At 65.2% G+C, this 110,901-nt stretch carries 105 protein-coding genes, 1 tRNA gene, 1 other RNA gene, 4 pseudogenes and 1 riboswitch (1 of these 112 only partly in view); of the genes and pseudogenes, 72 read left to right on the forward strand and 39 right to left on the reverse strand.

The genetic code is table 11. The annotated features are described in order from the left end of the window. The first annotated feature begins 100 nt into the window (after positions 1 to 100). The 10 genes and pseudogenes from Q0D31_RS10380 (at position 101) to Q0D31_RS10425 (ending at position 8,570) form a co-directional block, all read left to right on the forward strand. Complete coding sequence (locus Q0D31_RS10380) at positions 101 to 1,054, forward strand: aminoglycoside 3'-phosphotransferase/choline kinase family protein (protein WP_291849485.1); 954 nt, start codon at positions 101 to 103, stop codon at positions 1,052 to 1,054. Positions 1,055 to 1,199: 145 nt separating this feature from the next. Beyond that, positions 1,200 to 1,421 (forward strand): annotated as a pseudogene (locus Q0D31_RS10385) (ABC transporter ATP-binding protein); the annotation flags it as partial. A 73-nt stretch (positions 1,422 to 1,494) separates the two neighbouring features. After that, positions 1,495 to 1,701, forward strand: a complete 207-nt coding sequence (locus Q0D31_RS10390; RefSeq protein ID WP_291849488.1) for a DUF4089 domain-containing protein — start codon at positions 1,495 to 1,497, stop codon at positions 1,699 to 1,701. Between the two features lie 7 nt (positions 1,702 to 1,708). Then, positions 1,709 to 3,106, forward strand: coding sequence for an AtzE family amidohydrolase (locus Q0D31_RS10395; protein ID WP_291849491.1), 1,398 nt, complete (start codon positions 1,709 to 1,711; stop codon positions 3,104 to 3,106). Between the two features lie 2 nt (positions 3,107 to 3,108). Further along, a complete protein-coding gene (gene hpxZ, locus Q0D31_RS10400) occupies positions 3,109 to 3,507 on the forward strand; it encodes an oxalurate catabolism protein HpxZ (RefSeq protein ID WP_291849493.1) in 399 nt (132 codons plus the stop codon). Positions 3,508 to 3,913: 406 nt separating this feature from the next. Further along, entirely contained in the window at positions 3,914 to 5,089 is a 1,176-nt protein-coding gene (locus Q0D31_RS10405; protein WP_291849495.1) for an ABC transporter substrate-binding protein, read from the forward strand. Between the two features lie 147 nt (positions 5,090 to 5,236). Beyond that, positions 5,237 to 6,154, forward strand: a complete 918-nt coding sequence (locus Q0D31_RS10410; RefSeq protein WP_291849497.1) for a branched-chain amino acid ABC transporter permease — start codon at positions 5,237 to 5,239, stop codon at positions 6,152 to 6,154. Further along, entirely contained in the window at positions 6,151 to 7,098 is a 948-nt protein-coding gene (locus tag Q0D31_RS10415; protein WP_291849499.1) for a branched-chain amino acid ABC transporter permease, read from the forward strand. The genes Q0D31_RS10410 and Q0D31_RS10415 overlap by 4 nt, the downstream gene beginning before the upstream one ends. Then, complete coding sequence (locus tag Q0D31_RS10420; protein WP_291849501.1) at positions 7,091 to 7,858, forward strand: ABC transporter ATP-binding protein; 768 nt, start codon at positions 7,091 to 7,093, stop codon at positions 7,856 to 7,858. The genes Q0D31_RS10415 and Q0D31_RS10420 overlap by 8 nt, the downstream gene beginning before the upstream one ends. Then, entirely contained in the window at positions 7,851 to 8,570 is a 720-nt protein-coding gene (locus Q0D31_RS10425) for an ABC transporter ATP-binding protein (protein WP_291849503.1), read from the forward strand. The genes Q0D31_RS10420 and Q0D31_RS10425 overlap by 8 nt, the downstream gene beginning before the upstream one ends. Positions 8,571 to 8,678: 108 nt before the next feature. On the opposite strand, the gene Q0D31_RS10430 is transcribed toward Q0D31_RS10425, so the two are convergent. The 3 genes from Q0D31_RS10430 to Q0D31_RS10440 form a co-directional block, all read right to left on the reverse strand. Beyond that, a complete protein-coding gene (locus tag Q0D31_RS10430) occupies positions 8,679 to 10,115 on the reverse strand; it encodes a glutamine synthetase family protein (RefSeq protein WP_291849506.1) in 1,437 nt (478 codons plus the stop codon). Between the two features lie 135 nt (positions 10,116 to 10,250). After that, positions 10,251 to 11,609 (reverse strand): aromatic ring-hydroxylating dioxygenase subunit alpha, encoded by a 1,359-nt coding sequence (locus Q0D31_RS10435; protein ID WP_291849508.1) that lies wholly within the window; start codon positions 11,607 to 11,609, stop codon positions 10,251 to 10,253. Between the two features lie 196 nt (positions 11,610 to 11,805). Beyond that, the gene (locus Q0D31_RS10440) at positions 11,806 to 12,813 is read right to left on the reverse strand and encodes a helix-turn-helix transcriptional regulator (protein WP_366518512.1); all 1,008 of its coding nucleotides are present in this window, start codon (positions 12,811 to 12,813) and stop codon (positions 11,806 to 11,808) included. 26 nt (positions 12,814 to 12,839) lie between these two features. On the opposite strand from Q0D31_RS10440, the gene Q0D31_RS10445 reads away from it, so the two are divergent. From Q0D31_RS10445 to boxB, 4 genes are all read left to right on the forward strand, one after another. Continuing rightward, on the forward strand, positions 12,840 to 14,396 hold the full coding sequence (locus Q0D31_RS10445) for a benzoate-CoA ligase family protein (protein ID WP_291849511.1): 1,557 nt from the start codon (positions 12,840 to 12,842) through the stop codon (positions 14,394 to 14,396). Positions 14,397 to 14,580: 184 nt separating this feature from the next. Then, positions 14,581 to 15,396 carry an alpha/beta hydrolase gene (locus tag Q0D31_RS10450; RefSeq protein ID WP_291849515.1) on the forward strand — a complete coding sequence of 272 codons (816 nt, stop codon included), beginning with the start codon at positions 14,581 to 14,583 and terminating at the stop codon, positions 15,394 to 15,396. Positions 15,397 to 15,528: 132 nt separating this feature from the next. After that, complete coding sequence (boxC, locus tag Q0D31_RS10455) at positions 15,529 to 17,223, forward strand: 2,3-epoxybenzoyl-CoA dihydrolase (RefSeq protein ID WP_291849519.1); 1,695 nt, start codon at positions 15,529 to 15,531, stop codon at positions 17,221 to 17,223. Between the two features lie 111 nt (positions 17,224 to 17,334). Further along, positions 17,335 to 18,771 (forward strand): benzoyl-CoA 2,3-epoxidase subunit BoxB, encoded by a 1,437-nt coding sequence (gene boxB, locus Q0D31_RS10460; RefSeq protein ID WP_291849896.1) that lies wholly within the window; start codon positions 17,335 to 17,337, stop codon positions 18,769 to 18,771. A 172-nt stretch (positions 18,772 to 18,943) separates the two neighbouring features. On the opposite strand, the gene Q0D31_RS10465 is transcribed toward boxB, so the two are convergent. Together Q0D31_RS10465 and Q0D31_RS10470 are read right to left on the reverse strand one after the other, a co-directional pair. Then, the gene (locus tag Q0D31_RS10465) at positions 18,944 to 19,744 is read right to left on the reverse strand and encodes an SDR family NAD(P)-dependent oxidoreductase (protein ID WP_291849522.1); all 801 of its coding nucleotides are present in this window, start codon (positions 19,742 to 19,744) and stop codon (positions 18,944 to 18,946) included. Positions 19,745 to 19,912: 168 nt separating this feature from the next. Continuing rightward, positions 19,913 to 20,971: a polysaccharide deacetylase family protein gene (locus Q0D31_RS10470; protein ID WP_291849525.1), complete on the reverse strand. Its 1,059-nt coding sequence runs from the start codon at positions 20,969 to 20,971 to the stop codon at positions 19,913 to 19,915. A gap of 247 nt (positions 20,972 to 21,218) precedes the next feature. Here Q0D31_RS10470 and Q0D31_RS10475 point away from each other — a divergent pair, with 247 nt between their 5' ends. The 11 genes from Q0D31_RS10475 (at position 21,219) to phoB (ending at position 31,254) form a co-directional block, all read left to right on the forward strand. Next, entirely contained in the window at positions 21,219 to 22,613 is a 1,395-nt protein-coding gene (locus Q0D31_RS10475) for an OmpA family protein (RefSeq protein ID WP_291849528.1), read from the forward strand. 2 nt (positions 22,614 to 22,615) lie between these two features. Further along, complete coding sequence (locus Q0D31_RS10480) at positions 22,616 to 22,912, forward strand: hypothetical protein (protein WP_291849531.1); 297 nt, start codon at positions 22,616 to 22,618, stop codon at positions 22,910 to 22,912. Next, positions 22,909 to 23,184, forward strand: coding sequence for a hypothetical protein (locus Q0D31_RS10485; RefSeq protein WP_291849534.1), 276 nt, complete (start codon positions 22,909 to 22,911; stop codon positions 23,182 to 23,184). The genes Q0D31_RS10480 and Q0D31_RS10485 overlap by 4 nt, the downstream gene beginning before the upstream one ends. Further along, complete coding sequence (locus Q0D31_RS10490; RefSeq protein WP_291849537.1) at positions 23,185 to 24,240, forward strand: lysylphosphatidylglycerol synthase domain-containing protein; 1,056 nt, start codon at positions 23,185 to 23,187, stop codon at positions 24,238 to 24,240. 91 nt (positions 24,241 to 24,331) lie between these two features. Beyond that, positions 24,332 to 25,633, forward strand: a complete 1,302-nt coding sequence (locus tag Q0D31_RS10495) for an ATP-binding protein (RefSeq protein WP_291849540.1) — start codon at positions 24,332 to 24,334, stop codon at positions 25,631 to 25,633. Positions 25,634 to 25,775: 142 nt separating this feature from the next. Then, a complete protein-coding gene (gene pstS / locus Q0D31_RS10500; protein WP_291849543.1) occupies positions 25,776 to 26,786 on the forward strand; it encodes a phosphate ABC transporter substrate-binding protein PstS in 1,011 nt (336 codons plus the stop codon). Between the two features lie 158 nt (positions 26,787 to 26,944). Beyond that, a complete protein-coding gene (gene pstC, locus Q0D31_RS10505) occupies positions 26,945 to 27,943 on the forward strand; it encodes a phosphate ABC transporter permease subunit PstC (protein WP_291849546.1) in 999 nt (332 codons plus the stop codon). Position 27,944: 1 nt separating this feature from the next. Next, positions 27,945 to 28,790, forward strand: coding sequence for a phosphate ABC transporter permease PstA (gene pstA, locus Q0D31_RS10510; RefSeq protein WP_291849550.1), 846 nt, complete (start codon positions 27,945 to 27,947; stop codon positions 28,788 to 28,790). Continuing rightward, a complete protein-coding gene (pstB, locus tag Q0D31_RS10515) occupies positions 28,787 to 29,608 on the forward strand; it encodes a phosphate ABC transporter ATP-binding protein PstB (RefSeq protein WP_291849553.1) in 822 nt (273 codons plus the stop codon). Before pstA ends, pstB begins: the two co-directional genes overlap by 4 nt. A 205-nt stretch (positions 29,609 to 29,813) precedes the next feature. Then, positions 29,814 to 30,530 carry a phosphate signaling complex protein PhoU gene (gene phoU / locus Q0D31_RS10520; RefSeq protein WP_291849556.1) on the forward strand — a complete coding sequence of 239 codons (717 nt, stop codon included), beginning with the start codon at positions 29,814 to 29,816 and terminating at the stop codon, positions 30,528 to 30,530. 22 nt (positions 30,531 to 30,552) lie between these two features. Further along, positions 30,553 to 31,254, forward strand: coding sequence for a phosphate regulon transcriptional regulator PhoB (phoB, locus tag Q0D31_RS10525; protein ID WP_291849561.1), 702 nt, complete (start codon positions 30,553 to 30,555; stop codon positions 31,252 to 31,254). 17 nt (positions 31,255 to 31,271) lie between these two features. Here the strand turns inward: phoB and Q0D31_RS10530 are convergent, their stop codons facing one another. Continuing rightward, positions 31,272 to 31,781: a GcrA family cell cycle regulator gene (locus tag Q0D31_RS10530; protein ID WP_291849564.1), complete on the reverse strand. Its 510-nt coding sequence runs from the start codon at positions 31,779 to 31,781 to the stop codon at positions 31,272 to 31,274. Positions 31,782 to 32,262: 481 nt separating this feature from the next. Between Q0D31_RS10530 and Q0D31_RS10535 the strand changes: the two genes are divergently transcribed. The 3 genes from Q0D31_RS10535 (at position 32,263) to Q0D31_RS10545 (ending at position 35,617) form a co-directional block, all read left to right on the forward strand. Further along, a complete protein-coding gene (locus tag Q0D31_RS10535; RefSeq protein WP_291849567.1) occupies positions 32,263 to 33,471 on the forward strand; it encodes an aspartate aminotransferase family protein in 1,209 nt (402 codons plus the stop codon). Continuing rightward, positions 33,471 to 34,397, forward strand: a complete 927-nt coding sequence (argF, locus tag Q0D31_RS10540; RefSeq protein WP_291849569.1) for an ornithine carbamoyltransferase — start codon at positions 33,471 to 33,473, stop codon at positions 34,395 to 34,397. Before Q0D31_RS10535 ends, argF begins: the two co-directional genes overlap by 1 nt. Before the next feature lie 212 nt (positions 34,398 to 34,609). Further along, positions 34,610 to 35,617: an Hsp33 family molecular chaperone gene (locus Q0D31_RS10545; protein ID WP_291849572.1), complete on the forward strand. Its 1,008-nt coding sequence runs from the start codon at positions 34,610 to 34,612 to the stop codon at positions 35,615 to 35,617. A gap of 27 nt (positions 35,618 to 35,644) precedes the next feature. On the opposite strand, the gene Q0D31_RS10550 is transcribed toward Q0D31_RS10545, so the two are convergent. The 4 genes from Q0D31_RS10550 to apaG all read right to left on the reverse strand — a co-directional run bounded on the left by Q0D31_RS10550 (position 35,645) and on the right by apaG (position 38,762). Next, entirely contained in the window at positions 35,645 to 36,418 is a 774-nt protein-coding gene (locus Q0D31_RS10550; RefSeq protein ID WP_291849575.1) for a sensor histidine kinase, read from the reverse strand. 105 nt (positions 36,419 to 36,523) lie between these two features. Continuing rightward, complete coding sequence (locus tag Q0D31_RS10555) at positions 36,524 to 36,910, reverse strand: response regulator (protein ID WP_291849899.1); 387 nt, start codon at positions 36,908 to 36,910, stop codon at positions 36,524 to 36,526. Between the two features lie 778 nt (positions 36,911 to 37,688). Continuing rightward, positions 37,689 to 38,018: a hypothetical protein gene (locus Q0D31_RS10560; RefSeq protein ID WP_291849578.1), complete on the reverse strand. Its 330-nt coding sequence runs from the start codon at positions 38,016 to 38,018 to the stop codon at positions 37,689 to 37,691. A 351-nt stretch (positions 38,019 to 38,369) separates the two neighbouring features. Beyond that, the gene (gene apaG, locus Q0D31_RS10565; protein ID WP_291849901.1) at positions 38,370 to 38,762 is read right to left on the reverse strand and encodes a Co2+/Mg2+ efflux protein ApaG; all 393 of its coding nucleotides are present in this window, start codon (positions 38,760 to 38,762) and stop codon (positions 38,370 to 38,372) included. A gap of 240 nt (positions 38,763 to 39,002) precedes the next feature. Here apaG and Q0D31_RS10570 point away from each other — a divergent pair, with 240 nt between their 5' ends. From Q0D31_RS10570 to Q0D31_RS10580, 3 genes are read left to right on the forward strand one after another with little or no spacing between them, the layout of a single operon-like run. Further along, positions 39,003 to 40,256 carry an OpgC domain-containing protein gene (locus Q0D31_RS10570; RefSeq protein WP_291849581.1) on the forward strand — a complete coding sequence of 418 codons (1,254 nt, stop codon included), beginning with the start codon at positions 39,003 to 39,005 and terminating at the stop codon, positions 40,254 to 40,256. Continuing rightward, positions 40,253 to 41,011 (forward strand): SGNH/GDSL hydrolase family protein, encoded by a 759-nt coding sequence (locus Q0D31_RS10575; RefSeq protein ID WP_291849584.1) that lies wholly within the window; start codon positions 40,253 to 40,255, stop codon positions 41,009 to 41,011. The genes Q0D31_RS10570 and Q0D31_RS10575 overlap by 4 nt, the downstream gene beginning before the upstream one ends. 12 nt (positions 41,012 to 41,023) lie before the next feature. Next, entirely contained in the window at positions 41,024 to 41,959 is a 936-nt protein-coding gene (locus tag Q0D31_RS10580; RefSeq protein ID WP_291849587.1) for an SGNH/GDSL hydrolase family protein, read from the forward strand. Positions 41,960 to 42,179: 220 nt separating this feature from the next. Here Q0D31_RS10580 and Q0D31_RS10585 read toward each other — a convergent pair whose 3' ends face one another. Beyond that, a complete protein-coding gene (locus Q0D31_RS10585) occupies positions 42,180 to 43,373 on the reverse strand; it encodes an O-succinylhomoserine sulfhydrylase (protein ID WP_291849590.1) in 1,194 nt (397 codons plus the stop codon). 71 nt (positions 43,374 to 43,444) lie between these two features. Continuing rightward, a riboswitch (SAM riboswitch) is annotated at positions 43,445 to 43,524 on the reverse strand. Between the two features lie 160 nt (positions 43,525 to 43,684). On the opposite strand from Q0D31_RS10585, the gene Q0D31_RS10590 reads away from it, so the two are divergent. Then, entirely contained in the window at positions 43,685 to 44,791 is a 1,107-nt protein-coding gene (locus Q0D31_RS10590) for a 2'-deoxycytidine 5'-triphosphate deaminase (protein ID WP_291849595.1), read from the forward strand. Between the two features lie 4 nt (positions 44,792 to 44,795). On the opposite strand, the gene Q0D31_RS10595 is transcribed toward Q0D31_RS10590, so the two are convergent. After that, positions 44,796 to 46,040 carry a DUF4010 domain-containing protein gene (locus Q0D31_RS10595; RefSeq protein ID WP_291849598.1) on the reverse strand — a complete coding sequence of 415 codons (1,245 nt, stop codon included), beginning with the start codon at positions 46,038 to 46,040 and terminating at the stop codon, positions 44,796 to 44,798. A gap of 180 nt (positions 46,041 to 46,220) precedes the next feature. Here Q0D31_RS10595 and Q0D31_RS10600 point away from each other — a divergent pair, with 180 nt between their 5' ends. After that, on the forward strand, positions 46,221 to 46,916 hold the full coding sequence (locus tag Q0D31_RS10600) for a VIT family protein (protein WP_291849601.1): 696 nt from the start codon (positions 46,221 to 46,223) through the stop codon (positions 46,914 to 46,916). Positions 46,917 to 46,935: 19 nt separating this feature from the next. Here Q0D31_RS10600 and Q0D31_RS10605 read toward each other — a convergent pair whose 3' ends face one another. Continuing rightward, positions 46,936 to 48,273, reverse strand: a complete 1,338-nt coding sequence (locus Q0D31_RS10605) for a sorbosone dehydrogenase family protein (protein WP_291849604.1) — start codon at positions 48,271 to 48,273, stop codon at positions 46,936 to 46,938. A gap of 178 nt (positions 48,274 to 48,451) precedes the next feature. Here Q0D31_RS10605 and Q0D31_RS10610 point away from each other — a divergent pair, with 178 nt between their 5' ends. After that, on the forward strand, positions 48,452 to 49,891 hold the full coding sequence (locus Q0D31_RS10610; protein WP_291849607.1) for an MATE family efflux transporter: 1,440 nt from the start codon (positions 48,452 to 48,454) through the stop codon (positions 49,889 to 49,891). 116 nt (positions 49,892 to 50,007) lie between these two features. Here the strand turns inward: Q0D31_RS10610 and Q0D31_RS10615 are convergent, their stop codons facing one another. The 4 genes from Q0D31_RS10615 to Q0D31_RS10630 all read right to left on the reverse strand — a co-directional run bounded on the left by Q0D31_RS10615 (position 50,008) and on the right by Q0D31_RS10630 (position 52,468). After that, complete coding sequence (locus tag Q0D31_RS10615; protein ID WP_291849610.1) at positions 50,008 to 50,484, reverse strand: hypothetical protein; 477 nt, start codon at positions 50,482 to 50,484, stop codon at positions 50,008 to 50,010. 98 nt (positions 50,485 to 50,582) lie between these two features. Further along, positions 50,583 to 50,942 carry a VOC family protein gene (locus Q0D31_RS10620; RefSeq protein WP_291849904.1) on the reverse strand — a complete coding sequence of 120 codons (360 nt, stop codon included), beginning with the start codon at positions 50,940 to 50,942 and terminating at the stop codon, positions 50,583 to 50,585. Between the two features lie 52 nt (positions 50,943 to 50,994). After that, entirely contained in the window at positions 50,995 to 51,834 is an 840-nt protein-coding gene (locus Q0D31_RS10625) for an AraC family transcriptional regulator (RefSeq protein ID WP_291849612.1), read from the reverse strand. Between the two features lie 55 nt (positions 51,835 to 51,889). After that, on the reverse strand, positions 51,890 to 52,468 hold the full coding sequence (locus tag Q0D31_RS10630) for a methylated-DNA--[protein]-cysteine S-methyltransferase (RefSeq protein ID WP_291849614.1): 579 nt from the start codon (positions 52,466 to 52,468) through the stop codon (positions 51,890 to 51,892). A 135-nt stretch (positions 52,469 to 52,603) separates the two neighbouring features. Between Q0D31_RS10630 and Q0D31_RS10635 the strand changes: the two genes are divergently transcribed. From Q0D31_RS10635 to Q0D31_RS10645, 3 genes are all read left to right on the forward strand, one after another. After that, positions 52,604 to 52,677 (forward strand) — tRNA-Gly (locus Q0D31_RS10635). 140 nt (positions 52,678 to 52,817) lie between these two features. Then, positions 52,818 to 53,176, forward strand: a transfer-messenger RNA (tmRNA) gene (gene ssrA, locus Q0D31_RS10640). A gap of 93 nt (positions 53,177 to 53,269) precedes the next feature. Further along, positions 53,270 to 53,842, forward strand: a complete 573-nt coding sequence (locus tag Q0D31_RS10645) for a hypothetical protein (protein WP_291849616.1) — start codon at positions 53,270 to 53,272, stop codon at positions 53,840 to 53,842. Between the two features lie 28 nt (positions 53,843 to 53,870). Here the strand turns inward: Q0D31_RS10645 and Q0D31_RS10650 are convergent, their stop codons facing one another. Together Q0D31_RS10650 and Q0D31_RS10655 are read right to left on the reverse strand one after the other, a co-directional pair. Further along, positions 53,871 to 54,221, reverse strand: a complete 351-nt coding sequence (locus Q0D31_RS10650; protein WP_291849619.1) for a RidA family protein — start codon at positions 54,219 to 54,221, stop codon at positions 53,871 to 53,873. A gap of 74 nt (positions 54,222 to 54,295) precedes the next feature. Further along, on the reverse strand, positions 54,296 to 55,954 hold the full coding sequence (locus tag Q0D31_RS10655; protein ID WP_291849621.1) for an FAD-binding dehydrogenase: 1,659 nt from the start codon (positions 55,952 to 55,954) through the stop codon (positions 54,296 to 54,298). Between the two features lie 287 nt (positions 55,955 to 56,241). Here Q0D31_RS10655 and Q0D31_RS10660 point away from each other — a divergent pair, with 287 nt between their 5' ends. The 6 genes and pseudogenes from Q0D31_RS10660 (at position 56,242) to Q0D31_RS10685 (ending at position 61,058) form a co-directional block, all read left to right on the forward strand. Next, positions 56,242 to 56,715, forward strand: coding sequence for a hypothetical protein (locus Q0D31_RS10660; protein ID WP_291849907.1), 474 nt, complete (start codon positions 56,242 to 56,244; stop codon positions 56,713 to 56,715). A 137-nt stretch (positions 56,716 to 56,852) separates the two neighbouring features. Further along, a complete protein-coding gene (locus tag Q0D31_RS10665; protein WP_291849625.1) occupies positions 56,853 to 57,047 on the forward strand; it encodes a hypothetical protein in 195 nt (64 codons plus the stop codon). A gap of 18 nt (positions 57,048 to 57,065) precedes the next feature. Further along, positions 57,066 to 57,656 (forward strand): SCO family protein, encoded by a 591-nt coding sequence (locus Q0D31_RS10670; RefSeq protein WP_291849627.1) that lies wholly within the window; start codon positions 57,066 to 57,068, stop codon positions 57,654 to 57,656. 192 nt (positions 57,657 to 57,848) lie between these two features. Further along, entirely contained in the window at positions 57,849 to 58,676 is an 828-nt protein-coding gene (locus Q0D31_RS10675; RefSeq protein WP_291849910.1) for a transporter substrate-binding domain-containing protein, read from the forward strand. A gap of 153 nt (positions 58,677 to 58,829) precedes the next feature. Further along, a pseudogene (locus Q0D31_RS10680) lies at positions 58,830 to 60,467 on the forward strand (lysine--tRNA ligase); the annotation flags it as partial. Positions 60,468 to 60,509: 42 nt separating this feature from the next. Continuing rightward, positions 60,510 to 61,058, forward strand: coding sequence for a hypothetical protein (locus Q0D31_RS10685; protein ID WP_291849915.1), 549 nt, complete (start codon positions 60,510 to 60,512; stop codon positions 61,056 to 61,058). A 74-nt stretch (positions 61,059 to 61,132) separates the two neighbouring features. On the opposite strand, the gene Q0D31_RS10690 is transcribed toward Q0D31_RS10685, so the two are convergent. Continuing rightward, positions 61,133 to 62,170: a restriction endonuclease gene (locus Q0D31_RS10690; protein ID WP_291849630.1), complete on the reverse strand. Its 1,038-nt coding sequence runs from the start codon at positions 62,168 to 62,170 to the stop codon at positions 61,133 to 61,135. A gap of 272 nt (positions 62,171 to 62,442) precedes the next feature. Here Q0D31_RS10690 and Q0D31_RS10695 point away from each other — a divergent pair, with 272 nt between their 5' ends. Then, positions 62,443 to 63,225, forward strand: a complete 783-nt coding sequence (locus Q0D31_RS10695; RefSeq protein ID WP_291849633.1) for a class II aldolase/adducin family protein — start codon at positions 62,443 to 62,445, stop codon at positions 63,223 to 63,225. 83 nt (positions 63,226 to 63,308) lie between these two features. Here the strand turns inward: Q0D31_RS10695 and Q0D31_RS10700 are convergent, their stop codons facing one another. Continuing rightward, a complete protein-coding gene (locus Q0D31_RS10700; RefSeq protein WP_291849919.1) occupies positions 63,309 to 63,947 on the reverse strand; it encodes a helix-turn-helix transcriptional regulator in 639 nt (212 codons plus the stop codon). Between the two features lie 198 nt (positions 63,948 to 64,145). Between Q0D31_RS10700 and Q0D31_RS10705 the strand changes: the two genes are divergently transcribed. Next, complete coding sequence (locus Q0D31_RS10705) at positions 64,146 to 64,490, forward strand: DUF952 domain-containing protein (protein ID WP_291849636.1); 345 nt, start codon at positions 64,146 to 64,148, stop codon at positions 64,488 to 64,490. Continuing rightward, positions 64,487 to 65,584, forward strand: coding sequence for a quinone-dependent dihydroorotate dehydrogenase (locus tag Q0D31_RS10710; protein WP_291849640.1), 1,098 nt, complete (start codon positions 64,487 to 64,489; stop codon positions 65,582 to 65,584). Before Q0D31_RS10705 ends, Q0D31_RS10710 begins: the two co-directional genes overlap by 4 nt. Here Q0D31_RS10710 and Q0D31_RS10715 read toward each other — a convergent pair. From Q0D31_RS10715 to Q0D31_RS10730, 4 genes are all read right to left on the reverse strand, one after another. Continuing rightward, the gene (locus Q0D31_RS10715) at positions 65,556 to 66,851 is read right to left on the reverse strand and encodes an MATE family efflux transporter (RefSeq protein ID WP_291849922.1); all 1,296 of its coding nucleotides are present in this window, start codon (positions 66,849 to 66,851) and stop codon (positions 65,556 to 65,558) included. The genes Q0D31_RS10710 and Q0D31_RS10715 overlap by 29 nt on opposite strands. Before the next feature lie 73 nt (positions 66,852 to 66,924). After that, the gene (locus Q0D31_RS10720; RefSeq protein ID WP_291849642.1) at positions 66,925 to 67,227 is read right to left on the reverse strand and encodes a DUF6460 domain-containing protein; all 303 of its coding nucleotides are present in this window, start codon (positions 67,225 to 67,227) and stop codon (positions 66,925 to 66,927) included. A gap of 100 nt (positions 67,228 to 67,327) precedes the next feature. Beyond that, positions 67,328 to 69,178, reverse strand: a complete 1,851-nt coding sequence (locus tag Q0D31_RS10725; protein ID WP_291849646.1) for a cisplatin damage response ATP-dependent DNA ligase — start codon at positions 69,176 to 69,178, stop codon at positions 67,328 to 67,330. Next, on the reverse strand, positions 69,175 to 70,212 hold the full coding sequence (locus tag Q0D31_RS10730) for a ligase-associated DNA damage response exonuclease (RefSeq protein ID WP_291849649.1): 1,038 nt from the start codon (positions 70,210 to 70,212) through the stop codon (positions 69,175 to 69,177). Before Q0D31_RS10730 ends, Q0D31_RS10725 begins: the two co-directional genes overlap by 4 nt. A gap of 148 nt (positions 70,213 to 70,360) precedes the next feature. Here Q0D31_RS10730 and Q0D31_RS10735 point away from each other — a divergent pair, with 148 nt between their 5' ends. The 4 genes from Q0D31_RS10735 to Q0D31_RS10750 all read left to right on the forward strand — a co-directional run bounded on the left by Q0D31_RS10735 (position 70,361) and on the right by Q0D31_RS10750 (position 76,142). Next, entirely contained in the window at positions 70,361 to 71,308 is a 948-nt protein-coding gene (locus Q0D31_RS10735; RefSeq protein ID WP_291849652.1) for a methyltransferase domain-containing protein, read from the forward strand. 18 nt (positions 71,309 to 71,326) lie between these two features. Continuing rightward, entirely contained in the window at positions 71,327 to 73,915 is a 2,589-nt protein-coding gene (locus Q0D31_RS10740; RefSeq protein ID WP_291849654.1) for a ligase-associated DNA damage response DEXH box helicase, read from the forward strand. A 59-nt stretch (positions 73,916 to 73,974) separates the two neighbouring features. Beyond that, positions 73,975 to 74,676 carry a ligase-associated DNA damage response endonuclease PdeM gene (gene pdeM, locus Q0D31_RS10745; RefSeq protein ID WP_291849658.1) on the forward strand — a complete coding sequence of 234 codons (702 nt, stop codon included), beginning with the start codon at positions 73,975 to 73,977 and terminating at the stop codon, positions 74,674 to 74,676. A gap of 107 nt (positions 74,677 to 74,783) precedes the next feature. Continuing rightward, on the forward strand, positions 74,784 to 76,142 hold the full coding sequence (locus tag Q0D31_RS10750) for a divalent metal cation transporter (protein ID WP_291849662.1): 1,359 nt from the start codon (positions 74,784 to 74,786) through the stop codon (positions 76,140 to 76,142). A gap of 47 nt (positions 76,143 to 76,189) precedes the next feature. On the opposite strand, the pseudogene Q0D31_RS10755 reads toward Q0D31_RS10750, so the two are convergent. From Q0D31_RS10755 to Q0D31_RS10780, 6 genes and pseudogenes are all read right to left on the reverse strand, one after another. Beyond that, positions 76,190 to 76,402: pseudogene (locus Q0D31_RS10755) on the reverse strand (transposase); the annotation flags it as partial. Between the two features lie 30 nt (positions 76,403 to 76,432). Next, entirely contained in the window at positions 76,433 to 77,218 is a 786-nt protein-coding gene (locus tag Q0D31_RS10760) for a TIGR02186 family protein (RefSeq protein ID WP_291849664.1), read from the reverse strand. Next, positions 77,215 to 78,141, reverse strand: a complete 927-nt coding sequence (locus Q0D31_RS10765) for a sulfite exporter TauE/SafE family protein (protein ID WP_291849667.1) — start codon at positions 78,139 to 78,141, stop codon at positions 77,215 to 77,217. The genes Q0D31_RS10760 and Q0D31_RS10765 overlap by 4 nt, the downstream gene beginning before the upstream one ends. Before the next feature lie 203 nt (positions 78,142 to 78,344). Beyond that, positions 78,345 to 79,085: a hypothetical protein gene (locus Q0D31_RS10770; RefSeq protein WP_291849670.1), complete on the reverse strand. Its 741-nt coding sequence runs from the start codon at positions 79,083 to 79,085 to the stop codon at positions 78,345 to 78,347. A gap of 155 nt (positions 79,086 to 79,240) precedes the next feature. Continuing rightward, positions 79,241 to 82,561 carry a hypothetical protein gene (locus Q0D31_RS10775; RefSeq protein WP_291849672.1) on the reverse strand — a complete coding sequence of 1,107 codons (3,321 nt, stop codon included), beginning with the start codon at positions 82,559 to 82,561 and terminating at the stop codon, positions 79,241 to 79,243. Positions 82,562 to 82,754: 193 nt separating this feature from the next. Further along, on the reverse strand, positions 82,755 to 83,348 hold the full coding sequence (locus Q0D31_RS10780) for a PadR family transcriptional regulator (protein ID WP_291849675.1): 594 nt from the start codon (positions 83,346 to 83,348) through the stop codon (positions 82,755 to 82,757). Between the two features lie 132 nt (positions 83,349 to 83,480). On the opposite strand from Q0D31_RS10780, the gene Q0D31_RS10785 reads away from it, so the two are divergent. From Q0D31_RS10785 to Q0D31_RS10800, 4 genes are all read left to right on the forward strand, one after another. Next, positions 83,481 to 83,867 carry a nuclear transport factor 2 family protein gene (locus Q0D31_RS10785; RefSeq protein ID WP_291849925.1) on the forward strand — a complete coding sequence of 129 codons (387 nt, stop codon included), beginning with the start codon at positions 83,481 to 83,483 and terminating at the stop codon, positions 83,865 to 83,867. A gap of 162 nt (positions 83,868 to 84,029) precedes the next feature. Further along, entirely contained in the window at positions 84,030 to 85,820 is a 1,791-nt protein-coding gene (locus Q0D31_RS10790) for an acyl-CoA dehydrogenase C-terminal domain-containing protein (RefSeq protein ID WP_291849678.1), read from the forward strand. 203 nt (positions 85,821 to 86,023) lie between these two features. Further along, positions 86,024 to 87,232, forward strand: coding sequence for an acetyl-CoA C-acetyltransferase (locus Q0D31_RS10795; RefSeq protein ID WP_291849680.1), 1,209 nt, complete (start codon positions 86,024 to 86,026; stop codon positions 87,230 to 87,232). Positions 87,233 to 87,294: 62 nt separating this feature from the next. Then, positions 87,295 to 89,508 (forward strand): FAD-dependent oxidoreductase, encoded by a 2,214-nt coding sequence (locus Q0D31_RS10800; protein WP_291849683.1) that lies wholly within the window; start codon positions 87,295 to 87,297, stop codon positions 89,506 to 89,508. Between the two features lie 154 nt (positions 89,509 to 89,662). Here the strand turns inward: Q0D31_RS10800 and gstA are convergent, their stop codons facing one another. Next, positions 89,663 to 90,277 (reverse strand): glutathione transferase GstA, encoded by a 615-nt coding sequence (gstA, locus tag Q0D31_RS10805; RefSeq protein ID WP_291849686.1) that lies wholly within the window; start codon positions 90,275 to 90,277, stop codon positions 89,663 to 89,665. Between the two features lie 121 nt (positions 90,278 to 90,398). Between gstA and Q0D31_RS10810 the strand changes: the two genes are divergently transcribed. The 5 genes from Q0D31_RS10810 (at position 90,399) to Q0D31_RS10830 (ending at position 94,241) form a co-directional block, all read left to right on the forward strand. Continuing rightward, the gene (locus Q0D31_RS10810; RefSeq protein ID WP_291849690.1) at positions 90,399 to 90,887 is read left to right on the forward strand and encodes a MarR family winged helix-turn-helix transcriptional regulator; all 489 of its coding nucleotides are present in this window, start codon (positions 90,399 to 90,401) and stop codon (positions 90,885 to 90,887) included. A 96-nt stretch (positions 90,888 to 90,983) separates the two neighbouring features. Beyond that, positions 90,984 to 92,354 carry a glutamate--cysteine ligase gene (locus tag Q0D31_RS10815; RefSeq protein ID WP_291849694.1) on the forward strand — a complete coding sequence of 457 codons (1,371 nt, stop codon included), beginning with the start codon at positions 90,984 to 90,986 and terminating at the stop codon, positions 92,352 to 92,354. Positions 92,355 to 92,456: 102 nt separating this feature from the next. Further along, positions 92,457 to 93,011 carry a PAN domain-containing protein gene (locus tag Q0D31_RS10820; RefSeq protein ID WP_291849699.1) on the forward strand — a complete coding sequence of 185 codons (555 nt, stop codon included), beginning with the start codon at positions 92,457 to 92,459 and terminating at the stop codon, positions 93,009 to 93,011. A 99-nt stretch (positions 93,012 to 93,110) separates the two neighbouring features. Next, positions 93,111 to 93,515 (forward strand): thioredoxin family protein, encoded by a 405-nt coding sequence (locus tag Q0D31_RS10825; protein ID WP_291849928.1) that lies wholly within the window; start codon positions 93,111 to 93,113, stop codon positions 93,513 to 93,515. Between the two features lie 9 nt (positions 93,516 to 93,524). Beyond that, the gene (locus tag Q0D31_RS10830) at positions 93,525 to 94,241 is read left to right on the forward strand and encodes a cytochrome c biogenesis CcdA family protein (protein WP_291849702.1); all 717 of its coding nucleotides are present in this window, start codon (positions 93,525 to 93,527) and stop codon (positions 94,239 to 94,241) included. 26 nt (positions 94,242 to 94,267) lie between these two features. Here the strand turns inward: Q0D31_RS10830 and Q0D31_RS10835 are convergent. From Q0D31_RS10835 to Q0D31_RS10855, 5 genes and pseudogenes are all read right to left on the reverse strand, one after another. Next, positions 94,268 to 94,467: pseudogene (locus Q0D31_RS10835) on the reverse strand (S26 family signal peptidase); the annotation flags it as partial. Then, entirely contained in the window at positions 94,430 to 94,897 is a 468-nt protein-coding gene (locus Q0D31_RS10840) for a hypothetical protein (protein WP_291849705.1), read from the reverse strand. The gene Q0D31_RS10840 and the pseudogene Q0D31_RS10835, both read right to left, overlap by 38 nt. 439 nt (positions 94,898 to 95,336) lie before the next feature. Then, entirely contained in the window at positions 95,337 to 95,792 is a 456-nt protein-coding gene (locus Q0D31_RS10845; RefSeq protein WP_291849708.1) for a hypothetical protein, read from the reverse strand. A gap of 24 nt (positions 95,793 to 95,816) precedes the next feature. Beyond that, positions 95,817 to 97,241, reverse strand: coding sequence for a metalloprotease TldD (gene tldD / locus Q0D31_RS10850; RefSeq protein ID WP_291849711.1), 1,425 nt, complete (start codon positions 97,239 to 97,241; stop codon positions 95,817 to 95,819). Between the two features lie 194 nt (positions 97,242 to 97,435). Next, entirely contained in the window at positions 97,436 to 97,972 is a 537-nt protein-coding gene (locus tag Q0D31_RS10855) for an invasion associated locus B family protein (RefSeq protein WP_291849714.1), read from the reverse strand. Between the two features lie 538 nt (positions 97,973 to 98,510). Between Q0D31_RS10855 and coxB the strand changes: the two genes are divergently transcribed. The 8 genes from coxB (at position 98,511) to Q0D31_RS10895 (ending at position 105,267) form a co-directional block, all read left to right on the forward strand. Next, positions 98,511 to 99,335 (forward strand): cytochrome c oxidase subunit II, encoded by an 825-nt coding sequence (coxB, locus tag Q0D31_RS10860; RefSeq protein ID WP_291849717.1) that lies wholly within the window; start codon positions 98,511 to 98,513, stop codon positions 99,333 to 99,335. Positions 99,336 to 99,462: 127 nt separating this feature from the next. Continuing rightward, on the forward strand, positions 99,463 to 101,094 hold the full coding sequence (gene ctaD, locus Q0D31_RS10865) for a cytochrome c oxidase subunit I (RefSeq protein WP_291849720.1): 1,632 nt from the start codon (positions 99,463 to 99,465) through the stop codon (positions 101,092 to 101,094). A gap of 60 nt (positions 101,095 to 101,154) precedes the next feature. Beyond that, positions 101,155 to 102,138, forward strand: a complete 984-nt coding sequence (locus Q0D31_RS10870; RefSeq protein ID WP_291849724.1) for a heme o synthase — start codon at positions 101,155 to 101,157, stop codon at positions 102,136 to 102,138. Between the two features lie 18 nt (positions 102,139 to 102,156). Beyond that, positions 102,157 to 102,321 carry a CoxF protein gene (locus tag Q0D31_RS10875; RefSeq protein WP_291849727.1) on the forward strand — a complete coding sequence of 55 codons (165 nt, stop codon included), beginning with the start codon at positions 102,157 to 102,159 and terminating at the stop codon, positions 102,319 to 102,321. 5 nt (positions 102,322 to 102,326) lie between these two features. Beyond that, the gene (locus tag Q0D31_RS10880) at positions 102,327 to 102,971 is read left to right on the forward strand and encodes a cytochrome c oxidase assembly protein (protein ID WP_291849730.1); all 645 of its coding nucleotides are present in this window, start codon (positions 102,327 to 102,329) and stop codon (positions 102,969 to 102,971) included. 109 nt (positions 102,972 to 103,080) lie between these two features. Further along, complete coding sequence (locus tag Q0D31_RS10885) at positions 103,081 to 103,971, forward strand: cytochrome c oxidase subunit 3 (RefSeq protein ID WP_291849732.1); 891 nt, start codon at positions 103,081 to 103,083, stop codon at positions 103,969 to 103,971. 130 nt (positions 103,972 to 104,101) lie between these two features. Then, complete coding sequence (locus Q0D31_RS10890; protein ID WP_291849736.1) at positions 104,102 to 104,491, forward strand: DUF983 domain-containing protein; 390 nt, start codon at positions 104,102 to 104,104, stop codon at positions 104,489 to 104,491. Then, the gene (locus Q0D31_RS10895) at positions 104,488 to 105,267 is read left to right on the forward strand and encodes an SURF1 family cytochrome oxidase biogenesis protein (RefSeq protein WP_291849739.1); all 780 of its coding nucleotides are present in this window, start codon (positions 104,488 to 104,490) and stop codon (positions 105,265 to 105,267) included. Before Q0D31_RS10890 ends, Q0D31_RS10895 begins: the two co-directional genes overlap by 4 nt. A 76-nt stretch (positions 105,268 to 105,343) precedes the next feature. On the opposite strand, the gene Q0D31_RS10900 is transcribed toward Q0D31_RS10895, so the two are convergent. Further along, a complete protein-coding gene (locus Q0D31_RS10900; protein ID WP_291849742.1) occupies positions 105,344 to 105,793 on the reverse strand; it encodes a hypothetical protein in 450 nt (149 codons plus the stop codon). A gap of 242 nt (positions 105,794 to 106,035) precedes the next feature. Between Q0D31_RS10900 and Q0D31_RS10905 the strand changes: the two genes are divergently transcribed. From Q0D31_RS10905 to Q0D31_RS10925, 5 genes are all read left to right on the forward strand, one after another. Further along, on the forward strand, positions 106,036 to 106,263 hold the full coding sequence (locus Q0D31_RS10905; protein ID WP_291849745.1) for a hypothetical protein: 228 nt from the start codon (positions 106,036 to 106,038) through the stop codon (positions 106,261 to 106,263). 217 nt (positions 106,264 to 106,480) lie between these two features. Then, a complete protein-coding gene (thrC, locus tag Q0D31_RS10910; protein WP_291849748.1) occupies positions 106,481 to 107,899 on the forward strand; it encodes a threonine synthase in 1,419 nt (472 codons plus the stop codon). Beyond that, positions 107,896 to 109,185 carry a pitrilysin family protein gene (locus tag Q0D31_RS10915; protein WP_291849751.1) on the forward strand — a complete coding sequence of 430 codons (1,290 nt, stop codon included), beginning with the start codon at positions 107,896 to 107,898 and terminating at the stop codon, positions 109,183 to 109,185. The genes thrC and Q0D31_RS10915 overlap by 4 nt, the downstream gene beginning before the upstream one ends. Positions 109,186 to 109,206: 21 nt before the next feature. Beyond that, the gene (locus Q0D31_RS10920) at positions 109,207 to 109,794 is read left to right on the forward strand and encodes a GNAT family protein (RefSeq protein ID WP_291849754.1); all 588 of its coding nucleotides are present in this window, start codon (positions 109,207 to 109,209) and stop codon (positions 109,792 to 109,794) included. A 176-nt stretch (positions 109,795 to 109,970) separates the two neighbouring features. Then, on the forward strand, positions 109,971 to 110,540 hold the full coding sequence (locus Q0D31_RS10925; protein WP_291849931.1) for a hypothetical protein: 570 nt from the start codon (positions 109,971 to 109,973) through the stop codon (positions 110,538 to 110,540). A gap of 58 nt (positions 110,541 to 110,598) precedes the next feature. Here the strand turns inward: Q0D31_RS10925 and Q0D31_RS10930 are convergent, their stop codons facing one another. After that, a protein-coding gene (locus Q0D31_RS10930; protein WP_291849757.1) for an ATP F0F1 synthase subunit B crosses the window boundary here: on the reverse strand, positions 110,599 to 110,901 show its 3' portion. 183 nt of this gene lie beyond the right edge of the window; 303 of the gene's 486 nt are visible here — the last part of the coding sequence; the start codon falls outside the window, past its right edge; its stop codon occupies positions 110,599 to 110,601.

Here is a 110,901-nt window from a genome sequence, read left to right on the forward strand (position 1 = left end):
CCGTGCCTGGCCATTGCAGGCTGGGCGGTGGCGGGCTGCGTCGGATTGTCCCGGCGGTGTGGCGCAATCGCAACGCGAGCTGAGCTGGGAGGCCGCCGTCATGACCGCATCGCTGCCGGGTTTCGCAGGCTACGAGGCGTTCCGCGCCTGGCGCGCCGAGCCCGCGCGATGGTTGCCGGTCGCGCGCGACATCGCCCGCAGTCACGGCCTTTCGTCTGCCGCGCCGCTGGTTTTTCCCACCGGCACCAATGTCGTGCTGGCGCTCGACGAGAAACTTGTCCTGAAGATTTCCCGCCCTTATCTTCGTTCCCAGTTCGTCTCCGAGCGCGGCGCACTCGCCCAGCTTCAGGGACGCCTTCGGATCGCGATCCCCGAAATCGTCGTCGAAGGGGAGCGGGATGGCTGGCCCTATCTGGTGATGACGCGGCTGCACGGCGTACTGGGCGCGGAAGCGTGGCCAATTGTGCCTGAAGCGCAGAAGGAGCGCGTACTCGCGAACATCGGCGAGACCATCGCCGAGGTTCAGCGCGCCTCGGTCGGCGCGCTCGCCGGGGTCGAGCCGCACTGGGGCGATTTCATGCGTAGGCAAATCGCGGGGTGTCGCGCCCGGCACGAACGTCTGGGATTGCCGCAGAAGTTTCTGGATGGGCTGGACGAGTTGCTGTGCGATGCAGCGGCGCTGGTTCAACTGGACAAGCCGCCGGTGATTCTGACCGGCGAATACATCCCCGAAAATCTCCTGTTGAGCCGCGACGGATCGGGGTGGCATCTTGGGGGGCTGATCGATTTCGGCGACGTCATGACCGGAAGAGGCGAGTATGACCTGCTTGGCCCGAGCGCCTTCATGACTTCAGGGGTGCCGCAGCGGGTACGAAGCCTGTTTGCGGGGTTCGGATATTCCGCCGCCGCGATCACCCCAGATCTGAAGCGGCGGTTGATGGCGCTGATGCTGCTTCATCGCGCCAGCGATCCGGTCAGGCATATCCGCATCGAAAGCTGGCAACAGAAAGCCGCCAACCTCGAAGAATTGCAGGAGTTGCTCTGGCCGACCTGAACGCCGCACAGCCGAAAGCCCAAGGTTTCTGCGCCATCAGTAGGCAAACGCAGTCGTTGTATGCAGTCATTAAGGTCACGATCAACGACGTGCCCAGCGCCAACTGGCGCACCGACCGCGGCGTTCGACACTTGGTTCAGACGGGGTGCTCAACCTGCTGCAGGACCTCCAAGCGTCGATGGGGATGAGCTATTTGTTCGTGTCGCATGATCCGAATGTGGTACGCTTGCTGTGCGACCGTGTCATCGTGATGCGCAGCGGGCGAGTCGTCGAGCAGGATACTTCGGAGAGCGTACTCGGCGATCCGCAGCACGCCTGCACCAAGGAGTTGCTGACGGCGATCCCGCATCCGCCGTTGCCGGTTTGATCGTCATGCCCCGCAGAGGCGGGGCATCCAGTACCCACGGTGGTGTTTACTGGATCGCCCGCCTGCGCGGGCGATGACAAAGAGGGAGAGTACAGTGACCGTTGAGAACGCCCTGGACAGTTACATCGACGCCGTCGCCAAGGCGCTGGCGTTGCCGCTAGAGGAAGCCTGGCGTCCGGCGGTGCGGGCGAACCTCGAAGTCTCGCTGCGGCTGGCGCGGCTGGTCGACGAGTTTCCGCTGCCGGATGAAACCGAGCCGGCCAGTGTCTTTGCAGCGTGATGGCGCCATGAGCACAAATACCGACGGGCTGACGGCCCAGCAAATTGCGCAGGCCGTGGCCGGCGGCAATCTCTCCGCGCTCGGCGCGACCGAGGCCGCGTTGGGACGGATCGCCAAACGCGATTCCGTGCTGAACGCCTTTACCGACATCACCGCCGACCGCGCCCGGGCCAGCGCCCGCGCGATCGACGCCGCCATCGCCGCCGGCCGGAACGTCGGCCCGCTCGCCGGCGTGCCGTTCGCGGTGAAGAATTTGTTCGACGTCAAAGGCCTTGCCACCCGCGCCGGATCGAAGATCAACCGCGATCTGGCGCCGTCGCCGCGCGACGCCACCCTGATCGAGCGCATGGAAGCGGCGGGCGCGATCCTGGTCGGCGCGCTCAACATGGGCGAATACGCCTACGACTTCACCGGCGAGAACGTGCATGACGGCCCGTCGCGCAATCCGCACGACCCGACGCGGATGACCGGCGGCTCCTCCGGCGGCTCCGGCAGTGCGGTCGGCGGCGGGCTGGTTCCGATCGCGCTCGGGTCCGACACCAATGGTTCGATCCGGGTGCCGGCGTCGTTCTGCGGCGTCTTCGGCCTGAAGCCGACCTACGGCCGGTTGTCGCGGGCGCGCAGCTTTCCCTTTGTCGCAAGCTTCGATCATCTCGGCCCGTTCGCGCGCAGCACCGGCGACCTCGCGCTCGCCTATGACGCCATGCAGGGGCCCGATGCCGACGACGCGGCTTGCACAACCCGGCCGGTCGAGCCCGTCACCGCGCTGCTGGCGCAAGGGATCTCCGGTCTGCGGATCGCGATTGCCGGCGGCCACTTCCAGAACAATGTGTTTCCGGAAGCGGTCGAGGCCGTGGCGCGCGTCGCCAGGGCGCTCGAGGCCACCCAAACCGTTGAAATTCCCGAGGCCGCACGGGCCCGCGCCGCGGCCTACGTCATCACCACCACCGAGGGCGCGTCGCTGCATCTCGACCGCCTGCGCCAGCGCCCGAACGATTTCGATCCGGCGGTGCGCGACCGCCTGATCGCCGGCGCGATGATTCCGGCGCCGCTGGTCGATCGCGCGCAGAAGTTCCGTCGCTGGTATCGCGCCAGGGTGCTGGAGTTGTTCGGCACGGTGGACGTGATCCTCGCACCCGCCACGCCCTGCATCGCGCCGAAGCTCGGTCAGGCCACCTTCATGCTCGATGGCGTCGAACTGCCGGTTCGCGCCAATATCGGCATCCATACCCAGCCGATTTCGTTCATCGGCCTGCCGGTGGTCGCAGTGCCGGTACCGCTGGTGCCGATGCCGATCGGCGTCCAGATCATTGCGGCGCCCTGGCGCGAGGATATCGTGTTGCGGGTGGCGCATGCGCTGGAACGCATGGGCGTCGTCGCAGCGCCAGCCCCGAGAGGACTATAACGATGGAGATCGATCTTCCCGATGTGCTGGCCGAGGTGACCGCGCAATTCGCGCGCTACGAAAAGGCGCTGGTGTCGAACGACGTCGCGGTGCTGGATGAATTGTTCCGCAACGATCCCCGCACGCTGCGCTACGGCATCGCTGAAAACCTCTACGGCTACGAGGCGATCATGGGGTTTCGCGCCGCGCGCTCGCCGGTCGGGCTGGGGCGCAGGACCGACAGGACCGTGATCACGAGCTACGGCCGCGATACCGCGGTCGCCTCGACGCTGTTCTATCGCGATAGCCTGCCCGGCAAGGTCGGTCGCCAGATGCAGACCTGGGTGCGCTTTCCCGATGGCTGGAAAGTCGTCGCCGCCCATGTCAGCGTCATCCCCGACCCGGGGGCCACGACGGCATGAGCCTGGCAGCGTGGCGTCGCGGTGGCGACAAAACAAAGGTGATGAACGGCGAAACGTAGCGGTCGAGATCGAGCATCTGGCCGTGATCGGCGGCGAACTCCACCGGGCTGAAGCGGCTCGATTTGCTCGGACTCAGCGGTCGATTAACCGACAGGCTCCGCGCCCTGAAAGCTGCGACAATGGGCGATTGGCTTGAACTATAATTCTTGCCATTGGCGCTGCCTGCGAATTATGGTGCAGACGGCTGGGCATACGCCGAAGGTTTCCAGACGGAGCCGGCGGTTCATGCTTGCCGCTGACCGGTGATTTCGCGCACAAAATACCTCACCACAAGAGGCGCGCGGGACAAGCGCGGCTGATCACCCGTGAGAGCGGGTTCGGTTCGATAACGAGGAGGGGAGTTATTATGAAAACGGCATTCTGGCTGGCGGGCGCAACGGTTCTGGCGCTGGCGCAGCCCGCGCTCGCAGGCGACACCATCAAGATCGGCTTTGTCTCGACCTTCAGCGGCCCGACGGCCGTGATCGGCAACGACATGCGCAACTCGTTCGAGCTGGCGCTTGACCATATCGGCCGCAAGATGGGCGGCAAGCCGGTCGAAGTGATCTACGAGGACGACGGCCAGAAGCCCGACGTTGGCAAGCAGAAGACCGAAAAACTGATCCAGTCCGACAAGGTCGATTTCATCGTCGGCTACATCTGGTCGAACGTGCTGCTGGCCTCGCTCAAGACCGCGGTGGATTCCAAGACCTTCCTGATCTCGGCCAATGCCGGCCCCTCGCAGCTCGCCGGCGAGCTCTGCTCGCCTTACGTGTTCTCGACCTCCTGGCAGAATGACCAGACTCCGCAGGCCGTGGGCACCTACATGAACCAGAAGGGCGTGAAATCGGTATTCCTGATCGGCCCGAACTACGCCGCCGGCAAGGACATGCTGGCCGGCGTCAAGAGCACCTTCAAGGGCGAGGTGATGGGCGAGGAGTACACGGTGTGGCCGAGCCAGCTCGACTTCTCCGCCGAACTCACCAAGGCAAAGAACTCGAAGGCCGAGTCGATCTTCGTGTTCTATCCCGGTGCGGCCGGCGTCCAGTTCCTCAATCAATATGCGCAGGCCGGGCTCAAGCAGCAGATTCCGCTCTATACCGCGTTCACCATCGACGAATTGTCGTTGCCGCTGCAGAAGGAAAATGCGCTCGGCGTTCCCGGCGCGCAGCAATGGGTCAACGATCTGCCGTTCCCGGAGAACAAGAAGTTCGTCGAGGATTACCGCAAGAAGTATCCCGGCCTGCGTCCGACTTTCTACGGCGCGCAGTCCTATGATGCCGCGCAGCTGATCAACAGCGCGGTGGTGGCCGTCAAGGGCGACACCTCGAAGAAGGACGAGATGAAGGCCGAAATGCAGAAGGCCAACTTCAAGTCGGTGCGCGGCCCGTTCAAATACGGCAACAACCACATCCCGATCCAGAATTTCTACCTGCAGGACGTGGTCAAGGACGCCGACGGCCAGCTGTCGCTGAAGACGATGGCCACCATCGTCAAGGATGACCAGGATCGCTACGCCAGCAAATGCCCGATGAAGAAGTGATGGCAGGCATAACCGGCGCCTGATCTTGCGAACCCGCGCCCGGGCTTGACCGGAGCGCGGCTTCGCTGAAGATCGTGCGCTCAACAAGAACCGGCGGCGGCGCAAAGTGCTGCCGCTGTTTTGTTAGGCCCAGAGTTTGACGGATCCATGCTCGTCCTGATCGAACAATCGCTGAACGGCCTGCAGTTCGGCCTGCTGCTGTTCCTGCTGGCGGCCGGGCTGACGCTGGTGTTCGGGATCATGGATTTCGTCAACCTGGCGCACGGCTCGCTCTACATGATGGGCGCCTATTTCGCCGCCACCTTCGTGGCGTGGACCGGAAGTTTCCTGCTCGGCGTCGTGCTGGCGCTCGGCGCGACGCTGCTGCTCGGCATTGCCCTGGAATTCGTCGCGCTCCGGCACCTCTACGGCCGCGACCATCTCGACCAGGTGCTGGCCACCTTCGGGCTGATCCTGTTCTTCAACGACGCGGTGCGGCTGATCTGGGGGCCGGCCGGCCTGGTGCTGCCGCTGCCGGCCTGGCTGACGGTGCCCGTGCAGATCATGCCCGGCGTGTTCTATCCGGCCTACCGGCTGTCGATCATCGTGGTCGCACTCGCGGTCGCAGCCATGCTCTATGTCGTGGTGATGCGGACCCGCGTCGGCATGCTGATCCGCGCCGGGGCTTCCAACCGCGAGATGATCGGCGCGCTCGGCATCAACATCAAGCTCTTGTTCACGCTGGTGTTCGGGCTCGGCGCCGCGCTCGCCGGCCTCGCCGGGCTGATGCAGGCGCCGATCCTCACCGTGCAGATCGGGATGGGCGAGAACATCCTGATTCTCGCCTTCGTCATCATCGTGATCGGCGGCATCGGTTCGATCCGCGGCGCGTTCCTGGCCGCGATCTTCGTCGGCATGATCGACACGCTCGGCCGCGCCTTCCTGCCCGATCTCCTGCGCATGGTGCTGAGTTCCGCCGCCGCCTCGACCGCGGCGCCGGCATTGTCGTCGATGCTGATCTATCTGTTGATGGCGATCGTGCTGGTGCTGCGTCCGGAGGGGCTGTTTCCGGCCGCCAGGCGATGAAACTCCAGATCAACGTTCGCAACGTCGTCGTGGCGCTGGTTGCGCTTGGCCTGCTGCTGCTGCCGCTATACTCAGCCGCAACCGGCAACATCTTTATCCTCACGTTGTTCACCCGCATCGTCATCTTCGCGCTCGCCGCCGCCAGCCTCAACCTCATCATGGGCTATGGCGGCATGATGAGCTTTGGCCACGCCGCCTATCTCGGCATCGGCGGCTATGCGGTCGGCATCCTCGCCTTCGAAGGCATCGGCTCCGGTTTCATCCAGTGGCCGGTGGCGCTGGCGGCCTCGGCGCTGTATGCGCTGGTGATCGGCGCGCTCAGCTTGCGCACCCGCGGCGTCTATTTCATCATGATCACGCTCGCCTTTGCACAGATGGCCTATTACGTCGCCTCCGGGCTCTCGCGCTATGGCGGCGACGACGGCCTGACCATCTACAGGCGCAGCACGTTCGGCGGCCTGATCGATCTTTCGAACCGCGTCCAGTTCTATTATCTCTGCCTTTTCTGCCTGTTCGGCGGTGTTTACCTGATCTGGCGCATCGTCAATTCCCGCTTCGGCATGGTGGTGCAGGGCATTCGTTCCAACGAGCAGCGCATGCAGGCGATCGGCTACCATGCCAACCGCTACCGGCTCGTCTGCTTCGTCATTTCAGGCACCATCTGTGGCCTTGCCGGCGCGCTGCTGGCGAACAATACCGACTTCGTCAGCCCGGCCGGCATGTACTGGACCCGCTCCGGCGAACTCATGGTGATGGTGGTGTTCGGCGGCATGGGCTCGCTGTTCGGGCCCGTTATCGGCACCATCCTGTTCCTGCTTCTGGAGGAGTTGCTGTCGCAGTTCACCGAATACTGGGCGCTGGTCATGGGGCCCTTGCTGCTGCTGATCGTGCTGTTCGCGCGCGGCGGCATCATGGGTCTGCTTGGGAGGGTGGGCCGTGGTTGATCCTTTGCTCCGGGTCGAGAAGCTGGTCCGCCGCTTCGGCGGCGTGCTCGCCACCGACAATCTGTCGCTCGACGTCTTGCCGGGTGAACTGCACGCCATCATCGGCCCCAACGGCGCCGGCAAGACCACGCTGATCAGCCAGTTGACCGGGCAGCTGACCCCGAATTCCGGCGCCATTCACTTCGCCGGCCGCGACATCACCCGGCTGCCGTCCTACCGGCGCAGCCGGCTCGGCCTCGCACGCTCGTTCCAGATCACCTCGCTGCTGCCGGATTTCACCGCCGCCGACAACGTCGCGCTCGCGGCCCAAGCGCATGACGGGCACTCGTTCCGGTTCTGGGGCGCGGCACGCCGGGAAAAACATCTGCGCGAGGCGGCGCAGGCGGCGTTGAACCGGGTCGGGCTTGCCCGGCGCGGCGACGTGCCGGTGTCTGAACTGAGCCATGGCGAGCAGCGCGAGCTTGAACTCGCGGTGGCGCTCGCCACCCGGCCGCAAATGCTGTTGCTCGACGAGCCGATGGCGGGACTGGGCGCCACCGAATCCGCGCGCATGGTGGCGCTGTTGAAGGAACTGCGGCAGGAAGTCACCATCGTGCTGGTCGAGCACGACATGGAAGCCGTGTTCGCGCTCGCCGACCGCATCACCGTGCTGGTCTATGGCCGCGTCATCGCTTCCGGGGCGCCCGACGCGATCAAGAGCAACGAGGAAGTCCGGCGCGCCTATCTCGGCGAACAGCATGCGGTGACCAGCCATGGCTGATTCCGCACCCCTGCTCGAAGTCGACGGCATCGAGACCTGCTACGGCCTGAGCCAGGTGCTGTTCGGCCTGTCGCTGTCGGTGCGGTCGGGCGAGATGGTCGCGCTGATGGGCCGCAACGGCATGGGCAAGACCACGACCATCCGCTCCATCATGGGCATGACGCCGGCGCGATCCGGGGCGATCCGCTTTGCCGGCGAGGACGTGCGCGGCCTGCCGTCGTACCTGATTGCAAAACGCGGCCTCGGCCTGGTGCCGGAAGGCCGCCAGATCTTTCCGAATCTCACGGTGTACGAGAACCTGGTGGCGGCGGCGGGCAATCGGGCCGGCAATGCCGATCCCTGGACCATCGAGAAGATCCACGCGCTGTTTCCCGCGCTTGCCGAGCGCGGCGGCAATATGGGCGCGACGCTGTCCGGCGGCGAGCAGCAGATGCTGGCGATCGGCCGCGCGCTGATGACCAATCCAAAACTCCTGATCCTCGACGAGGCCACCGAGGGCCTCGCTCCGTTGATCCGCGAGGAAATCTGGAACTGCCTGTCGATGCTGAAGGGCCGCGGCCAGTCGGTGCTGGTGATCGACAAGAACGTCGCCAACCTCTCCCGCATCGCCGACCGCCACTACATCATCGAGCGCGGCCGCACGGTATGGAGCGGGACCAGCGCGCAGTTGATCGCGGAGCCGGAACTGCAGCACCGGTATCTGGGGATTTAGAGCGCCACCGTCATTCCGGGGCGATGCGATAGCATCGAACCCGGAATCTCGAGATTCCGGGTCTGGTCCTTCGGACCATCCCGGAATGACGGAGTATGCGGGAGCTCCTCAAAACATCTCGAAATACTCGCGATGCTCCCAGTCCGACACCTCGGCCTCGAACCGCTCGATCTCGGCGTTCTTGATGTGAACGTAGTAATCGACGAACGCGGGCCCGAACGCCGCGCGGAAGAACGGATCGTCCTGCAGCGCAGACACCGCCTCGCGCAGGCTCTTCGGCAGCAGCGCGGCCTTGGTCTCGTAGGGCGTATCCGCCGAAGGACCGGGGTCGAGCTTGCGGTCGACGCCGTCCAGCCCGGAGAGGATCTGCGAGGCCATGTAGAGATAGGGATTGGCGGCGGGCTCGCCGATCCGGTTCTCCAGCCGGGTCGCGGCATCTCCGGCGCCGCCGAGCACGCGGATCATGACGCCGCGGTTGTCGCGGCCCCAGATCGCGCGATCCGGCGCCAGCGAATAGGAGCGGTAGCGCTTGTAGCCGTTGATGGTCGGCGTCGTGAACACGGTTGACGCCCGCGCATGCTCCAGCAATCCCGCGAGATAACAGCGGCCGAACGGGCTCAGCGCTTCGCCGCCGTCGTGCGCCATGAACGCGTTCTCGCCGCTGGCGCGCGACTCCAGCGATTGATGCAGGTGCCAGCCGGAGGCGAACAGGTTCGGCAGTTTCGGCCGGCACATGAAGGTCGCGTGATAGCCGTGGCGGCGGGCGACCTGCTTCACCGCGCTACGCAACAGCACCATGTTGTCGGCGGGCGCGAGCCCCCTGGTCGGAGCAAAAGTGAATTCGCACTGGCTCGGGCCGAACTCGACCTCGACCGAGCGTAGCGGCAGCCCGAGCGCCAGCACGTCGCGGCGGATGATCTCGAGCGCCGGCTCCATCTGGTCGTAGCGCTGCTCGGTCAGATATTGATAGCCATGCGACAGCAGGCTCACCGAGGGCGGCCGGCCGGGCTGGCCGGCGTCTTGCGGCGCCATGTGCGCGTCTTCGAGCTTGAACAGGTGGAATTCGACCTCCAGCCCGGCGACGAAATCGTAGCCGCGCTGCCCGAGCTTTTCGAGAACCGAGCGATAGAGGTGCCGGGTCGAAAACGGCACCGGGCGGCCGTCGCTGAAATAGATATCGCAGAGCAGCCAGCCGGTGGTCGGCGCCCATGGCAGCACGCGAAAGGTGGTGGTATCCGCCACCATCAGGACGTCGGCGGCGCCCTCCATCTCCTTCATGCCGAAGCCGCCGCCCGACGTGAACACCGGGAATACCGTCTTGTGCGAGGTGTCCTTGGCCAGCATCGTGGTGGTGATGGCGCAGCCGCTCTCCAGCGACGCCAGCGCTTCGGCCGCGACCAGCGTCTTGCCGCGCAGGATGCCGTGCTGGTCGGGGAATGACAGCCTGATGACCTCGAGATTCTTCTCTTCGACGATGCGGCGCAGGCGGCTCGCCGCTTCCTTCTGCTCGCTCGACCACAGGCCGTGACGCTCGACAAAACTCAATGCGTCATTCCCCCACTGGCCGTCGTTCCGGGATGGTCCGAAGGACCAGACCCGGAACCTCGAGATCTCCGATGCGCAATTGCGCATCGTAGTTCGATGCTGTCGCATCGCCCCGGAATGACGGTACCTTAAATCTCACTCCGCCGCCGACAAATGCCGTATCCTGCCTGCGATCTCGGTCGGAACCGGCGCGGCCCACGGCGCGCCGCGGCGGCGCTTGACGTCGACCTCCATCCAATAGATCTCCCAGCCCTTCGTCGGTCCGATGCCGTCCATGGTAGCCGGCCCCTGGATGCTGCGCGCATGCGCGGCGTCCAGGAACATGAACGGCTTTTCGCCGCCGCCGACCTTGTCGATCTCCTGCCGCAGCAGGCGGCGATACTGCACGATCGCCTTGTCCGAAGTACCGAGATGCTCGTTGCTGCGGTCCTGGATCGCGCCCATCGATTCCACCGCCCACTGGTCGTGGACGTTGATGTCGCTGCCCATGCCGGTATAGGTCGCGGTCGCCTGTTCGTGCGGATCGAAGCCGTAAGCATTGCTGATGTTCTTGCGCGATTTGTAATCCGGCAGCTCGTAGAGTTCGAGACGCTGGTCGCGCATCTTCTTCTTGTCGACCGGCGACGTGTAGCTGGTGAAGATCGCGTACCAGTAGCAGTTCTCGTCATCGACCGGCACGTGCCACTGCGTGATCGTCATCTCCTGGCTCATCGGAATCACGAAGCCATGCGGAAACAGCTGGTTGGTGACGCGCACATGCGTGCGCTCTGCGTCGATCTCGCGCAGCGCGATCAGGCGCAGCCCGTATTCGGTGTGCTCGACATTGATGATCGGGCTATCGTGCTCGCGCAGGATCTTTGTCATCGGCAGGTCGGTTCCGGCCGAAGCGCCGCGAAACTGCTTGCCGTAGGCAGTGGACGTGTCCTCGTCTTCGAAGAAACGATGCAGGAAGGAGGCGTGCGCCGGATCGATCCCGACCTCCAGCGCCTGCAGCCAGTTGCAGCTGATGTGGCCCTTGAACGCAAAGGTATGGCTGTCGGGGGCGACGAAGCAGTCGATCTCCGGAAACGCCGGCGGTTCGCCTTCGCCGAGATAGGCCCAGAGCATGCCGCCCTTTTCGACCACGGGATAGGAGCGCTGCCTGATGCCCTGGCACAGGCTGGAGCCCTTCGGCTCCGCGGGCGTTTCCAGGCATTGGCCGGAGACGTCGAACAGCCAGCCGTGGAACGCGCAGCGCAAGCCGCCATTCTCGAGGCGGCCGAAAGCGAGATCGGCGCCGCGATGGGCGCAGTGGCGGTCGATCAGGCCGTAGCGGCCTTGCTCGTCACGAAACAGCACCAGGTTCTCGCCGAGCAGCTTGACCGGCCGCACCGGCCGCGGTCCCTGCAACTCGTCGACCAGCGCCGCCGGCTGCCAGTACATCCGCATCAGTTTCCCGCAAGGATCGTTGCGCCCGGTGCGGGTGATCAGGTCGTTCTGTTCCTGGCTCATCATGGCGGGGCATCCTTCGGCGGCGAGCCGAAATGCTCGCCCATTGAACAACAGGCGAATTTTGACACGCCTCCCAGGCACGGCAAGCACAATCTTGGGGTGGCGCTGCGGTCGATGGCGGTGTCGAAGAGGTCTGGCTGATCGCCGACATCTGATCGGGTGTCCTGCGATTTCTTCCAGTGGCGCTTGCAAGTAACGGTCACGACGCCGCGCTGCGCAGCCCGAAGGCGTGCTTGTCGTGCAGCACTGGCGCCACCGCATCGACCAGGCGGGAGGCTGCGGCATCGACGGTAAGCCCCGCGGTATCGACCACGGCATTGGCCCGCGCATACAGCGGCTCGCGGCTGACCAGAATGTTGCGCAGTTCCGTCATCGCCGAGCGATCATCCGCCATCGGGCGCAGGTCGCCCTGGCCGCGCACCCGCGCCATGTGCTCTTCCGGCTCGGCCTTGATCCAGACGGTGTAGAACGACGACAGGATCAGCTCGAACGTCAACGGCTCGGCGACGATGCCGCCGCCGGTCGCCAGCACCATCGGTTCCTTTCGCGCCAGCAGTTGCGTCAGCGCCGCCTGCTCCATGCGGCGAAAGCCGTCCTGGCCGTAGAGCGCGATGATCTCGGCGACCGACAATCCGTTCTGCGTCTCGATCTCCTTGTTGAGCTCGACAAAGCTCCAGCCGATCTTCTTCGCCAGCATCCGGCCGAGCGTGGACTTGCCGGCGCCGCGCAGGCCGATCAGCGCGATGCCGGCGAACGCCATCCGCCGCTGCCCCGATTGGTCGCCGCCGGCGAGAACCTCTTTGGCCTGCGCGATCTGCGCCGGCGTCGCCTTGCGCAAGAGGTCGCGGATCACCGCCCAGTCCGGCGCCGGCTCGGTTTCGGGAATGAGGTCCTCCAGATGCGCGCCCATCGCGCCCGATACCCGGCGCAGCAGCACGATCGAGACGTTGCCCTTGCCGCTTTCGAGCTGGGCGATATAGCGTTCGGAGATGCCCGACACCCGCGCCAGCACCTTCCGCGACATGCCGCGAAGCGCCCGCATGGTGCGGACACGCTGGCCGAGCGCTTCGAGAAAGCCGGTTTCGGAGTCGCTCGCCTCGGTCATTTGCCCTGGGTCGGTTTGCTTGCGGGGATGAAGAGGAGCGGAAACATAGTGCCGGCGTGGATTGACAGCAAGCGCAGCCAGTGTCTTTCTATGAATTATAATTCTGAAAACCCAGGGGAGCGCGCGTCGTGAGCGGCACGTCCGGTTCGTATAATGCGGTGACCTGGCTGCTCGACCGCAATGTCGATGAAGGCCGCGGCGCCAAGCTCGCCTTCACCGATACCGTCCGCGAACTCAGCTACGGCGAACTGCAGAACCAAAGCCGCCGCGTCGCCAACCTGCTGCGCCGGCTCGGCGTCCGCCGCGAGGAGCGGGTGGCGATGATCATGCTGGACACCGTGGATTTTCCCGCCGTGTTCCTCGGCGCGATCCGCGCCGGCATCGTGCCGGTGCCGCTCAATACGCTGCTGACGTCCGACCAGTATGCCTATGTGCTGGCCGATTGCCGGGCGCGCGTTCTCTTCATTTCCGAAGCGCTGCTGCCTGCCGTCAAGGACATCGTCGGGCGGATGCCGGAGCTCGAACACGTCGTCGTCGCCGGCACGGATTCGCACGGCCACACGAAACTCGCCGACGAACTCGCGCGCGAGAACAATTCATTCGCAACAGCCGCGACGCATCCGGACGAGCCGGCGTTCTGGCTGTATTCGTCGGGCTCGACCGGCATGCCCAAGGGCGTGCGGCACTTGCACGCCAACCTCGCCGCCACCGCCGATACCTACGCCAAACAGGTGCTCGGCATTCGCGAGGACGATGTCGGCCTTTCCGCCGCAAAGCTGTTCTTCGCCTACGGCCTCGGCAACGCGCTGACGTTTCCGATGTCGGTCGGCGCCACCACGGTGCTGAACACCGAGCGCCCGACGCCGGCGGCAATGTTCGCACTGATGAACCGGTACAACCCCAGCATCTTCTTCGGCGTGCCGACGCTGTTTGCGGCGATGCTCAATGACGAGGCGCTGAAGGACGCGCGCGCCGGCAACCGCCTGCGCATCTGCACCTCGGCCGGCGAGGCGCTGCCGGAATCGGTCGGCAACGCCTGGAAGGCGCGGTTCGGCGTCGACATTCTCGACGGCGTCGGCTCGACCGAGCTGTTGCACATCTTCCTGTCCAACGCGCCCGGCGACGTCAAATACGGCTCCTCCGGCCGGCCGGTGCCCGGCTACAAGGTGCGGCTGGTCAATGAAGCCGGCGGCGACGTCCCTGACGGCGAGGTCGGCGAGCTGCTGGTCGATGCACCCTCGGCCGGCGAAGGCTACTGGAACCAGCGCAGCAAGAGCCGGCAAACCTTCGAGGGCCGCTGGACCCGGACCGGCGACAAGTACATCCGCGATGCCGATGGCCGTTACACCTTCTGCGGCCGTTCCGACGACATGTTCAAGGTCTCCGGCATCTGGGTGTCGCCGTTCGAGGTCGAGAGCGCGCTGATCACCCACCCGGCGGTGCTGGAAGCCGCCGTCGTGCCGGAAGCCGATACCGAAGGGCTGCTGAAGCCGAAGGCCTTTGTGGTGCTGCGCGCCGGCACCAGCACCGACGGCCTGCATGAGGCGCTGAAGGAGCACGTCAAGCAGAAGATCGGTCCGTGGAAATACCCGCGCTGGATCGACGTGGTGGATAGTTTGCCGAAGACGGCGACCGGGAAGATCCAGCGGTTCAAATTGCGGGATGGTGAAGCGGCGAAGTCGTGACGTGCGGGTCATTTGAAGTGCAAGGTGTTGCCGCGAGAGGCGGTCGTTCCCTCCCCCCTTGCGGGGGAGGGCTAGGGAGAGGGGTAAGCCGCAACGGCGTTGCCCGTGGCTACCCCTCTCTCCAACTCTCCCCCGCAAGGGGGGAGAGGGCTCAGCGCAACGTGTTGCGAAGGGAGCGGTTACAATGACAACCCTTTCCCCCTCAGGCTTCCTCGCCATCGGCGACGCCAATCTCGAATACCGCATGATCGGCCCATCGCCTGAACAGGCACCGACCATTGTCATGCTGCACGAAGGCCTCGGCTCCGTCGGCCTGTGGGGTGACTTCCCCGAGAAGCTTCAGGCCGCGACCGGCGCCGGCGTCTTGGCCTATTCGCGCGCCGGCTATGGCAATTCCACGCCGGCGAGATTGCCGCGTCCGGTCGATTACATGCACACCGAGGCGCTCGATGTGCTGCCGAAACTGCTCGAGCGAACAGGCTTTCGCCGCGGCCTCCTGCTCGGGCATTCCGACGGCGCCTCGATCGCGGCGATCTATGCCGGTTCGCACCAGGATCACCGCGTCGAGGGTATTGCGCTGATCGCCCCGCATTTCATCGTCGAGGATATCTCGGTCGCCTCCATCGCCGAGATCAGGAAGACCTACGCGACCACGAACCTGAAAGCGAAGCTGTCGCGCTGGCACAAGGACGTCGACAACGCCTTCTATGGCTGGAACGACGCCTGGCTCGACCCGGCGTTCCGCGACTGGGATATTTCCGAGTATCTCGCTTATATCCGCGTGCCCATCGCGATCCTGCAGGGCGTGAACGATCAGTACGGCACCATGCGCCAGGTCGCGATCGCGCAGGAAGAGTGCTACTGCCCGGTCGATGTGACCATCATCCCCGAGGCCGGACATCAGCCGCATCGGGAAGCGCCGGAGCCCACGCTGGCCGCGATCTCGGAATTCGCAAATGCGGTTTTGGGCCTGCGCGGCTCGCAGGGGCGGGCGGCGTAATGCCGCGTTTCGCGGCCAACCGCCTGAACATGCAACAAAATGCAAATTTCAGATGTTTCGAACTGGACTCGGTCGTTAACGTGCATTATTTTGCATGTTTACACTCAACGAGACGTCAATAGAGGGTGGCCCATGGCCGGTGAAGATCGCGTCCTCGCAGGCGGCGCGAAGTACATCGATTTCCAGACCGATCCGCAACGCTACCGGCACTGGAAGCTTGGCGTGGACGGCGAGGTCGCGACACTCACCATGGACGTCGACGAGAATGCCGGCCTGTTCGAGGGCTATCAGCTCAAGCTGAATTCCTACGATCTCGGCGTCGACATCGAGCTTGCCGATGCGGTGCAGCGGCTCCGTTTCGAGCACCCCGGGGTCAAGGTGGTGCTGCTCCGCTCGGGCAAGAACCGGGTGTTCTGCGCCGGCGCCAACATCCGCATGCTGGCGGGGGCGACCCACGCCCACAAGGTCAATTTCTGCAAGTTCACCAACGAGACCCGTAACGGCCTGGAGGATTCCTCGGAGAATTCCGGGCAGCGCTTCATCGCCGTGGTCAACGGCACCGCGGCCGGCGGCGGCTATGAGCTGGCGCTCGCGGCCGATCACATCATGCTCGCCGACGACGGCGCTGCCGCGGTGTCGCTGCCGGAGGTGCCGCTGCTCGCGGTGCTGCCGGGCACCGGCGGCCTGACGCGCGTAGTCGACAAGCGCAAGGTGCGCCGCGACCATGCCGATTTCTTCTGCACCATCGAGGAAGGCATCAAGGGCAAGCGCGCCGTCGCTTGGCGGCTGGTCGACGAGATCGTCCCCAACAGCAAGCTCGAGGGCAAGGTCGCCGAACGGGCCAGGGAATTCGCGGCAAGCTCGAAGCGCAGCGGCAGCGGCAGCGGCAACGGCATCGCGCTGACGCCGCTGACGCGGACCGTCGACGACAGCAGCATCCGCTACGGCTTCGTTGCCGTTGACATCGACCGCGCGGCGCGGATCGCGACCATCTCGATCAAGGCGCCGGAGGCGGCCCCGCCTGGTGATATCGACGGCCTGATCGCACAGGGCGCGTCGTTCTGGCCGTTGCAGGTGGCGCGCGAACTCGATGACGCGATTCTCCATTTGCGCATCAACGAGCTCGGAATCGCGATGCTGCTGTTCAAGTCGCATGGCGATCCCGCCAGTGTCGTCGCCTGCGACGGCTTGCTCGAAGCCAACAAGGGGCACTGGCTGGTCAACGAGATCAGGCATTACTGGAAGCGGGTCCTCAAGCGCATCGACGTCACCTCTCGGACGCTGGTGACGCTGGTCGAGCCCGGCTCCTGCTTCGCCGGCACGCTCGCCGAACTCGTGTTCGCCGCCGACCGCTCCTACATGCTGATCGGCTCGCGGCAGGGCGACAACCGCAGCCCGCCGGTGATCCAGCTCACCGCCATGAACTTCGGCCCCTGTCCGATGAGCCATGGCCTGACCCGGCTGCAATCGCGCTTCCTGGCCGATCCCTCCGATCTGGAGCGCGCGCAAGCCGCCATCGGCGCGCCGCTCGACGCCGCCGAGGCCGAGCAACTCGGTCTTGTCACCTTTGCCCTCGACGACATCGACTGGGACGACGAGGTGCGGGTGTTCCTGGAGGAGCGCACCTCGTTCTCGCCCGACGGCCTCACCGGCATGGAAGCCAATCTGCGCTTCGCGGGGCCGGAGACCATGGAATCGAAAATCTTCTCGCGGCTGACGGCGTGGCAGAACTGGATCTTCCAGCGCCCCAACGCGGTCGGCGAAGACGGCGCGCTGCGCCGCTACGGCAGCGGCCAGAAGCCGCAGTTCGACATGACGAGAGTTTAAGGGGCGAATAGCGAATGGCGAGTGGCGAATAGTCGCCCTTCTTGCATTCGCTACTCGCCATTCGCTATTCGCTAAACACCCCCAACACGGGAGGCCGCCACCATGAACATCATGAACGTCGACTACTCGACCAAGATTCCCAACAACGTCAATCTCAGCGAAGACCGCCAGGTGCTGAAGGCGCTGGAGGGCTGGCATCCCGGCTACATGGACTGGTGGAACGATATGGGGCCGGAAGGCTTCCAGCAATCGCTGGTCTATCTGCGCACCGCCTATTCGGTCGATCCGCGCGGCTGGGCCAAGTTCGACTACGTCAGGATGCCGGAATATCGTTGGGGCATCCTGCTGGCGCCGCAGGAAGAGAACCGCGTCATTCCCTTCGGCGAGAACTACGGCAAGCCGGCCTGGCAGGAAGTCCCCGGCGAACACCGCGCGACGCTGCGCCGCCTGATCGTGATCCAGGGCGATACCGAGCCGGCCTCGGTCGAACAGCAGCGCCATCTCGGCAAGACCGCGCCCTCGCTCTACGACCTGCGCAATTTGTTCCAGGTCAATGTCGAGGAAGGCCGCCATCTCTGGGCCATGGTCTATCTGCTGCAGAAGTATTTCGGCCGCGACGGCCGCGAGGAGGCCGACGATCTGTTGCGCCGCCGCTCCGGCGACGCCGATTCGCCGCGCATGCTGGGAGCCTTCAACGAGGCGACGCCGGACTGGCTGTCGTTCTTCATGTTCACCTATTTCACCGACCGCGACGGCAAGATGCAGCTGCACAGCCTCGCGCAGTCCGGCTTCGATCCGCTGTCGCGCACTTGCCGCTTCATGCTGACCGAGGAGGCGCACCACATGTTCGTCGGCGAGACCGGCATCAGCCGCGTCGTGCAGCGCACCTGCGAGGCGATGAATCAGGCCGGCATCGCTGATCCCGCCGACATCGCCAGGGTGCGCGCGCTCGGCGTCATCGACCTGCCGACGATCCAGAAGAAGCTGAACCTGCATTATTCGCTGTCGCTGGATCTGTTCGGATCGGAAGTCTCGACCAATGCCGCCAACGCCTTCAATGCCGGCATCAAGGGCCGCTACCGGGAAACCCAGATCGACGACGATCACCAGCTGAAGAACGCGACCTACCCGGTGCTCAAGCTGGTCGATGGCGTGATCAGGCGGGTCGACGAGCCGGCGCTGACCGCGCTCAACATGCGGCTGCGCGACGACTACACGCAGGATTGCGTCAAGGGCCTGCTGCGCTGGAACAAGATCATTTCGCTTGCCGGCTTCAACTTCGAGCTGGCGCTGCCGAACGTCGCCTTCCACCGCCAGATCGGCGAGTTCAAGGATGTCAACGCCACGCCCGAGGGCGCGCTGATCGACGACGCCACCTGGAACGCCCGCAAGGGCGAATGGCTGCCTTCGACCGCAGACGGCGACTTCATCGCCTCGCTGATGAAACCGGTGACCGGGACCGGCGCCTACGCCAACTGGATCTCGCCGCCGAAGGTCGGCATCGACAACAAGCCCGGCGATTTCGAGTATGTGAAGATCGAGACGTGAGGGGGGGGCGTAAACCGCGCCTTCAATCCGAGCTGTCGTCACCCGCGAAGGCGGGTGACCCAGTAAACGTAAGCGAGAATTGTAGAAACGCCGCGGCCAGCCAATCCAGGCCGCGGCTTACTGGATACCCCGCCTTCGCGGGGTATGACAACTGCTGGGGTTTCACGCCCCTCTACCCCGCGATCTCCAGCCCGGCGTTGGCGTAGACCACGCCGCCGTCGACCGCGATGGTGTTGCCGATCACGTAATCGCCGGCGCGCGCGGCCAGATAGATCGCGATCCCCGCCATGTCCTCGTCGGTGCCGATGCGCCGCGCCGGAATGCGTTGGGCCACTTCGTCCGAGCGGTCGCGCGCGGCGCGGTTCATGTCCGACTTGAACGCGCCCGGCGCGATCGCGGTGACGTTGATATGGTCCTTGACCAGCTTGGTGGCCATCCGCCGCGTCAGGTGGATTACCGCGGCCTTGCTGGCGGCGTAGGAATAGGTCTCGCCCGGGTTGACGAAGATGCCGTCGACCGAGGCGATATTGATCACCTTGGCCGGCCGCTCCGGCGAAGCGGCGGCGCGCAGCGGCTTCGCCAGCGCCTTGGTCAGGAAGAACACCGACTTGACGTTGAGGTCCATGACCTTGTCCCAGCCGTTCTCCGGGAACTCGTCGAACTCCGCGCCCCATGCCGCGCCGGCATTGTTGACGAGGATGTCGAGCTTCGGCTCCCGCTTGATGATCTCGGCGGCGAGTTTGTCGCAGCCCGCGACCGTGGAAATGTCGATCGGCAGCGCGATGCATTCGCCGCCATAGGCGGCCGACAGTTCCTTCGCAGTCGCTTCGCAGGGGCCCGCCTTGCGCGCGGTGATGTAGACCCTGGCCGCGCCTTGCGCGAGAAATCCGGCGGCGATCATCTTGCCGATGCCGCGCGATCCGCCCGTCACCAGCGCGACGCGGCCGTGAAGCGAAAACAGATCCTTGAACATGGCTTCCTCCATTGCTTTGCGGCGGTTTTGGCGGGAGGCGTGGTGCGAGTCAAGGAAGGTGCTCTTTCCCTCTCCCCCTTGTGGGAGAGGGTGGATCGAATGAGCAGAGCTCATTCGAGACAGGTGAGGGGTTCCTTCCGCGGAGACAGAAGGGAAGTGAAACGAAATTCAGGCCGCGTCGATGCGGCGAAAGCCGTTCCAGACCGCGGTGGCGGCGCCGGAGGTCAGGACCGGGATGAGACGCGCGTCCTGGTAATTGCCGTTGAGCGAAACGCGCTGCAGCGCCGTGAGGTGGTCGGCGCTCTCCGGGAAGATCATGCCCGGCCGGGTGGTGACCGCCGTCTTGAAGCCGGCCGCCTGCGCCAGCTTGAACTCACGCGGGCCGGCGGCGAGCCGGTCGCCATAGGGATAGGCGAAATGCAGCACTGGCCGCTGCAGCACGGCCTCGATCCGGGCGCGGCTTGCGGTCAGTTCGAACGACGCCGTCGCTTCGCGCTGCCGCGCCAGATTGCAATGCGTGACCGTATGCGCGCCGATCGTCACCAGCGGATCGTTCGCGAACGCCTTCAGCTCGTTCCAGGACATGCAGAGGTCGCGGACGATCCCGGCCTCGTCGATGCCGTGGCGCCGGCAAAGCACGGAGACCTCGCGCTGCGGGCCGCGTTCGCCGCGAAGGCCGCGCAGCCAGTCGTGCAGCCGGTCGAAGGCGGCCTGCTTGGCCGCCGGCGTCGAGGCATCCAGGCGGGTCGCGACGCCGCCGATTGGAGCCTCGATCGAGGACGCCGTGGAGATCAGATGCTCGAGCCCGACCCACCACAGCCGGCCGACCCCTTCGGCGAAATCGCTGGTCACATAGATGGTGAGGGGCGCGTCGAACTCGCGCATGATCGGCAAGGCGTAATCCCTGTTGTCGCGATAGCCGTCGTCGAAGGTGAAGCAGGCGAAGCGCCGCGCGAAATCGCGCTCCTGGAGCCGCCGATACGCCTCGTCCATGGTGACGATATCGATGTCAAGGGCGCGCAGATGCGCCAGCATCGCGCGCAGGAACTCCGGCTCAACCTCAAGGTGATGATTGGGTTGAAACGCGTCGTCGCGGCCCGGGCGGACGTGGTGCAGCATGAAAATGGCGCCGACGCCCGCGAGCAGGGGGCGCAGCAGGTAATGCGCGCCGGACAAATAGAGCGCCTCAAAGCCGGCGCGGATAGCGGTGTTGCGAAGTCGTTTCATCGAGGTGGCGGGCCGCCGGGTTGCCGTGTTGGGCTGCCGACCAAGTTAGCGGCCGACCGCTAAAGAAACTGTTAGCCGTAACAAGCATCCGCGCCCTCCGCTTCAGATGCCATTTCGGGTTTGACAGCCCCGTCAGGGTTTGTTTTCTCTCTGTTCGCAATGCCCCTTGCGCCCGAAGTTCGCATCGGGGCGACGTGACCGCGAACGAACTTCGGAAACGGGGCGCCATGGCCCCGCAGGACCTCGAATGCACCGACTCTTCGGGTGGAGTAGTAAATGGTGGCCGGGCGTAATTCCCCTGGTCATCTTCTGGGCGATCGCGGCCTGGAACAGCACGGAGCCGCTGGAAGCCGATCTGGTCCAACGTGCGACCGCGGCGCTCAAGGACACCCTGCTCGACAAGCGGCGTATCTCGGTCGCCGGTCGCGACGTGACGTTTGCGGCGGAAGCGTTCTCGGAAGACGGGCGCGCCAGCGCGGTGGCCTCGGTGGAGGCCGTGCCGGGCGTGCGGCTCGTCAACGACCAGACGCGCCTCGTTCCCGAAGCCAAGCCGTTTGCCTGGTCGGCTGAACGCGACGTCGTCCGGGTCACGCTGTCGGGAAATGCGCCCTTGCCGGCGACCAAAGCCAGGGTGCTGGAGGCGGCGCGCGCCAATCTGGGCGGTGTGGAGGTCGTCGATGCGATGAATCTCGCGCGCGGCGCGCCGCCGCGCTTTGATAGCGCCGCGTTGCTGCTGCTCGACCAGATCGGCAAGCTGAAGGACGGCAAGATCACGCTGTCGGACACCAAGGTCAGCCTGTCCGGCATGGCGCGGGATCTCGGCGGCCGGGAGGCCATCACCGCGGCGCTGCGTAACCTGCCCGAAGGCTACTCGGTCGCGGCCAATGACGTCAGGGCGCCACCTTACATCTTCCAGGCGTACAAGGACCCGGTCGCGGTGACGCTGACGCTGACCGGCTATGTTCCTGACAATACCGTCCATGCGGCGCTGGTGGCGGCGGCGGGACGCAAGTTCTTCAGGGAGAAGGTGGTGGACAACCTCAAGGCGAGCGTCGGCGCGCCCGCGGGCTTTGCCAATGCGGTGACGCCTGCGTTGAGCGCGCTTTCGCGGCTGTCGACCGGCACGCTGGTGGTCTCGGACCGGGAGGTGAAGCTGTCGGGCGATGCGCTCTATGAAGCGGCCGCCGATCAGATTCGCGCCGGCCTCGGCAAGGACTTTCCGCCGGGCTGGCAGTTCAGGCCGGAGATATCGGTCAGGCCGGCCGCCGCGCCGGTTGACGCCACCGTCTGTCAGCAATTGTTCGCGGATCTGCTTGGCAAGGCCAGGATCAGATTCGAATCCGGCAAGGCCAACATCGTCGAGGATTCGGCCGGGCTGCTCGACCGCCTGATCGAAACCGCATTGCGCTGCCCGAACGCCAATATCGAGATCGCCGGCCACACGGATTCCGACGGCGAGAATTCGGCCAACCAGGCGTTGTCGGAGAAGCGTGCGCAGGCGGTCGTCGACTACCTCGTCAAGGCGGGATTGCCGGCGAACCGTTTCAGCGCGGTCGGTTATGGATCGACGCAGCCGATTGCGGCCAACGCGAGTGACGAAGGCAAGGCGCAGAACCGCCGCATCGATTTCGTGGTGAAGTAGGCATGATCCATCTGACGACATTTTACTGGATAGCGTTGCTGGCGTCGCTGTGGCTCGGCCTTGCGGTCGGCTGGATATCCGTGGTTCAGCGCGGCGCAGGGGTCTCGGAGAGATGGCGCTGGTGGCTGGTCGCCTTGGCGACGGCGCTGGTTGCGGCCGCCTTCGCGCGCGTCGTGCCCGGCCGCGCCGGCTATTGGCTTGACCTCGGCCTCCTGATGTCCGCGATCTACCTTTGCGGATGTACGCTCGGATCATGGTTGCGCGGCCGGGCGATCTCGCGCAACGCGCCCGCCGAGTGACCGCGCCCGTGGCGCAAGAGCACTTCGTCGCCGCCACCGGCTTGCAGCCGCTGCCGCCAATGCGCCGGAACCGCGTGCCGGCGGGGAGATGGCGGCAAAACCGCGCCTCCACCGGCATCCGTTCGCCTAATAGGCTGAAGAAGCGCGTTTTACTGTCATCAGGCGAATTCCACTCCGGTTCAAAACGCGCTACCAGAGCAGCCATGGAGCAGTGTAGCCTCGGCTGGGTTCTGGCCGATATCGCTGCTGCAGGATCGCAATTCGAGGTCTAAATGCTGGAAGCAATACGCAGGGCGATCGCGTTTCTGCGCCAGAAGCAGGTCCTGCATCGGCTGGGCGTTGTGGTCAGCGTCACCGTCATCGCCGTCGCGTGCTACGTGCTGTATCACATGCTCCGCGGCATCGACGCCAACGAGGTGATCGATGCGATCAAGCGAACCGAGCCGCGCCGGATCGCGCTGGCGGCTCTGTTCGTCGCGGCGGGCTATTTCACGCTCACCTTCTATGACTGGTTTGCGGTCCGCGCGATCGGTCACGGCCACATCCCCTATCGCGTCAACGCGCTGGCGGCTTTCACCTCCTATTCGATCGGCCACAATGTCGGCGCCAGCGTTTTCACCGGCGGCGCCGTTCGCTACCGGATTTATTCGGCCTGGGGACTGAACGCCATCGACGTCGCCAAGGTCTGCTTTCTGGCAGGGTTGACGTTTTGGCTCGGCAATGCCGCGGTGCTGGGAATGGGCATCGCCTATCACCCGGAGGCCGCCGCCTCGATCGACCAGTTGCCGGTCTGGCTCAATCGCGTCGTAGCCGTTGGCATCATCATCGGCTTGATCGGATATGTCGCCTGGGTCTCGGTTCGGCCGCGCGTCGTCGGCCGCGGGCCCTGGACGGTCACGCTGCCGGGCGGCCCGCTGACATTGCTGCAGATCGCCATCGGCATCGTCGATCTCGGCTTCTGTGCGCTGGCGATGTACATGCTGGTGCCCGACGAGCCCCATATCGGGTTTGTCGTGGTCGCGGTCATTTTCGTCTCGGCGACGCTGCTGGGGTTCGCCAGCCATTCGCCTGGCGGACTTGGCGTGTTCGATGCCGCGATGCTGGTGGGTTTGTGGCAGATGGACCGGGAAGATCTGCTGGCCGGGATGCTGCTGTTCCGGCTGCTGTATTATATCGGTCCGTTCGTCACATCTGTAATCTTGCTGACGCTTCGGGAAATTATCCTTGGCGCGCGGGTCAAGCGCCTGCGCCGGCTGACGCCTGGGCCTGCCGCTGAGCCGCGACGCGAAGCCGTCTATGTGCGCGAGCGTGGCGACGGCGGCGCCTGACGCGACGGCCCAGCGGGGTTGAACCGATTTGGCGGCGTTTTTCTTGCGAAGCGAAGAAAGCGCGGCGAAACCCAGGGAAGAAGCCGACGCCATGGCGATAGACGATTCCGGTTCCTCCTCTTTCTTTGCGCCGTGGCCGGAACGGCTGCGGCATTCCGCCATCATCCTGCTTGCCGCCGGCCTCGCGCTGAGCGCGCTGGTGGCGTTGGCCGATCTCTCGCTGGCGCCCGCCGCGGCGGTCTTTGCCTGCATCGCCGCCGCGGCCCTGGTGCCGTGGCGGATGCGGCACACGGTCGCCTCGCGTGAGGAAGTCCGCGCCGTCACTCCGGCCGAGTCCGCGGCCGTCGCCGCCGTCGTCGCCGGAATGCCGGACCCGGCCGTGCTGCTCGATCGCGCCGGCCGCGTCATTCACCTCAATGCCGCCGCCGCCCAGCTTGCGCCCGCGTTGCGCAAGAACGAGCTGGCCCAGTTCGCGCTTCGCTCGCCCGAAATCATCACCGCCTTGCGCGAGGCGATGGCAACGAGCGAATCGCGTCGGACCACCTACCTCGATCAGGTGCCGGTCGACCGCTGGATGGAATTGACCATCACGCCGGTGCCGATGCCGACGCCGTTCGGCGGCGCCGAAAAATGCCTGCTGCTGACTTTCCACGACCAGACGCCGCTGCGGCGGGTCGAGGAGATGCGGGCCGATTTCGTCGCCAATGCCAGCCACGAACTGCGTACGCCGCTCGCGGCGTTGTCGGGCTTCATTGACACGTTGCAGGGGCCGGCCAGGGACGACGCGAAGGCGCGTGAACGCTTCCTCGGCATCATGCATACCCAGGCGACCCGGATGGCGCGGCTGATCGACGATCTGTTGTCGCTGTCGCGGGTCGAATTGTCAGCCCATGTCCGGCCCGACGTGCTGGTTGATATCGTGCCGATCATCCGCCAGGTCGTCGAGGGGCTGGAGCTGCTGGCCAGGGAACGTCAGGTCGTCATCGCAGTCGAAATCCCGGACAAGCCGGTGACGATTGCCGGCGACCGCGAGGAACTGCTGAGGCTGTTCGAGAACCTGATCGAGAACGCGCTGAAATACGGCGCCTCCGGCGGCAAGGTTGCGGTCTCGCTCGTCACGGCGACCTCGGGCGAGGGCGCGCCGGAAGTCCGCGTCATGGTGCGCGATTTCGGTCCGGGAATAGCCCCGGAACATCTCCCGCGGCTGACTGAACGGTTTTATCGCGTCGACGTCGGCGATAGCCGCGCGCAAGGTGGAACCGGGCTTGGCCTGTCCCTGGTCAAGCATATCGTGGTCCGACATCGCGGCCGCCTCTTGATCGAAAGCGTGCCCAGGAAGGGCGCGACATTCACCGCCTGTTTTCCCCAGGCAAAACCGGCCGAGGCGATCTAAAGTCATATATTTCAATAGCTTGTGACTGTCATCCAGATGTCACGAAACCTTCGTAAAAGCTCTACTGACCGCGCCTAAACGGGGCGCCGTGAGCGCGATCGGGCGTAACAGACGCTTCGCTCACCAACGACGGAGGCTTCCCATGAAACCCTTTAAGGCAATCGTCGCAGCCGGCCTGCTGGCCGTGGCGACCCCGGCATTCGCCTCGGACATCACTGGCGCTGGCGCGACCTTCCCGTTCCCGGTCTATTCAAAGTGGGCGGACGCCTACAAGAAAGAAACCGGCAAAGGCCTGAACTACCAGTCGATCGGCTCCGGTGCCGGCATCAAGCAGATTCAGGCCAAGACCGTCACTTTCGGCGCCACCGACGCCCCGCTCAAGGCCGAGCGACTCGAAAAGGACGGCCTGGTGCAGTGGCCGATGGTGATGGGCGCGATCGTGCCGGTCATGAACCTCGACGGCATCAAGCCTGGCGAACTCGTGCTGTCGGGCGAATTGCTGGCCGGCATCTACCTCGGCAACATCAAGAAGTGGGATGATCCGGCGATCACCAAACTCAATCCCAAGCTGAAACTGCCGGCCGAAGCCATCACGGTCGTGCGCCGCTCCGACGGTTCGGGAACCACCTTCAATTTCACCGACTATCTTTCCAAGACGAGCGCTGACTGGAAGACCAAGGTCGGCACTGGTACGGCGGTCGAATGGCCCGTCGGCGTCGGCGCCAAGGGCAATGAAGGCGTCGCCGGCAATGTCGGCCAGACCAGGAACTCGATCGGCTATGTCGAGTATGCCTACGCCAAGCAGAACAACCTGACCACCGCTTCGATGGTCAACAAGGCCGGCAAGGCCGTGCAGCCGACCATTGCCGCCTTCCAGGCAGCGGCGGCAAACGCCGACTGGGCCAAGGCGCCCGGCTATTACGTGATCCTGACCGACCAGCCCGGCGACGCTTCCTGGCCGATCACGGCGGCGACCTTCATCCTGATGCACAAGGACGCCACCGACAAGGCCGCCTCGCAGGAGGCGATCAAGTTCTTCCGGTGGGCTTTCCAGAAGGGCGACAAGATGGCGGAAGAACTCGACTACATTCCGATGCCGGACCCCGTGGTCAAGCTGATCGAAAAGACCTGGTCGTCCGAGATCAAGAGCTGACCCGTCCAGGCGTCACAACCGCATGGTCCAACCCGGCCAGTCCCGGGTTGGACACCCCCTTTTGAGCTTTGCCACACCGGTAAGTTTGCGACACCGAAGGGCGGCTAAAATCTTTGCGCCGGATTCCGGCCGGTTGGGCTATAGTACGGGGAATTTTCGTGGCGGACATGGCGGTTCAAAGCGATGTGATGGAGGCTGCCGGACCGTACGATCGCGCCCGGGCGCTTGGCGCTTTCAAGCTCGGCGATGTCACCTTCTACTGGGTGACTCGCGCCTGCGCGATCTCCGTTCTCCTCATCCTGGGCGGCATCATCCTTTCGCTGATCGTGGGCGCCTGGCCCGCGATCAGCGAGTATGGCGTCGCCTTCCTGTGGACGCAGCGCTGGGCGCCGTCGGCGGATCCGCCGGTGCTCGGCGCGCTGGGTCCGATCTACGGCACGCTGATCACCTCCTTCATCGCGATGCTGATCGCGGTTCCGGTCGGCCTCGGCATCGCGATCTTCCTGACCGAGATAGCCCCGATCTGGCTGCGCCGACCGATCGGGCTTGCCATCGAACTGCTCGCGGGGATTCCCTCGATCATCTACGGCATGTGGGGTTTCTTCGTGCTCGGGCCGTTCCTGGCCAACCATTTCCAGCCCGCCATGATCAGCCTGTTCGACGGCGTCCCCGTGCTCGGAACGATCTTCGCCGGTCCGCCGTCCTATCTCAGCCTGTTCAACGCGGCGCTGATCCTGGCGATCATGGTGCTGCCTTTCATCACCGCCATCTCGGTCGACGTTTTCAAGACGGTGCCGCCGGTGCTGAAGGAGGCCGCCTATGGGGTCGGCTGCACCACCTGGGAGGTGGTCCGCAGCGTCGTCATTCCCTATACCCGCGTCGGCGTCATCGGCGGCGTCATGCTGGCGCTTGGCCGCGCGCTTGGCGAGACCATGGCGGTCACCTTCATCATCGGCAATTCGTTCCGGATATCGTCGTCGCTGTTCGCGCCGGGCACCACGATCTCGGCGGCGATCGCCTCCGAATTCGCCGAGAGCGACGGCCTGCACCAGTCGGGCCTGATCCTGCTCGGGCTGCTGCTGTTCCTGCTCACCTTCATGGTGCTGGCGGCGGCGCGGCTGATGCTGTCGCGGCTGGAACGACAGGCGGGGAGCTGACATGAACCCGATCTACGCAGCCCGCCGCCGCAACGACATCATCATCCGCCTGCTGTGCGTCGGCGCGGCGGTTTTCGGCGTGGTCTGGCTCGGCCTCATTCTGTTCACGCTGTTCTTCAACGGCGTTGCCGGGATCAATCTTGCGGTCTTTACCCAGGACACGCCGCCGCCGGGATCGACCGATGGCGGCCTGCGCAACGCCATCGTCGGCTCGATCATGATGACCGCGGTCGGCGTCGGCATCGGTGCGCCGCTCGGCCTGCTCGCCGGCACCTATCTCGCCGAATACGGCAAGCACGACAAGCTCACCTCTGTGATCCGCTTCATCAACGATATCCTGTTGAGCGCGCCCTCGATCATCATCGGCCTGTTCATCTACGGCGCCGTGGTGGTGCCGATGGGCGGATTTTCGGCCCTTGCCGGCTGCCTGGCGCTCGCGGTGATCGTGATCCCGGTGGTGGTGCGCACCACCGAGGACATGCTCGGACTGGTTCCCAATCCGCTGCGCGAGGCGGCCTCCGCGCTTGGCATGCCGCGCTCGCTGGTGATCAAGCGGGTCGCCTATCGCGCCGCCCGCGCCGGTCTCATCACCGGCGTCCTGCTGGCCACCGCGCGGGTCGCCGGTGAGACCGCGCCGCTGCTGTTCACGGCACTCTCCAACCACTTCTTCAGCCTCGACCCGACCAAGACGATCGCGAACCTGCCGGTCACCATCAACAATTTCGTGCAGAGCCCCTATGCCTACTGGAAGCAATTGGCCTGGACCGGGGCGTTGCTGATCACGCTCACCGTGCTGGCCCTGAATATAGGCGCACGCATCCTCGGCGCCGAGAGGACACTGAAATGAACGATCTGTCCGTATCCGTGAGTTCCGCAACCGGGCCGGTGCCGCAGATGGCGTTGCCCGATGCGCCGGCCAAGGTGACCGCCCGCGACCTGAACTTCTACTATGGCGACAACCACGCGCTGAAGAACATCAACATGGCGCTCGGCGTCAACCGCGTCACCGCCTTCATCGGACCTTCCGGCTGCGGCAAGTCCACCCTGCTGCGGGTTTTCAACCGGATGTACGACCTCTATCCCGGCCAGCGCGCGACCGGTCACGTGATGCTGGACAATACCGACATCCTCGATCCCAAGCTCGACGTCAACCTGCTGCGGGCCCGCGTCGGCATGGTGTTCCAGAAACCGACGCCGTTTCCGATGACGATCTACGAAAACATCGCCTTCGGCATTCGCCTCTACGAGAAGATCTCGAAATCCGAGATGGACGGCCGGGTCGAGAAGGCGCTGCGCGGCGGCGCGCTGTGGAACGAGGTCAAGGACAAGCTGAATGCGTCGGGCCTGTCGCTTTCCGGCGGCCAGCAGCAGCGGCTTTGTATCGCCCGCACCGTGGCGGTGCGCCCCGAGGTGATCCTGTTCGACGAGCCGTGCTCGGCGCTGGACCCGATTTCGACCGCCAAGATCGAGGAATTGATCCATGAGCTGTGCGAGAATTACACCATCGCCATCGTCACCCATAACATGCAGCAGGCGGCGCGCGTCTCGGACAAGACTGCGTTCATGTATCTCGGCGAACTGGTCGAGTTCGGCGACACCAACAAGATATTCACCTCGCCGAGCGATCGACGCACCCAGGACTACATCACCGGCCGGTTCGGCTAGGGCGTTTTGAGCGAAGCGAAAACAGTTCGCGTGAGAGCGTGGCGTCGACCCGGAGATCAGGAAACCCGTTTCGATACCGTCAACGGAGACGGGTCTGCGGCGTGATCCGGAAAAGCGGAAACCCGCTCTCCGGGAAGATCACGCTCAAACAAGCAAAGAAGGCCAGGGTGCGATCCGGTCGCATCATGGCTTGAGGAGACAGCACATGGCTTCCGACCATACCGCCAAGGCGTTCGACAGCGACCTTCAGGAATTGACCCGTCTGGTCGCCGAGATGGGCGGCCTGACCGAGCGCATGATCACCGAATCCGTCGACGCGCTGATCCGCCGCGACGTTGCCCTCGGCAAGCGCGTTGTCGCATCCGACCTTGAAATCGACCGCCTGCAGCACCTGATCGAGGAACGTGCGGTGCTGACCATCGCGCGGCGCCAACCGATGGCGGTGGACCTGCGCGAAATCGTCGGCGCGATGCGCGTCGCCATCGACCTCGAGCGGATCGGCGACCTCGCCAAGAACATGGGCAAGCGGGTCGCGGCGCTGGAGAATGATTTCCAGCCGCTGAAGCTGATCCGCGGCATCGAGCACATGACGGATCTGGTCCTGTCGCAGGTAAAGTCGGTTCTGGACGCCTATGCGGCGCACGACCTTCCGGCGGCGATGGCGGTCTGGAAGGGCGACGAGGAAGTCGACGCCATCTGTACCTCGCTGTTCCGCGAACTCCTCACCTACATGATGGAAGATCCCCGCAACATCTCGTTCTGCATTCATCTGATGTTCTGCGCCAAGAACATCGAGCGGATCGGCGATCACGCCACCAATATCGCCGAAACCGTCTTCTACATGATCGAAGGCCAGCAGATGCTCGAGCAGCGCCCCAAGGGCGACATGACGAACTTCGCGGCCGCGGTTCCCGGCAACTGACAAGATGGAAGGCTGAATCAATATGAGCGCACGGATCATGGTGGTCGAAGACGAGGAAGCGCTGACCACGCTGTTGCGCTACAACCTCGACGCCGAAGGCTATGACGTCGAAACCGTCGGCCGCGGCGACGACGCCGACACCCGGCTGAAGGAACGGGTGCCCGATCTCGTCGTGCTCGACTGGATGCTGCCGGGCCTGTCGGGCATCGAATTGTGCCGCAGGCTGCGCGCGCGGCCGGAAACCCGGCAGTTGCCGATCATCATGCTGACCGCGCGCGGCGAGGAAAGCGAGCGGATCAGGGGGCTGGCGACCGGGGCCGACGACTACATCGTCAAGCCGTTCTCGGTGCCGGAATTGCTGGCGCGGGTGAAGGGGCTGTTGCGCCGGGCAAGCCCGGAGCGCCTGGCCACCGTCCTGACCTATGGCGATATCGAACTCGACCGCGAAAAGCGCCGCGTCGCGCGGTCCGGCCGCCCGATCGATCTCGGCCCGACCGAATACCGCCTGCTGGAGTTTTTCCTGGAGCATCCCGGCCGCGTGTTCAGCCGCGAGCAATTGCTCGACAGCGTCTGGGGCCGCGACATCTATATCGACGAACGTACCGTCGATGTGCATATCGGCCGCCTGCGCAAGCTGCTCAATCCCGGCCGCGCGCAGGACCCGATCCGCACCGTGCGCGGCGCCGGCTACGCGCTGGATGACCGGTTCGCCAAGGCGGAGTGATTACCCAGGGGAAGTGATTACCGCGTCGGCTTCGGTTGCTGCCGGCGGCGGTCGCCGGCGGGCTGATAGGCGACGCGCGAGTGATGCGCGCAATAGGGCAGGCTGTTGAGCGCCTTGCCGCCGCAGAAAAAGAATTCCGGACTTGCGGGATCGCCGACCGGCCAGTGGCAGGTGGCTTCGTTCAATTCCAGCAGCGTCAGCCGCTGGCTCATCGGCACGACGTTGTCGAACGCGACCGGATCGGGCTCCATCTCGACTTCGAAGGCGTGCGCCAGCGCGGTATTTCCGCGCGAGACCGGGCGCGACACCCGCATCATCTGCTGGGCGGGACGCGCCTTGCGCGGGCGCGGCGCGGCCGAGGAGGGACTCTTGGCGCGGCCCGAAAGACCGAGCCGATGGACCTTGCCGATCACCGCGTTTCGCGTCACGCTTCCGAGTTCTGCGGCGATCTGGCTGGCCGACAATCCGGATTCCCAGAGTTTTTTCAGTTGCTCGACGCGATCTTCGGACCAGGTCAATACCGTCATCGCATTCTTCCCTTCGCGTCACGCCGGCCAATTGGGACAGCGCCGGCGGTGTTATCAGTCAAAATCCCTGCAGTCAGAATCCCCTAGCTCCCGCCGGGCGCGATAGCGCGCCCGGACGTTTACGCAGCACAAAACGGACTCTTGGGTTCACAACCGCCGCACGAGATGTCGTATCCGACAGCCCAGACGCTACAATATGGCGAGACTCAGGCGCAAGAGTCCGGGGACGAAGCGTCCACATGTTCTGACATCTGGGCATCGCGATGCGTGTTTTGTACCACACCCGGAATCCCGCGGATCGACGCATCTTGCGATGCGGAAACGCGGTTTTCTCCGTGTTGACAGCGCCCGCCGCCCGCCTAGAATGCCTCTCACGTGCCGCCCGCAAGAGGCGGCACGTTTGTTTTAGCAAGACCGGCTGATGCCCGCGTTGGCGCCAATGCACGCGTGTGAAGCGGCCGGTCAAACCTCAGTGATTGCCATGACCCATAGCGCCACGTCGCATCTGCTTCCCGTCTTTGCCAGGGTCGATCTCGGCTTCGAGCGCGGTGAGGGCGCGTGGCTGGTCGCAACCAATGGCGATCGCTATCTCGACTTCACCTCCGGCGTCGCCGTGAATGCGCTGGGCCATTGCCATCCGCATCTGGTTGCGGCCTTGCAGGAGCAGGCGACCAAACTGTGGCATATGTCGAACCTGTTCAAGTCGCCGGACGGCGACAGGCTCGCCGCGCGGCTGTGCGAGCAGAGCTTTGCCGATTTCGTATTCTTCTGTAACTCCGGCGCGGAAGCGATGGAATGCGCGATCAAGGTCGCGCGCCGATATCACGCCGCCAAGGGCCACCCCGAGCGCTACCGCCTCGTCACCTTCGAGGGTGCGTTCCATGGCCGAACCCTTGGGACACTGGCTGCGACCGGCTCTGCGAAATATCTCGAAGGGTTCGGACCGCCGCTCGACGGCTTCGACCAGGTGCCGCACGGCGACCTCGAGGCGGTGAAGAAGGCGATCGGCCCGCACACCGCCGGCATCCTGATCGAGCCGGTACAGGGCGAGGGCGGCGTGCGCACCGCGCCGAACGCGTTCTTCAAGGCGTTGCGCCAGTTGTGCGACGACCACGGCCTGTTGCTGATCTTCGACGAGGTGCAGACCGGCATGGGCCGCACCGGCGACCTCTTTGCCTACCGCAAGCTCGGCGTTACCCCTGACATCATGCCGCTGGCCAAGGCGCTCGGCGGCGGCTTCCCGATCGGCGCCTGCCTTGTCACCGCGGAGGCTGGCTCCGGCATGACGCCGGGATCGCACGGTTCGACCTTCGGCGGCAACCCGCTGGCGATCGCCGCCGCCAACGCCGTGCTCGACGTCATGCTCAAGCCCGGCTTCTTCGACCATGTTCAGAAGATGTCGCTGTTGCTGAAGCAGAAGCTCGCCTCCGTCGTCGATCGCTATCCGGCGGTGCTGTCGGAAGTGCGCGGCGAGGGGCTGCTGGTCGGCGTCAAGGCCGTGGTGCCGTCGGGGGATCTGGTCAACGCGTTGCGCGAGGAGAAGCTGCTGACAGTCGGCGCCGGCGACAACGTGGTGCGGTTCCTGGCGCCGTTGATCGTTACCGAAGCCGAGATCGAGGAATCGGTCCAGCGGCTCGAGCGCGCCTGCGTCGCGCTATCGGCCGGACAGATGAAGAAAGCGGCGGGGTGATGAGCGCGCCCGTCCGCCACTTCCTCGACATCAGCGAACTGCCGCTGGCCGAACTGCGCTCCATGCTGGCGGCCAGCGCCGCCATGAAGGCGAAGCTGAAGGGCCATGAAAAGACCGGCAAGCCGCTCGAGGGCAAGACGCTGGCGATGATCTTCGAGCGGCCCTCGACCCGGACGCGGGTATCCTTCGACGTCGGCATGCGCCAGCTCGGTGGCGAGTCCATCATGCTGACCGGCGCGGAAATGCAGCTCGGTCGCGGCGAGACCATCGCCGATACCGCGCGCGTGCTGTCGCGCTACGTCGATGCGATCATGATCCGCATTCTCAACCACGACGCGCTGCTGGAGCTGGCCGCGCACGCCACCGTGCCCGTGATCAACGGGCTGACGCGGCGCTCGCACCCGTGCCAGGTGATGGCCGACCTGATGACCTTCGAGGAGCATCGTGGCTCGATCGAGGGCCGCACCGTGGCCTGGACCGGCGACGACAACAATGTGCTGGCGTCGTGGGCGCATGCGGCGGAGCGTTTCAGGTTCCAGCTCAATGTCGCCACCCCGCCGCAGCTCGCGCCCAACAAGGCGCTGAAGGACTGGATCAAGGCGACCCAGGCCCCGATCGTGCTCGGCAACGATCCGGAAGCCGCGGTTCGCGGTGCCGACTGCGTCGTCACCGACACCTGGGTGTCGATGGGCGACAAGGACGGCGAGCACCGTCACAACGTGCTGAAGCCCTATCAGGTCAATGCCAAGCTGATGTCGCTGGCCAGCCGCGACGCCATCTTCATGCACTGCCTGCCGGCGCATCGCGGCGAGGAAGTCACCGATGAGGTGATCGACGGCCCGCAATCGGTGGTGTTCGACGAGGCCGAAAATCGCCTGCACGCGCAAAAGGGAATTCTGGCCTGGTGTTTTGACGCGGTGGCCTAGAACTCCCGGTCGTCCCCGCCTAGTGCGCAATTGCGCACGGGCGCGGGGACCCATACCGCGTGGTCTCTCGATCATGGCGCTGTGGTGGACATCAGCTACGACAAAAAGGCCTGTGGTTATGGGTCCCCGCGTTCGCGGGGACGACGTGTCGAGATAGTTTCGCCGCCCTTCAACCCCTTTCGTTTCGCCCCCGAGCCCCCAGATAAGACGCCATGGTTTCACAATCCCCCGATACCAGGATCACGACCGAGGCGCCGGTCCGCGCGCCCTCGACCGTTCCGGTCGATGACACCGTGCTGCCGTTCGAGGTTGAGACCCTCGACCTGCGCGGCCGGCTGGCCCGCCTCGGCCCGGCGCTCGACGACGTCCTGGCCAAGCACGATTATCCCGCGCCGGTCGGAAAGCTGCTCGGCGAGGCGATCGTGCTGGCAACGCTGCTGGGCTCGGCCCTGAAATTCGACGGACGCTTCATCCTGCAGACCCAGACCGATGGCCCGGTGTCGTTCCTGATCGTGGATTTCCAGGCGCCCGATCGCCTGCGCGCCTATGCGCGTTATGACGCATCGCGGCTGACGGACGGCCAGGATTCCGGCGCCCTGCTCGGCAAGGGTCATCTGGCCATGACCGTCGATCAGGGGCCGGACATGAGCCGCTATCAGGGGCTGGTGGCGCTCGACGGCGGCAGTCTCGAAGAGGCCGCCCATGAATATTTCCTTCGCTCCGAACAGATTCCGACCCGCGTGCGGCTCGCGGTCGGCGAGGAATGGCGCGGCGGTGACGGCGACGGCCCGAAACATCGCTGGCGCGCCGGCGGCATGCTGCTGCAATTCCTGCCCAAGGCGCCGGAGCGGGCGCGGCAGGCCGACCTGCATCCCGGCGATGCGCCTGATGGCGCGGTGACGCATCGGATTATGGAAGACGACGCCTGGGTGGAGGGTCAGTCGCTGATCGGCACTGTCGAGGATATCGAACTGATCGATCCGGATCTGTCGGGCGAGCGCCTGCTGTACCGGCTGTTCCACGAACGCGGGGTGCGGGTGTTCGCCCCGCTGCCGCTGCGCGCGCGCTGCTCCTGCTCGCGCGACGCGGTGTCCTCGATGCTGAGGAGCTTCGCCGCAAGCGACCGCGCGGACATGGTCAAGGACGGCAAGGTGGAGGTGACCTGCGAGTTCTGCTCGTCGGTCTACCGGTTCACCCCGCACGAGGCGGGCGTGGAATAGGCGCGCGGCGGCCGGGCGTGAGGGACGCTATGCCGCGATCGAAGTCAGAGAAGCCATCGGCACGTCGAATGCGTAGACGAAGCCGGTCGGCGCATAAGTCAGCCGTACCTCGCCGCGGAGCTGCTTGCCGAGGGTCTCGATCAGCCGAGTGCCGAAGCTGCGTTTTGCGGGCGGGCGGACTTCCGCGCCGTTGGTCTCGGTCCAGGTGAGCTGCAGGCGCCGCGCCTGCTGATCCAGCGTCCATCGGATATCGACGCGCCCTTGCGGGACCGACAGGGCGCCGAACTTGGTGGTGTTGGTGCAAAGCTCGTTCAGCGTCATCGCGATGGCGATGACGGCGCTCGAAACCATGCGGATTTCGGGTCCCGAGATCGAGAACTTCGGTTGATCGGGATCATCGAAGGCTTCGGTGGCGCTGCGGACGATCGTGCCGAGGTCGGCGCTGGTCCATCTTGCCAGCAACAGCAGATCGTGCGCCCGCCCAAGCGCGAGCAGCCTTCCCTCGATGGCGTGCTGCGCGTGCCTGGCTTCGGGCACGTCGCGCAGGCTCTGCGAGACGATGGCGCCGACCGTTGCGATCGTGTTCTTGATGCGGTGATGCATTTCCTCGAGGATCAGCTTCTGCAGCCTGTCGGCCGCCTCTCGCTCTCTGGCGTCGATGCCGGCCGTCTCAAGCAAGCTCTGCGCGTCGATCTCGGCCTGCGCGAGCAGAAGCCGCAGGCTGACATTCTCTGCCTCCAGATCGTCTGCTGTTGCGCTGCTATTACGACGCGGGTCCGCTTGGAGATCGGTATCGGCCATTGCCAACTGTATCACCGTGGCTTGAGTAACGCACCGTTCTTCAGGGGCGGTTTTTTGCCGTATTGGGGGGATTTTAGCTGTTTTCGATGGTGAAAACCGCTGGCGTCAGGCGTGGCCGATCATGTGGCGCATTTCGTTTATCACTTCGTGGGCATCGAGTGGCTTGCCGAAGAACCTGCAGTGCGGAGGTAGATCGATGTTCTGCAGCTTCAATTGCCCCGATACCACGATAATCTTGATCGCCGGCCACCGCTCATGCACGGCATGCGCAAGTCCGACCCCGTCCATCTGGCCTGGCATCTGGATATCGGTGCACATCAGCGCGACGTCGGAGCGGGATTCCAGGATAGCGACGGCTTCGGCGGCGTCCAGCGCCTCCAGTGGCGTGTATCCGGCGTCTTCCACCATGTCGACCGCGCGCATGCGCAGCATCATGTCGTCCTCGACAATGAGAACGATCGCGGCAATGTGTGAATGATCAAGCGCCAACATGCGGGCGCCCATGGGAAGCGGTGCGCGGTCTGGATGGGTGTTCATTCAGGACAAGCATCTTGCAGCACATATGATCCCCCTTCGATTCAAAAAACAAAAACGCATGGGCCGTTACCGTCCTGGTCTTCGATAAAGGCTGGCGCGCGACCTTATCGACCATGTGGGGATCTTTTGCCAGATAGCGGGGACGATAGCGGATTTGTTTTGCGGCTGGGGCTGACAGACCTTGCAATGGCGGCGCCAAGTAGCCAGTTCAACATAAGCGTCATCGCATTGCCGGTTTGTCGGCCTTGCGGCCGACGTCAACCTCCTGGCTATTCCAATCCTGTCAGTCGCATGACCAACCGAAACTCGCTTCGATGCGTGTTTTCCGGTCAGGGCGGCTCGCGGCTGCAAAGGGCTTGCGGGCGTCGCAGCCGCAGATATTGCAAGATTGTCGCCGGAAAGTTTCGACGAGCATGCTTGATGCACTGGCGTGAACGGCAACCGCAGCCGACCAACCTCTTGGAGAATTTTCATGGATACGAGCTCAGCAACTCTGCTTGCTTGCGCCGCAATGTTCTTTCTCTCGTTCGTCGCGATCGGGGCCTTCTGGTTTGTCGAGCGGTTGCGGGGAGCGAGCGCCCCCCGCGTGTGAACGCGGGTCGTTGCGTTTCGCGTATCCGGGGATCGGCGCCATGCCGATCGACGACTTGGTCTGAGCCGTTTGGAGCTTTAGTCCAGAAAAGAAAGCCGCGGATTTCTCCGCGGCTTTCATATCAAGTCTTCTTGGCTGCGCTCAGTAGCGGCCGCTGCCAATTCCGATGCTGACACCGGGGGCCTGGAAGCCGACGCCGCCCTGGTGATGATCATGGCCGCGGTAAGCGCGACGCTCGATGTAACGCTCGCGCCGGGGGGCATATCCGTATGAATCGTGGCTTTCACGGATGATGACGCGGCGTTGACCGCGTTGGCGCCAGCAACGGCCGTACTCATCGCAGACCATGCGGACGTTCTCGATATTGCTCTCCGGAGCGATCGAAACGTTCGGGGACAGCGGGGCGGCGGACGCGGCGGTCGCAAGCAGGGCGCCTGCGCCTGCGGCCAGATAGATGGCTAAGGTTTTCATCTTTTCTCTCCAGGAACTGATTGTGTCGGGGGACCAACAGGCCAGCGAGGCAATGGTTCCATGCCGGAAACCGTTATTTTTTGCCCATCGTGCAGCGAACAGCGCCGCGAGATCGCGGACCCATGTCTAACCGTCATTGCGAGCGCAGCGAAGCAATCCATCGCGCCACAAAGAAAGCAAGAATGGATTGCTTCGCTGCGCTCGCAGTGACGATCAGGCGCGCATTGACGCGCCCCGGTGGCTCGCAATGAAGATCCAGAGGCAGCGGCGGTGGAGCCGAGAAGCCGCGGCGTACTGGATGCTCCGCCATTGCGAAGCATGACCGTCGCTGCGGAGCGCGGCGGGTCGCTGCTAATTCAGCACCCGCTTGTGATCCGGACTATCCAGCGAGAACGTCGGCACGTCGATTTCAAACCGTTCGCCGCTTTCGCTGACCATCTGATAGCGGCCGGTCATGAAGCCCGAGGCGGTCGGGAGCGGAACGCCGCTGGTGTATTCGAAGCGCTCGCCCGGTGCGAGCACCGGCTGTTCGCCGACCACGCCCTCGCCGCGGACTTCCTGCTTACGCCCGGTGGCGTCGGTGATGACCCAGTGCCGGGTGCGAAGCTGAACGGTCTCCGCGCCGGCGTTGGTGATGACGATGGTGTAGGACCAGAAATACTGGCCCTTATCGATCGACGAGCGTTCCGGCAGGAAATTCGGTTCGACGGTGACCTCGATCTGGCGGGTGACGGCGCGGTACATGCGATGGGTGTTCCGGAAATTCCTGTCTTGCATCATAGCGACAAAAGCCCGGCTAACCAATCGTCCGGCGGCCCGGCGGGGCTTCGATCATCGCGGTTTCAACACAGTTGCGGTCTATGGCGCAACCGCGCGCTCCCGGCCTCGTGTCACAGGGTTGCGAATCTTGCAAGCAACCCGCGGGTCGATATGATCGTATCCGGGTGGCGCCGGTGCGAGTGCCCGATTGCCGAACGGTGCCAGATGACGTCCACTGCCGATCCAACCGCCGGAAAGCCCGGTGGCGCGTCGTCCGCCAATGATGCTGCCGCGGCAGTTTCCGCGCCTGCAATCACGCTGCCGGGGGCCGGCGCGCGCGAATTGCGGCTCGATCTGTTTCGCGGGATGGCGCTGTGGCTGATCTTCGTCGATCATCTGCCAACCAACATCCTGACCTGGTTCACGATCCGCAACTACGGATTTTCCGACGCCACCGAGATATTCATCTTCATCTCCGGCTACACCGCCGCCTTTGTCTATGGTCGCGCGATGCTGGAGGCCGGCTTCGTGGTGGCGACCGCGCGCATCCTGCGGCGGGTTTGGCAGATCTACGTCGCGCATGTGTTCCTGTTCACGATCTTCCTGGCGGAAATTTCCTATGTCGCCACCCGTTTCGAGAACCCGCTGTACAGCGAGGAAATGGGCATCATGGATTTTCTCAAGCAGCCTGACGTCACCATCGTCCAGGCGCTGCTGCTGAGATTCCGTCCCGTCAACATGGATGTGCTGCCGCTCTATATCGTGCTGATGCTGTTCCTGCCCATCGTCCTCTGGCTGATGAAGTGGCGGCCCGACGTTTCGCTCGGGTTGTCGGTGCTGCTGTACGCGCTGACCTGGCAGTTCGACTGGCATCTGTCGGCCTATCCCAACGGGTTCTGGGCCTTCAACCCGTTCGCCTGGCAATTGCTGTTTGTGTTCGGAGCCTGGTGCGCGCTGGGCGGCGCGGCGCGGATGTCCCGGATCCTGTCATCGCCGGTGACGATGTGGATCTGCATCGCCTACCTCGCTGCCGCGTTCTTCGTCACGCTGACCTGGCATGTGCCGCAACTCGGCTATCTGATGCCGCGCCGGATCGAGAAGTGGATGTATCCGATCACCAAGACCGATCTGGACGTGCTGCGCTTCGCCCATTTTCTGGCGCTTGCCGCGCTGACCGTCCGGTTCCTGCCCAGGGACTGGTCGGGGCTCAAGTCGCGGTGGCTGCGGCCGTTGATCCTGTGCGGCCAGCATTCCCTGGAGATATTCTGTCTTGGCGTCTTCCTGGCGTTCGCAGGGCACTTTGTGCTGGCCGAGGTGTCCGGCGGCGCCGTCATGCACGCGCTGGTCAGCCTCGCCGGAATCCTCATCATGTGGGGAATGGCGGCGCTGATTTCATGGTACAAGCACTCGGCCGACAAGGGTGCCTCCAGGACGCCGGGTACCCGCGGCAACGCCGATATGGCCGGAGGTAGCATATGAGGCCCGGTTCCAGGGCTTTGACGGGTGCGGTCCTGCTCGCGGCATGCCTGGCCGCAGGCTTCGCGCGCGGCCAGGAGGCCCCCCGGAACTGCGACGTCCCGGCCTATCTGCTGAGCACCGACAGTGTGCTACTGAAAGTAGCCGACTCCATAAAGAACACTCATTCGTTGAAAGTTCTGGTGATCGGCAGCCGCTCCTCCACCATCGTTTCCTCGGAGGCGAGCGCTTACCCTGCACGGCTTCATGCGGCGCTGAAGGAGCGGCTGCCGTCGGTCGCCGTCGATCTCTCCGTCGAACTCCAGACCGGGAAGACCGCCGAGGAGGTCGACGCCAACCTCGTTAAGCTGTTGGAAGGAAAAAAGCCTAATCTGGTGATCTGGCAGACCGGTACCGTGGATGCCATGCGCGCGGTCGATCCCGATGATTTTCGCGGCGCTGTCGACGGTGGCCTCGCTGCGTTGCAAAGTGCTGGAGCCGACGTGGTCCTGGTCAATCTGCAGTATAGTCCGCGCACGGAGACGATGATCTCCGCGCCGCCATATCTGGATCATCTGCGGGTGGCGGCGCAGCAGCACGACGTTCCGCTGTTCGACCGGTTCTCCATCATGCGTCACTGGAATGAGGTCGGAGACTTCGATCTGTTCAGCACCTTTCCCGGCGTCGAGATGGCCAAGCGGGTTCACGCCTGCCTGGGCCGGGCGCTGTCGAAGTTCGTGCTCGACGCGGCCCGCCTCGACCCGGCGCAGCAGAATTAGGGACTGGCGTCAATGAGGCGTTACTTCCCTTTTCGCTGGTCGAAATTGCTGGCCGCCTTCGCCGCGGGCCTGGCGCTGCTGGCGCCGGCCCCGGTGTGGCTCCTGCAGGCCCAGACCGCCCCGCCGGCGCAAACCGTGGCCGCGCCGTCGGCGCAGAAAAATATCGCCGGCAAGACGGTCGACAAGGTCAAGGAAGCCACGAAGTCGGCGGCTGACATTTTCACCCGCGTTCCCTGCCTGCCGCCCAAGGGCGGCTACAAGTCGATGGGCTCGCTGCCGCGGATCGCCGGCAAGCTCGCCGCGGGTCAGCCGGCGGTGATCGTCGCCTTCGGGTCGTCGTCGACGGCCGGCTACGGCTCGACGTCGCCAGAGTACGCCTATCCGAGCCGGCTCGCGGCGCAGTTGCATCGGCAATATCCGGACTCCGACATCACCGTCGTCAATCGCGGGCAGGGCGGCGAGGACGCGCCTGAGATGATGAAGCGGTTGCAGACCGCGGTGCTCGACATGCACCCGGACCTGGTGATCTGGCAGGTCGGCACCAACGCCGTGCTGCGCAACCTCGATCCGGCCGAGACCGCGCGGCTGGTCGAGGAGGGCATCGCGCGGATCCAGGCCGCGGGCGCCGACGTCGTGCTGGTCGATCCGCAATATTCGCCGCGCGTCAACGAGAAAGCCGAAAGCGCCGGCAAGATGAGGAACGTGCTCAGCAAGGTCGCCGAGCTGCGCCGGGTCGGCGTGTTCCCGCGCTTCGAAGTGATGAAGGACTGGCACGAGCGGCAGGCGATCCCGATCGAGAATTTCGTGATCGCCGACGGGCTGCACATGAGCGACTGGGGCTACGCCTGCTTCGCGCAACTGCTCGGCGACGACATCATCAAGTCGGTCGGACAGATCAAGCGCGGCGTCAACGTGCCGTCCGACGTGCGGGCGTACCGGCCGATGTGAGCGGGGGCGAGTAGCGAATGGCGAATGGCGAGTAGCGGGTGTGGGCCGGTGTCTCAATACCTCGCCGGTCACCACGCAAGGTTCCAGGCTCCTTTGCATGGGGTTGTTTTCGATATTTTGTGCCGACGCTGCCCGCCGTGCGGGCGTACCAGCCGATGTGCGTGTAGGCGAATAGCGAATGGGATCTCATTCGCCATTCGCTACTCGCCATTCGCCATCCTCACGCCTGCTCCAGCGCCGCCGCCAGATCCTCGATCAGATCATCGGCATGCTCCAGCCCGGCGGAGAACCGGATGAAGCCTTCGCTGATGCCGAGTTCGGCGCGCGCCTCCGGCGTCAGCCGTTGATGCGTCGAGGTGGCGGGATGGGTGACGAGGCTCTTGGCGTCGCCGAGGTTGTTGGAGATCCGGGCGATCTTCAGCGCGTTGAGGCAGCGGAACGCGCCGGCCTTGCCGCCCTTGACCTCGAAGCCGATCAGGGTCGAGCCGGCGCGCATCTGCTTCTTTACCAGCGCCGCCTGCGGATGATCGGCGCGTCCGGGATAGATCAGACGCGACACCTTCGGATGGCTGGCGAGGCTGTCGGCGATTTTGGCTGCGGTTTCGGTCTGCGCGCGCACGCGCACCGCCAGCGTCTCCAGTCCCTTCAGCAGCACCCAGGCGTTGAACGGCGACATCGACGGCCCGGTCTGGCGCATGAAATTATGGATATGCTCGGCGATGAAGGCTTCCGACGACAGGATGACGCCGCCGAGACAGCGGCCCTGGCCGTCGATGTGCTTGGTAGCGGAATAGACCACGACGTCGGCGCCGAGCGACAGCGGGCTCTGCCAGAGCGGGGTTGCGAACACATTGTCCACGATCAGCCGCGCGCCGCCCTGGTGGGCGATGTCGGCGATCGCCTGGATGTCCAGCACGTCGAGCGTCGGATTGGTCGGACTTTCCAGAAAGCAGGTTCTGGTGTTCGGCCGCATCGCCTTGCGCCACTGGTCGAGATCGAGGCCGTCGACCAGCGTGGACTGGATGCCGTAACGCGGCAGCAGGTCCTCCACCACATAGCGGCAGGAGCCGAACATCGCCTTGGCCGCCACCACGTGATCGCCGGCCTTCAGCGGCGCGAGGACCGCCGTCGTCACCGCGGCCATGCCGGTCGCGGTCGCGCGCGCGGCCTCGGCGCCTTCGAGCTCGATCATGCGGCGCTCGAACATCGAGATGTTGGGATTGGAAAAGCGCGAATAGAGAAAGCCCGGCTCGTCGCCCTTGAACCGCGCCTCGCACTGTTCGGCGGTGTCGTAGATGAACCCCTGGGTCAGGAACAGCGCCTCGGAGGTCTCGCCGAATTGCGAGCGCAGGGCGCCGGAATGCACCAGCCGGGTTTCGGGACGATAGCGGGCGGCAGCGTTTGCCTCAGACATGTGACCTCCGTCGCGACCACCAGCAGATGGTCACAAAAAAACCGGCCTGGAAAAATTTCCACAAGCCGGGATCACACGTGTCCCCGGCCTGTTTAGCGACTTGTTTAACGTGGCTGCAAGCCGGCCGGCTCAAATCACCACGGGATAAGCCATGCTGATATTCGCTTGCGCCCTTTCAGTCAAGGCGGCCATCCGATAACCCGTAAACGCCCCTGTACAAGAGGTTTGGGTGCTATAAGGGCCAGCCTGACAGGGCAACCTGAAACGCCATCCTGATCGCCATTCTATAAGCCATCCCTGGGGACCGCGCCGTGCCGTTCACGCTACCGCCCGACGCCGACGGAATCCTGCCCGACCGCATGATTGCGGCGATGGCGGATGCGGGCCTGATCCTGCCGGCCTATCCCTTTGTCGAAAGCCAGATCCAGCCGGCGAGCCTCGACCTGCGCCTCGGCGACGTCGCCTACCGGGTGCGCGCCAGTTTCCTGCCCGGTCCGGGCTCCACCGTCGCCGAGCGCATCGACGAATTGAAGCTGCACGAAATCGACCTCACCGACGGCGCGGTGCTGGAGACCAACTGCGTCTACATCGTGCCGCTGCTGGAGAGCCTGGCGCTACCGCCCTCGATCGTCGCCGCCGCCAACCCGAAGAGTTCGACCGGGCGGCTCGACGTCTTCACCCGCGTGATCGCCGACGGCACCCGCCGCTTCGACATGATCGGCGCCGGCTATCACGGCCCGCTCTATGCCGAGATCAGCCCGAAGACGTTTCCGGTGCTGCTGCGCGAGGGCTCCAGGCTGAGCCAGGTGCGCTTCCGCACCGGCGACGCCATCCTCGGCGCCGACGAGCTTGACGCGCTGCATCGCGCGGAGCGGCTGGTCGACATCGACGACGCGGACCTCGCCCAGGGCGTGGCGCTGTCGGTCGATCTGTCCGGAGCCAAGGCCAAGGGCTTTGTCGGCTACCGCGCCAAGCGCCATACCGGCGTGATCGATATCGACCGCCGCGGCGGCTATGCGGTCGATGAATTCTGGGAGCCGATCCCGGCGCGGCCAGACGGCAGCCTGATCCTCGATCCCGGCGAGTTCTACATCCTGGCCTCGAAGGAAGCCGTGCAGGTGCCGCCGGACTACGCCGCGGAAATGGTGCCGTTCGATCCCCTGGTCGGCGAATTCCGGGTGCATTACGCCGGATTCTTCGATCCCGGTTTCGGCTATGCCGGCGCCGGCGGCAAGGGTTCGCGGGCGGTGTTGGAGGTGCGCTCGCGCGAGGTGCCGTTCATCCTCGAGCACGGCCAGATCGTCGGCCGGCTGGTCTATGAAAAAATGCTGTCGCGGCCGGACACCCTGTACGGCCAGAAGATCGGTTCGAATTACCAGGCCCAGGGCCTGAAGCTCTCCAAGCATTTCCGGGTGTAGAGCGCTATTGCGCCAGCAGTGCGCCGCCCCACGCTGCTCCGGCGACGAGCAACAGTCCGGGAATCAGGCGTAACGCGAACGTCCGGCTTCCGCTGCTCCAGGCGAAGACGATCTTGCTGATGGTGTTGGTCGAGAGCGCGACGAGAATGGGCAGCACGGCGTCCGCAGCCGTCATCTTTCCGGATGCCACCAGCGAGGCAATGGCGATGGCGGGGGAATGGGTATCGACAAAGCCGGCCGCGGCGGCCGCGACGATCACCCCGGCCGCGCCGAACCATTCCCGCAGCGCCGCCGAGGCGATCAGCACGGCGGAGAGCGTCAGCGAGAACACCAGTGCGACCGGAAGGCTGAACGCGTGTCCCGGCTGCGGGTCGGCCGCGTCTCTCTCGCGCAAGGCGCGGAATGTGAAGGCGGCGCCATAGGCGACGGCGGCAATGCCGGCGCAGATCAGCGGCACCGACAGCGCGCGCAGCGTGGTCGCGCTGGTGGCCGCCAGCACCAGGCTCAATTGGACGATCGTGGCGACGGTCGAGAGCGCCGCGCCCGCGATCGCTGCGCTGATGACGGCAGGGCTCTTCTGAGCCCGCGCGCCCATGGCGCCGATCGTCGCCGTGCTCGAAACGAAACCGGATGCGAGGCCGGCGATCGGCAACCCAAAACGCGCGCCGAGCAGCCGCACCAGAATGTATCCCGCCGCGCTGATCGCCATCACCAGAATAACGACGGTCCAGATCGCGCGCGGATTAAGCGCGCCATAAGGACCAAGCGCCTGATTGGGCAGCAGCGGAAGCACGACCAGCGTCGCGCCGGCCAGGATCAGCGCGTCTCTCACCTCATTCTGGGTGAGCACGGATCGGACGAAATGATGCAGCGGCGCTCGCGCCGCGAGCAGCGCGGCAAGGCCGACCGCCGTTCCTGCCGCCAGGCCCGGCTGCTGCATCGCCAATCCGCCCAGCAGCGCGGTCAGGATCAGCGCGATCTCGGTCGTCAGCCCGGGATCGTCGCCGCGGGATCGGAAATAGGCGATGGCGGTCAGCGCCGCGACGCCGGCAACGGTGACGGCCAGCATGATCGCGCCGCCCACCATGACGCTGGTCGCGCCGGCGAGGGAGACGACGGTGAAGGTGCGTAACCCGGCCGGGGAACGGGACGGGCCGGCTCCCTTGCGGCGCTCCCGCTCGGCGCCGATCAGGAGACCGATGCCAAGCGCCGCCAGGAGGTTCAGGACCACGGAAGGCAGATCAGGCATGTTCGTCCTGTTCGCGCGATGTCTCGGCCTGCCCTGGTCGCCGCAGCGCTAGGTTTGAGTCGACTACCGCGGCATCGCCGGATGTTGATCCAGATCATCGCCCACGGCTCGCCGTCTTGGAAAGCTTTATGGCTGAGGGCGGCGGCAAGAGCGAGCGGTCGTCTGACAGGAAGATCATCAATGGCTCGCCTCCACCGCGAGAATCACCTCGTCGAGCGCATCGGCTGGCTGAGAGCCGCCGTGCTCGGCGCCAATGACGGAATTATCTCGACCGCCAGCCTGATCGTGGGGGTGGCGTCCGCCGCGGCATCCCGCGACGATATCCTGCTGACCGGCGTTGCCGGGCTGGTGGCGGGCGCGATGTCGATGGCCGCCGGCGAGTATGTATCGGTCAGTTCGCAGTCCGATACCGAGCATGCCGACCTCGCGCGCGAGAAACGCGAGTTGGCCGACGATCCCGACTTCGAGCGCGAGGAGCTTGCCCAGTTCTATGTCGCGCGCGGCGTCCAGCAAGGGCTGGCGCGCGAGGTCGCGCAGCAATTGATGGCAAAGGACGCCTTGGCCGCACATGCGCGCGACGAACTCGGCATCTCCGAGATCACGAGCGCACGTCCGGTGCAGGCGGCGCTGGCGTCGGCCGCGACGTTCGCTGTCGGCGCGGCGGCGCCGATGGTGCTGGTGCTGGCGTCCCCCTCCAACATTCTGATCCCGGTCGTGTCAGGGGGATCTCTGTTGTTTCTCGCCCTGCTCGGTGCGACCGGCGCGAAGGCCGGCGGCGCCGGACTGTTGAAGCCGACTATCCGCGTCACGTTCTGGGGCGCCTTCGCGATGGCGTTGACCGCCGGCATCGGCGCCGTGTTCGGCAGGGTGGTCTGAACGCGAAGACGCGCGATGCTTACGGCGACGACAACTTCGCTGCCGGCGTCACGCGCCATACCGCGTTGCCGACATCGTCGGCCACCAGCAGCGCACCCTGCTTGTCGAGCCGCACGCCGACCGGCCGGCCTCGGGCCTCGCCCTTGTCGTTGAGAAAGCCGGTCAGCACGTCCTGCGGCTTGCCCGCAGGCTTGCCGTCGGCAAAGGGCACGAAGATCACCTTGTAGCCGGCGCGCGGTTTGCGGTTCCAGGAGCCGTGCTGGCCGATGAAGGCGCCGTTGGCCATGTCAGGCGGAAACAGGTTTGCGGTGTTGAAGGCCAGGCCGAGGGGGGCGGTATGCGCGCCCAGCGCGTAATCTGGAGCGAGCGCTTTCTGAACTAGGTCGGCCCGCTGCGGCTCGACGCGCATATCGACGCGGTCGCCGAAATAACTGTAGGGCCATCCATAGAAAGCGCCGTCCTTCACCGACGTCATGTAATCCGGCACCAGATCATTGCCGAGTTCGTCGCGTTCATTGACGACGACCCAGAGTTTCCCGGTCTGCGGGTTGAAGGCCGGTCCGTTCGGATTGCGCAAGCCGGAGGCGAACACCCGCCATTGGCCGCTCGCGCGATCGACTTCAAGAACGGAAGCGCGATCCTTCTCCGCCTCCATGCCGTTTTCGCCGATATTGCTGTTGGAGCCGACGGTTGCATAAAGCTTGCTGCCATCGGCGCTGGCCGCCAGATCCTTGGTCCAGTGGTGATTGAGGCGGCCGGCCGGCAGATCCGCGAGCTTGACGCCGGCAGCGTCGATGTTGACATCTCCGCTGCGGTAGGGAAACTTCATGATCGCGTCGGAATTGGCAACGTAGAAATCATCGCCGACCAGCGCCATGCCGAACGGCGAGTTCAGCCCGCTGACAAAGGTGCTTCTGGTTTCGGCCACGCCGTCGCCGTCGGCGTCGCGCAACAGCGTGATGCGGTTGGCGCTCGGCGCGCCGGCGCCGGCGCGGCGCATCACCAGCTTCGTGATCCAGCCTTTCAGTCCCTTGTCGGCGTCGGGCTTGGGCGGCGCATTGCTTTCCGCGACCAGCGCGTCGCCATTCGGCAGCACGTAGACCGTGCGCGGATGTTGCAGCCCGGTGGCGAACGCGGTCACCGCCAGCCCGCGCGCGGCGGTGGGTGTCTCGCCGGCCGGCCAGCCGGTGGCGGTCGCGATGTTGACCGTCGGCAACCATAACTGTTCCGGCGGCGGCAGGTCAGGCGAGGGCCCATAGCTCTTCTCAACGGTGGCGCCGTCCCGCGGGTCGCTGCAGGCGGTGAGTTGCAGCGCCAGCGCGGCGATCGAGAGGGCCAGGACCGGGTTCACTTGCATGGCGGACTTTCCTGAGGCTCCCCTACAACGCTGCCGACCGGCAAACGGTTCACAACGGCCGGACCCGCCCGCCTGCAATCCAGCAGGGCCCCCTTGCGCCCGCCGCACGTGGAATCACCAGCGACCGTGCTAGGAAGCAGCGCGGCGCGGCCCCAAGTCTGTGCGCGCGGGAGCAGAAATGTCCGACCTCGGCGTTGCCGAAATTCCAGTCGATGAGGACGAGCGCCCGCTGCCGCCGCCGGAAGCGCCGGTGAAGAACGCGCTGATCGACGGTCCGATCCTGCCGACACTGCTGTGGCTCGCCTGGCCGAACGTGATCGCGCTGACCGCGGGCACCTGCGTCGTCATCGCCGAGACCTCCTATATCGGCCGCCTCGGCGTGGAATCGCTGGCGGCGATGGCGCTGGTGTTTCCTGCCGTGATCCTGACCATGACGATGTCGGGCGGCGCCATGGGCGGTGGCGTAGCGTCGGCAATTGCGCGCGCGATCGGCGCCGGCGACATCGACCGAGCCTCGACGCTGGCCTCGCATGCGCTGCTGATCGGCCTCTGCTTCGGGCTGACCTTCATGCTGGGGATGCTGATCTTCGGTCCGAAGCTGCTGGAGCTGCTCGGCGGCCGCGGCAACGTGCTGGCGGAGGCGGTCGCCTATACGCAGATTTTCTTCGGCGGTGCCGTGGCGCCCTGGTTGATGAACACGATGGCGGGGATCCTGCGCGGCACCGGCAACATGAAGCTGCCGTCGCTGCTGATGCTTTCGTCCGCGATCTGCCAGATCGTTCTCGGCGGCACGCTTGGCCTCGGGCTCGGCCCGATCCCGCAATTCGGCATGCGCGGCGTCGCCGCCGGCTCGCTGATCGCCTACCTGGTCAGCATCGCCGTGATGTCCTGGTACCTGTTTTCGGGCCGGGCCCGCGTCATTCCCAAGATCAGGGGCCTTCGCATCCGCATGGCGATGTTCGTCGACATCCTCAAGGTCGGCGCCCTCTCCTGCTTCTCGCCATTGCAGTCGGTGCTGACCATCAGCATTTTCACCTACATGCTGGCGAGTTTCGGCACTGAGATTCTGGCCGGTTACGGCATCGGCGCGCGGCTCGAATTCATGCTGACCTCGATCGCATTTGCGGTCGGCATCGCCTCGGTGCCGATGGTGGGCATGGCGATCGGCGCGCAACGCGTCGCGCGCGCGCGCAGGATCTGCTGGATCGCGGGACTCGTCGCGTTTACCGGCGTCGGCACGGTCGCGACCTTCATCGCGATCTTTCCCGACATCTGGGTCAATCTGTTTACGGATGATGCGAGCGTGCGCGCCGCAAGCCGGCAGTATCTGTCCACGGCGGCGCCGATGTATGCCTTCCTCGGCCTTGCCACGACCTGCTATTTTTCATCGCAGGGCGCGGCCAAGGTGATCGGCCCGGTGCTGGCACAGACCGCGCGTTTGCTGTTCATCGCCACCGGCGGCTGGTGGCTGTCGACGCATGGGGCCACCGCCCAGAACTTCTTCACGCTGGCCGCCGCCTCCATGGTGCTGCTCGGCCTGCTGTCGTGCGTCAGCGTGCTCCTGACCCGCTGGGAGCCGAAGCCGCGCGTGCCTGCGGCGAGGTCGGCGGTGTTGTGAATGGAGGCTGTCATTCCGGGATGGTCCGCAGGACCAGACCCGGAATCTCGAGATTCTCAGGTGCGCAATTGCGCACCATAGTTCGATGCTCGCATCGCCCCGGAATGACGGAAACACTACCGTCGCTTGTGACGCCGGCCCAGACGGGGGCCACCGACATTCGCTATCTGCATCAGTTGCGGGACCATGCTGATCAGCTCGCCGCCGCCACCGAGCATGCCCATGAAGTCGCCGCCACCCATGCTGACGCCGTAAGCATCGGGCAGATGGCTGCCGCCATATCCGCCGCTGAAGCCGGCCGGAATTCCGCCGCCGAAGCCGGGGATGCCGCCGCCCATCATGCCGCCAAAACCGCCGCCGCCTTCCATCATGCGGCCCATCATCGGGCCCATGGTCTGCATCAGCGCGGCGAAGCGGCGCTTGCCCATCTTCGCCTTCATCATTTCCAGCATCGGCGCCATCTGCGTCATCATGTCTTCGCCACCGCCGCTGCCACCAAATCCCGCGAACTGCGCCTTTGCCGGCGTTGTCGCCAGCGTAAACAGCAAAAGCAGTGCGGCCAGCTGGCCGATGGCCTTGTCAGATCCAGTCATGGTTCGACTCCTCATGCGCGGGAAAGCCGCGGTCGCGGCGCCATCCGGACGCATGCGGCGACGCTAGGAGAGGGCGGAAGCGCAATCTGTGAGAAAGATCACGTACGCACCGCCTCGACATTGTTGCCGTCGGGGTCGATCAGGAACGCCGCGTAGTAGGTCGGGCTGTAATCCGCCCGCGGCCCCGCGCCGCCATTGTCGCGGCCGCCGGCCTTGAGGCCTTCGGCGTGAAATTTCTGGACCGCCGCGTGATCGCTGGCGCGGAACGCGACATGCGCGCCGGCGCCGGCCTTCCCCGCGTGCCGGTAAAGCCAGAGCGCCGGCGCGTCCTTTGGCCCGAAGCCCGCGCCGGCGTCGTCGCGCGAGCACAGCACGAAGCCGAGAGGGGCCAGTGCGGCCGTATAGAAGCGCACGCTGGCGTCGAGGTCGCCGACGCGTAGTCCGATATGGTCGTACATGGTGTTCTCCAGTGCAAAGCGCGCGATGTCGCGCGGCATGGAGAAACCCTAGTCAGTTGAGCGCAAGGCGTTCTTGGAGAATCTTGCGGTCGCCGCGGGAGGCCTGCCGGAACTTGAGCGGCGAGACGCCGGCGGCGCGGTGGAAGGTGCGGACGAAATTCGAGAGGTCGGCAAAGCCGACGTCATAGGCGATATCGGTGATCGGACCGTCGTCGTCGGCAAGCCGGCGCGCCGCGTGGCGCAGCCGCGAACGCAACAGGTATTGGTGCGGGGTGACGCCGAGCACGTGCGAGAACAGCCGCAGGAAATGAAACGGGCCGACGCCGGCCTGGCGGGCGGCGTCGTCGAGATTGATCTGACGGTGCGAATGGGCATCGATCCACAGCGCGGTTTCCACCGCGCGGCGGCGGTCGCGCGCCGCGTCCATGCCCGCCTTGCGCGGCTTGTCGGAAACCACCTCGACAAAGCGGCTCGCCAGCAGGAGGCCGATTTCGTCGAGGCCGACGTCGCTGCCGCCGTCTGCTGCCGCTTGCGCCAGTTCGCCGAGCACCACCAGTTCCGGCAGCGGCGGCGCGCAGCCGATCTGCCATGGCCGCCTGCCGTCGCCGATTGCCTCCACCAGTTCGGGGGCAAGGAAGAACGACAGGCACTCGTCGCCGCAGACGTGGTCGTGGGTGCAGGTGTATTCGTCGCCGGGGTAGCCGACCAGCACCGACCCCGCCACCAGCTCGCTGAACCTGCCGCGGCAGTGCAGACCGAAGCTGCCTTTGCGCACGTAGGAGATCGAGTGGCCGCGATGCTGTTCGACAAACGGCTTGTCGTCCGGCCCGGCGCTGCAGCGATAGTCGGACACCGAGATGGAGTTGCGATCGATCAGCGTGGTCGCGATCATTCCTGGAAATCTATCGCGTTTTCGAGCGAAGTGGAAACCGGTTCGCGTCAAGAAACTAGGTATGCGCCCGGGGCGTGGCCACCGGCAGCAGCACGTCGAACAGCGTCTTGCTGACGGTGGGGCGGGCGCCCTCGATCGAGAGCAGCCGGCGCTTGGAGATCGCCCCGCCGTGCGGCGAAATCTCATCCGCGTAGCGACCGGCCTCGAGCACGCGATGGCAGGGCACGATGATCATGAAGGGGTTGCGGGCGATCGCCTGCGCCACCGAACGGACCGCGCTGGGCACGCGCAAGGTCGCGGCCACTTCCGCATAGGTGCAGGTTTGCCCGCGCGGGATCGCGCGCGCGGCGGCGTAGACGCGCTGGCTGAAATATGGAATCCCGGCCATGTCCAGCGTGACGCCGGAAAGGTCGGCCGCCCCGCCGCGCAACAGCGCCGCGATGCCGGCGATCGCAGCCTCGACATCGGCAGGCGGATCGAGTTCGCGCGCGCCCGGATAGAGCTGGTAGAGCCGCCGCCGCGTCTCGATCTCGCGGGCTTCCGCAAGCTGCACGCCGACAACGCCCGACGGCCGCCACGCTATGCCGCAGCGGCCGATCGCCGTATCGAAAATAGTGTAGCCAAGCCCCGTCATCGCCACCCGTCCCGTTGCGAATCATAGCATCGCCATCCGCCGGCGCATCCGGAATTTTGCCCGGGCTGTGGACGAGAGGGGGCGGGGAGGCGCTTGGCTGACAGCGCGCGGTCGGCTAATGATGGGCGCACCAAGGCGGGCGTAGTTCAATGGTAGAACGGCAGCTTCCCAAGCTGCATACGAGGGTTCGATTCCCTTCGCCCGCTCCATCCTGCTTCGCGCCAGAACCTGAAACCCGGCACGCTGCGCTCGATCTTTCGACAGGTGGAACTCGGCTTCTTCGTGCCGACGGGCGGGTTGTGATTTGTTAAGCCTGTCGCCGGATCGACCGTCGATGCTGGGCGACACCGGCCTATCTTTCACCGGCGATCGCGGGTAGGGTGGCTTCGTCGCAAGACGATGGCGCTGAACCTTAGAGTGGACTGCGGGCAGACCCGGGGGCAGTACCCGGCGCCTCCACCTTAGCAGCCTGAGCTTAAAGGTCTCATTGCGGTGAGATCGATTCCGCCGCAAGGCCGAATCCCAGGGCTGCTATGGCGGGGGCGAACCAGGATCGATGGTCGCAAAGAAGCTCTGAATTGTGCTCGGCATGATACCGCCGTTATCGGGTCAAAAACCTAAATGCAAACGATAACGTTGCATTGAACGAAGTGCGCCTCGCGGCGTAACCTGTTCGGGGTTGGTCCACCTGGCAACAGAACGGCCATTGCCGCGTCAGCCCTCGGGCTGGCGCGGCTTTTATTTATGGCAAAGTTCGCTCGCCGTGTTAGGCGTAGGCGGTCGCAGAAAAAGGAGCGCGCATTGACCGAGGCGAGCGCTTCCGCTGACACCCCGCGCAACACCCTGCTGATGGCCGCCGCCGGCGGCCTGGTGTCGGGCATCCTCACGCCGCTGCTGCCCACGCTGGTCGACCGGATCGCGGGCCTGCCCGGTCAGCTTCGCATTTCGCTGATCGCGGTGCCGTTCGCGGTGCTCGTGTTCGTTCTGGTGCGGCGCTTCAGCGCCAATCCGCCGTGGGCGGCGGCGCTGGCCGCTGTTGTCACCATGGTCGCCTTTGTCTGCGCGGTGAACGCGGCGATCTTCATCGACGGGCAGGCCGCCGGCGCCGCCAGGGCGATGCGGCATCTGCTAGCAGGATTGACCGGCGGGCTTGTCGGGTCAGCGGTGATGGCGATTGGCATCGGCTTGCTGCCGGCAGGGCCACGCCAGGCCGCGGCGTGGTGGCCGATGCTGATGACGGCGACGCTGGCCGGCACGCTGCTGGCGCTCGACAACGCGCTCGGCCTCGACCACGCGTCGTTCCTCTATCCGGTCTGGCAGGCGGCCGTCGCGGTGCGGCTGACGCAGGCGTTGCGGCCGACCGGGCCGGGCTGACACCAGATGGCGGCGATGGCGTCAGCGGCTACTTCGCCGCGACGACCATGATCTCGACATTGTACTGGGGTGCTGCGAGCCTGGCCTCGACGGTGGCGCGCGCCGGGGTGTTGCCGGCCGAGACCCAGCCGTCCCACACCGCGTTCATCTCGGCAAAGGTCTTCATGTCGGTGATGTAGATCGTGGCCGACAGCAGCTTCGACTTGTCGGTGCCGGCCTTGGCGAGGTGGCCGTCGATGATCGAGAGGATGTCCCGGGTCTGCTCGGTCACGGTCTTGCCGGCGGCCTTGCCGGCGACGACGCCTGCGAGATAGACGGTGTTGCCGTGAACCACGACCTGGCTCATGCGCGGGCCGGTCTCGAAACGCTGGACGGTCATTTTCTTTCTCCTGATCAGGGGCCGGCCGGTTTCTTAGCGCGCGGCTGGCGGATGCGCCACCGCGTTGTTGCCCCTCAGGCGACCGCGCCTGCCGCTGCGCGTCCCGCGTTCCGCCCCGAGAACAGGCAGCCGCCCAGGAACGTGCCTTCCAGCGAACGATAGCCGTGCATGCCGCCACCGCCGAATCCCGAGGCTTCGCCGGCGGCGTAGAGGCCCTGAATGACCTGCCGGTCCGCGCCGAACACGCGCGCCTCCAGGTCGGTCTCGAAGCCGCCCAGCGTCTTGCGGGTCAGGATGTTGAGCTTGACCGCGATCAGCGGGCCATGTTCGGGATCGAGAATCCGGTGCGGTTTCGCGGTGCGGATCAGCCGGTCGCCGATGTAGCGCCGCGCGTTGTGGATGTTCATCACCTGCGCGTCCTTGACATAGGGGTTGGCGATCTCGCGGTCGCGCGCCTCGATCTGCGCCCTGATATGGTCCGGCTTGAGCAGGTCGTTGCCCACGAGCGCGTTCATCGCGCCGACGAGGTCTGCGAGGTTGTCGCGCACGATGAAGTCGGCGCCGTTCTGCTTGAACGCCTCCACCGGCGCCGGCGCGCCCTTGTTGGTGGCGCGCTTGATCGTCATGCGCCAGTTTTTGCCGGTCAGGTCCGGGTTCTGCTCGGAACCTGACAGCGCGAACTCCTTCTTGATGATGCTCTGGGTCAGGATGAACCAGGAATAATCGTGGCCGGTGCCCATGATGTACTGCAGCTGGCCAAGCGTGTCGGAGCCGGGAAACTGCGGCGCGGGCAGCCGCTTTCCGGTGGCGTCGAACCACATCGAGGACGGACCGGGCAGGATACGGATGCCGTGGCGCGGCCAGATCGGATCCCAGTTCCGGATACCCTCGACATAGTGCCACATCCGGTCGCGGTTGATCAGCCGCGCGCCAGCCGCTTCGGTAATCCCGATCATGCGGCCGTCGACATGCTCGGGCACGCCGGAGATCATGTGGCGCGGCGGTTCGCCGAGCCGTTTCGGCCAGTTCTGCCGGACCAGATCGTGATTGCCGCCGATGCCGCCGGAGGCGACGATGACGGCCTGCGCGCGCAAGGTGAAATCGCCGACGACCTTGCGGGAAGAACTCTTGCCGCGCGCCACCGGGTCGGCCTCCAGCACCGTCCCGCTGACGCCCTCGACCGCGCCGTTGCGGATCACGAGCCCATCGACGCGGTGGCGAAACCTGAAAATCAGCCGGCCGGCGCGCTCGGCCGCGCGCGCGCGCCGCTCGAACGGCGCGACGATGCCGGGGCCGGTGCCCCAGGTGACATGAAAGCGTGGCACCGAATTGCCGGGGCCCATCGCGTCATAGCCGCCGCGTTCGGCCCAGCCGGCGACGGGAAAGATGCGGTGCCCCATCGCCCGCAGCCACTGGCGCTTCTCGCCGGCGGCGAACGCCACATAAGCTTCCGCCCAGCGCTTCGGCCAATGGTCGTCGTCGCGGTCAAAGCCGGCGGTGCCGATCCAGTCCTGCAAGGCCAGCTCGTGCGAATCCCGGATGCCGAGCCGGCGCTGTTCGGGCGAATCCACCAGAAACAAACCGCCGAACGACCAGAACGCTTGTCCGCCCAGGCTTTGCTCGCCCTCCTGGTCGATGACAATCACCCGCTTGCCGGCATCGGCAACTTCCGTCGCCGCGACCAGTCCCGCCAGTCCGCCCCCGACCACGATTACGTCAGCGTCATCCGCCACCGCGTGCTCCCCCTGTCGGTTTTCAATTCAAGACCGCGTCATCACGCGCGGTCAACGGCAAACGGCGCTTGCGTGTGGCGGCGCCGCCACCGAAGCAGCACCGAGATGTTCCAGTTTGGGACCTTTTGGCGCAAGCGGTGCAGCGGCCCGGCAACACTCGATTTGAATCTCTTTTGAGCGGCCTTCACCTCCTAGACAAAATCCCGATCTCGAACGACGCTAGCTTTGGTCGTGCATCGCCAAGGCAATCAGAGTTGGGTTGGATTTTTTTCGGCTGGGGCTGGGATATGAAGCTGGTGACAGGTTTGCTCGCAGCGCTGCTGCTGCTGGCGGGAGTTGGATCGAGCCAGGCGGTGGTGCGGATCGCCGACGATCGCGGCGGTCGGATCGGCACCTATGTCGACAAGTACCAGGGGCTGCGCACGTCGGGCGAAACCGTCATCATCGACGGCCTGTGCGCCTCGGCCTGCACCATTGTCCTCGGCGCGGTGCCCAGTGACCGGATCTGCGTGACGTCGCACGCCAATCTCGGCTTCCATGCCGCCTGGGATTTCGGCGCCAATGGCCGCGCGGTCACCAACACCGAAGCGACCCAGATGCTCTATTCGATGTATCCGACGCCGGTGCGGAAGTGGATCGCGGCGCGCGGCGGGCTGACCCCGCGCATGATCTTCCTGCGCGGCAAGCAGCTGCAGGCCATGTACAAGCCCTGCTACCTGGACGCGCAGGCTTCCACCGACAAGCCGGCGCTGCCCCGCTAAAACACAGCCGTCAGGCGCCGCGAATGGCTGCATGGTCGTGGCCGCGCCTTTCCCCGCCGGTTTTGCCTCCGCATGACGTGATCCGGCCGGCCGCCATGGCGCTTGCCTGACCGGGGAACCCGCCTTATCTGAACGGCATGGTTCAGCCGATCTCCAGCCGACAGGGAATGACCGCGGCAAACCCGCCGCAGGGCCGGGTGGCGTCCATTATCGTTTGGGGCGTCGCTGGCCTTGGCGCGCTGGTCGCGCTTGGCGCGGCTGCATTGTGGTTCCACTACGGTGCCACGGTGTTTTTCGAGATGATCGCCGCCGGCATCTCGGCCTGCTTCTGATCCGGCAAAGGAATTCCCATGGACCGGACCATTCGCCCGCTGGTGATCGTGGCTGCCTTTGGCGCGAGCCTGGTGGTCGGGCTCGTGATCATGCTGTGGGCGCTCGGAGGCTTGCGGACGGTGACGGCGCCGGCTTCGATCGGCGGGCCGTTCCAACTGACCGACCAGGCCGGCCAGACCGTCACCGAACAGAATCTGAAGGGCAAGCCGACGCTGATCTTCTTCGGCTTCACCCATTGCCCCGATGTCTGCCCGACGGCGCTGTTCGAGATATCAGAGGTGCTGAAGGCGATGGGCAAGGACGCCGATCGGGTCAACGCCTATTTCGTTTCCGTCGATCCGGAGCGCGACACCGTCGCGACCATGAAGGATTATCTGTCCAGCTTCGATCCGCGACTGAAGGGGCTGACCGGCGAGCCCCAGGCGGTGGCCAAGCTGCTCTCGGCCTACCGGGTTTACGCCAAGAAGGTCCCGCTCAAGGACGGCAACTACACGATGGATCACACCGCGCTGATCTATCTGATGGACCGCAACGGGCAGTTCATCGCGCCGTTCAACCTGAAACGGACCCCCGAGGAAGCCGCCAGGGATTTGAAGCGCCATCTCTAGGCGCGCTCCCGAGGGGATACCAAGGGTAAAGCTGGAAACGGTCCTCGCATCGCGGGCCGGATGGTCTATAACGCCATCGAATTCCGCCAGATTGTCGTCATGCCTGACCTGACCGCTCCGCCTTCCGCTGCGAGATCGCTTCGAGCCGCCGGCGCCTTGCTGGCGGGGATGGCGACGGCGGCTGCGCTTGTGATGGTGGCGCCCGGCGGCGCGGCGCAGGCGCAAACCCCGCCGAAGCCGCCGGTCGAGGCGGCGCCGCAGGCGGTGCCGGGTTTCTGGGATCCGCGGCGGCGTCCGGACCGGCCGGACATGTCGCGCCTCACGGTGATCCGCTTCCTGACCGAGACCGACTATCCGCCGTTCAACTTCACCGGCCCGGACGGCAATCCGGCCGGCTTCAACGTCGATCTGGCGCGGGCGCTGTGCGACGAGATCAAGATCTCCTGCACCATCCAGATGCGGCGGTTCGAGACCCTGGTCGACGCGATATCGAGCAACCGCGGCGACGCCATCATCGCCTCGATGGCGGTGACGCCGGCGCTGCGCGCCCGGCTCGATTTCACCGATCCCTACTACCGCGCGCCGGCCCGCTTCGTGTCGCGCCGCGACGCGGTGATGTCGGAGGTCCGGCCTGAATATCTCGAAGGCAAGAAGGTCGGCGCCGTCGCCGGCACCTCGCATGAGGCCTATCTGAAGGCGATGTTCACCGACGCCGAGATCAAGTCCTATCCCAATGACGACGCGCTGCGGCTGGCGCTGCGGCGGAGCGAGGTCGATTTCATCTTCGGCGACGCCTTCTCGCTGGCGTTCTGGATCAACGGCGTCGATTCCGCCGAATGCTGCGCCTTCTCCGGCGGACCCTTTGTCGAAAGTCGCTATTTCGGCGAGGGCATCGGCATCGCCGTGCGCAAGGGCAACGACCTTTTGCGGCAGTCGCTGAACTGGGCGCTGTTCCGGATCTGGGAAAAAGGCCGCTACACCGACCTATGGCTGCGGTATTTTTCCATCAGCCCGTTCTGACGCGCTGTCATTCCGGGGCGCGAAGCGAACCCGGAATCTCGAGATTCCGGGTTCGATGCTGCGCATCGCCCCGGAATGACGGTGGACCATCGTCATTTTGCATTTTGGCTCGGAAGCGCTAGTTTCCGCGGCTTCCGGAGAGAGCCCTAATAAATGTCCACGATCGACCTTGCCGCCAGCCCGAGCGACTTGCGCGCGCTCGCCGAACAATCCAACGCCTGGCCGTTCGAGCAGGCGAAGGCGATCGTCGCGCGGCTGAAAAGCAAGCCAAAGGACGAGGTGCTGTTCTCGACCGGCTACGGTCCCTCGGGCCTGCCGCATATCGGCACCTTCGGTGAGGTCGCGCGCACCACCATGGTGCGGCATGCCTTTCGCGTCCTTACCGAGGATCGGATCAAGACCCGGCTTCTGGCCTTCTCAGACGACATGGACGGCCTGCGCAAGGTGCCTGATAACGTGCCTAACAAGGAGATGCTGGAACAGCATCTCGGTCGGCCGCTGACGCGGGTGCCCGATCCGTTCGGCACCCATGACAGTTTCGGCGCGCACAACAATGCCCGGCTGCGGGCGTTTCTCGACACTTTCGGCTTCGACTACGAATTCGCCAGTTCGACCGACTACTACACCTCGGGCAGGTTCGATGTGGCATTGCTGCGCGTGCTGGAGCGGATCGAGAAGGTGATGGCGATCATGCTGCCGTCGCTGCGCGAGGAGCGCGCGGCGAGCTATTCGCCGTTCCTGCCGATCTGCCCGCGCACCGGACTGGTGCTGTACGTGCCCGTCACCGCGCACGACGCCAGGGCCGGCACCATCTCCTATGAAGATCCGGAAACCAGGGAGCCCGTCACCGTTCCCGTCACCGGCGGCCGCTGCAAGCTGCAATGGAAGCCGGACTGGGCGATGCGCTGGTTTGCGCTCGGCGTCGACTATGAAATGGCCGGCAAGGACCTGATCGACTCGGTCAAGCTGTCCGGCAAGATCTGCGCGGCGCTCGGCGGCACGCCGCCGGAGGGATTCAATTACGAGCTGTTCCTTGACGACAAGGGCCAGAAGATTTCGAAGTCGAAGGGCAACGGGCTCACCATCGACGAATGGCTGCGCTACGCCTCGCCGGAATCGCTGTCGCTGTTCATGTATCGAGAGCCGAAGGCGGCCAAGCGGCTGTATTTCGACGTCATCCCGCGCAATGTCGACGACTACCAGCAGTTCCTCGACGGCTTTCCGCGGCAGGATGCCAGGCAGCAACTCGCCAACCCGGTCTGGCACATCCATGCCGGGCATCCGCCGAAGGCGGACATGCCGGTCACGTTCCAGCTGTTGCTGACGCTGGTGTCGTCCTCGAACGCGGAGAATGCCGAAACGCTGTGGGGCTTCATCGGGCGCTACCGGCCGGGCGTGACGCCGAAGACCCATCCGAAGCTGGACGCCATGGTCGGCTACGCCATCAACTATTACCGCGACTTCGTGGCGCCGACGAAAAAATTCCGCGAGCCGACCGACAGCGAGCGCGTCGCGCTGCAGGATTTGCGCGACGCACTGTCGAACATGCCGGCGGGATCGAGCGCGGAGGAGATCCAGAACGTGGTCTACGAGATCGGCCGCCGCGAGCCGTTCCTCGACCCCGTGAAGAAGGGCAAGGACGGCCGGCCCGGCGTTTCGCTCGACTGGTTCAACATGCTCTATCAGGTGCTGCTCGGCCAGGAAAAAGGCCCGCGTTTCGGTTCGTTCGTCGCGGTGTACGGGATGGCGAACGCGGTCGCGATGATCGACGGCGCGCTGGCGCGATCAGCTCCGCGAGAACCACATCAAGCTGAAGTTATACGTACAGTGGCAATGTTGGCGTTAAACGATGCATTGCAAATTTATGCATTGGTTGCCCTGCTTAGGCGACAGAACGCAAATGGAATAAATAGTCGATTATCCAAGGCTGGAGCAGCAACTGCGACCGCCGCCGCACAAAATGCGATGATTGCCTATTTGGTTACGTTGGTCGCTCGAGCCTACGCAGAACCGAAGCAAGGTGACCTGCATCTCCGTGCAGGTGCTGAAATGTTGAAGGTGGATAAAACGTCTCGGGAGATTTTTGACAGCGGGAACAAGCCAAAGAAGGTCGCAGACTTCGAAGAGCATTGGGCAAAGTGCAGAGCTGACCATCGCCTTGCAAAGATTAAGAGCTTTCGCGACAAGCAGACGGCTCATCTTGGAATTGCTGAGAATGTTCTTGAACCTGAGTATCGAGAGCTATTCGAATTTGGAGAAGCTACCGCGCAAGCAATGGAGTTTCTAGCGCTGGCGACTGGCGTGGCCGTTAATCCCATAGCGGGCAACAACGATGCAATTGCTTCCGCGGAGGCCTTCTGGAAGCCGTGGACTACCGACTAGATCGAAGGATGTCAGTGGAGAGTGTGGATTTACTCGAGCCGGATCTTGCCGATCCGCTATTGTAGGTCGTTTCTCTATCTTTCGAGTTTCATCAACATCTCGTCGAGGTAGTCAAATAGAATGGAATTTGGATCGTCACTATTGTCTTTCATTTCCAACATCTTGACGATGTCTTCAAGACTCAGATGGATCATTAATTTTCCTGACTCCCGCACGGCCCCTCTCGCGGCTGCTAGTGCATTTTTGTCTGGCCCTTTGCGCGAGATGATAAGAGCAACCGTCCTCATTGCACCAATGAAGAGATACTTTTCTGTAGTGTAAACTTGGCCCTGCGAAATCTTCTGCGAATAGTTCTTGAATTCGAAAATCACGTACCAGCTGCGAAAATACACTACGACTGATTTCCAAAAATCATGCTCCGACGCAATTCGAGCAATCACGTCGTATCTAGATATCCCGCCAGCACTTACCTTTTGTTTCGACCAATTTGAGAAGTCGTTCTCGAAAATGTACCGGAGGGCATCGTAGCATTTCGTTTCGAAATCTGTTGCTCCCTTCTTGCCTGCAGGAACTGATTTGAGGGCCTCTGCCAATTGATGTCCCTTAGGCGTTCCTGAGCTGGCCGGCGTTCCAGGCGTGAATCCCATGTGGGCGTCACCGAAGACCAAGTATGCGGGTACGTCGAAGTCCCCAATTGGCGTAGGAGCGAGTTCACGAGCGATTGAAGAAAGGTCGGATGCCAGCCGGGGATGTGCGGCTGCTAACTCTGCTAATTTCTGCAAATCAATGATCTCGGCTTTGCCGACTTGGCTCATAGGTATGCCGATCGAGCCTGCGATGACCAACAAGGCGTGGTCAGCCCTTACTAACACGACTGCCCGATCAAGCTGATCGAGCATTCTTACGACCTCCCCACGAGGAATTACCCTGCTCCGGGTGACCTTGATTTCGACTACCACCATCTCTCCGGCTGGAGATTTTAGCAACAGATCGTATCCCCGATCTCGCGCCGAACCTGTCCGCTCGATGGTAGAATATCCATTGGCCTCGTAAATTTTCTGGACAAGTTCTTCAAATGCTTGTGCCAACATGAATGTCTTCGTCAGCGACATAGACTTACTTTTCAATGAATGAAAATTGAGGTGGTGGATCACCGAGCCCTTGAAGTAGCTCTTACCTACGATAGTACTCTACGCGGGATGCCGGAAGTCCACCATTTCGCCTCATCCGGGCTTTGACTGCGACGCTGAGCTGCAAAACTTCCATGGCTGATCCCCGCAAAATTCGGCGATGGCCGCGCCGGATTGCGCTATAATACCCTGTATAATAGCCAGCGAAGCGCCGGCCGAGGGGCAGGCAAAACCGCCGATCAGGGAGGATGCACATGCAGTTCAGGGTCTCGCCGAAAGCGCTCGACAACAGCAGCGCCGAGGAATGGCAGGCGCGGGTCGATCTCGCGGCCGCGCACCGGCTCGCCTACAACGAGGGTTTCAGCGAAGGCATCTTCAACCACCTGACCGCGGTGGTGCCGGGGCGCAGCGACCGCTATTACCAGATTCCGTTCGGCACCCACTGGTCGGAAGTCACCGCCTCCTGCTTCATGGAAGTCGGCATCGACGACGGCGAGGTCAAGCGCGGCGAGGGTGAGGTCGAGCGCTCCTGCTACTGCATCCATGCGCCGATCCACAAGGCGCTGCCGCAGGCCAAGGCCGTGTTTCACACCCACATGCCCTACGCCAGCGCGCTGACGCGGCTCGAAGACCCGCGCATCAAGGAGATCGGCCAGACCGAGGTCGGGCTGTCAGGCGCCATCGCCTATGACGATGAATATACCGGCCCGGCGCTCGATCCCGCCGAAGGCGCGCGGCTCGCGAGGGTAATCGGCGACAAGAGCGTGCTGTTCATGGCCAATCACGGCATCTCCACCGTCGGCGCCACCGTCGCCGAGGCCTATGACATGCTGTATTACGTCGAGCGCGCCGCGCAGGTGCAGATCTACGCGATGTGGACCGGGCAGAGACTGAAGCAGCTGCCGGCTCCCGTGGTCGAAAAGACCAGGCGCGATTACCGCGACGATCATCTCTACAAGGGGCCGACCCCGGCGCAGCGGCATTTCGATGCGCTGAAGCGGATGCTGGACCGCAAGGAGCCGGACTACGCGACCTAGCGCGGTCGTCGTTTCTACGAACCACAGCCAGCCTGCTGGGTCACCTCTCCCCGCGAAAGAGCGGGGAGAGGGAGCAAGGAAAACTACTGGCTCACCCACACGATCCGGGCGATCCAGGCGACGTCGGCGGCGTCCAGCGTGCGGTCGGGATGCGCGGGGTTGAGCGATTGCAGCTCCAGCGTCCGGGCGGTGCGGCGCTTCAATTCCCTGACCATCACCTCGCCACCCGTGGTTTTCAGCACCACGCGGTCGCCGCGGCGGATCGGCGTGCCCGGCGACACCCCGATGATGTCGCCGTCGCGGTAGGCCGGCTTCATCGAATCCCCCGAGATCGCCAGCGCGTAGGCGTGTTCGTCGCTGGCGGACGGCAGCGGCGTCTCGTCCCAGCCCTTGCCGGCCGGGAAACCGGAGCTGTCGAAATGGCCGCCGCCGGCCTGCGCGAGGCCAAGCAGCGGAACCGATTGCAGGCTGCGCGCGCCATCGCCGATCAACTGCACGAAGCTGTCGAGCGAGGAATGGGTCGCGGCCAGTGCCTTGGCGACCGATTCAGTCGAAGGCCAGCGCTCGCGGCCCTCGGCGGTGATGCGCTTGGACTTGTTGAACGTGGTGGGGTCGAGGCCCGCGCGTTTGGCCAGACCCGACGGCGACAGGCCGGCGCGCTCCGCCAGCCGGTCCAGCGCTGTCCAGACCTGATCGTGGGTCAGACCGCGCGGCGTTTTCATATGCCTGGCCACGGGGCATTCCTGACTCGAGATAGGAATTATTACCTTGCGTCGCCAGATTGCGCAAATGCCGCGGCGAGCCCGTTGCGGCGAAGCGCTTGAGTTAGCCGCCTGCCGCCTTTACGGTCGGGCGCCGGGCCCGGCCGTTCCGGGGAAAATCCCAAGAGACTCAACGACAAGCAGGGAATTCCGCGAGCCGTGCCCACGATCTATAAAATCACGCCCGCCTCGGCCTGGCGCGAGGCCGAGCGGCAGGGCGTCTACCGCGGCAGCGCGGACGATCGGCGCGATGGCTACATCCATTTCTCGACGGCTTCCCAGGTCGCGGAGACGGCGCGAAAGCATTTTTTCGGACAGGCCGGGCTGTTCCTGATCGCGGTCGATAGCGACGTGCTCGGCGATGCGCTGCGCTGGGAGCCCTCGCGCAACGACGAGTTGTTCCCGCACCTCTATGGCGCACTCGACCTCGGCGCGGTAACCGCCCTCCACGAACTTCGCGCCCGCGCCGACGGCTACCACGACATTCCGGAGCTTGGCCCGTGATCCGCGCCTTCGACACCTTCTCGCTGCCGCTGCTGCGCTGGTTCGATCCTGAAGACGCGCATCGCATGGCGATCCAAGGCCTGCGGTTGCTGCCGCCGGTGAGGAAGCGGCCCGACGACCCGAAACTGGCGGTGCGCGCCTTTGGCCTGAATTTTCCCAATCCAATCGGCCTGGCGGCGGGCTTCGACAAGAGCGCGGAGGCCCCCGATGCGCTGTTGCGGCTCGGTTTCGGATTTGTCGAGATCGGCACGGTGACGCCGAAGCCGCAGGCCGGCAATCCGCGGCCGCGGCTGTTCCGGCTTGATCGCGACGAGGCCGTGATCAACCGCATGGGCTTCAACAATGACGGCGCGGAAGCCGTGTTGCGCCGGCTTGCCGCGCGCGCAAGCCGGAGCGGCATCGTCGGGGTCAATGTCGGGGCCAACAAGGATTCGTCCGACCGCGTCGCCGACTATGTCAGGCTGATCGAGACCTTTGCGCCGGTGGCGAGCTACTTCACCGTCAACGTCTCGTCGCCGAACACGCCGGGCCTGCGCAATCTGCAGCAATCCGCCGCGCTCGATGATCTCCTCGCCAGGGCGATTGACGCGCGCGAGCGGGTGCGCGCCAGCGCCGGCGATACGCCGGTGCTGCTCAAGATCGCGCCTGACCTCAGCCTCGGCGAACTCGACGACGTCGTCCATATCGCGCGCTCGCGTCGCGTCGACGGCATGATCGTCGCCAACACCACGCTGGCGCGGCCCCAGACCTTGCGCGAGACCAACCGTGCGCGCGAGCAGGGCGGATTGTCGGGACGGCCGCTGTTTCGATTGTCGACGCGGATGGTGGCGGAGACCTATGTGCGCGCCGAGGGGGCGTTTCCGCTGATCGGGGTCGGCGGCATCGACTCCGGCGGCGCCGCGCTGACGAAAATCCGCGCCGGCGCCAACCTGATCCAGCTCTATTCGTCGCTGATCTACAAGGGCCTCGGCCTGATCGAGGACATCAAGAACGACCTCGCCTCGACCCTGCTGCGAACCGGCCGCGACTCGCTCTCCGAGATCGTCGGCGCGGACGCGGCGACCATCACCGCCGAGGAATGGCCGGTGAGATAATTGCGGGTTGAGGGGCAAACGATTTCCGCAGCAGCGCCGGATATCGCAGCGCTTCCAGCCCGCCGCGCGCCGCGTAATGCACCAGCAGCGCGCCCCACAGGCCGGCGTTGCCGAACGAGCGCAGCGCGAGCCACGCGGCGAGAAAGATGACGAGCGAGGCCAGCATCAGGTTGCGCATGTCGCGCGCCCAGGTCGCGCCGATATAGACGCCGTCATAGGTGAAGGCGAACACGCCGAGCAGCGGCGCAAAGATCACGAACCAGAGATAGTCCCGCGCCATCTGGCGAACGTCCGCGTTCGCGGTCATCATGTCGATCAGCGCGGGTCCGAACAGCAGGAAGCAGGCGGCGACCGCGAGCGCAAAGCCAAAACCCCATATGACGACCAGGCGGACCGCGCCTGCAAACGCATTCCGGTCGCGCGCGCCGTAGGCGCGGCCGCAAAGCTGCTCGGCGGCGTTGGCCAGCCCGTCGAGGAAGAAGGCGCTGATCAGCAGAAAATTGTTCAGCACTGCGTTGGCCGCCAGCGTCGTGTCGCCGGCGCGCGCGCCCTGCGCGGTGAAGAACAGGAACGCCGCGATCAGCGACGCGGTGCGGATCATGATGTCGCGGTTGACCGAAAGCATCCGCATCAGCCTGGCGCGGTCGAACAGCAGCGCGCGCGAGGGGGTGGGACTTTCTTTCGAGAAGCGGTGCGCGATCAGGCCGCCGAGCGCGAGCCCTGCGGCCTCGGCGGTCACGGCGGCGATCGCCGCGCCCGCAATGCCGAAGTCGAACACCAGCACCAGCAGTGCCGTCGCCGCCATGTTGATGAGGTTGATCGTGATCTGCGTAGCCAGCGCCAGTTTGGCGCGGGCCTGCCCGATCAGCCAACCCAGCACGACGTAATTTCCGAGCGTCAGCGGCGCCGCCCAGATCCGGATCGTGAAGTAGGTCTTGGCGGCGCGCGTAACGCCCTCGCTGCCGCCCATCGCGTCGAGCAAGATGGTCGCCAGCGGCGCCTGCAGCGCAATCAGGATCACGCCGATGACCGCCGCGACGATCAGCCCGCGCAGCAGGATCGCGCGCAGTTCGCTGGTCTCGCCGGCGCCCAGCGATTGCGCGGTGAACGCCACCGTGCTCATGCGCAGGAATGCGAACAGCCAGAACAGGCAGTCGAACAGCACCGAGGCCATCGCCACGCCGCCGAGCAGGACGGCGTCGCCGAGCCGTCCGATCGCCATGGTCGAGACGATGCCGATCAGAGGCGTGGTCAGGTTGGCGACCATCGCGGGACCCGCGATGGCAAACACCTGCGCCGTCGTGACGTGAGAAGATGGAGCGGGCACCTGCGCGGGAGGTCTATCGCCCGCGCGGACTCCCGAACAGCCGCGACAGCAGCCAGATCGGGATCACGATCACGGCGCCGAGCAGGAAGTAGCGCCATACCCAGTTGACGGCGTCAAAACCGAGATCCCACAGCCGCTGGAACAGCATGCGGATGCTGTGCAGGATATTCCACGGGTCGAACCCGATCGCGGCGAGCACCACGCCGACCAGGATCGACAGCAGGACCAGCCGGAACGCCACCGCCAGCGGCGAGCCGCCGAGAAAGCGGTAGAGGCCGTCATGGCTGGCCGGCACGTCTCGGACGTCGTTGGGCATCGATGCTCTCCTGCGGTCGGTACCGCGCAGTATAGGTCAAGGCGGGGGACATGGGGAACCCGGCTGTGTCAATCAATGGCTGCCATGCGCTCCGGCAATGTTAATTCGCGTTCACATCCTTCAGCATCCGCTCCAGCGTCTCCAGCCGGTCGGCCTCGCGCGGCGGCTTGTCCCAGCGCAGCCGGCTGATCCGCGGAAACCGCATCGCGACCCCGGATTTGTGCCGCGGCGAGCGCTGCAGCCCCTCGAACGCGACCTCCAGCACCAGCCCCTGATCCGGCTCGTGCACGACATGACGCACCGGGCCGAACTTCTCGGTGGTATTGCGACGGACGAAGCGGTCGATCTGCAGCAGTTCCTCGTCGGTGAAGCCGAAATAGGCTTTCCCTACCGGCACCAGCTGTTCGCCACCCTCGCTGTCGGTCCAGACGCCAAAGGTGTAATCCGAGTAATAGGACGAGCGCTTGCCATGGCCGCGCTGCGCATACATCAACACGGCGTCGATGATGTGCGGGTCGCGCTTCCATTTCCACCACTGGCCGCGGGGGCGGCCCGGCAGATAGGTTGCGTCGCGCCGCTTCAGCATCACGCCCTCGACCGCATCGGCATCCTCGCCGGCGCCGGCGCCGGCTGGATCGGCGCGCGCGGCCGTCAGCGCCTCCCAATTATCGAAGGTCACCATCGGCGACAGGTCGATGCGCGGGTTGTCCAGCCTGGCGATGAATTTCTCCAGCCGCGCGCGTCGCTCGGCAAATGGCAACTCGCGCAGATCGCTTTCATCGTCGCCGAGCAGGTCGTAGGCGCGCAGATGGATCGGAAACTCGTTGATCAGCTTCGGCGAGACCGTTTTCCGGTTGAGCCGCTGCTGCAGTACATTGAACGTCTGCACGCGGCCCTCGCGCAGCACCAGCAACTCCCCGTCGATGGCGCCGGGCAGGCGCAGCGAGGGCACCAGATCGGGAAAACTCCCGGTGATGTCCTCGCCGGTGCGTGAATAGAGCCGCGCCTGGATCCGGCCGTGCTCGTCACGGCCGGATACCGCCTGCACGCGGATGCCGTCCCATTTCCATTCGGCGATGAAATCTTGCGGATCGAGGTTGGCGAAATCCGAATCCTCGATCGCATGCGCCAGCATCACGGGCCGGAACGGCGCGGAATCGCGATTGACCGGCTTGTCGCCGCGGCCCTCCAGCCATGCGAACAGGTCCGGATAGGGCGGCGCCAGCCCGGGCCAAATCAGTTCGATCTCGTGCGGGTCCTTGTCGCCAAGCGCGGCGGCGGCGGTTTTCGCCAGCCGCGCGGAAATCCCGATCCGCATCGCACCAGTGACGAGTTTGAGCAGGGCCCAGCGGCCGGTTTCGTCGAGTTCGTCGAGCCAGCGCGCAAGCTGTTTCGGCAGTTCGGCCTTGCCGAGCGTGCGCAGGGTGCTGACGACTTCGGAAAGGGTGGGGGGAGGCGGGTTGTTGTGCAGGCCGGACGGGTGGCGATCATCATTGGCACCACCCGCGGGATACCCCTCTCCCTGTCCCTCCCCCGCAAGGGGGGAGGGAACGGTGAGACCGACGGCCGTGGCTTTTGTTCGCGGTGAAAGTTGAGCGCGAAACTCGGCTCCCTCCCCCCTTGCGGGGGAGGGTGGGGGAGAGGGGTGGCCACGCAAAGGCTCTCCGCGGTGAGCCACAGCCTTCGGCCACATCAGCGCCACCGTCTCGGAGAGATCGCCGACGTAATCATAGGACAGTGCGAACAGCACCGGATCGGTACGATCCATGATCAAGTCGCGGATCAGCCCCGGCTTGGCGTGCTTGAACGACAGCGCGCCGGTCAGCGCCGCCAGCGCATGGCCGCGGTCGGGATCGGGGGTGTCGCGAAGATAGGCCACGATCAGCCGCAGCTTGTTGTTGCGGCCGGGCTCATAGGCGAGGCGGTCGAGCAGTTCGGCGAAGCGGTTCATGCCTCGGCCTCGCCGGCCGTGATCACCTCGTGCTCCTCCTCGTCGCCATAGCCGACGAGATCGAGCGGCCGCGCCGCAAGGCCGCGCGCCTTGCACCAATGCACCAGCGCGTCTTCCTGCCCGTGGGTGACCCAGACCTCGCCGGCGCCGGTGGCTTCAATGGTCGCGGTCAGGCCGTCCCAGTCGGCATGATCCGATATCACCAGCGGCAGTTCGACGCCGCGCTGGCGGGCCCGCGCCCGCACCCGCATCCAGCCCGAGGCGAACGCGGTGACGGGATCGGGAAAGCGCCGGGTCCAGACGTCTGAAGTGGCCGAGGGCGGCGCCAGCGTGATGGTGCCGGCGAGGTCGGCCTTCTTCATTCCCTTGACCGGGTGCAGCACGCCGAGTGCGATGCCGCGGCTTCCATAATAATGCGTGATCTTCTCCATCGCGCCATGCAGATAGACCGGCGCGTCGTAGCCGGCCGCGCGCAGCAGCGCGATGACGCGTTGCGCCTTGCCGAGCGAATAGGCCCCGACCAGATGCGCGCGCTCCGGAAACAGCGCCACGGACGCCAGCAGCTTCCCCACCTCATCCGCCGCATCGCCATGGCGGAACACCGGCAGGCCGAAGGTGGCCTCGGTGATGAAGACGTCGCAGGGCACGACCTCGAATGGCGTGCAGGTCGGATCGGCGGCGTCCTTGTAATCGCCGGAGGCGACGATGCAGGTGTCCTTGCACGTGACGGCGACCTGCGCCGATCCCAGCACGTGTCCGGCGGGATGGAACTTGATGGTGACGTCGCCGAGCCTGATTTCCTCGCCATAGCGGATGGCCTGGGTGCTGCCGGCGAAATTCTCGCCATAGCGCAGCCGCATCATGTCGAGCGTTTCCCGGGTGGCGAGAACCGCGCCGTGGCCGGGCCGGGCATGGTCGGAATGGCCGTGCGTAATCACCGCCCGCTCGACCGGGCGCACCGGGTCGATGTGGAAGCGGCCTTGCCGGCAGGCGAGGCCGGCGGGATCGGGCATCAGGATGTCGTGCGGGCGCATGGCGCCTATATAGGTCGTCGCGCTGCGATGTTTAGCCGTCACGGGCGGGCTTGACCTGAGGATCGATATTCCCAAGAAATCCTGCTACGCCGGATCGCCCCTCGATCCGGTCCGCGACGCAGGCCGGCAGTGACGAGCCCGAAACCCGATGCCCTCGCGCATGTTTTTCTCCTCCGGCGATCTGATGGCCGACCGCCGCTTCGAGTTCGCGCGCGATCTGCAATTGAAGGGCGACCTGCCGGCCGCCGCCGACCTGGTGCTGCAGGCGATCGAGCTTGCGCCGGACTTCACCTCCGCCTGGTTCATGCTCGGCGAAATCCGCGAAGAACTCGGCGACAATGAGCTGGCGGTCGCAGCCTACCGCAAGGCAACGGCCAGCGATCCCGACGATCGCCAAGGCGCCGGCCTGCGGCTGATGCGGCTCGGCGCCGCGCCGCTTTCCGGCATGCCGCATGCCTATGTGCAGGCGTTGTTTGATCAATACGCGCGGCGGTTCGAAGTCGCGCTGGTCGATGACCTCCTCTATCGCGGCCCGGAATTGTTGTTCGGCGCGGTGCTGTCGGTACGCGCCGCGGCGCGCAAACCCGCCTTCTTCAAGCGGGCGATCGATCTCGGCTGCGGCACCGGGCTCGCGGCCACAGCCTTCGCCAGGGGGGTCGACGAGTTCGTCGGCGTCGATCTGTCGCCGCGGATGATCGAGCGGGCGCGCGCCGGCGGGCTCTATGCCAGGCTTGAGGTCGCAGACATGCTGGATTTCCTGCGCACGCAGCCCGACGCCAGCGTCGACCTGGTTCTTGCGGCCGATGCGATGGTTTACGTTGCCGATCTTGCGCCCGTATTCGGCGAAGCCGCGCGCGTGCTGATGCCGGGCGGGCTGCTGGCGTTCACGACCGAAACCCACCGCGGCGACGGCGTCATCATCGGCGAGGGGCTGCGCTATGCCCACGCCACCGCCTGCGTTCGCGCCGCAGTCGCGGGGGCGGGACTCGCATTGTCGCTGCTGGAAGATCGATCCGCCCGCAACGAGGACGGCGTCCCCGTGCCCGGTCTGGTCGCGGTCGCCGCGAAAACAGCGCCCTCGACGAACCCATCGTGACGGCTTACCTCTCCTGGCGTGCCGTCGCCCGATCCCTTGCCCCTTGCGCCGCCCGAAACGGCCGAGCTGCTCCCGCGCCGTTTTCGCGAATGGTTCGCCGCGCGCGGCTGGTCGCCGCGGGAGCATCAGCTGGCGCTGCTGGCAAAGGCCCGCGACGGTCGCTCGACGCTACTGATCGCGCCGACCGGCGCGGGCAAGACGCTGGCCGGATTTCTGCCGACGCTGGTGGAACTGTCCGCTACCGCTGGCGCAAAAAACGGAGGCGAGAAAAGCCTCCTATCAGCCGGCCGCGGGGTGACGCGCTCCGGCGGCTTGCACACCCTCTACATCTCGCCGCTGAAGGCGCTCGCGGTCGATATCGCGCGCAATCTGCAGACGCCGATCGCGGAGATGGGCTTGCCGATCAAGGTCGAGACCCGCACCGGCGACACGCCAGCGTCGCGGCGGCAGCGGCAGCGGCGCTACCCGCCGGATATCCTGCTGACCACGCCGGAGCAACTGGCGCTGTTGCTGTCGTCGGACGACGCGCCGTTCCTGTTCTCCTCGCTCCGGCGTGTCGTGCTCGACGAACTGCATGCCCTCGTCACCTCCAAGCGCGGCGACCTGCTGTCGCTCGGGTTGGCGCGGCTGTGGCGGCTGGCGCCCCGGATGCGCGCGATCGGCCTTTCCGCCACGGTGGCCGAGCCGGAATCGCTGGCGCGGTTTCTGACGCCGCAGCGTGACGGCAGCGAGGCGGCCGCCGACATCGTCGTCGCCGGCGGCGCGGCGGCGGCCGTGGTCGAGATGCTCGACACCAGCGAGCGCCTGCCCTGGGCCGGCCATACCGCGCGGCATGCGCTCGGCGAAATGTACGCGCTGATCAAGCGCAACCGGACCACGCTGGTGTTCGTCAACACCCGCAGCCAGGCCGAGATGCTGTTCCAGGATTTCTGGCGCATGAACGACGACGGCCTCGCCATCGCGCTTCATCATGGCTCGCTCGACGTCGCCCAGCGCCGCAAGGTCGAGGATGCGATGGCGGCCGGCAGGCTGCGCGCGGTGGTCTGCACCTCGTCGCTGGACCTCGGCGTCGACTGGGGCGACGTCGATCTCGTCATCAATGTCGGCGCGCCGAAGGGCGCCTCGCGGCTGATGCAGCGGATCGGCCGCGCCAACCACCGCATCGACGAGGCCTCGCGCGCGGTGCTGGTGCCCGCCAACCGCTTCGAGGTGCTGGAGTGCCGGGTCGCGATCGACGCGATCGCGGAGAACGCGCAGGACACGCCGCCGTTGCGCACCGGCGCGCTCGACGTGCTGGCGCAGCACGTGCTGGGCTGCGCCTGTGGCGAGCCGTTTCTGTCCGACGAACTTTACCGGGAGGTGATGACCTCGGCGCCCTATGCCGCGCTTTCGCGCGGTGACTTCGACGACGTGGTCGATTTCGTCGCCAGCGGCGGCTATGCGCTGAAGAGCTATGAGCGCTTCGCGCGCATCAAGCAGGACAAGCAGGGCCGCTGGCGCGTCGCCAATCCCAGGGTGCGGCAGAGCTACCGGCTCAACGTCGGCACCATCGTCGAGGAAGCCATGTTGCAGGTCCGCCTGGTGCGCGGTCGCGGCGGCGGGGCGGGATCGACCGGCGCGCTCGGGCGCGGCGGCCGCATGCTCGGCCAGATCGAGGAGTACTTCATCGAGGGGCTGGTGGTCGGCGACACCTTTGTGTTCGGCGGCGAGGTGGTGCGCTACGAGGCGCTGGCGGAAGACCAGGTCTACGTCTCGCGCGCCAACGACAAGGACGCCAAGGTGCCGTCCTATGCCGGCGGCAAGTTTCCGCTCTCCACCTATCTGGCCGAACGCGTCCGCAGGCTGCTTGACGACCGGCGCGCCTGGAACGCGCTGCCGGACCAGGTCCGCGACTGGCTATCGCTGCAACGACAGTTCTCTCGCGTGCCGGCGGCGCGCGAACTGCTGGTCGAAACCTTTCCCCGCGCCAACAAGCACTACCTGGTCTGCTACCCGTTCGAGGGGCGGCTGGCGCACCAGACGCTCGGCATGCTGCTGACGCGGCGGATGGAGCGGGCGCGGGTCCGCCCGCTCGGCTTCGTCGCCAGCGAATATGCGCTGGCCGTCTGGGGCCTCGGCGACATGTCGTTGATGATCCGGCGCGGCGAACTCAGTCTCGACGCGCTGTTCGATCCCGACATGCTCGGCGACGACCTCGAGGCCTGGCTGGCCGAATCCGCGCTGATGAAGCGCACCTTCCGCACCTGCGCCGTGATATCGGGCCTGATCGCGCGGCGCTTCACCGGCGAGGAAAAATCCCGCCGCCAGGTGCTGTTCTCGACCGACCTGGTCTACGATGTGCTGCGCAAGCACCAGGCTGACCATGTGCTGCTGCGCGCGGCGCGCGCCGACGCCGCCAGCGGGCTGCTCGATCTCAAGCGATTGGGTGATATGCTCGCGCGTATTCGGGGACGAATCACCCATCGGGAACTCGACCGCGTTTCGCCGCTCGCGGTCCCCGTGATGCTGGAAATCGGCCGCGAACAGGTTTATGGCGAAGCGGCCGATGAGTTGCTGGCGGAAGCCGCCGCCGAACTCGTCCGGGAGGCGACAACGCAAGAGACGTAAGAAATGAACTTGTCCGGCTCCGCCATGTCAGCATCGCTATCTCGGGGAAAAGCCCGGTCATGACGGCGAATGTTTTGCTTTCAGTGGTTTCTCAAAGCGCGCTGGAAGTCGCCGGCGTGTGCATGCTCGCCGATCTTTCCGGCGCGCTGTTCTGGCGGGAGCGGCGGCTGCTCGTCGTCTCCGACCTGCACCTGGAAAAAGGCTCCAGTCTTGCCGGGCGCGGCGTGCTGCTGCCGCCTTACGACACCGTGGCGACGCTGGGCCGGCTTGCCGCCGTTCTCGCGCGCTACGACCCCGGCATGGTGATCGCGCTCGGCGACAGCTTTCACGATCGCGACGCCCATGCGCGGCTGTCGGCGGAGAACCGCGCCGCGCTTTCGGCGATGCAGGCGCGGCGCGACTGGATATGGATCGTGGGCAATCACGATCCGGCGCTGCCGTCCGATCTCGGCGGCGCGGTCGCAAGTGAAATTGCGGTCGGGCCGATCGCGTTCCGCCACGAGCCTTCAGGCGCGGCCGGCGAGATCGCCGGTCATCTGCATCCCAAGGCGCGGGTCGCCACCCGTGGACGTTCGATGGAGCGGCGGTGTTTTGCTTCCGACGGCGAGCGCGCGGTGCTGCCGGCCTTCGGCGCCTATGCCGGGGGCCTCAACATCCGCGATCCCGCTTTCGCAAGGATATTCCGCAAGCCGGGGCTGATGACGGCCCATGTGCTCGGCGACCAAAGACTCCACGCCATCGCCGCCTCGCGCTGCCATTGAGAGCGGAATCCGTTTTGGCTTCTTATGCACCCTCAAATCATGCTTAATGCTGGTTGCCTGGGAACCTGCGCGTGCCAGGTTCGTTGTTGGCGCGGCTGGACCTTGGTATGGCAGATCGTAACAAGTCTAGTTCGAAGCACCAGTCGCATCCCGGTGCCGGCCATGGGAAGCCCGCGACACGGGCTAAGTCGGCCACGCGGTTTAGCGCCCGCGATGCGCTGAAGGCGCTCGGACCAGGCCTGATCACCGGCGCGTCCGACGACGATCCGTCGGGGATCGGCACCTACAGCCAGGCCGGCGCGCAGCTCGGCTACGGCATCGGCTGGACGATGATGCTGACGTTTCCGCTGATGGCGGCGATCCAGGAAATCTCCGCGCGCGTCGGCCGCGTCACCGGCCATGGCATATCAGGCAACGTCCGCCGGCATTATTCGGGGTGGCTGCTCAATGTCGTGGTGGCGCTGCTGTTCATCGCCAACACGATCAACATCGCCGCCGATCTCGGCGCCATGGCCGATGCGACCAAATTGCTGATCGGCGGACATGGCATCGTTTACGTGCTGTTTTTCGGCACGACATCGGTCGTGGCGCAGATCTTTCTGGATTATAGGCGCTACGTGTCAGTGCTCAAATGGCTGACGCTCAGCCTGTTCGCCTATGTCGCCGCGCTCGCCTTCGCCAAGGTTTCGTGGGGTGAGGCGCTGGCCGGCGTCCTCGTTCCGCGCCTGACCTGGAGCGTTGACTACTTCACCACCATCGTCGCTATCTTCGGCACCACGATCTCGCCCTATCTCTTCTTCTGGCAGGCCTCGCAGGAGGCCGAGGATCAGCGCGTCGACGCGGCGAAGCGGCCGTTGATCGAAAAGCACTACGGCGCGCAGAAGGAATTCCATCGCATCCGCGCCGATACGATCGTCGGCATGGCGTTCTCAAACCTGATCGCGCTGTCGATCATCGTGACCGCGGCGGCGACGCTGCACGTGGCCGGGAAGACCGACATCCAGAGCTCGGCGGATGCGGCCGAAGCGCTGCGTCCGATCGCCGGTGTGTTTGCCGAAGTGGTTTTTGCGCTCGGTATCGTCGGCACCGGATTGCTGGCGATCCCGGTGCTTGCCGGCGCCACCGCCTATGCCGTCGGCGAGGCGCGGCGCTGGCCGGTCGGGCTCGCGCGCAAGCCCCGGGAAGCCGCCGCATTCTACGCGGCGCTGGCGCTGTCGGCCGGAATCGGCATCGCGCTGAACTTCACCTCGATCAATCCCATTTCCGCGCTGTACTGGAGCGCGGTCGTCAACGGCGTGCTCGCCGTGCCGGTGATGGTGCTGCTGATGTTCATGGCGCGCCGCAAGGACGTCATGGGCCGCTTCGTCGTCGAGGGTTTGCTCTACTGGCTGGGCTGGTTGTCGATCGCGGCAATGCTGCTCAGCGTCGTCGCCATGGGCGTGGGGTTTTTTGTTGGCGGCAAGTAAGCCGGCCCACCCACCGACCGCAGCCTGAGAGTCTGAGTCAAAAAGTGGCGTCGGGTCAGGAGCCCGAGATGGACGACGAGAGGCCAAGCCACTTCGATGGCAGCGGAGTCCTCGAAGTCCCTGGCGAGACGGCGGCACCTGCCAAACCATGCAAAGATGCGCTCGACGACCCAGCGTCGAGGTAGGAGCTGGAACCCTTTGACTCCAGGCGGTCGCTCGACAATCTCGATTGTCCATTGCCCGCAATGGGAGAGAGCATTGAGCCGCGCTATGCGCGGACTCTTTGGTGTTTAATCTTTCCGGAACACGATCGAGGCCATCCAGCCGGTCATTAACGCCATGAGGGCGGTGACGAGCCCGTAGACGAAGCCGTGCTGGTGGGCGGCGTTGGCGACGAACTGCTCGAAGCCGACCTTGACGATCTCGAACGCGGTTTCCGTCCTGGTCACTAGCGCGCCTTCGGCGAACAGCTTGATCTCGACGTCATAGGTGCCGATCGGGACTTCGCCGGGCAGCGGAATGCCGGTGCGGAACAGCGTCGGCGTCAGGAACGTCACCGCCGACGTCGCCTCGCGATAGAGGCCTTGTTCCGAGCGCAGCCGCACGAAGGCGCTGCGGAACGGGTCGTTCGGCACGACGTCGGCAAAATCCGGCCCGACGCGCTGGGTCAGCAGCACGTTGTTGAGCCCGAGCTGCTGGCGCCGCTGCACCTCGGCGGTGGCGATGGATTCGAACGGCCGGTTGGAAAACAGCGCCAGGTAGCTCGGCACCTTGACGAATTGCCGGGAGTCGGTGTTGATCCAGATGCCGAATTTGCGCTCCTTGCGGCGGGTCACCATGTCGGCGCGCGGGCCGGAGACGGTCACCACCAAATCATAATTGGTGCGGAACGGCGGGGTCGCGGCGTCCTTTTCCACCGAACCGAACAGCACCAGCTCTTCGCCCGAATAGTTCGGCGTCACCGTGACGCGATGGTTCGACACTGACACGATCAGCTTTTCAGCGCTCGCGGTCGCGGTCGCGAGCAGGGATCCCAGCGCAACGCTTCCGATGGTGAGGAGGAGGCGCGGCGTCATCCGGTGCCCCCGGTTTCGCGGATGGTGAAGAGATCCTCGGGCCGGATCACGAGTTCGACCGCAAAGCGGACGCCGACCGCCAGCACCAGCAGTCCGAGCAGCAGCCGCAGATGTTCGCCGCGGATTTTTTGTCCGGCCCGCGCCCCGAACTGGGCGCCGGTAACGCCGCCGACCATCAGGATCAGCGCCAGCACGGCGTCGACCAGGTGATTGGTGACCGCATGCAGCATGGTGGCGAACAGCATCGTCACCAGCGTGAGCACCATCGACGTGCCGATGACCGTGGAGGTCGGCACCCGCAGCACGTAGATCATCAGCGGTATCAGTATGAAGCCGCCGCCGATGCCCATGACGGCGCCGATGAAGCCGATCACGAGGCCGATCACGATGACGGGAATCACCGACAGATAGATCTTCGATCGCTTGAATCGCATCTTCAGCGGCAATCCATGGATCCAGCCATGGCTACCCGGGCGCCGCGCCGCGATTGCGCCGTCGCGACGGACCCGCAGCATGGCGCGCACGCCCTCCCAGAACATCAACCCGCCGACGGTGGTCAACAGGATCACGTAGGACACCGCAATCAGCAGATCGAGCTGGCCGAGCGAGCGCAACAGCGTGAAGGTCCAGACCCCGAGCGCGGTGCCGATAGTGCCGCCGCTCAGCAGCACCAGCGCCAGCAGCGGATCGATGGCGCGCCGCCGCCAATAGGACAGCGCGCCGGAAAACGAGGAAGCTGCGATGTGGCTCGCAACCGAGGCGACCGCGACCGCAGGCGCGATGCCGGTGAAAATCAAAAGCGGCGTCATCAGGAAGCCGCCGCCGATCCCGAACATGCCGGAGACGAAACCAACCGCCGCCCCCATCGCCAGGATGAGGAAAACATTGACCGGAATGTCGGCGATCGGGAGGTAGAGCTGCACGCGCGTCTGCTTTTGTCGCTTGCCGCCGGCCCGGCCGTGGCCGGTCAGGGCATGGTTTCTCGTCCGTTCGCCGGCAGCGGGGCCGGATGCGCGCACGAATTGCGCGGCGCCTGGCCGGTTCCCGCGCCTCTGCATAACTGAATTCGTCGGCAGGCGGGGCGAAAAATGCCAGGGAAGGCAAATTTTTGCCTGATTGGCCCGCGTCAGGGCTTGCCCAGGGGATCGGTGATGAGGTTCATCGTCAGCGCCTGCTGCGGCGTAAGCCAGCGAATGTCCCGCGTCTCGGACATCGATTCCACGATCGCGGACGACACCCCCATCTTGGTCATGTAGCCCAGCAATGCGCCCGCGATCCGCTGGGTTTCGGCAACGGGATCGCTGACCGACGCTGTCGCGACAAATCGATGAACGCCAAGCGCCGAGCCCGGTACGCCGAAGCGGGTCTTGCCGCCGGCAAAGACCAGCACGCAAGCGCTGGCGCAATAGGCCGGCTTGATGCGGCCGGAGGCATCGGCGCTGCCGACCGCCGTGACCAGGCCGCGCGCGCGGATGATTTCGCCCATGATAACAGCCTGGTTCAGATTGCCGCCGGGCGAGGACAGCAGGATCATGTCGCCGGCGGCAAGACCGGCTTCATCAAGCCGCTCGCGAAACAGGGTCGCGCTTGCGGCGCCGATTTTTCCGCTGACAGACAGGGCGCGCCGGCCCGCCGCGGCGCCGTCGAGATCGGCCCTGGCGATCACCGTGAACGTCGTGCTCGGCGAGATATACTGGTCCTTCCAGTAGTCCCACGCCTCCGGTCGCGACAGGTCCTGATAGGCGGAGATGACGACGCCGGACACCAGCAGCAGGAAGATGGCGAGGGAACCGAAATCCCGCCTGCGGCGGGGCGCTTCATTCCGTTGCGGAGGGGGCCGGCCGGCGAGGGGGCGCGGCGGCGTCACCGCAGGACCCGTCGGCGACCTGCGGGAACGATCTGCATCCTTATGGCTGTCTTGCGCTGGCAAGGGATCCTCTCGGCAGGCCGCACCGCACGCGACCACGTGTGCGGTCGATTATACGACGTTATGGCCGGGGATGTGGCGGCGGGGGATCGCGCTCAAGGCGCGGTAGCGGCGCGCCGGTTCACGATCGGCTTGGCGGCGGACTTGGCGGCCGGCGCCGGGGTTGCGTCCCAGCCGCCGGCCGGCGCGGCCACATTGACGGCGTCGTCGGGCTGCGGCTCCACGCTGAAGGTCTGGAGCGCGAGCCTGGCGGCCGCCAGCGACTGGTCGTCGAGGCGCTTGGCGATGTCGTCGCGCTTGCGTCCGGAGTCGGTGTCACCCTGCGCCGCGGCAAGGCTGAACCACTTGAAGGATTCAGCGAGGTTCTGTTCGACGCCGATGCCGCGGGCGTAGAGGATACCGAGGTTGAACTGGCTGTCGGCGACGCCGCGCTCGGCGGCTTTCCGGAACCATTGCGCCGCGGCCTTGTAGTTCGCGCCCTTGCCGCCGCCATCGGCGTCGAGCACGGCCAGATTGTGCATCGCCTTGGCATTGCCGCGTTCGGCTGCCTGCAGATAGTAACGCCGCGCGATATCGACGTCCTTTTTCACGCTGAGGCCCTTCTCGTAGAAGGTGCCGAGCCGGAAGATCGCGGGCACCACGCCGGCCTGCGCCGCGCGGTCATACCATTTGGCGGCCTCGTCGAAGTTCGAGGCGACGCCTTTGCCTTCGGAGAAGCGCAGGCCGATTTCATAGGCCGCGGCCGGATCGCCCTTCAGCGCGGCGGCGCGCAGCGCCGGCCCACCAATGGCCTCGGGCAGTTGCTCGCCGGGCGGGACCGCGATCATCGAAAGCTTGCCGCCGGTGGCCGGTACGGCGGGGATCGCATTCGTGATGTCGCTGGGTGTGGACGACGACGCCTGCGGCGGGATCGCGACCCGCGCGCCATCCGGCGCCGGAGCATTGTTCGACTGCTTCTCGGCCGGGAGCGGCGCGGTGATCGCAGGCGCGGCGGGCGCGGGCGTTGCCGGCATGGCGCGGTTGTCAGCGGCAGCCGGCGCGGGCGCCGCCTGCCCATGTGGGCTTTCCAGCGGCGGAAGCTGCGGCGAACTTCCGGTGTCGAGCAGCGTCATCGCCATCTGGAAGGTGCCAAGCACGATCGCGGCCACGCTTGCGGCCACCAGCAGCGCGCGGATTTTGGAGCTGAGGCTTGCGGGTTTCTTGTCGTTGGCCTCGCCGCCGATGCTCCCGGCGGCAGCCTTCGCGGCCGAGCGCCCGGCCTTTTCGTTGACGGGCGCGGCCGCGGCGGCGGCCTGCGCGGCGCGACGCGCGGCGGCGATGAAGCTCGACGAACTGACCGGCGCCTTGGGGCCAGCCGCGATCTCGCTGATCGCGTTTTCGGAAGCGGCGATCCGTTCCGACGGCGACGCCATGCGCGCGGCTGGCCGCGTGCCCGGCTCGAGCGGATGATCCGGCGGCAGTTCCGGCGCGGTGACGATCCCCGGCGCGGCGGCGTGCGGCTCGAGGATTTCGCTGATGGCCCGCGGCAAGGGCCCGACAAGGGGCGGTGAGGACGGCTGTGCGGCGTGGAATTCGCGGGGCGCGGCGGCAAATTGCGGCTGCGACGCCGCCGGATTTGGCAGCTCCGGTTTCGGAGATGGCGACAGCGGCTGCATCAGGGGCGGCGGCGCGAAGTCCTGCGCGGGCATCGTCGTCCGCGGGGCTGCTTCACGGGTCTCGACCGCTGGCGGTGCCGGCCGGGAGGCTGCCGGCGCCGAGCCTGCCCCGCGCAGATCGCCTTCGATCGTCGAGAGCCGGTCGACCACATGGCCGAGCGTGTTGTGGACGGTTTCAAGCGAATCCTGCGTGCGGCGGTCGTTCTCCGACTGGCCCAGGCGGATGTCGGACAGTTCGCGCTTGACGAGATCGACGATGCCGGGGTCCATCGACCGCGGCGTCACGGCGTTGCGGCTGCTTTCGGCAATCGCGACCAGATTGGCGTGCTGGCGCTCCAGCGAGCGCAGAATGTCGTGCAGCCCTTCCTCGACCCGTCCGAGGTCGACGGCGGGCGCGGAGGAACGATCGGCGGAGCTTTCCAGCCGTTCCAGCAGGTGCGAGACGCGCTGCTCGAGATGGGCGAACGCCGACGCCTGGTCGTTGCCGACCGGGAGGCGGTCGAGCCGCTCCGACAGCGCGCGCAGCGCGTTCTCCAGATGCTCCGGATGCCCGCCCGCGGCCGGCGCGGGCCGGCTCTCCAGCGAGGCGGTCAGCGCGGCGATGCGCTGCTCGAGAATGGCGAAGGAATCGCGGTTGCCGTCAAGCCGCGACAGCTGGTCGACCTTGGCCGACAGCGTCTGCACATTGTCGCCAAGCCGCGCCAGCGCTTCGTTGGAGGCGACGTTGGAGACGATCGTGCGCAGCGCCGTGATCGCGCTTTCGAGCTGATGCACCGTGGAGGGATCGTCGTTCGCGCGCAGGATCAGGTCGAGCTTGGCGCCGAGATTGCGGATCGCCTCGTCGTAACCGGCGAGTTGCTCGGCCGGCGTCAGCGAGCGCAGCGCCTGGCGGATTTCGCCGAGCGCGCCCTCGATGCCGGCGAGCATCTGGCCGTCGCTGCCGCTCTGGCGGCTGTCGTCGATGCGGCGGGACAGCGAGCGGATCTCGTTCTCGATTGATTCGATCGCCCGGCGCGGCATCGCCTCGGTGATGGCGCGGCGGATGTCGGCAAGCTCGGCCCGGAACGCCGCGATCGACGCCTCGACATGATCGGGGCGCTGCAGCGCCTCGATCTGGCTGGTGATCTTGACCAGGTGACGTTCCAGCGAGCTGAAGTCGAGACCAACAGGCGCGGCCGGCGGCGCGGATTTGGGCGGAGCGGGGTGCGCCGCCGGACCCGGGTCGGGCGGCGTCCGCCGCGGCGGCGGGCCGTCGAGCTGATGCTGGCGCGCGGCGATTTCGGCGATCGCAAAGTCCATCGAGGCCGGGCTGAGCGGCGGCGACGGGCGATAGACCTGGGCGGCGGCGCGCTCGACCATCTCGGCCTGGCGCTGCCTCTCCTGGATCTCGGCCAAGCGCGGCTCGGGATGCGAAATCTGCGACAGCCGGGCGTCGAGCCGCGAAATGGCGTCGTTGAGTTCGCGGGCCATCACCGGCGCGCCGCGCGGGGCGTCGCCGCGCGGCGCCGGCCGCGAAATCTGCTCGATCTGCCGGGCGATGGCATCCAGCCGCTGGTGGATGTCGGCGACGTCGCCGCTTTCCTGGCCGGGCGTTGCCGGCCGGGCCTCGCGGGGCGCGCGGAAATCGGCCGGCGTGGGTTGGCCGAGGGTGGAATTGACCCAGTCGTTCAGCGACATGCCGGCGCGGCGCGCGGCGCCCTCGGCCCTTTCGCGGACGGACGGATCGATGCCGTCGACACTCCAGGATACGCGCGAATTCATGCTCTCGTCCGGTTCCGACCCCAGGCGCTTCATCTGCGCCGTCAGCCGCCCCGCGCGTCCCGCTGAAGAGACAATCGGATTCCGCGCAGGCCGTCTGCCTCAGACCCCGACTTTTCAGCGTCACGGTAAAGAACGGGTTAAGGAATGACGGATCGCGGCGCTAAAGTTGCCCGGGCGACGGGAGGGTCGCGCTTCAACCGTTGTTCTCGCGCTTACCGTCCGCGATCGAAACGACGTTGCTCCGCTTGCCCGAGGCGAGCGCCGACAGCGCCTCGATCGCCTGTTCGCACCATTCCGCCACGGTGCGCTCGTAAGCGAGGCCGATGCGAAGTCCAAGCAGCTTGCCGAGATCGGCCGGTGACGCCGTGCCGTCCGGAAACCGCTTGTTGAGCAGCCGCTCGTAGCGGGCGAAGCGGTCGCGGTGGTGTTCCAGCCGCGCCATCAGGTCGGTGCGCAGGGGTTCGATGTCGACGCTGTCGAGCGCGTAGAGGCGCACCAGCAGGTCGTCCTTGATCGAGGCCGGCACGCTCGGCCGCGCCGCCCAGTGTCGCAGCGCCGCCCGTCCCGCCGGGGTCAGCGTGTAGACCAGCTTGTTGGGCTTGCCGGATTGCACGACCTCGCGGCCCTCGATATGGCCGCGGTCGCGCAGCCGGGTGAGCTCGCGATAAATTTGCTGGTGGTTGGCCTTCCAGAAGAATCCAATGGAGGCGTCGAAGGTCTTGGCAAGCTCGTAGCCTGTCATCGGACGTTCGGTCAGGCAGGCCAGGATCGCATCGCCAAGCGCCAAGACGTCACCCTCCGGCTGCGGAAGCGTTGACAATATGCATAAAGTAGCATATGCGTCAACAGGCATAAAGATGGGCTGCGGTTGTGCGCCGATGCCGCGCCGGCGGCGCTACGGACGGGGAATGGAGACATGATGACCATGGATGGCCTCGACAAGTGGTACGGCTACATGAAGTCCCATGACACCGCGGCGCTCTGGGACCTGCTGCACCCCGACGCGGTGTTCGAAAGCCCGGTGGTGCATACGCCGCAGCGCGGCCGCGACATCACCTTCAAATATCTGGCGGGTGCAGAGAAGGTGCTGGGCGGGCCCGGCTTCAAATATACCGGCGAATGGCGCAGCGCCGATGGCGCGGTGCTCGAATTCGAGAACGAGATCGAGGGCGTCAGGATCAACGGCGTCGATATCATCCGTTTTAGCCACGATGGCCGAATCACCCATTTCAAGGTGATGGTGCGTCCGCTGAAAGCGATCAACCTGCTGCATCGTCTGATGGGGGAGCAACTCACCAAGCAATGAGAGGCCGGGCAACGATATCAATTCGGCGTGCCCGGCCGCTTGTCGCGGTCGGCTCGCTCGCTGCAACGCCCGTAACCGGATAGAGTTCACTGCCGCCAACATCGCCAGATTTCAGTTCGCGCCGCCGTCCAATTTCAATCCTGCCGCTGCCGGGAGAACACCATGCCGATCTACAAGGCCCCCGTGGAAGACGTCACCTTCCTCCTCAACGACGTGTTCCAGATCGATCGCTACAATAATCTTCCCGGGTTCAGCGACGCCTCCGCCGACGTGCGCGAGGCGATCATCGGCGAGGCCGCCAAGCTCTCCGAGGAGGTGCTGCAGCCGCTCAACCGCGTCGGCGATCTCGAAGGCTGCGTCCGCCACGATGACGGCCGCGTCACCACGCCGAAGGGGTTCAAGGAAGCCTACCGGCAGGTCGCCGAGGGCGGCTGGCTCGGGCTGTCGGCGCCGGCGGAATATGGCGGGCAGGGACTGCCGGTGACGCTGAGCCAGGTCGTCACCGAGTTCCAGAGCGCGGCCAACATGGCGTTCTCGATGTATGGCGGCCTGACCATGGGCGCGACCGCCGCCTTGATCGTGCATGGCAAGCCCGACCAGAAGAAGATGTTCCTGCCGAAGATGGTGGCCGGCGAATGGACCGGCACCATGAACCTCACCGAGCCGCAATGCGGCACCGATCTCGGCCTGTTGCGCACCAAGGCGGTGAAGCAGCCCGACGGCAGCTACAAGATATCAGGCACCAAGATTTTCATCTCCGCCGGCGAGCACGACCTGGCCGACAACATCATCCACCTGGTGCTGGCGCGGATCGAAGGCGCGCCGGCAGGCATCAAGGGGGTGTCGCTGTTCGTGGTGCCGAAGATCCTGGTCAATGCCGACGGCTCGCTTGGCGCGCGCAACGGCGTGACCTGCGGCTCGATCGAGCACAAGATGGGCATCCACGGCAACTCCACCTGCGTGATGAACTACGACGGCGCCACCGGCTGGCTGATCGGCGAGGAAAACCGCGGCATGCAGGGCATGTTCGTGATGATGAACGAGGCCCGCCTCGGCGTCGCCGTGCAGGGCCTGGCGCAATCCGAGGTCGCCTACCAGAACGCCGTCAACTATGCCCGCGAGCGCCTGCAAGGCCGCGCGCTGTCGGGCGCCAAGGCGCCGGACAAGGCGGCCGATCCGATCATCGTGCATCCCGATGTGCGCCGCGTGCTGCTCACCATCCGCGCCTTCAACGAGGCGGCGCGCGCCATGGTGGTGTGGACCGCGCTGAAGAGCGACGTCGCCCACCGATCCTCCGACCCCAAGGACCGCCAGGAAGCCGACGACCATATGGGCCTGATGACGCCGGTCATGAAGGGCGTCATGACCGATGTCGGTTTTGCCAACACCGTGATGGCGCAGCAGATGTATGGCGGCCATGGCTATATCGCCGAGCACGGCATGGAGCAGTTCGTGCGCGATGCGCGGATCGCCATGCTGTACGAGGGCGCCAACGGCATCCAGGCGCTCGATCTGGTTGGCCGCAAGCTGCCGCGCGACGGCGGCCGCGCCGTGATGGCGTTCTTCGGCGAGGTCGCCGCTTTTGCCAAGGAGCATGGCGGCGAGGAGGCCATGAAGCCGTTCGTGACGCCGCTTTCGACCGCGCTCGGCCATCTGCAGCAGGCCACCGGCTGGCTGATGCAGAACGCGATGGCCAAGCCCGACAATGCCGGCGCCGCCGCCACCGACTACATGCAATTGTTCGGGCTCGTCACCTTCGGCTATATGTGGGCGCGGATGGCCAAGGTGGCGCAGGACAAGATTGCGGCCACCGGCGCCACCCCCTATCTCTCCACCAAGCTGGTGACCGGCCGCTTCTTCATGGAGCGGATGTTGCCGGAGACCTCGGTGCACCTTGCGCGCATCCAGAGCGGGAGCGACACCACGATGGAGCTGGCGGCGGAAGCCTTTTGACGCATCGACAAAATTCTATCGTCAATGCGAGCGAAGCGAAGCAATCCATCGCGCAACAAGGCAAGTCTGGATTGCTTCGTCGCTTCAGCGCAAAATTGCTTCGCAATTTTGTCGCGAGCTCCTCGCAATGACGGTTAAATGACCTGATTGTTCTGTAATTCGTCTGGTTCAACCGGAGCCGAGACCGAAACGGGAGAAACGCGATGCCTGAGGCCTATATTTACGATCACGTTCGCACCCCGCGCGGTCGCGGCAAGGCCGACGGCGCGCTGCACGAGGTCACCGCGCTGGCGCTGGCGACGGTGCCGCTGCAGGCGCTGAAGGAACGCAACAATCTCGCCGAAGACGTGGTCGACGACGTCATCCTCGGCGTGGTCGATCCGGTCGGCGAGGCCGGCAGCGACATCGCGCGCTTCGCGGCGCTCAAGGCGGGCCTCGGCGAGGCCGTCCCCGGGGTGCAGATCAGCCGCTTCTGCGCCTCCGGCCTCGACGCCGTGAATTTCGCCGCCGCCCAGATCATGGCCGGCCAGCATGAACTGGTGATCGGCGGCGGCGCCGAATCGATGAGCCGCGTCGGCATTGGCGCGTCCGGCGGCGCCTGGCCGATGGACCCCTCGATGGCGGTGCCGTCCTACTTCATGCCACAGGGCGTCTCGGCCGACCTGATCGCCACCAAATACGGCTTCTCGCGCGACGACGTCGATGCCTACGCGGTGCAGAGCCAGCAGCGCGCGGCCAAGGCCTGGGACGAGGGCCGCTTCAGCAAGTCGGTGGTGCCGGTCAAGGACGTCAACGGCCTCACCATCCTCGCCAAGGACGAGCACATGCGCCCGACCACGACGATGCAGTCGCTCGGCCAGTTGCAGCCCTCCTTCGTGGTGATGGGCCAGATGGGTGGCTTCGACGCGGTGGCGATCCAGTCGCATCCCGAGGTCGAGAAGATCAACTACGTCCACCATGCCGGCAACTCCTCCGGGATCGTCGACGGCGCCGGCGCGGTGCTGCTCGGCAGCAAGGAGGCCGGCGCCAGGCACGGTCTGAAGGCGCGCGCCCGAATCCGCGCCTTCGCCAATATCGGCTCGGAGCCGGCGATGATGCTGACCGGCCCGGTCGACGTCACCGAAAAGCTGTTCGAGCGCTCCGGCATGAAGAAATCGGACATCGACCTGTTCGAGCTGAACGAGGCCTTTGCCTCGGTGGTGTTGCGCTACATGCAGGCCTTCGACATCGATCCCTCGAAGATCAACGTCAATGGCGGCGCGATCGCGCTTGGTCATCCGCTGGGGGCGACCGGCGCCATGATCCTCGGCACCGTGCTCGACGAACTCGAGCGAACCAACAAATCGACCGCGCTGGTGACGCTGTGCATCGGCGGCGGCATGGGCACGGCGACCATCATCGAGCGGGTGTAACGCGAGATCCAAGACAACCGCCGCGCCTGACACCGGCAGCCGGCATCGAGGGAGCGACCAACATGGCCTTCAAGAATTTCAAACTGGAAACCGACGCCGACGGCATTGCGCTCGCCACCTGGGACATCCCCGGACGTTCGATGAATGTGCTGGACGAGACCTCGACCACCGAACTCGAGGCGATCCTGAAGCAGACCACGGCGGACGCCGCGGTGAAGGGCGTCGTCATCACCTCGAGCAAGGAAGCGTTCTGCGCCGGCGCCGATCTCTCGATGCTCGAAGGCATGAACCTCGCCTATGCCAAGATGCTGAAGGAAAAGGGCGAGGAAGCCGCCAACCAGATGCTGTTCGACCAGAGCCGCCGCTTCTCGCTGGTGCTGCGCGGCATCGAAACCTGCGGCAAGCCCTGGGCGGCCGCGATCAACGGGCTCGCGCTCGGCGGCGGCTTCGAGGTGACGCTGGCCTGCCACTACCGTGTCGCGGCTGAAAACCCCAAGACCCGGCTCGGCCTGCCCGAAGTGAAGGTCGGCCTGTTCCCCGGCGCCGGCGGCACTCAGCGCGTGCCGCGTCTGGTGTCGCCGCAGGATGCGATGACGATCCTGCTCAAGGGCGATCCGGTCACGGTCGACAAGGCCAAGACGCTCAATCTGATTCACGCCATCGTTCCAGCCGCCGACCTGGTCAAGGCCGCCAAGGACTGGATCAAGGGCGGCGGCAAGGCGGTCGCGCCCTGGGATGAGAAGGGCTTCAAGCTGCCCGGCGGGCCGGTGTTCTCCAAGGCCGGCATGATGATGTTCCCGGCCGGCAACGCCATCTACCGCCGCGAGACCTATGACAATTATCCGGCCGCCCGCGCCATCATGAGCTGCGTCTATGAGGGCCTACAGCTGCCGATCGACGCCGCGCTGCGGGTCGAGTCGCGCTACTTCACGCAAGTGCTGCGTTCCAAGGAAGCGGCGGCGATGATCCGCAGCCTGTTCCTGTCGATGCAGGAGCTCAACAAGGGCGCGCGGCGTCCTGCCAACGTGCCGCCGACCGCGGTGAAGAAAATCGCCGTGATCGGCGCCGGCTTCATGGGCGCCAGCGTCGGCTACGTCTCGGCGCGCGCCGGCCTCGACGTGGTGCTGATCGACCGCGACCAGGACAGCGCCGACAAGGGCAAGGCGCACGCCCAGAAGGTGATCGACGAGCAGGTCGCCAAGGGTCGCGCCAAGGCGTCGGATCGCGACGCGCTGCTGGCGCGCATCATGCCAACCGCGGATTACGCCGCGCTCGCAGATTGCGACCTCGTGATCGAGGCGGTGTTCGAGGACCGCAAGGTCAAGGCGGAGACCTTTGCCAAGGCGCAGCAGCACCTCAAGGCGGGGGCGATCTTTGCTTCCAACACCTCGACACTGCCGATCACCTCGCTGGCCGAAGGCTTCAAGGATCAGGGCAGGTTCATCGGCATCCATTTCTTCTCGCCGGTCGAGCGGATGATGCTGGTCGAAATCATCCTCGGCAAGAACACCGGCGACATAGCCCTGGCCGCCGCGCTCGACTATGTGCGCGTGATCGGCAAGACGCCGATCGTCGTCAACGACAGCCGCGGCTTCTACGCCAACCGCTGCGTCGGCCGCTACATCGCCGAAGGCAACGAGATGTTCCTGGAAGGCGTGCCTCCGGCGATGATCGAGAACACCGCGCGGATGGCCGGCATGCCGGTCGGTCCGCTGTCGCTGTCGGACGAAGTGGCGCTCGATCTCGGCCTCAAGGTCATCAAGGCGACGGAAGCCGATCTCGGCCCCAACGCCATCAACCCGGACCAGAAGAAACTGATGGTGGAACTGGTCGAAAAGCAGGGCCGCCTGGGGCGCAAGAATGCCAAGGGCTTTTACGATTACCCCGAAAAGGGCAAGGGCCAGAAAAGCCTGTGGCCCGGCCTTGCCGCGCTGCAGCCGAAGCAACTCGATCCGGATACGCTCGATGTCGAGGAATTGAAGCAGCGCTTCCTGGTGGTGCAGGCGGTGGAGGCCGCGCGCACCGTGGAGGACCACGTCATCACCGACATGCGCGAGGCCGATGTCGGCTCGATCCTCGGCTTCGGCTTCGCGCCATTCACCGGCGGCACACTGTCCTATATCGACTTCATGGGAACGAAAAAGTTCGTCGAACTCTGCCGCAAGCTGGAGGCGAAGTTTGGCTCGCGCTTCACGCCGCCCAAACTGCTGGTCGACATGGCTGCCAAGGGCGAGACCTTCTACGGCAAATTCCCGCCGAAGAAGCTGGCGGCGTAGCCATCTTGGTCATTCCGGGGCGATGCGAAGCATCGAACCCGGAATCTCGAGATTCCGGGTCTGGTGCTGACGCACCATCCCGGAATGACGGGAAAAACAAAAAAGGGCCGGATCATCGATCCAGCCCTTCTTCGCATTCGCTGTCCGCCGGCGCCTACGCCGCCTTCATCAGGCCTTCCTTGACGAGCGCTTCCTGCACCTTCGGGCGTGCGCCGACGCGGGCCTTGTAGGCGGTGAGGTTGGGCATACCGGACATGTCGAACTTCAGGCGCTCGGCCCAGGACAGCATCGTGAACAGATAGGCGTCGGCGACGGTGAACTGCTTGCCCATCACGTAGTCCTTGCCGGCCAGCGCGCTCTCCAGATACTTGAACTTGGCCATCACCCGGTCCTTGAAGAAGGCCTTGGCGTCGTCGGCCAGCACCGGCGAGAACATCGGGCCGAAATTCTTGTGCAGTTCGGTGGTGATGAAGTTGAGCCACTCCAGGAGCTTGTAGCGCTCGTCGCTGTCGCGGGCGGGCGCCAGATTCTTGCCCGGCGCCTTGTCGGCGATCATCTGGACGATGACGGTGCCTTCGGTGACCAGTTCGCCCGAGTCCAGCGCCAGCGCCGGCACCTGGCCCTTCGGGTTGACCTTCAGGAAGTCGTCGCCGTTTTCCAGCTTCTTGGCGCGCAGGTCGACCTTGACCAGATCATAGGGCAGGCCGGCCTCGAGCAGCGCGATATGGGGAGATAGCGAGCAGGCGCCCGGAGAATAATACAGTTTCATCGGCGTTTTCCTTCCCTCGATGTGGCGGATGGCACGACTAAATGCATGTGCATGCAATAGTCAAGATTGATGCAGCTGCATTTAGTGCGGTACACTGTCCGGAACAGCTATGGACCGGGCCATGAAACGCAAACCATCGACCGAGGCGACCGCCGCCTGGATCCGCCTGATGCGGGTCCAGAGCCGGGTGCTTGACGCCGTCGAGCAGGATCTGAAGAAGGCTGGGTTCCCGCCGCTGGCCTGGTACGACGCGCTGCTGGAATTGTCGCGCGCGCCCTCCGGCGAGATGCGGCCGGTGGAACTGGAAAAGCAGATGCTGATCCCGCAATACTCCACCTCGCGGCTGATCGACCGGCTGGTCGACGAGGGGCTGGCGGCGCGGCGCGAATGCGAGATCGACAAGCGCGGCCAGTTCGTCGAGATCACTGAGGCCGGGCGCGAGATGCAGAAGAAGATGTGGCAGGCCTATTCGGCGGCGATCGAAAAACACGTCGGCTCCAAATTGTCCGATGCCGACGCCGTCAAGCTCTGCGGTCTGCTCGACCGGCTGGGCTGCTCCTGCGGGGATATCAAGGCGGCGGGCGCCCGCGACGGCGCGCCCGCCCGATGATCGCCCTGATACCATCCGATGTTGCGGACAACGTCGTCCGCATCCCTTTCAGCCACACGGCGCGTTCGGTCGAATCGCCAAGGATCCGGGTTTTTCATGGCGCGTGACCAGATCGATATGACGCCGCTGCAGTCGCGGCACGAGCTCGTGGGGTGGATGGAAGCCGGCATCAAGCCGCCGTCCGAATTCCGCATCGGCACCGAGCACGAGAAAACCCCGTTCACCCTCGAAGGCCACCAGCCGGTGCCCTACGAGGGCGGGCGCGGCATCGGCGCGCTGCTCGAAGGCATGCAGCTCCTGCTCGGCTGGGAGCCGATCATGGAGCGCGGCAACATCATCGGCCTCTATGACGTCACTGGCGGCGGGGCGATTTCGCTGGAGCCCGGCGGCCAGTTCGAATTGTCCGGCGCGCCGATCGAGACCGTGCATCAGACCCAGTCCGAGCTGATGGCGCATCTGGCGCAGGTGCGCGAGGTCGCGACGCCGCTCGGCATCGGTTTTCTCGGGCTCGGCATGACGCCGTCCTGGTCGCGGTCGCAGATTCCGGCGATGCCGAAGGGCCGCTACAAGATCATGACCAACTACATGCCCAAGGTCGGCCGCTACGGCATCGACATGATGTACCGGACCTGCACGGTGCAGACCAATCTCGACTTCTGCTCCGAGGCCGACATGGTCAGGAAGTTGCGGGTGTCGGTGGCGCTGCAGCCGGTCGCGACCGCCCTGTTCGCCAATTCGCCGTTCACCGAGGGCAAGCCGAACGGGTATCTGTCGTTCCGCTCCGAGATCTGGCGCGATACCGACAATGCGCGCGCCGGCATGATCCCCTGGGCGTTCGAGGACGGCATGGGATTCGAGCGCTGGGTCGATTACGCGCTCGACGTCCCCATGTACTTCGTCAAGCGCGGCGAGAGCTATATCGACGTCGCCGGTTCGTCGTTCCGGGCCTTCTTCGAGGGCCGCAACAATTCGCTTCCCGGAGAACGCCCGACGCTGTCGGACTGGGCCAATCATCTATCGACCATTTTCCCGGAGGTCCGCCTCAAGCGCTACCTGGAAATGCGCGGCGCGGACGGCGTGCCGTGGGGCCGGCTGCCGGCGCTGCCGGCGTTCTGGGTCGGGTTGTTGTACGACGACCAAAGCCTGAACGCAGCCTGGGACCTGGTCCGCCACTGGACCGCCGGGGAGCGCCAGGCGTTGCGCGACGACGTGCCGCGCCTGGGCTTCAAGGCCAGGATCAGGGATCGCGACATGCTCGAAATCGCCCGCGAGTGCCTGACGCTGTCCCATGCCGGGCTGCGGCGGCGCAACCGCGTCGACCAATCCGGCCGCGACGAGAGCCTTCACCTGGAGCCGTTGCAGCGGATCCTCGAATCGGGCCGCACGCCGGCGGAGCAGATGCTGGAGAAATACCACGGCGCCTGGGGCGGCTCGGTGGAGCCGGCCTATCAGGAATACGCGTTCTGATAGAACGTGTTGCGGGTCGCCGGCGCCGTTCATCCGCCGTACAGGTTGCCCCCGTTCAAATGCCGGCCCGCGACGAGGCGGGGTGATGGAAGCAAGTCGCAGATGGAGATCGGTCGCCTGTTCAGGGCAGGGGTGGTGGCGCTTGCCTTGCTGGCGGCGGCGCTGTCCGCGCGTCCGGCGCTGGCGCAGGCCAATTTCGACCGTCCCGGCAGCGATTATCTCAGCCTGCCCTTGAGCTCCGGCGATCCCGCCGATTGCGCGCTGTCGTGCGAGCGCGACCGCCGCTGCCGGGCGTGGAGCTTCAACTATCCGACCGATGCCGCCGGCGGCGCGCTGTGCTGGCTCAAGAGCAGCGTGCCGGCGCGCGTGCAGGGTAATTGCTGCGTCTCCGGCGTGCGTGGCGCCGGCGTGGTCGAGCCGCGCACCGGGGCGATGGAAACCTCGATCGACCGCTTCGGTGGCGACTACCGCAGTTTCGACCTGAAAAGCGACGAAGGCGACGATGCCTGCAAGGCCGCCTGCACCGCCGACGCCAAATGCCGCGCCTGGACCTTTGCGCGGCCGGGCTATGCCGGCCGCGAGGCGCATTGCTTCCTGAAGAAGGACATCAAGCCGCCGCGAAGGAAGCCCGGGTTTGTTTCCGGGGTGGTGCGGTAACATCGCGGGGGGCCGCGACGTAACTGCGTTGCGCCGATGCCGATCTGCCCGAAGATTGCGTGTCTGGCGCGCAAAATCAGGGAGATCGACATGTCCACGATGAGGTTCTCGCGCCGGTGCTTTCACGCAGCCGTGATCGGGGCGTCGCTGCTGGCGGCCGGATGGTCGCAGCCGGCGTCGGCCGCCGGTCCGGTCCCGTTCTCGGCCGAGGCGTTCAAGGCGGCGCAGGCGGCAGGCAGCCCGATCCTGGTCGAAATCCATGCCGACTGGTGCCCGACCTGCAAGGCGCAGGCGCCGATCCTGGAAAAGCTGGCGGCAGAGGAGAAGTTCAAGGATCTGAAAATCTTCCGCGTCGATTTTGACGCGATGAAAGCTGCCGTGAAGGAATTCAGGGCGCAGAGCCAGTCGACGTTGATCGTGTTCAAGGGAACGGTTGAGCGCGGACGCTCGGTCGGCGACACCCGGCAGGCCTCGATCGCGGCGCTGCTCGACAAGAGCCTGTAGCCCAAGCCGATGGCCGCGCTCGCGCTGGCCTTTGTGGCCGGACTGCTGTCGATCCTGTCGCCCTGCGTGCTGCCGCTGGTGCCGATCGTGCTCGGGGCCGCGGTCGCCGCGCATCCGCTCGGCGCGCTGGCGCTGGCCTTGGGCCTTTCGATCTCGTTCACCGGAATCGGACTGCTGCTGGCGGTGGCGGGCTTTGCGCTCGGCGTCGACGCCGGCTTTTTCCGCGTCGCCGCCGCCATCGTCATGATCGCGCTCGGCGCGGTGCTGCTGATGCCGTCATGGCAGGCGCAACTGGCGGCGGCCGGCGGGCGGGTGTCGGCCTGGGCAGACCGGCAGTTTGCCGGCGTTTCATCGTCCGGTTTCGCCGGCCAGTTCGCGATCGGTCTGTTGCTCGGCGCGGTCTGGTCGCCCTGCGTCGGCCCGACGCTCGGCGCCGCCTCGCTGCTGGCGTCGCAGGGCCGCGACCTGCCGCAGGTGGCGCTGACCATGGCCGTTTTCGGAATAGGCGCCGGCCTGCCGCTGGTGCTGCTCGGATGGCTGTCGCGCGCCACCTTGATGCGGGTGCGTGCGCGGCTGATGTCGGCCGGAACGCTCGGCAAGGGCCTGCTCGGCGCCGCCTTCATCCTGATCGGCGCGGCCATTGTCTCCGGCGCCGACAAGAGGATCGAGGCCGCTCTGGTCGCGGCCTCGCCGCAATGGCTTACCGACCTGACGACGTCGTTTTAGGTAGCGGGCGGCGGGGGCGAGCACCGTGATCCGTAGCCGTAAGGGAATTTCGAGGCCACCAGTGCGTCGCCGATCAGAAGCGTCGGCTCCGTCGAGCCGGATGGCACGCAAAACGTCTCGGCGATCGCGCCCTTGGCCACGAACACGATGCCACGATCGCGGCCAACTGCACCGCCTTGGCGCGCGAGTTAGTCTTCTGAGGCTCCTTGCGCACCGTCGTCCTCATCACCTTCAATATCTATTTCTTTCACAACATCGGTTTCAACGAGCATTTTCCGCAAAGCCCCCAGATCACTAACTATGTCATCTATTTCGCTAACCAAGACCGCCTTTTCGGAAAAGAGGCCCATCTTTGCGGTCCCGAGACCCTCTGCAGATTTGCAACTTATCTTAAGCACATGAGCGACCTGCGAGCAGGTAAAGACCAGATCAGGCAAGGACAGGGTCGTTACAAAAGAATGTTTCTTATCCTCATCTGATACATTCGCGCTAAAATAAGGAACGAAGATGTTTTGGCTGGGGAACGGCGCCCAAGCTGGCCAGATATCCACTATTAGTCCGGTGACCTCTAAGAGGGGAGGAAGGGGATCATCCCCTTCATCGCGAGCAGCGTTTTCCTTGTTATCGGATGCCGCAGTCGGTTCGTCACGGGTCATTGGGCACCTTTACTAGGACGGTGCGGCAGCTTTCTCCGCCGGTTACTCTGTGACCTTACCGATCTGCCGTAATAGGACGCGATTTCGTTGCCTGGAATTGACGAAGCACGAGACTTCCGTACGGACTCGGTGCTGAATGCCTCAGCAGCTTTCGACTGAAACTCTGGTCTGTGTACAGGAATATCCAAATCCAACTGCGAAAGCATAACGCTAATCTTTTTGGTTTGTCCTTCCTTAGGAGGCTCGACCCAGACTTGAGCTAATTCCCGAAGTTGCGTCGCAATTTTCTGTTGAGGGATAGGCGAAGAGCTAAACAGCAGACCTGAAGGACGAGTCTCTGTGGAGACACTGCGGTTGTTCCGGCTCTCGAACAGAGCGATAAAGTAAAACCCCAAAAGCAACAGGAAAAGCAACAGCATTAGTCCAATAAGGGGGAGCATTACCTCTTTCCTTTAAAATGCACTACGGCATACGAAAGCAGGAGCTGAACGCCGAGCCAAGCTAGAAATATCATTGTAGCGCGCAACGCGACATTGTCGGGCAGGAACGCGATGCGTTGGCCAGCGTCGAGAGTTACATCATGCAATCGGGCGAGATTGAAAAATACGGCGCTGATCACACAAAGAGAGAAAAAGAAGACAAATATGCGTCCCGACTTGCGGATCACAGCGGTACAGGCAAAGTGGAGGCTTACTGCAAACACCAACACATAGCCAATAAGACCGATTTGAGTTGGTAAGTTGGTCAATTCCTTCCCAGTCAACCCTCCATCGAGAGCTAATATAACGCCAAGTGCGGCCCCCAAGACCGCTGAAATCGTTCCTTCGCAGGGTAACGGCTGGATCCAAGACCGCATATTGGCAAGGGCATCAATTTGATAGCTGCGAACCCACAATAGCACAACCTCTGATGTCCGCAATCAACCCGTTCCCCCAACCGTGATCTTCTCCATCCGCAGCGTCGGCTGGCCGACGCCGACCGGCACGCCCTGGCCGTTCTTGCCGCAGGTGCCGATGCCGGTGTCGAGCGCGAGGTCGTTGCCGACCATGGTGATGCGATGCAGGTCGGTCGGCCCGTTGCCGATCAGCATCGCGCCCTTGAGCGGCGCGCCGACCTTGCCGTTCTCGATTCGGTAGGCCTCGGTGCACTGGAACACGTATTTGCCCGAGGTGATGTCGACCTGGCCGCCGCCGAAATTCGCCGCATAGATGCCGTTCTTCACCGAAGCCAGAATTTCCGCCGGATCGCGGTCGCCCGCCAGCATATAGGTGTTGGTCATGCGCGGCATCGGCACATGGGCGTAGCTCTGGCGGCGGCCGTTGCCGGTCGGCTTCATGTTCATCAGCCGCGCGTTCTGGCGGTCCTGCATGTAGCCGACCAGGATGCCGTCCTCGATCAGCACGGTGCGGTTGGTCGGGGTGCCCTCGTCGTCGATGGAGAGAGAACCACGCCGCGCGGCCATGGTGCCGTCGTCGACCACCGTGACGCCCTTGGCCGCGACCTGCTTGCCCATCAATCCTGCGAAAGCTGAAGTCTGCTTGCGGTTGAAGTCGCCTTCGAGCCCGTGGCCGACCGCCTCGTGCAGCATCACGCCGGGCCAGCCGGCGCCCAGCACCACGTCCATCTCGCCGGCCGGCGCGGGGATCGATTCCAGATTGACCAGCGCCTCGCGGATGGCGCCGTCGGCGGCCTCGCGCCACGCCTTGGTTTCGATGAAGCGCGCATAGCCCTCGCGGCCGCCATAGCCCTTGCTGCCGCTCTCCTGGCGGTCGCCCTGGCCGGCGACCACGGAAACGTTGACCCGCACCAGGGGCCGGATGTCGCGGTAGCTTTCGCCGTCGGGGCGCAGGATTTCTACCACCTGCCAGGTGGCCCCCAGGCTGATGGACGCCTGCCGCACCCGCGGGTCCTTGTCGCGGACATAGGCGTCGATCTCGGCCAGCAGCTTCACCTTGGCCTCGAACCCCGGCGCGTCGAGCGGGTTGTCATCGCCATAGAGCCGCACATTGGTATGCGCCGGCGCCGGCGCGAAACGGCCGCTGTAGCCGCCGCGGACGGCAGCGACCGCATCGGCGGCGCGGACCAGCGCCGGCAGCGAGACGTCGGAGGAATGCGCATAGCCGACCGCATCGTCCTTGACGGCGCGCAGGCCGAACCCCTGCGAGGTGTCGTAGGTCGCCTGCTTCAGCCTTCCATTGTCGAACGCCAGCGCTTCGGTCTGGCCATATTCCAGGAACAGTTCGCCATCGTCGGCGCCCTCAAGCCCCCGCGCGATCTCGCGTCGGACGGCATCGCGGTCGAGATTGGCGCGGTCGAGCAGGGAGGTGGTGGCGGGATTGGTCATGCAGGCTCCGATTTTCAAGTAAGCGCCATCGTTGCGAACGCAGGACCCATAACCGCAGGCGCCAGAATTTGCGGCACACCTGCGGCACGCATCAGTATCCACGGACACCCGCGGCTATGGTCCGGGCTCGCGCTTCGCTCGGCCGAGACGACAGTAATGAAGATAAGCGCGATTGTCGCGAAAGGGGAGCCCCCTCACGGCAGCTTGTCATACCCTTCGCCCAGCCCGTTCAGGCTGAGCGGAAAGCCGATGCCCTCCTCCGGCGTCTCGAAGATGATGAAGGTTGCGGTCTTGGCGGTCCGGAACTGGCCGAGCAGCTTCTCGTCCATCACCACCTCGGCGACGCAGCCATTGGGCAGGCAACGGACGAAACCAGCGCGGCCGACGTCCTGGTTGTCGAGCTTGAGCCCGAGGCCGGAGGGCAGCAGCACGCCGAGCGGCGCCACCACCCGCATCAGCTTGCTCTTCTGGTCGGCGGTTTTCAGCACGATCACGGTCAGCCCGGCGTTGGAGCGGTCCTCGGCGACCACGCTCTGGATCAGCGCGCATTGCTCGCCTTGCGCGCCCGGCGGGGTGTCGCAGCGGATCTGCCAGTCGCCATGGACCGACCGCACCGCGCCTTGCGCACCGGCGGTCTGGGTCAAGCCGAGCAGAAAAGCGGCGGCGAGCAGGGCGCCGAGCCAGCAGGTCGGTCCCCTCTCGAGTTTCGCCTGATATCTCGAGCGTCCCATCCGGGTCGATCCTCTGACATTTCCGGCCTCGCCGGTGACGGGTTTCGCAGACCAATTCAAAGCCATACCGGGTCACGCGCCCTGCCACCCGACTTGTCCGGACTGATACGCAATCACGGCGTCTTGAAGGCGGTCGTTGGTCCGCTCGCGCCGGGGCCGGCCCGCCGCGGCGGTCGCGAATCATGTTCCTCGAAAACACCCTGACCGTGCCTACCTCCGGCAATCCGCCTGTCAAGCCGGCGTGCCGACCAAACCGCGGATTTTGGGTGATTGACTGGAAAAACCCGGCATCCCGCGAATACAAGGTGACGCATGGCCGAACCTCCCACTACTGCATTGCGAGAGCCTTGGAATTATGGTTTGAGAGGCTGGATTTTGACGCGTCCTGACGATCTGGCCTCGGTACTGAAAGCGCACTTGCGATGAAGGTGTACTTGCAAAGTTCTTGCGGTCGGCGGTTTGGAGGCGCGGGTCGAGCGGCATTTTCAGCCACCTGGCTGAGGTGCCCAGGGGATTTATTCAAGGGAGCGCGAGCGGCATGAAGATGTCGAAGGGCCAGCGTTTGCTGGGGTTGGCGGCGGCGGGCATGGCGCTCATCTCCGGCGGGACGGCGTTGGCGGGGCAGCCCAAGCCGTGGGAGTACACGCTGCAGGAGGCCGCCTCCCCGGTGATGGAGAACATCGTCTGGTTCCATAACTTCCTGTTCTGGCTGATCACGCTGATTACGCTGTTCGTTCTGGCGCTGCTGGTCGTGGTGGTGGTGAAGTTCAACGCCAAGGCCAACCCGGTTCCCTCCAAGACCACCCACAACACGCTGATCGAGGTGGCCTGGACGCTGATTCCGGTGCTGATCCTGGTCGGCATCGCGGTGCCGTCGTTCCGGCTGCTGTTCCAGCAGCTCGACATTCCCAAGGCCGATCTGACCGTGAAGGCCACCGGCAAACAATGGTACTGGAGCTACGCCTATCCCGATAACGGCAAGTTCGAGTTCGATTCGCTGATGGCGGCGGACAAGCAGCCGCGCCTGCTCGGGGTCGACAACGAGATGGTGGTCCCGGTCAACAAGGTGATCCGGGTCCAGACCACCGGCGCCGACGTGATCCACGCCTTCGCGGTGCCGGCGTTCGGCATCAAGATCGACTCGATTCCCGGCCGCCTCAACGAAACCTGGTTCAAGGCCACCAAGGTCGGCATGTATTACGGCCAGTGTTCGGAATTGTGCGGCAAGGATCACGCCTTCATGCCGATCGCGGTTCGGGTCGTGAACGACCAGGAGTTCGCGGCCTGGGTTGAAGCCGCAAAGAAGAAATATGCGACCAACCCGGCGAACACGTTCGCCGCGGCCGGTCAGGCTGCGCAGTAAGCCCGAGGCTTGGCGGGCCCAGGAATTCAGAGTTCAGGGTTCTAGGGCCGGCGAGGGCGCAGCAACGGGACAAGGGCGACGGGACCTTAGAAAGGTCCGAAAAGGGACTGCAAGGCAGGATTTCAAAATGGCAACGACGGCAGCGACAAACCTCGATCACGCCCGCGGACACGGACATGACGACCACGCGCACGCGCATCCGACCGGATGGCGGCGTTTCGTCTATTCGACGAACCACAAGGACATCGGCACGATGTACCTGGTGTTCGCGATCATCGCCGGGGTGATCGGTGCGGCGATGTCGATCGCGATCCGCATCGAGCTGATGTATCCCGGCGTCCAGCTGTTCCACGAAGCGCACACCTACAACGTGTTCGTGACCTCGCATGGCCTGATCATGATCTTCTTCATGGTGATGCCGGCGATGATCGGCGGCTTCGGCAACTGGTTCGTGCCGCTGATGATCGGTGCGCCGGACATGGCGTTCCCGCGCATGAACAACATTTCGTTCTGGCTGCTGCCGGCGTCGTTTGCGCTGTTGCTGATGTCCACCTTTGTCGAGGGCGCGCCCGGCGGCAACGGCGTCGGCGCGGGCTGGACCATCTACGCGCCGCTGTCGACTTCGGGCCATCCGGGACCGGCGGTCGATTTCGCCATCCTGTCGCTGCATCTGGCCGGCGCCTCCTCGATCCTCGGCGCCATCAACTTCATCACCACGATCTTCAACATGCGCGCGCCGGGCATGACCCTGCACAAGATGCCGCTGTTCGTGTGGTCGATCCTGGTCACGGTGTTCCTGCTGCTGCTGTCACTGCCGGTGCTTGCCGGCGCCATCACCATGCTGCTGACCGATCGCAACTTCGGCACCACCTTCTTCTCCGCCGATGGCGGCGGCGATCCGGTGCTGTTCCAGCACCTGTTCTGGTTCTTCGGCCATCCCGAAGTGTACATCCTGATCCTGCCCGGCTTCGGCATGGTGAGCCAGATCGTCTCGACCTTCTCGAAGAAGCCCGTGTTCGGCTATCTCGGCATGGCCTACGCCATGGTCGCGATCGGCGGCATCGGCTTCGTGGTGTGGGCGCACCACATGTACACCGTCGGCATGTCGTCGGCGACGCAGGCCTATTTCGTCGCCGCCACCATGGTGATCGCGGTGCCGACCGGCGTGAAGATCTTCTCCTGGATCGCCACGATGTGGGGCGGCTCGATCGAGTTCAAGACGCCGATGCTGTGGTCGGTCGGCTTCATCTTCCTGTTCACGCTCGGCGGCGTCACCGGCGTCGTGCTGGCGAATGCCGGCGTCGATCGCGTGCTGCAGGATACCTACTATGTGGTCGCGCACTTCCACTACGTGCTGTCGCTCGGCGCCGTGTTCGCGATCTTCGCCGGCTGGTACTACTGGTTCCCGAAAATGTCGGGCTACATGTACTCGGAAGCGATCGGCAAGCTGCACTTCTGGATCACCTTCATCGGCGTCAATCTGGTGTTCTTCCCGCAGCATTTTCTCGGCCTTTCCGGCATGCCGCGGCGCTACATCGACTATCCGGACGCGTTTGCGGGCTGGAACCTGGTGTCCTCACTCGGCTCCTACATCTCGGGCTTCGGCGTGCTGATCTTCATCTGGGGCGTGATCGACGCCTTCATGCGCAAGCAGGCCGCCGCCGACAATCCGTGGGGCGTCGGCGCCACCACGCTGGAGTGGACGCTGTCGTCGCCGCCGCCCTTCCACCAGTTCGAAGTGCTGCCGCGCGTGCAGTAACGCCTCCTTTGGGGCGCGCCACTGGCGCGCGCCGCGCACTTGAAACCAAGCGAGATCATCTTGTCGGTAGTCGAGCATAACGCCATCGATGTTCGTCCCCGGATTTCCGAGGCGGAAGTCGGCGACTACCTGGCGCTGCTGAAGCCGCGGGTGATGTCGCTCGTGATCTTCACCGCGCTGGTCGGCCTCGTGATAGCGCCGGGCCACGTCCATCCGGTCCTGGGCTTCACCTCGATCCTCTGCATCGCGGTCGGCGCCGGCGCATCGGGCGCGCTGAACATGGCCTTTGAGGGCGATATCGACGCCTTGATGTCGCGCACCGCCAACCGGCCGATTCCGCGCGGACGCATCACCCAGCAGGAAGCGATGACGTTCGGCCTGATCCTGGCTTTCTTCTCGGTCATGACGCTCGGTATCCTCGTCAACTGGCTGGCCGGGGCCTTGCTGGCGTTCACGATCTTCTTCTATGTGGTGGTCTATACCCTGTGGCTGAAGCGCTGGACTGCCCAGAACATCGTGATCGGCGGCGCCGCCGGTGCGCTGCCGCCCGTCGTGGCGTGGGCGGCCGCCACCGGCTCGCTGTCGGTCGAGCCGTGGTTGCTGTTCCTCATCATCTTCTTCTGGACCCCGCCGCATTTCTGGGCGCTGGCGCTGTTTCGCAGCGACGACTACGCCCGGGCCGGCGTGCCGATGCTGCCGGTGGTCGCCGGCCCCGACGCCACGCGCCTGCAGATCCTGCTCTACACCCTGGTGCTGGTGGCGGTCGCGTTGGCGCCCTGGCCGCTCGGCTATTTCGACGCGGTCTACGGCGTCATCTCGCTGGTGCTCGGCGCCGGCATGATGTGGCTTGCGGTCGATGTCTATCGCTACCGCGAGGGCAAAGCGGCGCTGCGCGCGACGCGGCGGCTGTTCGCCTTCTCGATCGTTTATCTGTTCGCGCTGTTCGCGACGCTGCTGCTCGATGTCGTCGTCCGCGCGGTCGCGCCTGTGATCCGCGCGGTCGCCCCTGCGATCCGCGCGGCAGTCGCCTCCGTGACCGGGTAGGGGGCGCATGGCGTGGGAATGGATGACAAGCAGATGCCAGATGGAATCGTCCTCAACGAGGCGCAGAAAAGAAGCCGCCGGCAGCGCTCGATCGCCATCGCGCTCGCGCTCACCGTGCTGGTCGTGCTGTTTTTCGCCGTAACCATCGTCAAGGGGCCGGGCGTCCTCGTGCGCCCGATATGAGTGAGATGACAGAAGCACCGCAGACAACAGGGGGCCATGCGCCGGGCGCGACCACCGTTTCGCGCCGTACCCTGACGCGCGATGCGGTGGTGGCGTCGATTTGCGGTTTCGTCGTCGTGCTGATGCTTGGCGCCTCCTATGCGGCGGTGCCTTTCTACAACTGGTTCTGCCGCGTCACCGGCTTCAACGGCACCACCCAGGTCGCGACCTCGGCGCCCTCCGGCGCGCCGCTGGCGCGCAAGATCGCGGTGCGGTTCGACGCCAATGTTGCACCGGGCCTGCCATGGAAGTTCGAGCCCGAGCAGAACGAGATCGAGGTCCGGATCGGCGAAGTCGTCACCGTGTTCTATACCGTGACCAACCAGGCCGCGCGCAAGACCTTCGCGCAGGCGGCCTACAATGTCGCGCCGCTCACGGTCGGGGCCTATTTCCAGAAGATCAATTGCTTCTGCTTCACCGAACAGACCATGGATCCGGGCGAGAAGCGCCAGATGCCCGTGGTATTCTATGTCGATCCGGCGCTGGCCGCGGACCGCGACAATGACGGGCTGAAGACCATCACGCTGTCCTACACCTTCTATCCCATGCGCGATCCGGCGCCCCGGCCGGTGGCGGCCGGCGAAGGCGACAGGCGCAGGGGAAACCTTTGATCCCGGCGAGGTCCGCGCGAGCGGAATTTCGCGTTTGGTTTTGAGACAGGTTTGAGTTTTTGAGACGAAGACGTGCCGAAGGTACGGCACCGCTAACGGAGAGACCGCAATGGCTACGGCGCAAGTCAAGCATCACGACTACCATCTCGTCGATCCGAGCCCGTGGCCGATCGTGGGCTCGGTCTCGGCCTTTATCATGGCGGTGGGCGCCATCGCGTGGATGCACAAGATGTTCGCCGGCGCGCCGATCGTGTTCGGCATCGGCACCATCGGCGTGCTCTACACCATGGCGAGCTGGTGGGCCGACGTGATCCGCGAAGCCCAGTACAAGGGCGACCACACCCGCGTGGTCCAGATCAGCCACCGCTACGGCATGATCCTGTTCATCGCTTCCGAGGTGATGTTCTTCGTCGCTTGGTTCTGGGCATTCTTCAACTCCGCGCTGTTCCCCGCCGACGCCGTCCAGGCCACGCGCGACGCGGTGTTCGGCTGCGGTCCGGGGACGGCGATGGGCGCCTGCACCGTGCCGGGAACCTGGCCGCCGAAGGGCATCGAAACCTTCGATCCCTGGCATCTGCCGCTGCTCAACACGCTGCTGCTGCTGACCTCTGGCACCACGGTAACATGGGCGCACCATGCGCTGCTCGAGGGCGACCGCAAAGGCCTGAAATACGGCCTGATCCTCACCGTTCTGCTCGGCGCGGCGTTCACCGCGGTGCAGGCCTACGAGTATGCCCACGCCTCCTTCGCGTTCTCCGGCAACATCTACGGCGCGACCTTCTTCATGGCGACCGGCTTCCATGGCTTCCACGTCCTGGTCGGCACCGTGTTCCTCCTGGTCTGCCTGCTCCGCGCCTATGCCGGCCACTTTACCCCGACCCAGCATCTCGGCTTCGAATTTGCCGCCTGGTACTGGCACTTTGTCGACGTGGTCTGGCTGTTCCTGTTCATCTGCATCTATGTCTGGTTCCGGGGCGCGGGGCCGGTGGCCGGCCACTGACGCAGGCGGGACGTGCTACAAGGGGCGGTCGGCCAGGACCGCCCCTTTTTCGTGTTCATGGGATTGCCAGGCGAATGAGAGCCCGGCTCCTGCTCAATCGAAACCGGCAACGGTTCGGAAAATAGAGCCAATGTCAGATCACGCGGTATCGACCTTGACCGAGAGCGCGATGCGCGGAATTGCCTGCCGCTGCCCGCGCTGTGGCAAGGGCAAGCTTTACGCGGGCTTCCTCCGTCTGCGGCCCCGTTGCGAGTCCTGCGGGCTGGACTACGCCTTTATCGATACCGGTGACGGACCTGCCGTCTTCGTGATCATGCTCGCCGGCGCCATCGTCGTCGCCGCCGCGCTGATCGTCGAGGTCAAGTACCAGCCGCCGTTCTGGCTGCATGCAGCGCTGTGGCTGCCGCTGATCGTCGCAACCACGTTGCTGCCGCTGCGCGCCATGAAATCGCTCCTGATCGCGCTGCAGTACCATCACAAGGCCGCGCCGGGCCGGCTGATCGACCGCGAGCCGAAATGACCCGCGGCGTCGCGCGGCGGCATGCGGTGAGGGGGTTCGCTGTCTTCACGCTGGCGATGGTGGCGGCCTTCGTTGCGCTCGGCGTCTGGCAGCTGCAGCGCCGGATCGAGAAGCACTCCCTGATTGCGAGGCTGCACGAGCGAATCGCAGTCGAACCGGCGCAGCTGCCGCCGCCCGCCCAGTGGGGCACCCTCAGCCCCGCCGCCGACGAATTCCGCCGCGTCAGCCTTACCGCGATCTACGCGCGGCTGCCGGATGCGATGGTTTACAGCTCCGGCTCGGCGGTCCGCGACGACATCTCCGGCCCCGGCACCTGGGCGTTTCTGCCGGCGCGTCTGCCCGGAGGCGAAATCGTGGCGGTCAATGCCGGCTTCGTCCAGAACACGATGCAGGATCGCAGCCGGCAGGATCGCGCCGCGGGCCGGCTCGTGACGGGTCAGCCGGTGAAACTCACCGGCTACATTCGCTTTCCCGAAGGCGCCGGCGCGCTGACGCCGCCGGAAGATGTCACGCGGCGGCTCTGGTTCACCCGCGATCATCTCGCGATGGCGCGCGCGCTGGGTTGGGCGGAGGGCGGAAATTCCGTGGCGCCGTTCTATATCGATCTGGAGCAGCCGGCGCCGGAGAGTGGGGTTCCAAAGCCCGGCAAGCTCACCGTCCGGCTCAAGGACGACCATCTGCAATATGCCATCACCTGGTTTACGCTGGCGTTTGCGGTGGTGGTCGCGTTCGGCGTCTGGTGGCGTGGCCAGCGGCGGCGGGACGTTTTGAGCTGACAAGGGGAGCAGCCCGTACCGCGCCGAGGGGGCACGGGAAGTCAACACCTAAACTAGCAGGAACAAAAGCGCGCGATTACCAGCCGGCAGGCAGCGCGATCCGAAATCCGGCAGGCACTTCACGCGCAACCGGCGCCGGAATCGCGCGCGCTGATCTGGTGCGCTGCTGAGGCCGCTTGACCGGCTTTCGCGCAACGGTCGATGGCAACGGTTCGGCCTGCAGCGTCGCACGCTCCGCCAATGCAAAAGCGTCCCGGGGCGAGCGGGCCTCTGGCGCAGGATTTGACGCCACAGGGGGCGTCAGGTTGGGCGTCAACTCTGCGATCGCCGCCGGCGGAACGATGATCGGCAGGCTGGTGTCGAACACGATCTTCTGGGGCCATCGGTGGCGGGATTCGATCCGGATACCCTTGTCGGATTCGACCCGAGCCGGCGTGACAGGAAGCTGCGGCATATACCAGGGCGCAGCGAACATCAGCGCCAGCAACAGGCTGCCTGCGACAGCGAAATATCGACCGAGGGGCATTTCCACCACCGTTGTTATTGACGACCCCAGAGGTCTTGCAACCAACGGCAGGCGTTGAAGATAGTTCCGTTTGAAGCACCGCGACGGGCCCGCGCCGGCTGCTTGTAATCCCTATGGTTAAGGTGGTCGGAACCGACCAAGTGCGGGAACCGTTAGGAACCGTTCCTGGCTACGACAGCGGGCTGGAACAACTATTTCTCTTGGGAGTTGCCGGTCGCATCACGGGAAACCAGGAGGACATCATGAAAAAACTTCTGACGATCGGAACGGTGGTGTTTGCCGCGTCGGCGTTCGCCGGGACGGCGTTCGCCGCGGAATTCTACGTCGTGCGCGACGCCACGACCAAGAAATGCACGGTGGTCGAAACCAAGCCGACAACCACCACCACCACCATCGTCGACAACGGAATCTTCAAGACCCGAACCGAAGCCGAAACCGGCATGAAGACGATGAAGGTTTGCACCAACTGACACCGGATAACTCCGGGCGAATGGGCCGCAGCATCGCTGCGGCCCATTTTTTTTTGACCTCCCGCAGGGTGATCCGGGGGTGGGGTGTTTGGCCGTCATGACTATTTCCCCTGCGCTCAAAAAGGCTCTATGGTGCCGCGCGCTTCGCGAACGTCGAAGTTAAATAACTTAGTTATATCAAAGGCTTGGCATTGGGTCACGGCCTTTGGAGGGTGGTTTGACGCGCTATATCTCGACCCGCGGGGAAGCCCCCGTACTGGGCTTCTGCGACGTGATGCTGACCGGGCTTGCCCGGGACGGCGGCCTCTATGTGCCCGAGGCCTGGCCGCAACTCTCGCATCAAACCATCGCCGGATTTTTCGGCCGGCCCTACTGGGAAGTCGCGGTCGACGTGATCAAGCCGTTTGCCGCGGGTGAAATTTCCGACGCCGATCTCGGACGCATGGCCAACGAGGCCTACGCCACCTTCCGCCATCCCGCCGTCGCGCCGCTCGATCAGATCGGCCCCCATCAATTCCTGCTTGAACTGTTCCACGGTCCGACGCTCGCGTTCAAGGACGTGGCGATGCAGCTGATCTCGCGGCTGATGGATCACGTGCTGGCCAAACGCCACCAGCGCACCACCATCGTGGTCGCCACCTCGGGAGATACCGGCGGCGCCGCGGTCGATGCGTTTGCCGGCCTCGACAATGTCGATCTGGTTGTGCTGTTCCCGCACGGGCGAATCTCCGACGTGCAGCGGCGGATGATGACGACGGCGGGCGCGGCCAACGTGCATGCGCTCGCGATCGAAGGCACCTTCGACGATTGCCAGGCGATCGTGAAGGCGATGTTCAACCATCACGGCTTTCGCGACGCGGTTTCGCTGTCCGGCGTCAACTCGATCAACTGGGCGCGGATCGTCGCCCAGGTCGTCTATTATTTCACCGCCGCCACCGCGCTCGGCGCGCCTGCCCGCGTGGTGGATTTCACCGTGCCGACCGGGAATTTCGGCGACATCTTTGCCGGTTATGTCGCCAAGCGCATGGGCCTGCCGATCCGCTGGCTGCGCATCGCCTCCAACGTCAACGACATTCTGCCGCGCACGCTCAAGACCGGCATCTACGAGGTGCGCGAGGTCCACGCCTCCGCTTCGCCCTCGATGGACATTCAGGTCTCCTCCAACTTCGAGCGGCTGCTGTTCGAGGCGGGCGGCCGGGACGCCGCGGCGGTGCGCCGGCTGATGGCTTCCTTGAAACAATCCGGGCGCTTCGTGTTGCCGGACGCCACGCTGGCCGCGATACGCGAGGAATTCGACGCCGGGCGCGCCGATGAGACCGAGACGGCCGCCGCGATCCGCGCCGCCTGGCGCGAGGGTGGCGACCTCGTCGATCCCCACACCGCGGTGGCGCTGGCGGTAGCCGATCGCGACGTCTCGGATTCGAAGATACCCAACATCGTGCTGTCGACGGCGCATCCGGCCAAGTTTCCCGACGCGGTGGAAGCCGCCTGTGGCGTGCGGCCGCAATTGCCGGCCTGGCTCGACGGCCTTATGACCAGAGCCGAACACATCACCGTGATGAAAAACGATTCGACCGAAGTGGAGAAATTCGTGCGCTCGGTAAGCCGGGCCGCGAAGCAGGGAGTTGCCGGATGAGTGTTGACGTAACCAAGCTTCCTTCCGGGCTGACCGTCGTCACCGACTCCATGCCGCATCTGGAGACGGCCGCGCTCGGCGTCTGGGCCGGCGTCGGCGGCCGCGACGAAAAGCCGAACGAGCATGGCATCTCGCATCTGCTGGAGCACATGGCCTTCAAGGGGACCACGCGGCGCTCCTCGCGCGAGATCGTCGAGGAGATCGAGGCGGTCGGCGGTGATCTCAACGCGGGAACCTCGACCGAGACCACCGCCTATTATGCCCGGGTGATGAAGGCCGACGTTCCGCTCGCGCTCGACGTGCTCTCTGACATCCTCGCCAACCCATCCTTCGTTCCGGACGAGCTCGAGCGCGAGAAAAGCGTGATCGTCCAGGAAATCGGCGCGGCGCAGGACACGCCCGACGACGTCGTGTTCGAACACCTGAACGAACTCTGTTTTCCGGAACAGCCGATGGGCCGTTCGCTGCTGGGGACCGCGAAGACGCTGAAGAGGTTCGATCGTGACATGCTGCGCGGCTATCTCACAACGCATTATCGCGGACCCGATATGGTTGTCGCCGCCGCCGGCGCCGTCGACCACAGGCGCGTGGTCGAGGAAGTCGCGCAAAAATTCGCCAGCTTCGACGCCACGCCCGCGCCCAAGCCGGTGCCGGCGATGTTCGGCAAAGGCGGGTCGCGCGTGGTGCACCGCGACCTCGAGCAGGCGCATCTGACGCTGGCGCTCGAAGGCCTGCCGCAGTCAGACCTGTCGTTGTTCTCGCTGCAGGTTTTCACCAACACGCTTGGCGGCGGGATGTCGTCGCGGCTGTTCCAGGAAGTGCGCGAAAAGCGCGGCCTCTGCTATTCGATCTACACTTTTCATGCACCCTACAGCGATACCGGCTTTTTCGGACTCTACACCGGCACCGATCCCGCCGACGCCCCGGAGATGATGGAGGTGATCGTGGACGTCATCAACGACGCCGTCGAAACCCTGACTGAAGCCGAGATCGCCCGCGCCAAGGCGCAGATGAAGGCGGGACTGCTGATGGCGCTCGAAAGCTGTTCGTCCCGCGCCGAACAACTGGCGCGGCACATATTGGCCTATGGCAGGCCGCTGACGGCGGAAGAACTGGTGGCGCGGATCGATGCGGTCAGCGTCGAATCGACCCGCAATGCGGCGCGGAAGCTGTTGTCGCGCAGCCGGCCGGCGGTCGTGGCGCTCGGCAGCGGCAGGGGTCTGGACACCGCGGTGGCTTTCGCGGAAGGATTGACCCGGTCGAAAGCGAGTACCCTTCTCCACTGACGATGCGCGGGAGTTGAGGGCATGGCTCTGTTTCGTTTGCCATCCAGCGGACCGGCCGCGCTTGCGCCGCGGGGCCAAGGTGTGCTGCTGCGTGCGCCGCACGCATCGGATTTCACGCAATGGGTGCACCTGCGCGAAAGCAGCCGCGCCTACCTGACGCCATGGGAGCCGATCTGGCCGTCGGACGATCTCACCCGCGCCGGTTTCCGCCGCCGGTTGCGGCGGTATGCCGAGGATATGGCGGCCGACCGTTCCTATCCGTTCATCATCTTCCGGGAGGCCGATGACGCGATGGTCGGCGGCATCACGCTCGCCAATGTTCGCCGCGGCATCGTGCAGGCCGGCACCATCGGCTATTGGGTCGGCGAGCCCTACGCCGGTCGCGGTTACATGACCACCGCCCTGCGCGTGCTGCTGCCGACGCTGTTCGGCGAACTCAACTTGCACCGCATCGAGGCGGCCTGCATTCCCTCCAACCGGCCGTCGATCCGGGTGCTGGAGAAGTGCGGATTTACCCGCGAGGGGCTGGCGCGGCGATACCTCTGCATCAATGGCGTCTGGCAGGACCATCTGCTGTTCGGCTTGCTGCAGGAGGATTTCCGCGGCTGACTGCTTCTTATCGGGCGCCGGTGCCTTGCTTGCGATGCCTTTGGCTCGTCCGCATTGGCCTGTTATAAGCGCGGGAACAGACACGGTAACGGGGATGTCAGGGACGCCGCATGGGTGACAATCGTTCGGTCAAGGCCGTGATCGCAACGGCCGTTGCGGGTTGGCTGGCTTGCGGAATGTGTGCCGCGCCGGCCTCGGCACAGTCGCTCACCGATCGCTTCAAGAGCCTGTTCGGTGGCAAGTCCGAAGAGCCGGCCGCGACCGCGCCGGCGGCCCCACAAGCGGACACCGGCGACCTGACCTGTCCGCCGGTCACGGTCCGTGCCGGTGCGTCCACCTATGCCGTGGCGCTGCCCGGCAAGCAGCCGGTCGGCAACGACCTGCGTTTTCAGGCCACGATCTCCAGAACCGCTCGCGAATGCACCGTCAATGGCGGCGTGATCACCGCGCGGATCGGCATTCAGGGCCGCGTGATCGCCGGTCCTGCCGGCGCCCCGTCCGCGGTCCAGGTTCCGATCCGCGTCGCGGTGGTGCAGGGCGGCGTTTCCGAAAAGACCATCGCCACCAAGGCCTACCAGACCACCGTCACCATGACGGAGACCGGCAGCGAGCCCTTTACGCTGGTGGCCGAAGATCTGCAATATCCGGCGCCACCGGGCGCCGTCGGCGACAGCTACATCTTCTACATCGGTTTCGATCCGTTGGCCCTGAAGCCGCAACGCCCGGCGCCGCGAAAGAAGCAATAAGGGCAACAAAAAGCCGGCGCGATCTTCTCGCACCGGCCTTGTCTGGGCGGGGAAGGGCTCAGTTCAGCTTGGCGCGAACTTCGGCGATGCCCTTTGCGAGCAAATCATCGGCGACCGCGCCCTTGACCGATTGCGACAGGATGGTCGAGGCGGCCGAGATCGCGGCATTGGCGGCGGCGGCGCGAACGTCGGCCAGCGCCTGCGCTTCGGCGAGCGCGATCTTGCTCTCGGCGGACTTGGTGCGGCGGGCGACGAAATCCTCCATCTTGGCCTTGGCCTCGGTCGCGATGCGCTCGGCTTCGGCCCTGGCGCTGGCGATGATCTCCTGCGCCTCGCGTTCGGCGCTGGAGCGCTTGGCCTT

Origin of the sequence: Bradyrhizobium sp., from assembly GCF_022844465.1 — a bacterium.
In the GTDB taxonomy this organism is placed as follows: Bacteria; Pseudomonadota; Alphaproteobacteria; order Rhizobiales; family Xanthobacteraceae; genus Bradyrhizobium.

What these genes read in the sequence shown, in the direction of transcription:
- Q0D31_RS10380 (WP_291849485.1), top strand. Translation starts at nt 101, where the DNA reads ATGACCGCATCGCTGCCGGGTTTCGCAGGCTACGAGGCGTTCCGCGCC.
- Q0D31_RS10390 (WP_291849488.1), top strand. Translation starts at nt 1,495, where the DNA reads ATGACAAAGAGGGAGAGTACAGTGACCGTTGAGAACGCCCTGGACAGT.
- Q0D31_RS10395 (WP_291849491.1), top strand. Translation starts at nt 1,709, where the DNA reads ATGAGCACAAATACCGACGGGCTGACGGCCCAGCAAATTGCGCAGGCC.
- hpxZ (WP_291849493.1), top strand. Translation starts at nt 3,109, where the DNA reads ATGGAGATCGATCTTCCCGATGTGCTGGCCGAGGTGACCGCGCAATTC.
- Q0D31_RS10405 (WP_291849495.1), top strand. Translation starts at nt 3,914, where the DNA reads ATGAAAACGGCATTCTGGCTGGCGGGCGCAACGGTTCTGGCGCTGGCG.
- Q0D31_RS10410 (WP_291849497.1), top strand. Translation starts at nt 5,237, where the DNA reads ATGCTCGTCCTGATCGAACAATCGCTGAACGGCCTGCAGTTCGGCCTG.
- Q0D31_RS10415 (WP_291849499.1), top strand. Translation starts at nt 6,151, where the DNA reads ATGAAACTCCAGATCAACGTTCGCAACGTCGTCGTGGCGCTGGTTGCG.
- Q0D31_RS10425 (WP_291849503.1), top strand. Translation starts at nt 7,851, where the DNA reads ATGGCTGATTCCGCACCCCTGCTCGAAGTCGACGGCATCGAGACCTGC.
- Q0D31_RS10435 (WP_291849508.1), bottom strand. Translation starts at nt 11,609, where the DNA reads ATGATGAGCCAGGAACAGAACGACCTGATCACCCGCACCGGGCGCAAC.
- Q0D31_RS10450 (WP_291849515.1), top strand. Translation starts at nt 14,581, where the DNA reads ATGACAACCCTTTCCCCCTCAGGCTTCCTCGCCATCGGCGACGCCAAT.
- boxC (WP_291849519.1), top strand. Translation starts at nt 15,529, where the DNA reads ATGGCCGGTGAAGATCGCGTCCTCGCAGGCGGCGCGAAGTACATCGAT.
- boxB (WP_291849896.1), top strand. Translation starts at nt 17,335, where the DNA reads ATGAACGTCGACTACTCGACCAAGATTCCCAACAACGTCAATCTCAGC.
- Q0D31_RS10465 (WP_291849522.1), bottom strand. Translation starts at nt 19,744, where the DNA reads ATGTTCAAGGATCTGTTTTCGCTTCACGGCCGCGTCGCGCTGGTGACG.
- Q0D31_RS10470 (WP_291849525.1), bottom strand. Translation starts at nt 20,971, where the DNA reads ATGAAACGACTTCGCAACACCGCTATCCGCGCCGGCTTTGAGGCGCTC.
- Q0D31_RS10475 (WP_291849528.1), top strand. Translation starts at nt 21,219, where the DNA reads ATGCACCGACTCTTCGGGTGGAGTAGTAAATGGTGGCCGGGCGTAATT.
- Q0D31_RS10480 (WP_291849531.1), top strand. Translation starts at nt 22,616, where the DNA reads ATGATCCATCTGACGACATTTTACTGGATAGCGTTGCTGGCGTCGCTG.
- Q0D31_RS10490 (WP_291849537.1), top strand. Translation starts at nt 23,185, where the DNA reads ATGCTGGAAGCAATACGCAGGGCGATCGCGTTTCTGCGCCAGAAGCAG.
- Q0D31_RS10495 (WP_291849540.1), top strand. Translation starts at nt 24,332, where the DNA reads ATGGCGATAGACGATTCCGGTTCCTCCTCTTTCTTTGCGCCGTGGCCG.
- pstS (WP_291849543.1), top strand. Translation starts at nt 25,776, where the DNA reads ATGAAACCCTTTAAGGCAATCGTCGCAGCCGGCCTGCTGGCCGTGGCG.
- pstA (WP_291849550.1), top strand. Translation starts at nt 27,945, where the DNA reads ATGAACCCGATCTACGCAGCCCGCCGCCGCAACGACATCATCATCCGC.
- pstB (WP_291849553.1), top strand. Translation starts at nt 28,787, where the DNA reads ATGAACGATCTGTCCGTATCCGTGAGTTCCGCAACCGGGCCGGTGCCG.
- phoU (WP_291849556.1), top strand. Translation starts at nt 29,814, where the DNA reads ATGGCTTCCGACCATACCGCCAAGGCGTTCGACAGCGACCTTCAGGAA.
- phoB (WP_291849561.1), top strand. Translation starts at nt 30,553, where the DNA reads ATGAGCGCACGGATCATGGTGGTCGAAGACGAGGAAGCGCTGACCACG.
- Q0D31_RS10530 (WP_291849564.1), bottom strand. Translation starts at nt 31,781, where the DNA reads ATGACGGTATTGACCTGGTCCGAAGATCGCGTCGAGCAACTGAAAAAA.
- Q0D31_RS10535 (WP_291849567.1), top strand. Translation starts at nt 32,263, where the DNA reads ATGACCCATAGCGCCACGTCGCATCTGCTTCCCGTCTTTGCCAGGGTC.
- argF (WP_291849569.1), top strand. Translation starts at nt 33,471, where the DNA reads ATGAGCGCGCCCGTCCGCCACTTCCTCGACATCAGCGAACTGCCGCTG.
- Q0D31_RS10545 (WP_291849572.1), top strand. Translation starts at nt 34,610, where the DNA reads ATGGTTTCACAATCCCCCGATACCAGGATCACGACCGAGGCGCCGGTC.
- Q0D31_RS10550 (WP_291849575.1), bottom strand. Translation starts at nt 36,418, where the DNA reads ATGGCCGATACCGATCTCCAAGCGGACCCGCGTCGTAATAGCAGCGCA.
- Q0D31_RS10555 (WP_291849899.1), bottom strand. Translation starts at nt 36,910, where the DNA reads ATGTTGGCGCTTGATCATTCACACATTGCCGCGATCGTTCTCATTGTC.
- Q0D31_RS10560 (WP_291849578.1), bottom strand. Translation starts at nt 38,018, where the DNA reads ATGAAAACCTTAGCCATCTATCTGGCCGCAGGCGCAGGCGCCCTGCTT.
- apaG (WP_291849901.1), bottom strand. Translation starts at nt 38,762, where the DNA reads ATGTACCGCGCCGTCACCCGCCAGATCGAGGTCACCGTCGAACCGAAT.
- Q0D31_RS10570 (WP_291849581.1), top strand. Translation starts at nt 39,003, where the DNA reads ATGACGTCCACTGCCGATCCAACCGCCGGAAAGCCCGGTGGCGCGTCG.
- Q0D31_RS10575 (WP_291849584.1), top strand. Translation starts at nt 40,253, where the DNA reads ATGAGGCCCGGTTCCAGGGCTTTGACGGGTGCGGTCCTGCTCGCGGCA.
- Q0D31_RS10580 (WP_291849587.1), top strand. Translation starts at nt 41,024, where the DNA reads ATGAGGCGTTACTTCCCTTTTCGCTGGTCGAAATTGCTGGCCGCCTTC.
- Q0D31_RS10585 (WP_291849590.1), bottom strand. Translation starts at nt 43,373, where the DNA reads ATGTCTGAGGCAAACGCTGCCGCCCGCTATCGTCCCGAAACCCGGCTG.
- Q0D31_RS10595 (WP_291849598.1), bottom strand. Translation starts at nt 46,040, where the DNA reads ATGCCTGATCTGCCTTCCGTGGTCCTGAACCTCCTGGCGGCGCTTGGC.
- Q0D31_RS10600 (WP_291849601.1), top strand. Translation starts at nt 46,221, where the DNA reads ATGGCTCGCCTCCACCGCGAGAATCACCTCGTCGAGCGCATCGGCTGG.
- Q0D31_RS10605 (WP_291849604.1), bottom strand. Translation starts at nt 48,273, where the DNA reads ATGCAAGTGAACCCGGTCCTGGCCCTCTCGATCGCCGCGCTGGCGCTG.
- Q0D31_RS10610 (WP_291849607.1), top strand. Translation starts at nt 48,452, where the DNA reads ATGTCCGACCTCGGCGTTGCCGAAATTCCAGTCGATGAGGACGAGCGC.
- Q0D31_RS10615 (WP_291849610.1), bottom strand. Translation starts at nt 50,484, where the DNA reads ATGACTGGATCTGACAAGGCCATCGGCCAGCTGGCCGCACTGCTTTTG.
- Q0D31_RS10620 (WP_291849904.1), bottom strand. Translation starts at nt 50,942, where the DNA reads ATGTACGACCATATCGGACTACGCGTCGGCGACCTCGACGCCAGCGTG.
- Q0D31_RS10625 (WP_291849612.1), bottom strand. Translation starts at nt 51,834, where the DNA reads ATGATCGCGACCACGCTGATCGATCGCAACTCCATCTCGGTGTCCGAC.
- Q0D31_RS10630 (WP_291849614.1), bottom strand. Translation starts at nt 52,468, where the DNA reads ATGACGGGGCTTGGCTACACTATTTTCGATACGGCGATCGGCCGCTGC.
- Q0D31_RS10650 (WP_291849619.1), bottom strand. Translation starts at nt 54,221, where the DNA reads ATGACCGTCCAGCGTTTCGAGACCGGCCCGCGCATGAGCCAGGTCGTG.
- Q0D31_RS10660 (WP_291849907.1), top strand. Translation starts at nt 56,242, where the DNA reads ATGAAGCTGGTGACAGGTTTGCTCGCAGCGCTGCTGCTGCTGGCGGGA.
- Q0D31_RS10665 (WP_291849625.1), top strand. Translation starts at nt 56,853, where the DNA reads ATGGTTCAGCCGATCTCCAGCCGACAGGGAATGACCGCGGCAAACCCG.
- Q0D31_RS10670 (WP_291849627.1), top strand. Translation starts at nt 57,066, where the DNA reads ATGGACCGGACCATTCGCCCGCTGGTGATCGTGGCTGCCTTTGGCGCG.
- Q0D31_RS10675 (WP_291849910.1), top strand. Translation starts at nt 57,849, where the DNA reads ATGGTGGCGCCCGGCGGCGCGGCGCAGGCGCAAACCCCGCCGAAGCCG.
- Q0D31_RS10685 (WP_291849915.1), top strand. Translation starts at nt 60,510, where the DNA reads ATGTTGGCGTTAAACGATGCATTGCAAATTTATGCATTGGTTGCCCTG.
- Q0D31_RS10690 (WP_291849630.1), bottom strand. Translation starts at nt 62,170, where the DNA reads ATGTCGCTGACGAAGACATTCATGTTGGCACAAGCATTTGAAGAACTT.
- Q0D31_RS10695 (WP_291849633.1), top strand. Translation starts at nt 62,443, where the DNA reads ATGCAGTTCAGGGTCTCGCCGAAAGCGCTCGACAACAGCAGCGCCGAG.
- Q0D31_RS10700 (WP_291849919.1), bottom strand. Translation starts at nt 63,947, where the DNA reads ATGAAAACGCCGCGCGGTCTGACCCACGATCAGGTCTGGACAGCGCTG.
- Q0D31_RS10715 (WP_291849922.1), bottom strand. Translation starts at nt 66,851, where the DNA reads ATGGTCGCCAACCTGACCACGCCTCTGATCGGCATCGTCTCGACCATG.
- Q0D31_RS10720 (WP_291849642.1), bottom strand. Translation starts at nt 67,227, where the DNA reads ATGCCCAACGACGTCCGAGACGTGCCGGCCAGCCATGACGGCCTCTAC.
- Q0D31_RS10725 (WP_291849646.1), bottom strand. Translation starts at nt 69,178, where the DNA reads ATGAACCGCTTCGCCGAACTGCTCGACCGCCTCGCCTATGAGCCCGGC.
- Q0D31_RS10730 (WP_291849649.1), bottom strand. Translation starts at nt 70,212, where the DNA reads ATGCGCCCGCACGACATCCTGATGCCCGATCCCGCCGGCCTCGCCTGC.
- Q0D31_RS10735 (WP_291849652.1), top strand. Translation starts at nt 70,361, where the DNA reads ATGCCCTCGCGCATGTTTTTCTCCTCCGGCGATCTGATGGCCGACCGC.
- pdeM (WP_291849658.1), top strand. Translation starts at nt 73,975, where the DNA reads ATGACGGCGAATGTTTTGCTTTCAGTGGTTTCTCAAAGCGCGCTGGAA.
- Q0D31_RS10750 (WP_291849662.1), top strand. Translation starts at nt 74,784, where the DNA reads ATGGCAGATCGTAACAAGTCTAGTTCGAAGCACCAGTCGCATCCCGGT.
- Q0D31_RS10760 (WP_291849664.1), bottom strand. Translation starts at nt 77,218, where the DNA reads ATGACGCCGCGCCTCCTCCTCACCATCGGAAGCGTTGCGCTGGGATCC.
- Q0D31_RS10775 (WP_291849672.1), bottom strand. Translation starts at nt 82,561, where the DNA reads ATGAATTCGCGCGTATCCTGGAGTGTCGACGGCATCGATCCGTCCGTC.
- Q0D31_RS10785 (WP_291849925.1), top strand. Translation starts at nt 83,481, where the DNA reads ATGACCATGGATGGCCTCGACAAGTGGTACGGCTACATGAAGTCCCAT.
- Q0D31_RS10790 (WP_291849678.1), top strand. Translation starts at nt 84,030, where the DNA reads ATGCCGATCTACAAGGCCCCCGTGGAAGACGTCACCTTCCTCCTCAAC.
- Q0D31_RS10795 (WP_291849680.1), top strand. Translation starts at nt 86,024, where the DNA reads ATGCCTGAGGCCTATATTTACGATCACGTTCGCACCCCGCGCGGTCGC.
- Q0D31_RS10800 (WP_291849683.1), top strand. Translation starts at nt 87,295, where the DNA reads ATGGCCTTCAAGAATTTCAAACTGGAAACCGACGCCGACGGCATTGCG.
- gstA (WP_291849686.1), bottom strand. Translation starts at nt 90,277, where the DNA reads ATGAAACTGTATTATTCTCCGGGCGCCTGCTCGCTATCTCCCCATATC.
- Q0D31_RS10810 (WP_291849690.1), top strand. Translation starts at nt 90,399, where the DNA reads ATGAAACGCAAACCATCGACCGAGGCGACCGCCGCCTGGATCCGCCTG.
- Q0D31_RS10815 (WP_291849694.1), top strand. Translation starts at nt 90,984, where the DNA reads ATGGCGCGTGACCAGATCGATATGACGCCGCTGCAGTCGCGGCACGAG.
- Q0D31_RS10820 (WP_291849699.1), top strand. Translation starts at nt 92,457, where the DNA reads ATGGAGATCGGTCGCCTGTTCAGGGCAGGGGTGGTGGCGCTTGCCTTG.
- Q0D31_RS10825 (WP_291849928.1), top strand. Translation starts at nt 93,111, where the DNA reads ATGAGGTTCTCGCGCCGGTGCTTTCACGCAGCCGTGATCGGGGCGTCG.
- Q0D31_RS10830 (WP_291849702.1), top strand. Translation starts at nt 93,525, where the DNA reads ATGGCCGCGCTCGCGCTGGCCTTTGTGGCCGGACTGCTGTCGATCCTG.
- Q0D31_RS10840 (WP_291849705.1), bottom strand. Translation starts at nt 94,897, where the DNA reads ATGACCCGTGACGAACCGACTGCGGCATCCGATAACAAGGAAAACGCT.
- tldD (WP_291849711.1), bottom strand. Translation starts at nt 97,241, where the DNA reads ATGACCAATCCCGCCACCACCTCCCTGCTCGACCGCGCCAATCTCGAC.
- Q0D31_RS10855 (WP_291849714.1), bottom strand. Translation starts at nt 97,972, where the DNA reads ATGGGACGCTCGAGATATCAGGCGAAACTCGAGAGGGGACCGACCTGC.
- coxB (WP_291849717.1), top strand. Translation starts at nt 98,511, where the DNA reads ATGAAGATGTCGAAGGGCCAGCGTTTGCTGGGGTTGGCGGCGGCGGGC.
- ctaD (WP_291849720.1), top strand. Translation starts at nt 99,463, where the DNA reads ATGGCAACGACGGCAGCGACAAACCTCGATCACGCCCGCGGACACGGA.
- Q0D31_RS10875 (WP_291849727.1), top strand. Translation starts at nt 102,157, where the DNA reads ATGGATGACAAGCAGATGCCAGATGGAATCGTCCTCAACGAGGCGCAG.
- Q0D31_RS10880 (WP_291849730.1), top strand. Translation starts at nt 102,327, where the DNA reads ATGACAGAAGCACCGCAGACAACAGGGGGCCATGCGCCGGGCGCGACC.
- Q0D31_RS10885 (WP_291849732.1), top strand. Translation starts at nt 103,081, where the DNA reads ATGGCTACGGCGCAAGTCAAGCATCACGACTACCATCTCGTCGATCCG.
- Q0D31_RS10890 (WP_291849736.1), top strand. Translation starts at nt 104,102, where the DNA reads ATGTCAGATCACGCGGTATCGACCTTGACCGAGAGCGCGATGCGCGGA.
- Q0D31_RS10895 (WP_291849739.1), top strand. Translation starts at nt 104,488, where the DNA reads ATGACCCGCGGCGTCGCGCGGCGGCATGCGGTGAGGGGGTTCGCTGTC.
- Q0D31_RS10900 (WP_291849742.1), bottom strand. Translation starts at nt 105,793, where the DNA reads ATGCCCCTCGGTCGATATTTCGCTGTCGCAGGCAGCCTGTTGCTGGCG.
- Q0D31_RS10905 (WP_291849745.1), top strand. Translation starts at nt 106,036, where the DNA reads ATGAAAAAACTTCTGACGATCGGAACGGTGGTGTTTGCCGCGTCGGCG.
- Q0D31_RS10915 (WP_291849751.1), top strand. Translation starts at nt 107,896, where the DNA reads ATGAGTGTTGACGTAACCAAGCTTCCTTCCGGGCTGACCGTCGTCACC.
- Q0D31_RS10920 (WP_291849754.1), top strand. Translation starts at nt 109,207, where the DNA reads ATGGCTCTGTTTCGTTTGCCATCCAGCGGACCGGCCGCGCTTGCGCCG.
- Q0D31_RS10925 (WP_291849931.1), top strand. Translation starts at nt 109,971, where the DNA reads ATGTGTGCCGCGCCGGCCTCGGCACAGTCGCTCACCGATCGCTTCAAG.